This window comes from Pseudomonas sp. LBUM1644 (genome assembly GCF_059716195.1).
The window spans coordinates 400,577-515,919 of the sequence record NZ_CP166812.1 but is presented as its reverse complement, the minus strand read 5'-3'; the positions used below and the strand labels follow the sequence as shown (position 1 = coordinate 515,919).

The window sequence follows — 115,343 nt, the reverse complement described above, 5'->3', positions numbered from 1 at the left end:
GGCCGTAACTGAAAGCCCGACCCAGCACGAGTTGCAGCAGCCCTGCCAGAATCAACGACGGCAGGGTTGCACCGATGTCCGGGTACAGATTCGCCAGCAAGTGATACGTGCTGACCCCGCCCAACCAGGCGAGCAATGCCGGCCAGCGCAATGCGGCTGACGCGACGCGTGCCGAACGCTTGCGCAGGATGAAGTGATCCACCAGCACCACGCCGAACAGCGGCGCAAACACCGAGCCGATCAACAGCAGGAAGTTCTGGTACTGGGCCAACGGCGCCAGGCACGCGATCAGTGTGCAGATCACGCCGATGGCCAGGGCCAGGTGCTCAACTTTCAGGCGCAGCAGAATCCCGCTGGAAACGGCCGCCGAGTGAATATCGGCAAAGGCGTTTTCCGACTCATCCAGCAAGATCAGCAGCAGCGGAATCCCCAGGCCAGCACCGGCCAGCGCCAACAGCAAGGCATTCACTTCACCGCTCGGCGCAAACGCCAGGGTGTAGGCCACGCCGAGGCTCATCAGCCAGAAGTTACCGATGAAGAAGCCCAGCGCCGTACCGCCGAACACGTTTTTCGCACGCTTGCCGAAACGCGAATAGTCGGCAATCAGCGGCAGCCACGACAGCGGCATGGCGATGGCGATGTCGAAACCCACGGCGAACGGCATCGAACCATCACCGGCCTGTGCCCACAACGCGGCCAGATCGGCTTTGGCGAACAGGTTCCAGGTGAGCCAGATGCACGCCGCCAGCAGCAGCCAGATGCCCCACTTGCGCAGGATCTGCCGCACGAATGTCAGCGGACCGCTGACGGCCAGCAACGTTGCCAAGGCGCCGAAAAACAGGGTCCAGAGCAGCGGACTCGACAGCAGGCTGCCTTCGCTGAACGCCCGCGCGCCCAGCAGGCTGGCGGCGTCGCGCATAACGATGATTTCGAACGAGCCCCAACCGATCAGTTGCAGCAGATTGAGCACGGCGGGCAGACTCGCGCCATGTTTGCCGAGGCTGAGTTTGAGCGCGGCCATCGACGACAGGCCGGTGTCGCTGCCGATCACGCCGACGGCGGCCAGCAGCAGAACGCCGACCAGGGTGCCGAGGAAGATCGCCAGCAGCGAGCCGGGCAAGCCCAGGCCTGGCGCGAGCAGTGCGCCGGTCTGCAGCACCATCAGGCCGATGCCGAGGGAGAACCACAGGGAAAACAGATCGCGACCGCCGAAGACACGTTTGTCGATTGGTACGGCGATGTCGGGTGAGTAAGTGCTGGGTTGAATGCTCAAGGGTGTTATCTCAGAGGGACATTTGTTGTTGTGTTGACCACCGATCCCTTGTGGTGAGGGGATTCATCCCCGTTGGGCCGCGTGCGGCCCCAAAACCTGCAACCACGGTGTATCAGTTACACCGCATTTGCAGGATTGCGACTGCTTCGCAGTCGAACGGGGATAAATCCCCTCGCCACAGGGCTACCGAGTCAAACCTTCTTGTACAGCTGACTGCCTTCTTTCTTGAACCGCTCAGCCTGTTCCGCCAATCCCTGGGCGACTTCGGCATCCACCGATTCAATCTTCTGGTTGGCCGCGTATTCGCGGACTTCCTGGGTGATTTTCATCGAGCAGAATTTCGGCCCGCACATGGAGCAGAAGTGCGCGACCTTGGCCGAATCCTTCGGCAGGGTTTCATCGTGATACGAGCGAGCGGTGTCCGGATCCAGGCCCAGGTTGAACTGGTCTTCCCAGCGGAATTCGAAACGCGCCTTGCTCAAGGCATTGTCGCGGATCTGCGCCCCCGGATGACCTTTGGCCAGATCGGCGGCATGCGCGGCGATCTTGTAGGTGATGATCCCGGTCTTCACGTCATCCTTGTTCGGCAGGCCCAAGTGTTCCTTCGGCGTCACGTAGCAGAGCATCGCGCAACCGAACCAGCCGATCATCGCCGCACCAATACCGGAGGTGATGTGGTCGTAGCCCGGTGCGATGTCGGTGGTCAGCGGGCCGAGGGTGTAGAACGGCGCCTCGTCGCAGCACTCGAGCTGCTTGTCCATGTTCTCTTTGATCAACTGCATCGGCACGTGGCCCGGGCCCTCGATCATGGTTTGCACGTCATGCTTCCAGGCGATCTTGGTCAGCTCGCCAAGGGTTTCCAACTCACCGAATTGCGCGGCGTCGTTGGCGTCGGCAATCGAACCCGGACGCAAGCCGTCGCCCAGCGAGAAGCTGACGTCGTAGGCCTTCATGATTTCGCAGATCTCTTCGAAATGCGTGTAGGCGAAGTTTTCCTTGTGGTGCGCCAGGCACCACTTGGCCATGATCGAACCGCCGCGGGACACGATGCCGGTCACGCGCTTGGCGGTCAGCGGCACGTAGCGCAACAGCACGCCAGCATGGATGGTGAAGTAGTCGACGCCTTGCTCGGCCTGCTCGATCAGCGTGTCACGGAACAGCTCCCACGTCAGGTCTTCGGCGGCGCCGCCGACTTTTTCCAGCGCCTGATAAATCGGCACCGTACCGATCGGCACCGGCGAGTTACGGATGATCCACTCGCGGGTTTCATGAATGTGCTTGCCGGTCGACAAGTCCATGATGTTGTCCGCGCCCCAACGAATGCCCCAGGTCAGTTTCGCCACTTCTTCTTCGATGGACGAACCCAAGGCGCTGTTGCCAATGTTGCCGTTGATCTTCACCAGGAAGTTACGGCCGATGATCATCGGTTCCAGTTCGGTGTGGTTGATGTTGGCTGGAATGATCGCGCGACCGCGGGCGATCTCTTCACGGACAAATTCGGGGGTGATGATTTTCGGTACGCTGGCGCCGAAGCTGTAACCGGCGTGTTGCTGATCCAGCAGGCCTGCCGCACGCGCCACTTCGAGCTTCATGTTTTCGCGGATGGCAACGAATTCCATCTCAGGCGTGATGATGCCTTTGCGGGCGTAGTGCATTTGGCTGACATTGCCACCGGCCTTGGAGCGGCGCGGGTTGTTCACGTGGGCGAAACGCAGCTTGGTCAGCTCTGGATCGGCGAGGCGTTCCTTGCCGAAGTTGGAGCTCAGGCCAGGCAGGCGTTCGGTGTCGCCACGGGCTTCGATCCACGGCGAACGCACATCGGCCAAGCCTTTGCGCACATCAATGATGACGTTGGGGTCGGTGTACGGGCCCGAGGTGTCGTACACAACCACCGGCGCGTTGATCTCGCCGCCGAAGTCGGTCGGCGTCACATCGAGGCTGATTTCGCGCATTGGCACGAGGATGTCCGGACGAGAGCCCTGAACATAGATTTTTTGCGAGCGGGTAAATGGCTGAACCGATTGTTGATCGACTTGGGCCGAATCACTCAGGTTCGTAGTGTCTTTTAGTTTTATCGTCATCACGGGCTCTCCAGACAGCATCCAGGCAGTGGAATTTTGTCGGAGCGAACCTGTAACGAATGGACGCGACCAATCAGCCATGACGAAGCCGTTGGTGCTGTGCTCAGTGCTCGAGGGGTGTTCGATTGTCGAACAACATCCCGGACGAAGCACAAGAGGACTCGCCGGGTGACGAGAAATCTTGTTCCCTACGCAGGCGCTAACCTGATCAGGTTCAACGGGATCCGAAATTATTCGATCTCAGCCTCATAGCAAGGCACCCCGACAAGAACCCGGCCAGTCTAGACACAACTGACAAAGAACGCCAACACCGCGGTAAACACCATGATGAATGGCGCAATTAGACGATTGTTGCCGAACGTGTGCGCAACTACACTCGCAACGCCATGCTGTGCATTGACGCTGCATGGTCGGCGCCTTACCTTTGGCGCTCAAATTATCAGCGTAATTTTTAGGGATGACCTCATGCTGCGCAAACTCTCACTGGCCGTTGCCGTGTCTTGTGCGTCCAATGGAATGGTTTGGGCAGCAGAAGCGCCCTTATCGACCAAAAACGACCTGGTCAGCGTGTACCAGGAAGCGAAAGACAACAACGCCGACCTCGCAGCCGCCGTCGCCCAATATGGCGCGCAGAAAGAAGTCGTGCCCCAGGCCCGTGCCGGCCTGTTGCCCAATCTCTCGGGCGGCGCCGAACTGGCCAACGTGCGCACCGCGCTCGACCAGCCTTCGGCCACTGCCAACCGTAATGCCCACTCGTATCAAGCGACCCTGGCTCAACCACTGTTCCGTGCCGATCGCTGGTTCCAGTTCCAGGCCGCCAAGGACGTCAACGAACAGGCCGCACTGCAACTCTCGGCGACCGAGCAAAACCTGATCCTGCAATCCGCCGACAGCTACTTCAACGTCTTGCGGACCCAGGACAACCTGGCCTCGACCAAGGCCGAGGAAGCCGCGTTCAAACGCCAGCTCGATCAGTCCAACGAACGCTTCGACGTCGGTCTTTCGGACAAGACCGACGTGCTGCAATCGCAGGCCAGCTACGACACCGCACGCGCCAACAGAATCGTCGCACAGCGCCAGGTGGATGATGCGTTCGAAGCCCTGATCACCCTGACCAACCGTCAGTACAACTCGATCTGGGGCATTTCCCATAACTTGCCGATCCTGCCGCCAGCGCCGAACGACGCCAAGGCCTGGGTCGACACGGCAGCCAGACAGAACCTCAATCTGCTAGCGAGCAACTACGCCGTAAGCGCCGCCGAAGAAACACTCAAGCAGCGCAAGGCCGGCCATGCGCCGACCGTCGATGCCGTGGCGAAATATGAGAAAGGCGACAACGATGCGTTGGGCTTCAGCAACCCGAACGCTTTTGGCCAACCTTACGGTGGCAATGTCGAGCAAACGACCGTGGGCTTGCAACTGAACATCCCGATCTACAGCGGCGGCCTGATCAACTCCCAGGTGCGCCAGTCCTATGCACAACTGGACCAGTCCGAGCAGCAACGCGAATCCCTGCGTCGACAAATCGTCGAAAGCACGCGCAACCTGCACCGCGCGGTGAACACCGACGTCGAGCAGGTTCAGGCGCGCAAGCAGTCGATCATCTCCAACCAGAGCGCGGTGGAAGCGACCGAAATCGGTTATCAGGTGGGCACGCGCAACATCGTCGATGTGCTGGATGCGCAGCGCCAGCTCTACACGTCGGTGCGCGACTACAACAACACGCGCTACGACTACATCCTCGACAACCTGCGCTTGAAGCAAGCGGCGGGCACGTTGAACCCGGGGGACTTGCAGGATCTGGCGCGTTATCTGAAGGCCGATTACAACCCGGACAAGGACTTCCTGCCGCCGGACCTGGCCAAGGCTGCGGCTGAACAGCTTAAAGCCCGGCCTTAAAAGCATTCGCGAGCAAGCCCGCTCCCACAGTTGACCGTATTCCATCTGGAAAACCCCGGTCGAATGTGGGAGCGGGCTTGCTCGCGAAGGAAGGCACCTCGGTCTAACGGTCGATCAACCGCCCCAACCCATCCAACAATCGCTGCAACGCGCCCTGATTCATGCGCATCACCCTCAACCCCGCTTCCGCCATCCGCTGTGCATCTCGCGGCAATTCGAACAACCGCTGCACGGCCAGCGCCAGACCCTCGGCATCCTCCACTTCCTGCAACGCCCCGGCACTTCGCAATTGCGCGGCGATTTCGAGGAAGTTGAACAGGTGCGGCCCGCTCAATACCGGTTTGGCCAAGGCGGCCGGTTCCAGCAGGTTATGCCCGCCGTTCGGCACCAGGCTGCCGCCGACAAACGCACTGTCGGCCAGCGCATACAGAAACAGCAGCTCACCCATGGAGTCGCCCACCAGCACCGACGTCGTGGCAGTGACCGGCTCCCCCGTGGAACGGCGTACCGTGGCGAACCTCTGCTGCCGGCACAACTCGAACACCGCATTGAATCGCTCGGGGTGACGCGGCACCAGAATCAGCAACGCATCGGGATGATTGGCCAGCAACTGACGATGCGCCGCCAGCACGACTTCGTCTTCACCTTCGTGGGTACTCGCGGCGATCCACACCGGACGCTCCACTGCCTGCCACTGCGCACGCAATTGGGCGGCACGCTGTAGCAGTTGCGGGTCGATGGTCAGGTCGAACTTGATCGAGCCGGTCACTTCCACGGTTTGCTCACGCGCACCCAGTTCGCGGAAGCGCTGGGCCTCGGCTTCGGTCTGCACGGCGAACAGGCTCATTTCAGCCAGCATCGGCTGGGTCAGTTTATTGAAGCGGCCATAGCCCTTGGCCGAGCGCTCAGAAAGCCGCGCATTGGCCAGCGCCACCGGAATCCCGCGTTTGGCGCATTGGTGAATGTGGTTGGGCCAGAGCTCGGTTTCCATGATTACCGCCAGTGTCGGCCGGACCCGGTCGAGGAAGCGTGCCGCTGCGCAAGGCAAGTCGTACGGCAAATAGCAGTGCTGGATGCGCGGCTCATTGGCAAACAGGGCCTGGATGCGCTCCGAACCGGTCGGGGTCATGCAGGTTACGGTGATCGGCAGCTGTGGATAACGTTGCAGCAACGCACGAATCATCGGTGCCGCAGCAATGCTTTCGCCAACCGACACCGCGTGCACCCAGATCCCGCCCGGCTTCATCGGCGGCAGCCCAAGGGAAAAACGCTCGCCAATGCGCTTGGCATACGCCGGCGCCTTGCGCGAGCGCAGCCACAGCCGAATCGCTACCAATGGCAGCCCCAGGTAAAACAGCGCGGTGTAGAGAGTTCTATTCATGGCGGCGGAGTTTATCGGTTTTTTCGCCGATCGCCTGCAAGTGCACGGCAAAACGTTCCGCCAACCAACGGGCCGCCGGACCGAGCGGCTCATCGCGGCGCCAGACCAGTTCCACCACCAGTGCCGGCGGGGTCCATTCGCTGACCAGTTCGACCATCTGACTGTGATAGCCCGAATACTGCACGACGTTGCGCGGCAGCCAGGCCCATCCGAGGCCGCGCATCAGCAATTCGGCGATGACGTAAAAGCTGTCGGCGCGCCACACCTGCGGGCTGGCCGGCTCACTGCCAGGATAGACGCTGGATTGCGCGGCCATCAGCAGCTGCCGATGCCGGGCCAGTTGCTGGCCGTCGACCGCCGTCAACGCCGCCAGCGGATGACCGACCCCGCAGACCGTGACCATTTCGATACTGCCCAGCACCCGCCGCTCCAGGGCCTCGGGAATTTGCTCGTGGTAGAACAGCAACCCGAGGTCGGCCCGGCGATCCAACAGCTTTCGGGCCACATCGCCCTGGGTGCCGTTGGACAATTGCACTTCCAGGCTTGGGAACTGCTTGGCCAGGGCGTCGAGGCTGTCGATCACCGGTTGAAAAGGCATGGCTTCGTCTTGTGCCAACCGGATGCGCGCCTCCTGCCCGCGCATCATCGCCAGCGCCCGCCCGTTCAGGCGCTCACACTGGCGCAAGACCTCCCGCGCTTCCTCCAGCAACGCATTGCCCGCCTCGGTGAGTTTTGGCTGACGGCCGCTGCTGCGATCGAACAGGCTCACCCCCAAATCCTCTTCCAGCAGCGCAATCGAACTGCTGACTGCCGACTGCGCCTTGCGTTGATCGCGCGCGACGGCGGAAAACGAACGCTGCTCCGCTACGCTGACAAACAGCCGCAGCTGTTCCAGATTCCATTGCATGTTCATGAGCAACCCATCTTTAGAACAGATAGGTAATGACTTTACCGCATCTGGATTAACTCTAGAATGCCGACTCAGAAAGCAACGCTTCACACGAGGACGCCCCCATGACCGCTTACTACTACCTGGCCATTGCCATCTGCGCCGAAGTGATCGCCACTGTCTCGATGAAAGCGGTCAAGGGTTTCAGCACGCCACTGCCGCTGATCCTGGTGATTGTCGGCTACGGCATCGCCTTCTGGATGCTGACGCTGGTGGTGCGCAGCGTGCCGGTCGGTGTGGCTTATGCGGTGTGGGCCGGCATGGGGATCGTGATGGTCAGCGTTGCGGCGCTGTTTATCTACGGGCAGAAGCTGGACGTGCCAGCGATGCTGGGGATGGGGTTGATTGTGCTGGGTGTTGTGGTAATTCAGCTGTTCTCCAAAACTGCGGGGCATTAAAAGAAAAGATCGCAGCCTGCGGCAGCTCCTACATTGGAATGCGTTCCCCTGTAGGAGCTGCCGCAGGCTGCGATCTTTTTTCCCGTCTTAGCTCTGTATACTGCGTCCTCGTCTTGAACACTGAGGTCGCCGCATGCCATCCGTTATTTCCACCGACGTTCTGATTGTCGGCGCTGGTGTTGCCGGCCTCTGGCTGAATGCGCGCCTGCGCCGCCAAGGTTTTTCGACCGTGCTGGTGGAAAGCGCCAGCCTCGGCGGCGGGCAAAGCGTGAAGTCCCAGGGCATCATCCACGGCGGCGCCAAATACGCGTTGCACGGGGCCCTGACCGGCGCTTCGGAAGCCATCGCCGACATGCCGCGCCGCTGGCGTGAGGCCTTGGCCGGCGACGGCGAACTGGACCTGTCCGGCGTGCGCCTGTTGTCCGAAGCGCATTACCTCTGGTCCCCCGGCACAATCGCCGGCAACCTCACCAGTTTCTTCGCCAGCAAAGCGGTGCGCGGCCGCGTCGACCAGGTCAAGGGCGACCAATTGCCACCCGCCCTGCAAGACAAACGTTTCAAGGGCAAGGTCTACCGCCTGGCGGAACTGGTGATCGACGTCCCGAGCCTGATTCAGCGCCTGGCCGATCTGGCGGGTGATGGCTTGCTTGCCGGGCAGAAGATCGAACCGTTGCTGGAGGGTGGGTTGCTGGTCGGCCTGAAAGTCGACGAGCGCGAGATTCATGCCCAGCGCATCGTCTTGAGTGCCGGTGCCGGCACTGCCACGCTGCTGGAAGCGCTGGGGCTGACTCATCCCGCCATGCAACGCCGGCCGTTGCACATGATCATCGCCAAAGGCCCGAGCCTCAAACCGTTGTACGCCCATTGCCTGGGTGGCGGCACCAAACCGCGCATCACCGTGACCACCCATCCGGCCGCCGATGGCCAATGGGTCTGGTACCTGGGCGGTGATATTGCCGAAGCCGAAGGCGTTGCCCGAAACCCCGTCGAGCAAATCGCCACCGCGCAGAAAGAACTCGGCCAGTTGCTGCCATGGATCGACCTGAGCACCGCGCAATGGGCGACCCTTCGAGTGGATCGTGCCGAGCCACTGCAAACGGGCCTGACCCGCCCTGACAATGCGTTCCTTGCCGAAGAAGGCCGGCTGCTGGTCGGCTGGCCAACCAAACTGGCGCTGGTACCCGACTTCGCCGACCGCGTCATCGCCAGCCTTGCCCGCGATGGAATTCAACCAGGCCCGGTCGCCGCGCTGCCTGAACTGCCGAAACCGCCCATGGGCGTTCCAGCCTGGGAGCAATTGCTGCCATGAGCCAACCGACCTTGCATGACGTTCATCGCTCGCTGGGCAGTACCGGACTGCTGGTTTCGCCTCTGGGGCTGGGCACGGTGAAACTTGGCCGCGATCAGGGCGTGAAGTACCCCAGCGGTTTCCAGATTCCCGACGATGACGAAGCGCGCATGCTGCTCAAGCTCGCGCGTGACCTGGGGATCAACCTGATCGACACCGCACCGGCCTATGGTCGCAGTGAAGAGCGTCTCGGCCCCTTGTTGCGTGGCCAGCGCCAGGATTGGGTGATTGTCAGCAAGGTCGGCGAAGAGTTTGCCGACGGACAATCGCGCCACGATTTCAGCGCTGCGCATACCCGGCTTTCGGTTGAACGCAGCCTGCAACGCCTGGAAACGGATTTCATCGACCTGGTGCTGGTGCACTCCGACGGCAATGACCTGGCAATCCTCAACAACAGCGAAGTCTATGCGACCCTCGCCGAGCTGAAGCGCGAAGGCAAGATTCGCGGCTATGGCTTTTCCGGCAAGACCGTCGAGGGTGGTTTAAAGGCTCTGGATCAAGGTGACTGCGCGATGGTCACCTACAATCTGAACGAGCAGAACGAGAAGCCGGTCATTGACTATGCTGCTGCTCACGGCAAAGCCATTCTGGTCAAAAAAGCCCTCGCCAGCGGACACGTCTGCCTGAGCCCGGGCGTGGACCCGGTGCGCGCCAGTTTCGAATTGTTGTTTGAACATCCGGGTGTGGCCAGTGCTATTGTCGGGACCATCAATCCGCTGCACCTCGCCCATAACGTCGCGACCGTTGCACAGGTCCTACGTAGAAACTGATGCCGCCCCACGCGGCCTTTAGCAGGAGCCGACATGCCGCGTACGCTCATTAGAAAGAACCCGAGCAACTTCAAGACCCTGCCGTTGTACGTCGAAGCGACACCCGAAGGCTTGAGTTACCAGAGCGTCGGGATGCCGCTCAATTTCTCCCAGACCCTGCAACGTCGCCGCCCGGTAACGGTGGCTTCCACCGAACGGTTCTCCTTGGAGCTGGCCAACCTCGGGGTCTCGGTGCGCCTCACGCTGCATTGGCAGAATCGTGATTACTGGGTGCTGGTGCGACAGCGGCGGCAAGACCGTGGCGATGTCGTGCTGAAGCTGATTTCCGGATACGTGCCGGCCCATGAGCTGAACCTGCCGCTGCATACGGCGATCCAGGAGATTGCCGAAGAGTGCCTGCTGGAAACGCCGGAAGGCTGGCTCGGCGGCCGTTTCAACGACACCTGGCTGCCGACGCCGTACTCGTCCGCCCTGCATTATCGGGAAGCCTTGCCGTTTCGCCTGACGCCTTTGTCAGGCTCCGCGCGGCCAGTGCGTTGCGCAAAAATGCAGCTGATCGAACGACCACGGGCTTATGTGCACTTGCCGACCGCTTCGCTGCAATTGATCTACGACTTGCGGCTGGACGTGCCCAAGGAAGCCAAGTCCTTGAGCCTGTTTCATGTCGACGAGCGACTAGAAGGTGATCAGTTGGTGGCCCGGCTCGATCGCAAGCGCCCGGACCTGTACCTGATGCCCCTTGAAGATGGCGCACCTCTGCCCGAGCTTTATACGCTCAAGCGCGACAAGCTTTTGCCGGCCAGCACCCGTGGGCTGTATCTGGCTGAAAGCTTTGCGACCCAGGAAGGCTGGGTGGTTCGTGATGAGCGTATTCGCTGGAAAGACTGGGTCACGCAACAAGGGCTGGGGGCACCGAAAGTCCAGCGCCAGGGACTGATCAAACTGAAAGCCAAGGCGCTGCGACTGGTGCGGTTGGTTCGCAGAACGGCAGACAAATAGCGGGGCCGTCGTGGCCAGAGCCAGCTGACCACCCTTTGGCCTTACCCTATCGCCGCTTGTCCATCAGCGTGCGTACCCGCGCGAACAGATGGAAATAGCGATTTTCACGCTTGCCCATTCCGCGTTTGGGATCGAACGACTCATCTGCAAATGCACCGGTAATACGAACACGCGAAGCGGTGGTGTTCATAGTGCAGACCTTCACACCTGACTGCTGCAGTACGTATTTGAGCAACCGCTCGGAATGCAGCTTTCTTCCCGTCGCCTTACAAAAATCGAAGATGTGCTCAATCCGTTTTCCATAGGCTTTGTAGGCGTCACGCCCGCAAATGGCAAAACGGTCGTTCAGCCCGCCCCACCACTGCCAATCAGGAATGTAGGCATTGAGACGCCGGGCGTCCGGATGCTTGAACACATAGGCGGGAAGCGGTGAGTGAAAGAAATTGTCAGGACGCACGAACACGACGAAATCCGGATCAAAGGACTCCATTATGCCGGTCACAGTGTGCAGGGAGTTGAGCTGATAGATCAGGTTCCTGAGCGACGCGTGTTCGTCAGCCCACGTATCGCCGAGTGCTTTCACGCGCTCGAAGTCCCAACGCTCCAGAACGCCGTCCGTTGAGTCGAGCCTGCCGGTCATGGACTGGAAGGGCTCGTAATTGTCGGCGCTGAGTTCACCCCGTTCGCCCGAGCGCTCATTCTGGATTTCGTCGATTTTATACAGGTGGTAAAAGCACTTTACCTGGCTGTTCGCAGGGAGCTGTGCAAGAACGTTTTCTTGAATGGAAGGAAAGCAGATTTCCGAATTTCTGGGAATTCCAAAAAAAGCTACGGCGACTTTCAACACTCGACTACACCCCAGAAAATAATGTGCCCCTCCACCGCGCCATGTTGGCAACAAGCGGTTAACAATCACTCATTTGCGACGCAGCCATACTTGCCACCAGCGCCGACGCTGCAGACCCACGACGATCACATCCGACTTGGCCAACCACGCTCGCTCATAGTCCCAGGCATGTCCGCCCCAGAACTTCCCGGCTTCGTTGGAAAAACCCAATGTCATGAGCTGGTAGGTATAACCGGCATGGCTTCGCAGCCAATCGAACAACACCAGCGCATTAAAACCCGTTGTCGGGCCGACATAACGCTTACCTCCCGGCCGATCAACCGGGTAATTCCACAATGGCGGTAGCGGAATGCGCTCCCAATACAGCGCCACTCGCGGTAAAGCACACATCGCCCCCGTGCATCCGACCAACATCGTAAAACAACGCGCGCCAGGCATTTCGAACATCCGCTGCACTGGCGACGAATAAGGCAGGCCAAAGAAGTAAGCGTCCGGCGCATTGAACCCATGCACGAACACATTGACGCTTTGCGAGGTCAGCAGTGCAGATTTCACACAGTGATTGAAGCTGACCACCACGTCATCGGCGCCGATATTCAGCGCCTCGAAGTCGGCCGCCGTAATGGCAGGGTTGTTCGCCACGAGCACCACACGTGGCGCTCGGCGCAAGCACTCTTTCAACTCCAGCGGAATCCCGTCAAAAACAGACTGGTGGCCACCGGGCAACGCATCCAGCGCCATCTCCTCGCAGAATTGAGGCTGTTGTGAACGCGTCATCTACCCGACTACCTTCATCCTGTGGCGTATCTTGACCCACAGACGAGTGAACGCCGATGGTGGCTGCCAAGGGCGCATTTCACGCTGTATTTCGGCAGCGAGCGTACGCCCCACGCGGGCGAAGGAGTACTGGCTCTCGGCGAATGCCTGGCCGTTACTGGCGATACGAGACGCCAGCTCCGGGTCAGCCTGCAGCAACTTGAGTTTTTCCACTGCTTCATCTTCAGAGCGGTAGAACACAGTGTTGTGCATATCCTGAAAACCCAGCAGGCCGTCTTCTTCACCTTGACTCCAGGCCAGCAGGACACAGCCACACGCCATCGCTTCGAAGTTCTTGATCATGAATTCCCCCATGCCGATATCGGCACTGACGAAAATCTTGATGCGATTGAGAGTTTCCATGTATTCGGCGCCCGACTGGGTGCGGGTCACCAGCAACCCGGTACGCTGAGCCAAGGATTCAAGGACCGCTTTGCGCTGCGCATATTCGGTACTTTTCAGACTGCCCAGAAAGCCGATCGGAATGTCGCGAACCCCACCCGTATTACGCAGCATTTGTTCGTCATACCCTTTGGAGACGAACACTGCATCAATATTTTCGGCTTGCATGCGACGTGCAATAACAGCGCCGGAAACCAGGACCCGGGCACTTGGAAGAAGGCTGTAAAGACGCGAGTACTCACCCTGATACTTACTGGCGGGCATGTAATTCTGATAAGCGTCATGCTCGAGAAAAACCAGGCCGCGAATACACTTCAGCACACCGAGTTGCGGGGCCAGGCGCTTGAGTCGCGAAAAAATCACCACTCGGTCAAAACTTTGATAGTTGACCGAAGTGAGAAACGGAGCGAGGTTCATCTGTTGCTGTTTGCTTAGGCGATAGACAACACATTCATCGCAGTTCTGCTGCACGATTTCATACAGGCGATCCAGTATGACTCGCTGTTCGTCCATCACCAGAAGCATGACTTTCATAAGTTAATTTACCAACGCACTGGTTTTGTACCGGCCAGTAACAGCGGGAGACGGGAATTTCCTCTCAACAGAGCCCGCCCCCACACAGTACATAAGTGAGCATTTCACCTTATCAATGGCTGCGAATCTTCTCGACAATCGCCGTTGTCGAGCTATTTGCCACCAACCCGAGCACTTTCACCGTTCCGCCGTAGGCGGTCACGATGTCGGCGCCGACCACCTGGTCGATCCCGTAGTCACCCCCCTTGACCAAAACATCCGGCTTCACCTCGCGCAACAGGTTTTCCGGCGTTCCTTCAGGGAAACTGATCACCCAATCCACTGCGCCCAAACCTGCCAGCACAGCCATGCGGCGATCGACGCTGTTGATTGGACGCCCCGGCCCTTTCAGTCGGCTGACCGACGCATCGTCGTTGACCGCAACGATCAGTCGATCGCCTTGGGCACGCGCTTGCTCGAGGTAGGTCACGTGGCCGGCGTGCAAAATATCGAAGCAGCCGTTGGTGAAGACGATCTTCTCGTTATGCGCACGCGCATCGTCGACCGCCAGGAGCAACTGCTCAAGGCCCAGCACGCCGCGCTCGGACCCTTCGGCGCGCTGGATGGCGCGACGCAGTTCCGGGGCACTGATGGCGGCTGTACCGAGTTTGCCGACCACAATGCCGGCGGCAAGGTTGGCCAGGGCCACCGCGTGTGGCAGTTCCTCGCCTGCGGCAATCGCGGCCGCCAGGGTGGAAATCACGGTGTCGCCAGCGCCGGTCACGTCGAACACTTCACGGGCTCGCGCCGGCAAGTGCAGCGCCGGATGATCCGGGCGCAGCAAGGTCATGCCGTGTTCGCCGCGGGTCACCAGCAAGGCGCCAAGGTCCAGGTCGTGCATCAACTGCGCGCCCTTGCTCACAAGCTCGTGCTCATCGACACAACCGCCGACGATGGTTTCGAATTCGCTGAGGTTCGGGGTAATCAGGCTTGCACCCCGGTAGATCGAGAAGTCCTTGCCCTTGGGATCGGCAAGTACCGGAATGCCACGGGCACGGGCAGCCTGGATCAGCACCTGATGGTTTTTCAACGCACCCTTGCCGTAGTCGGACAGCACCAGCACCTTGATGCCTTCGAGCAATTCTTCAACCTGCTCGCCCAACGCCAGGGCATCGGTCGCAAAGGGTTCTTCGAAGTCGATACGCAGCAGCTGCTGGTGGCGGCTCATGACCCGCAACTTGACGATGGTGGGCTGGTGCGCAATGCGCTGAAACAGCGCGCGCACGCCGGCGCCTTTCAGGCTATTGACCAAGCTGTCGGCGGCTTCGTCGTCGCCGGTCACGCCAACCAGGGAGGCCGGCGCACCGAGGGCGGCAATGTTCAGCGCAACGTTGGCGGCACCGCCCGGGCGGTCCTCGATTTGCTCGACCTTGACTACCGGAACTGGCGCCTCAGGAGAAATCCTTGAGGTACCACCATGCCAATAACGGTCGAGCATGACATCGCCGACCACCAAGACAGGGGCTTGATCGAATCGCGGCATGGACAACTTCATGGAGCAACCCGCATACAAAATTAACAGGGGCGCGATACTAACACAGGGAAAAGCGCCGTCCGCCTCAATCTGAAAGGTCGCGGACCCAGAACAATTCGTGGCGCCGTACGGCCTTGCGGAAAAACTCGTTACTGCCTGTGGCTGGCCAGCGCCGACCGGCCAAAACCTGCTGAATCAAACGCCGCAATTGCCGCTTGAAAACCGGAGCCCCTTGCAGATCGTGCTCCATGGCCAGCGCCATGGCCTTGTCCAGTTGCACCTCTGCGCACAACAGCGGGCTCCACAGTTTGTCGGCAGGCAATGGCTCGATGGCCGGCGGCAGGGCGACGCCGGCACCGGCCGGGCCCATGGGCCAGCGATCGTTGTCATGCAGATGATTGGCGTACATCAGCAGGGTCTTCGGTTTCCAGGCACTGGCGGCGATGGCTTCAAGAACGGCGCGGGTTGACGCGATGTGATCGCTGTGAGGATCCAGCTCGGGATGGGGCGTCACCACCACCTCGGGGCGAAAATGCTCCAGCAACGCCACCAGATCGGCAACCAGGTTATGCCAGGTCGGCGCACCATCGGCATCGGCCGGCAAACTCATCGGGTTTTGTCGGCGCACAGGGCGGACATCGCTGTCAGTGGACTCGCGCGAGCCAAACGACTTGCCCGGCTCCTGGGCCATCAGCGGCAATTGCAGGCAGTAATAACCGAGTTGCACGCAGCGATTGACGGGTACACCGCCCCACAGGGGAATGACCAGGCTGTCCCAACTGCGCAGGCGCCCTTTCAGACGCGCCGCCTGGGCCTCGTTCAAGCCCAGGCGCTGATAATCCTCAGCCTCGATCTCACCTTGGGTCAACGTGACGATGCTGACCTCGTCGCTGCGACTATAAAGGCCAAACGCGGCCAGTTCGGCGTCGTCGGCGTGAGGCGCCATCACCATCACACGCTGCCGCGCATAATCGGGATTGGCCATGACCCACAACGTACCCGTGGCAGCCAGTGTGCAATAGCGCCCTCGCACCGCCAGCGAGCCCCGGGCCAATTCCGTGCCTTGTCCGGAGAGGTTGAGGAAGCGCCGCCCTTTGACCCCGCGCTCGAAGTCCTGACGATCGTCGCCCACTTCAACGAACGGATCCAGCCAGCGCCCTAACCAAGTCGTCTTCAACTCAAGTTCGAGAACGAGTGTCTCGCCTTCAGCCAGCGACTCGCCCAGACGTACCACGCCCTGTTCAAGACTCACGGCCTGACACGGAGTGCCTGCGGGGAACGTGTACTGATAGTCGTCAGAGGCCCGATAAAACAAATGATCGGCAAACCACGCTTCGTGAGCCACCCACACCAGGACCAGCAAGAGCGGCACCGTCCACCATCCCAGCCAGAAACCGAACACCAGCAGGGCCAGCAGAAAAGCGCCAAGGAATACTCGCTTGTTACGCCGATGCGCCTTGAGAAGCCGTTGTTTGCGAGCACTCATGGATTCAGACCTGATAGACCGGCACCGTCTGGCACCAGCGATCCTTATATTCCCGGTCAGCACGACCGAATGAATAACGCAGCGGCTTGCCCAGCGCTCGCGCCTCCGCCCAGGCGTGCTGGGTATTGACGAAACTGAGCACACTGCCCGGGCTGAATTCGCGGTTTTGCGGGTCGACGCCGCCGTTGATGTACTCCAGGGACACCCACTCGGGCGCCTCGACGCGGTACAGAATCTGGGTGGCAATAGGCGCCGAGTCCAGCATCACAATCGAGCCGGTCATGAACTCTCGCAGCAAGGTGAATACCTCCACCAATCCCGCCTTGCCGGGGACTTCAAACCCCCAACGGCGCTGAAACAGTTCGCCGTAAGCAGCGGCTTGCTCCTGCGGTGACAGCTGGGACATCGGAATCAGCGTACCGCCCGCCTCTTCCAGCAGACGCTGCTCCCGACGTTGGTTGTAGCGGAATTTCTTCGAATAATCTTCAGGTGCTCGCGCCATGGCTAGCCCTTGGGGCTGAACCCGCAGGGTGCTGATACGTCCGGCATTGAGATCCGAGACGTACGCCATGCGCTGGCGCACCGGCACCTCGACATTCGCGGCGACCGGCAGAATGATTTCCGCATTGCCCATGTCCAGCAGCCCGCGCTTGCCCTCGCGCTTAAGCACTTCCTTGGACAAGGCGACATGGCGCCCCCAGCAAGGAACGGCCGCAACGACGTCGCCGTCTACGATCCAGCCCAGGTAACGCAACTCGATGCGCACGAACGTCGACAAGCGCTCTACCACTTGAGGGTGAGTGGCAAAGCTTCCCCCAAAACGCTGCCAGGCCTGTTCGTAGGCCTGTCGATCAATCTCTACCCAGCCACGCTCACGCCAGGCTCGAAACAGTTTCAACATGCGCCAATCACGTGTGTCGGTTGCGGCTCGTCACCCTCTTCGAACTCTTTGGCGTGCAGGCGCGAATAATAGCCATTGAGCGCCAGAAGTTGTGCATGAGTGCCGCGTTCGACGATCTTGCCTTCGTCCATGACCAGAATCAGGTCGGCCTTCTCGATGGTGGTCAAGCGGTGGGCGATTACCAGGGTCGTGCGATTCTTCACTACGTGATCCAGGGCTGCCTGAATATGGCGCTCGGACTCGGTGTCGAGGGCAGAAGTCGCCTCGTCGAGAATCAGCAGCGGCGCATCCTTGAGCAAGGCCCGCGCAATGGCGATGCGCTGGCGCTGACCGCCAGAGAGCAACACGCCGTTTTCGCCGACCATGGTTTCATAACCCTGAGGCATCTTGACGATGAACTCGTTGGCATAGGCTTCCAGCGCCGCCCTGCGCACTTCTTCAATCGGCGCGCCAGCCAGGTCGCCGTAAGCGATGTTGTTGGTCACGGTGTCGTTGAACAGGGTGACCTGCTGGGTCACCAAAGCAATCTGCCGACGAAGGCTGCGCAAGGTGAAATCCTGAATCCTGACGCCATCGAGCAGAATCTGCCCATGCTCGTGCTGATAAAAGCGCGGGATCAAGCTCGCCAGCGTTGACTTGCCACTGCCTGAGCGCCCAACCAACGCGACCATCTGGCCAGGCTCGACGACAAAGCTGATGTCGTCGAGCACCTTTTTGTCACTCTCGGGGTATTGGAAGCTGAGGTTGCGCACTTCCAGACGCCCTTCGAGGCGATCATGCTCCACAGTGCCCTGGTCGATTTCCGCCGGCTCATCCAACTGTTCGAAAATACTCTCGGCACCTGCCACACCCTTCTGGATGGTGGAGCTGACCTCGGAGAGCTGCCGAATCGGCTTGGGCAGCAAGCCCGCCATGGTGATGTAGGCCACCAGGTCGCCGGGCGATGCATCGCCACGCAGGTACAACACCAGGAACATGACCACGGCCATGGCGGTGTACGTCACCAACTGCAGCATCGGCGTGTACACGGCGCCGGTCTTGGTCATCGCCAGTTGCTTGTCCGTGTTGCTCTGGCTGGCGTCCCTGAAACGCACCTTTTCATAGGTTTCGCCGCCGAAGCTGCGGACCACGCGATAGCCATGAATGGTCTCGGAAGCGACGTGGGTGACATTGCCCATCGAGACCTGAATCTTTTTGCTTTGCTTGCGGAATTTACGGCTGGTGCTGTTCACCATCATGCCGATCAGGGGCAGGATGGCCAGCATCACCAAGGTGAGTTTCCAGTTCATCCACAGCAGGGTGCAGAACAGGAAAATCACTGTCATGCCTTCACGGATCACGACCTTGATCGCGTCAGTGGCGGCACCGGTCACCATGGTCACGTTAAAAGTGATACGGGAAATAAGGTGGCCGGAGTTGTTCTTGTCGAAGAAGCGGTTGGGCAACTCCAGCAGTTTGTTGAACAGAACAACCCGCAAATCATGAACCAGCCCGAGGGAAACCCGTGCCAGGAAGAAGTTACCCAGATAAGACCCCACCCCTTGCCAGACCGCAATCAGGACGATCAGCAGCGGCACCGATTCCAGTAGCTGTAACTTGCCCAGGTAAGGGTTCCCGGGAAACAGGCTGGCTTCCGGATTGGCCAGGCCGTCTACGAAATATTTGAGGATATAAGCGAGCATCGGCTGGGTCGATGCGAAGATCAGAAAACCTACGATGCTCAGAATGAACAGGCCCACGTAAGGCCGCACGTAAGCCAAAAGGCGGAAATAGATCGCCAGCGTAGACTGGGGTTTCGGTTCAGGACTGCTCATGGGAATCCGCGCAAATCAGTGAGGAGCGGATGATATCACATGCCCCTTTTCCCCCAATAAACATGACGGAGGGCCCGCCTGCGGCCAAGTCGGTTAAGATAGCCGGCTTATGATGGGGGAGCCAGGCATGCAAGCGATTGATCACAGCACCTATGAGGCACTGCGCGCAGGTGCGCACGTTCTGGAGGCCGACGGCTCCGGCGACAAGGTGCTCAGGTTGGCCGACGGACGCATGCTCAAGCTGTTTCGCCGCAAACGCCTGCTCAGCTCCGCGCTGTTCTACCCCTACGCCCAGCGCTTCGCGAACAATGCCCGGGCACTGGAACTGCGCGACATCCTTTGCCCGAAAGTTATCGCGGTGTATCGCATCCCCAGCATTCAACGCGATGGCGTGTACTACAGCCCCCTTGAAGGAACGACCGTACGCCAACTGCAAAACAGTTCCGAACAAGCCGAGGTCCTGAGATCGCAACTGGGACGCTTCATCGCCCGACTGCACGAAAAAGGGGTGTACTTCCGATCGCTGCATTTTGGCAACGTGGTGCTGACGCCCGAAAACGCATTGGGGCTGATCGACATCGCTGACCTGCGCTGCCAAAAGGGTGCCCTGGGCGACAGCAAACGCCTGCGCAACTTCGCCCATCTGCTGCGCTACAAAGAGGATCGGCAGTGGCTGCTGGGCCAGGATGCCGGGGACACCTTTCTTGAAGGTTATCGCCAAGGCCTGTCGGGCAATCGGCAGGCGCCGTTGATCGAGCGCCTGCGTCAGCTGCTGGGCTAAGCGTTACTTGCCAATAACCAGCACCGTGGCGCCTTTGCGATTGGCAAAACGGGTAATGATGCGCTGGTTGTGTTCGGCCAGCCATCCACTCAGCCATGGCTCGTCGGCACGCGCATCGATCAGGAAATAGCGATAATTGCCCGCGCGTTCCGGCGACATCGCCTGCTCCCGGGTCAAGTTGTCGAGCACATAGCCGCGACCGGCGTAATAGCTGATGCGACCGTCCTCGTAGTAAACCGCTGCACCGGGTTCAATATTGGCAGCCGCCCAGTGACCCGCCTCGATGTAGTGAGTCTTTCCAGGACCGGTGGAAATCACGTTGGACAACATTACCAACAACCCCACCACGACCAGCGCCTTGCCCCAACGCGGAAACTGACGGACAAACGCCGCCAACGCTACCGCCAGCACGGGGACGAACAGCAGGTTGAGGAAGCTCAGGTAGCGAGTGTTCATGAACTGTTCCTTGATGAAGAACAGGACCAACACAATCAGGTACAGCAAAGCCGCCCAGGCAAAAGGCCGATAGTCGCGCCAGTAAGTCCGCAGGGCGCTCCAGCTGCTTCGTACAACAAAAGGAACAGCGAAAGGCCCCATCAGTTTTACGAAAGTAATCATCATGGACGCCAGGGTCCCGAAGAAAATGATCCGCCCGGCCTCGTCCCGCGAGTATTTATTGATCAGCGAATTGGCGAATTGCTCGGACAGCAAATTGAACGAAGCAAGAACACCACGCGGACTAATCATGCTCAGGTAAGCCGCAAAACGTGCCGCGGAAAAAGCACCCGACAGCGACGCCAGCACCAACCCTAACACCGGCAACCAAATGAACTGGAAGAACTGCCTGCGCTGCGTTGGCGACCAAAGATTAGGCAGCTGCCATAGCCCCAGCGCGGGCCACAACAGCACCGCTTCCAGGCGAAAAAACGCCGCTGCCACAATGGCCAGGTGAATGAGGACCGCACGAAACCAACCGCCACGCGCTTGCCATCTCAAGGCGAGCCAAAGCGTCAGCGTGCAGAAAAACCAGAACCCGAATTCGCGAATGATGTCATTGCGAAAACCATTGACCGCAGGCATTGCCAGTACGACCAGGCATGCCCAACGGGCGGAATCGGGGGAGCGCTGACGAACACAATCAACCATCAATGCGCAGGTGCCGGCGAGAAAAACGGCACACCACAGATAGGCGCTGAGCTCCAACGGCAAATGCAGGACAAGACGGGTTCCGGCCAGGAGCAGGATGAACCAGGGCCAATCAAAGGCTTGCGAGGCCACTTTAGGCCCGTATTCCGTGACCCGCTGAGCGATATCGATGTAGAACGCAGCATCACGTCCGACAGTCGCTGTTCCCAGCACCGCAACCAGGGAAAGCAGCAAACTCCCCCAGAACGCCAACCGAACCGGATATTCACCGATAATCCGGGAGATCCGGGCCCCCACTTTGCTGCCAGTACCGATCACCCTGCCCCCTTCAATAGCACGCGCAACGTTTGCGCAAAACAGTCCAACGAATGACTGGCAACGGTCTCAAGCAAAGCTTGTCCGATCAAGCCCAGCGCCCGGGTCTTATCATGAGCCAATATCACTGAACGACGGGCTCGAAGTCATCACCACGAGCGAAAATCGACGTCGCCACCCACTCACCTGAACAGCAGTCGTGCCGCTTTGCGTGTGTAGGACCAACGTGTGACGGTGCGCCAGTCTGCACGCAATGCCTGAAGATAGAATTTTTTGGCCAGCACATACTCGCCGCCGACGTAACAATCGCGAAATAACGAGAGGCAACGCTGCCCCAGAAACGCCTGACGCAAATCCTGCAAGTCATCGGGCATGCGTTCGCGAGCAAAAACGTCATGGACCATTTCCGAACCTGCCGCGAGGCTTTGGGCCAGATCATGCCGCATGCTGTCGGCATGCTTGTGGATGAGTGCCAGGGGTTGATCGAGCACTGTGCAGGGAAAACGCGCCAATACCTGAGCGAACACTGGAATATCTTCAACATTACGCAAGTGTTCAGGGTAGTTACCGGGCACGAAAACATCGCGATGCATCGCACAGGCGCCGTTGCTAATCGACACGGTCTTGTCCAGCAAGTAGCCGCGCACGCGCCCACGCGCCGTGTCAGGCAGCGGCTTTACACTCTGCAAGCTGCGCTTGCCATCCGCAAACACCGACCAGTGGCCACCAATGACCAAGCGGGTTTCAGGGTTGCTGGCAATGTGGTTAGTTAACGCAGCCAGCGCACCCGGCGCCATCTCGTCATCCGCGTCGAGGAACACCAGGTAGCGCCCGACGGTTTCTTCAATCCCGAGATTGCGAACCGTAGAAAGCCCGCCGTTGGATTTACGCAAGGCACGAAAACGCCCGGCATGCTGCGCAAGAAGCGTTTCCACTACCTCGGGAGTTGCGTCGGTTGATCCGTCGTCAATGACCAGGAGCTCCGTTCCAGCTTCATCCAGCTGTGCCAATACCGATTCCACTGCCCGAGGCAGTGTATGGGCATAGTTGTAAGCTGGAATAACGACACTGATCAGTGTTTCAGTCAAAACCGTACCCTTCCGCGCCCTCTTTGACCACCAGGATGTCTTCCATGATTAGATACTGTAGATCGGAACCGAAGAACATGTTCAGGGCATCCGTCGGCGAGCAAATCATGGGTTCGCCGCGACGGTTGAGCGAGGTATTCAGCGACACGCCGTTACCGGTCAGCACTTCCAGCGCCTTCATCATGTCGTAGTAGCGCGGGTTGTATTCGCGCTTGAGGACCTGGGCCCGGGACGTGCCATCTTCGTGCACGACTTCCGGCACGCGGGTCTTCCACTCTTCAGCCACTTCGAAGGTAAACGTCATGAATGGCGCCGGGTGATCGACCTTGATCATTTGTGGTGCGACGGTGTCGAGCATCGACGGGCAGAAAGGCCTCCAACGCTCGCGGAACTTGATCTGGTGGTTGATACGGTCAGCCACGCCAGTGGCGCTTGGGCAACCAATGATCGAACGACCACCCAGTGCCCGCGGACCGAACTCCATACGTCCCTGAAACCAGGCTACCGGATTGCCATCGACCATGATCTTGGCGATGTTTTCAGGCATGTTTTCGAGCTTGCGCCAGACCGGTTTGCTCGGGTGACGGGCACACGCGGCGATCACATCTTCGTTGCTGTAGGACGGGCCGAGGTAGACATGCTCCATCTTCTCGACCGGCACGCCACGGGCGTGGGATACATAAGCAGCTGCACCCACCGAGGTGCCGGCATCGCCGGACGCAGGCTGGACGAACAACTCCTTGACGTCATCGCGAGCGATGATTTTCTGGTTCAGCTTGACGTTCAACGCACAGCCGCCGGCGAACGCCAGCTTGCCGGTTTCCTTCAGCACATCGCCCAGGTAGTAGTCGATCATCTGCAGCGAGATCTTTTCGAACAGCGCTTGCATGCTCGCGGCGTAGTGGATGTAAGGCTCGTCGGCGATATCGCCTTCGCGCTTCGGACCCAGCCACTCGATCAGCTTCGGAGAGAAGTAAAAGCCTTTGCCCTTCTCTTTATAACGGCGCAGGCCGATGACGTTGGCGTAGTCGGTATTGATTACCAGCTCGCCGTTTTCGAACGAGGCCAGCCGGGAGAAATCGTATTTGCTGGCGTCGCCGTACGGCGCCATGCCCATGACCTTGAACTCACCGTCGAGCATCTCGAAACCGAGGAATTCGGTAATCGCGCCGTACAGGCCGCCGAGGGAGTCAGGATCGAAGAATTCCTTGATCTTGTGGATCTTGCCGTTTTCGCCGTAGCCGAAGAAGGTCGTGGCGTACTCACCCTTGCCGTCGATCCCGAGGATCGCGGTTTTCTCTTTGAAACCGGAGCAGTGGTAGGCGCTGGAGGCGTGGGCCAGGTGATGCTCGACCGGCTCGATCTTGATTTTTTTCGGATCGAAACCCAGTTGCTCGAGGCACCAGACAATCTTGTTGCGATAGCGTTTGTAGCGACGGTTACCCATCAGGATCGCGTCGAGGGCACGGTCCGGGGCGTACCAGTATCGCTTGGCGTAGTGCCAGCGGGCTTTGCCGAACAGGCTGATCGGCGCGAAAGGGATCGCGACCACATCTACGTCGGACGGCTTGATGCCTGCCTGCTCGAGACAGAACTTCGCCGATTCGTAAGGCATGCGGTTCTTTGCGTGTTTATCGCGCACAAAGCGCTCTTCCTCAGCCGCCGCGACCAGCTTGCCGTCGATGTACAGGGCTGCGGAAGGATCATGGCTAAGGGCGCCGGACAGGCCAAGAATCGTCAATGCCACAGGGGTCTAGCCTCTTTAGTCTGCATGCAGGCGCAATGCGCCTCAAAAATTAATGTGCCTCTCAAGGGGCGAGAGACAGCTAAAGGGCGGGATTATAGCGTAATCAGGGCGGAAATGACCCTACGGTTATCAATGCCCCTGCGAGCGAAAGTGCCGACCCTGATTCATCCCCCGGCCTATCGCCAGTAAACCCTCAAACTGCCATCGACGCCCTGCCGATAAACCGTGTACGGCAGAACGACCGTGTCCAGAACGCCGGACAAGGTCATGTCCAGCAAAACGAACGGCACCATAAACCCTGTAGGGTCCGGGGGCGCATGCAACAGGCAGAAGTCATGGGCCAGCCCGCTATAAACCCGAGGAATGGACTGACAGTAGGTTTTTTGCCGTCGCAGGGTTTGAGTCGCTGCCACGTCATCCTGCAACACCGTTGTCGCGGTCCCGCACCCTGCCAAAACCAGTAAACAAACGCCAGATGAAACTACTGTTTTTATAGTCAAAACCTGCCCTCCGAGAAAAGTCAGGCAAGCTAGCATCGTGGCTATTCAGCGCACAGTTCACGGGCTCTCTAGATCATGTAGGACATTTCATAAGAACTTGTCCCCGAATCTCGGATGGCTGTTCTGGCCCCTTCGCGAGCAAGCCCGCTCCCACATTTAGTCTTCTGTGTGACACAGATCCGTGTGGGAGCGGGCTTGCTCGCGAAGGGGCGAAGCCCCAATTCAGGCAGCGCTGGAGATGTCCTTGGGAAGACGCCTATCGATCATCTGATACAGCGCACTACTCTCCGGCCAGTTACGCATGAACCGCGCCCGATCCCGCGCATACGCCGGGGCGAAGCTGCCCGCAGAGCCGTGTTGACACATCGAATCCAGATCGATCAACGCCCAGCGATCTTGCTGCCAGAACAGGTTGTGGCCCTTGAAATCGCCGTGGCTGATCCGCTCGCGAATCAACTCGGCAAACAAATGATCCAGCGCCAGCAGCTCGGCTTCCGGCGCCCCGCCGCTCTCAACGTACGGCGCAAACCGCTCGATGATGTCCGGCCCTGGCAAGTACTCGGTCACCAGGTACGCCCGACTGCGCAGCCACAGAAAACGCTTCTCCAGCAACGCCAATGGCTTGGGCGTGGCAATACCGAGGAACGCCAGGCGATTGCCCTCGCGCCAGGAATGCCAGGCACGGCTCGGACGCCAGAAGCGCTTGAGCCAGTGGGCAAACCCTTTGATGTTGTAACGCTTGATCACCAGCGTCCGACCGGCCACCGCGACTTTTCCGACACTGGCCGCGCCGCCAGTTTTGTAAAGATGACCCTGATCGAGCAAGGCATCGGCCTGTTGCAGCACCGGCAGCATCGCCGCTTCTTCTTCACGACTAATCGCCTGCAAGCCGAACGCCCCGCGCTGGACGCTGAACAGTGTGCATTCGCGACCGACCTTGTTCAGGAAGTCCTTGAGCCGCCAGCTTCGGACTTTATCGATCTGCTTCTGCAATGCCTCCATGGGCAAGGCGTGTTCGCCATTGCTCAGGAGGTAATACACCAACAATTCTTCGGTGAACGGCTCCAGGGATTTGGGCAACTGGGCAAAAAACACCCCGAGGTTTTCCAACACTTTCTGTCGCGACAGCGGCTGGCCAGGAGTTTCAGCACAGATCCCCGCGCCATCGATCAGATACAACCGACCGCGCTGACGCAAAAGGTTGTCCAGATGGAGGTCTTCCTGCCATAGCCCCTTGCGATGCATTTGGCCGATGGCGCCCAATGCTTCGGCCAGCACGGCGCCTTGCATATCGGCCAGTACCGGCAAATGTTCGACTTGCTTCCAGGTATCTCCCAGGCTCTCGGCATCTTCGAGGAAATCGAACAGTAACCAGCCGCCCTCGCCATCCTTCAAACCATCAGCCAACAGCTGAGGCGTGGTCAGGCCCTGATCAGCCAGTAAACGCACGCCATCGCGCTCACGCTGAAAATGCCGCGCTGCTTTGCTGCCGACCAACAATTTGGCCAGCACCGGCCGGCCGCGCCAGACACCAGCACCGACATAGCGCTGCCCTGGCAACACCCGCAACAGACTCAACAACTGCAACTCGGCAGGCCCGGCGGCATCGGCCAGGGAAATGCTCAGCGGCAGCTCTGGGCTTCGGCCGGCGCTTTTCAGCTCGGACAAGCGCATCAGCGCGTCTCCTTGTGACTACGCCGAGCGGTCAGGCGCCCCAGCCAACTGTCGATCAGCGAGCTGTCCGGCGACTGATCCAGGTACGTTGCCAGCAATTCGCGCAGCTGCGCCTCGCTCCACTCCGGCGCCCGACGCAGTAACGGCTCCAGGTCCCTGACCCGGTCACGCTGGCCGAACAACAAGGGGCGGGTCTTTTCCAGGTCGATCAGTTGGGCCCGATAACCGTCACCGCTGGCCTGTAGAAAAATGTGCTTGGGGTAGAAGCAGCCGTGAACCTGTCGCACGCCGTGTAGGCGCCGAGCCAGTTGTCCACACGCCTGCAGAATCGCCGAATGTTGCGCCGCACTCAGATCCGACCAGCGCTGCAACAGCGAATCGAGGTCATCCCAACCGTCCAGCGCACGCGTCAGCAGAATCGCCCGAACTTCGCCGTCGACTTTTCGCTCACCGAAGTACACCGCCGTCAGTGCTGGAATGCCGAGCTTTTCATACCGACTGATGTTGCGAAACTCGCGGGCAAAACTGGGCTCGCCAAAGGGCGCATGCAACGTACGCGTCTGGTAATTGCTCTGACGCTTGAGGTAATAGCCATGACCTTCCAGATCCAGGCGAAACACGCTGCTCCAGCCTCCGCGAGCGGTGTTGGGTTCATCCACCGCTTCAAGCTGCTTGGCCCAGAGTGCGTCAAAGGTGCCGAGACCGTGACGCTCCAGTAGCGCACGGTCCTCAGCGGCCAGAAAATCAGTCATTCGCGTCCCTCGAAAAATCTCACCACGTGCCGGATCCGTTTTTTATCGGCCGCATCGAGCCGTGTCCGTTGGCGGTATTGCAGGTAAAAGCGCAGGCGCTGGGTGGCCGTCAATTGATACTTGGCGACCTTGTCCAGACACGCCAGATCCTTGGTGATCCGGTACTTGAGCCAGAAGCCGCGCCAGAAATCACCATTTGGGCAGTCGATCAGGAACAGTCGGGCCTGATCGTCGATCAGCAGGTTACGCCACTTCAAATCGTTATGGGTGAAGCGGTGGTCGTGCATGGTCCGCGTGTAATCGGCCAACTGCCGACTGACAGTGTCGACCCAGGCGCGGTCCGACAGCTTTGGATCATGCCGTTCGGCCAGGGCCGACAAGTCTTCGGTGTACGGCAGTTCACGCGTGATCATCGCCCCGCGATCGTACGCGGCGCCGCGACGCTCCAGACCCCAGGCCACCACTTCCGCCGTGGGAATGCCCCACTTGGCAAAGCGCTTGAGGTTTTGCCATTCCATTTTCACACGCGGCTTGCCCAAGTAGCGGCGCAAGCCTTTGCCAGCGCCGACATAGCGCTTGACGTAATAGTTGACGCCATTGCGCTGGACGCGGATGACCTCGGACAGCGGGTCGCGGGTCAGCCGCTCGCCCTGAAGCGCAAACACCGCCTCAAGGCTGCCGAAATCTTCTGCCAGCTCGTTATAAGCAGGTTCCAGTTTCCAACCCGGCATCAGAGCGCATCCCCGTATCGCTGTTTGCGGTCGTAGAGCTTGTTGGCCTTGCCTTCGAGCCAGGCGAGCAGCGCCGCTTCTTCCGCCAGAATCTGGCGCAGCGGCTGCTGGAAGTAGCCTTTGAGGAAGCGCAATTTATCGCGCTGGGTCAGGCCGATGTCCAGGGCCGAAAAGTACAACGCCGCCAGATCCTTGTTGCGCCAGCGTTGAGTAATCGCCGGGCGGGTCTGGGCGCGGTGCAGATCGATCACCGACAGCTTGAAATCGTCGGCGGTCACCGGTTTGTCGGTGTGCAGCAGGAAGTGGCAGATGTAGCAGTCGCGGTGATTGACCCCGGCGCGGTGCATCATTCCAGTCATGCGCGCGACTTCGGCGATCAGCGCTCGCTTGAGATTCGGCTCGGGCGGATTCTTGACCCAGTCGATGCTGAAGTCTTCGAGACTGATGGTCGGCGCCAGCTCTTCGGTGACAATGAAGGAATGCTGATCCGCCGGGTTGCTGCCCTTTTCACCGTACGCGACGGCGGTCATGGTGGGCACGCCGACTTCTTGCAGGCGCTGAATGGCCTTCCACTCCTGACCCGCGCCAAGCACCGGCAGTTTAGCGGTGAGCAGGTTCTTGAAGATCTCGCCCCAGCCAATGCCACGGTGGATCTTCACAAAAAAACCACTGCCGTTCACTACGGTACGCAGCGTCCGGCGGGCTTCCAGCTCACGGTATACCTCACCCTGGAGGCCTTCGACTTCAGTGAACGCATCGCGTCCGGCCCAAAGGCTCTTGAACGGTTCAGCCAGCATCAACTTCATTAAGCGTGCTCCGCCAGAATCACATCGGCCGCGTGTTGCGGCATGCTGTAGAGGTCGGCCGTCTCGGCAAAAGCCAGACCGTTGCGGCTCCAGGCCGCCCGCGCCTGAGCGTCGTTCAACATACCGGTCAGGTATTGCGTGAGTTGCGCCTGATCGAAGGGTTCGTCCAGCACCAGCCCGGCGTCGGCCTCGGCGATGTAATGGGCGTAACCACAGACCGCACTGACCAGCACCGGCAACCCCGCCACCAAGGCTTCGAGCAATACGGTCCCGGTGTTCTCGTTATACGCCGGGTGGATCAGCAGATCGGCGCCGAGCAGGAAACGCGGGATATCGCTACGGCCCTTGAGGAACGTCACGTTGTCGCCGAGCCCCAATGTGGCGCTCTGCACCTGGAACAATTTGGGGTCATCCTGGCCGATTACAAATAGCCGGGTGCGCTTCTTCAGATCAGCGGGCAACGCGGCCAGCGCCTTGAGGCTGCGATCCACGCCCTTGGTCTTGAACCCGGAGCCGATTTGCACCAGCAGCAACTCATCGTCTTTCAGATTGAATTCACGACGGAATTCGGCGCGAATCTCAGCCGCATTCGGTGGCGCGCGCCGGTCCTGGGAGATGCCCGGCGGCAGCAAATGAAAACGCTCCAGTGGCGTGTCGTAATGCTTGATGAACAGTGGCTGCTGGACTTCGGAAATCATCAGCACTTCGGTCTTGGCGTCCTTGGCGAACACCGCGCGCTCGTATTCGGCAAAGTGCCGGTAGCGGCCCCAGCGCCGGTACAGCGAGTTGCGCAGGTTTTGCGCCTTGTCTTCGAAACAGCCGTCGGCGGCGTAGTAAACGTCAAGGCCCGGCATTTTGTTGAAACCGATCAAGCGGTCCACCGGGCGCTTGACCAGATCGGCCTCCATCCACTCGCTGAGTTTTTCGTTACGGCGATGGTTGAAGAACGCTTTGACCGGTGCCACCAGCACTTCAAAACCCGGCGGCACATCACCTTCCCAGATCAGCGTGTAAACGCGAATCTGATGGCCGCGCTGCTGACATTCCAGGGCGATGCGCATGAAATCGCGCTGCAAGCCACCGAACGGAAAATATTTGTACAAGACGAATGCCAATTGCATCAGCGCAGCTCCTCAGCCAGTAACAACGTGCTCAGTCGGGTCGCGACACGCTCGGGATTCAGGCGCGTGAAGCACAGCGGCCACTCGCGCTTAAGGTCAAACCGACGGGCATCTTCGGCCGTCGGTTGATAGGTGCATTTCTTTTGCAGGCACGGCGCGCAAGGGAAGTCGCTGGCGATGTGAATCTGCGCTTTGCCGTAGGCGCCCGTGAGGCCCGGGTTAGTCGGGCCGAACAGCGACAGCGTCGGCACGTCGAGCGCCGCCGCCAGATGACCGAGGCCCGTGTCCACCGCCACGCAGGCTTGCGCTCCGGCCAGGACCTTGCCGACGCCGGCCAGATTGAGCTTTGGCAGCACTTCGACGTGCCGCATGTCTTTGGCGATGCGCTCGGCCCGGGCTTTCTCGGCGGGGTTGCCCCACGCCAGCTTCACCCCTACACCCAGGTAACCGACGCGCTCGGCCAACTCACGCCAGTAGGCTTCGGGCCAGTGCTTGGTGTCCCAGGTGGTGCCGTGCAGGAACAGCACGTAGGGATTCTTGCGGGGCAATTCCACCAGGCGTTCGACGCTCAGGCCGTAGTCGCCCAAGCCTTTCGGCAAGTCGTAGCCCAGGGCAATGGCGAACAGCTGACGCACTCGCTCCACTGCATGCTGGCCACGGGCAACGGCCAGACGCCGATCATAGAAACGCGCAGCGATCGGCTCCCGTGCCGAACCTTTATCGAGGCCTGCCACTGGCGCTTTGACGTAGCGGGTCAGCAGCGCGCTTTTCAGCAGGCCCTGGGCGTCGATCACCAGATCATATTTCGTGGCGCGAACGCTTTGCTTGAAGCGCTTCCACTCGCCACTCTTGATGGTCTGCCAGATGTTCTTGCGCCAGCGACGGATCGCCACCGGGATCACCTTGCCCACCGCCGGATGCCAGGTCGGGATTTCGGCGAAGCCTTCTTCCACGACCCAGTCGAACTTGATGCCGGGGATCGCCCGTGCCGCGTCGGTCAACGCCGGCAACGCGTGAATCACGTCGCCCAGCGAAGAAGTCTTGATCAGCAGAACCCGCAAACTATTTGACCTCGACCACAGTGCCCTGCAATCGCTGCAAGGCTTCGTTCACCGCTTGCGGCATGAGCTGGCGCAGGCAGTTGTAATGACCGAAGCGGCACGTGCGGTCGAAGCACGGGCTGCATTCGATGCCCAGGCGCACGATCTCGACGTGCTCGGCCAATGGCGGGGTGAAACCTGGCGAAGTCGAGCCGTACACCGCCACCAGCGGGCGGTTCAATGCCGCAGCGACGTGCATCAGGCCCGAGTCGTTGGACACCACCGAGTCCGCGCAGGACATCAGGTCGATGGCCTCGGCCAGGGACGTGCCGCCGCTCAGGTTCACCGATTCTTCACGCAGGCCGGGAATCAACCGCGCGCGGATGTCTTCGCCAACGGCGTGGTCGTTTTTCGAACCGAACAGCCAGACTTGCCAGCCTTCACGGATTCTCGCTTCGGCGACCTTGGCGTAGTGCTCGGACGGCCAGCGTTTTGATTCGCCGAACTCGGCACCGGGGCACAGCGCCAGCACCGGACGGTCGAGGGCCAGACCGAACTTGGCCAGTGCCGCCTCGCGGGTCACCGGGTCGATCTGCAAGGTCGGGCGCGGATACGGTGTCGGCAATTCAACGCCAGGCTCGTAAGCCAGGGCCATGAAGCGCTCGATCATCAGCGGATAACGTTCTTTATCCAGCGTGCGCACGTCATTGAGCAAGCCGTAGCGGAACTCGCCGCGCCAGCCGGTGCGTTTCCGGATGCCGGCAAAGAAAGGCACCAGCGCCGACTTCAGGGAGTTGGGCAACAGGATGGCCTGGTCGTACTGGCCGGCCAGGGATTTGCCGATGCGCCGACGTGTCGCCAACTCCAGAGCGCCGTGGCCGAGCGGGAAGCTCAAGGCCTGGCGCACTTCGGGCATGCGCTCCAGGATTGGCCGGCTCCACTCGGGGGCCAGCACGTCGATTTCGCATTGCGGGTGGCGTTGCTTGAGGCACTGGAAAAGTGTCTGCGCCATCACCATGTCACCGACCCAACTGGGCCCAACGATCAGAATTTTCATGTGGTTTCCAAAAACGAACCGGGGAGGCATACGCCTCCCCGCCTCGAGAATTCTACAAAACACTGCAAGGCAACTGTAGGAGCGAGCTTGCTCGCGATGAACCTGAGAACACCGCGGGGTATCAGACTAGCCGAGTTATCATTGACGACCTTCGTCGGAACGCCGCCCGGAGCAAGCTCGCTCCTACAGCCCCAGTTCGCGCCAGATCCGCAATACCTGCCGCCGTTCGTCTGCGAACTGATCACCCGGTATCACCCCGGCGTCCTTCTGCAAGGCTTGCCGGTGAGCAGCGGAGCGGTAGGCTTTATAGGCCTCGCGCAACAGGCTGGCGTCTTCGGCAGGCATCAGCCCTTCGTGTTCCAGCTCTTCCAGAATGCGGATGTTGTCAGTCCAGCGCAGCAATGGCGGGTGTGTTTCGGACCACGCCAAGGCCGCGTATTGCACCATAAATTCAATATCGACGATACCTCCGGCGTCCTGCTTGAGATCGAACGGCACCGTGGCCTCGAAGGCATTGACTCCGGTGCCGGCCGCGGTGCTCTTGCTGCCCAGATTATCGCGCATCTTGGCGCGCATCTCGCTGACTTCCTGGCGCAGGGTCGGCAGGTCCCGGTGTTTGCCCAGAATCGCCGCGCGCACCTTCTCGAATGCCTGACCAACGCCCTGACTGCCTACCAGCACCCGCGCCCGCACCAGCGCCTGATGCTCCCAGGTCCAGGCTTCGTTTTCCTGATAACGGGCGAACGCCCCGAGCGAACTCACCAACAAGCCCGACGCACCGGACGGTCGCAGGCGCATGTCCACTTCATACAACTGGCCGGAGTTGGTCTGCGCGGTCAGCAAGTGGATGATGCGCTGCCCGAGACGGGTGAAGAATTGCGCGCCATCGATCGGTTTCGGCCCGTCGGTTTCCGCCTGCGGGTCGCCATCGTGAATGAACACCAGATCCAGGTCTGAACCATGCCCGAGTTCCAGGCCACCGACTTTGCCGTAACCGACAATGATGAAGCCGGGATCGCACAAGGTTCCGTCGGTACGCAGCGGCGTGCCGTATTTGGCCACCGTCTGGCGCCAGGCCAGGGCCAGCACTTGCTCGAGGATCGCTTCGGCCAGCCAGGTCAGGTAATCGCTGACCTTCATCAACGGCAGGCTGCCGGCGATTTCCGAAGCGGCAACCCGCAAGCGGTGCGCCAGTTTGAAATGGCGCAGGGCTTCCATTTGCTGCTCCAGATCATCCTCGGGAATCCGCGTCAGACGCTCGCGCAACTCGGCAGCCAACTCCGGCGCCAAGGGCGGCTTGAATAGCCGGCCTTCGTTGAGCAATTCGTCAAGCAGCAGCGGAAAGCGAGTGATTTGCTCAGCGATCCACGGGCTCGCCGCGCACAAGGTCAGCAAACGTCGTAGCGCACCGGGGTTCTCGGTCAACAACACCAGATACGCGGAACGCCGCGCCACCGCCTCAACTAATGGCAGCACTCGCTCCAGCACCAGATCGGGATTGGCGTGCTCCACGGCCTGGGCCAGCAACCGCGGAATAAACGCATCGAGACGCTCGCGCCCCAGACGTTGCATGGCGCGCAACTGCGGACTGCTGCGCAGGCTCGCCAAGGCTTTCAGCGCTTTGCCGGCATCGGTGAAACCGCCCTCCTCCAACTGGCGGCAAGCGGCGTCTTCATCCTGGGCCTCTTCCCACAACGGCAGCCATTCGCCACCGACCACCACTTCGCTTTCGGCACCTTCTTCTTCATCGGGATCGGCAATCACCTGACCGAAGTGCCAGGCCACGCGACCACGCCAATACATGAGCTGCTCATGGAACGCCTGCCAATCGTCGAAGCCCAGCATAAAGGCAATGCGCGCCTGATCCTGGGCGCCGTCCGGCAGCATCTGGGTCTGACGGTCGGCAATCGCCTGGATCGCATGTTCGGTGTAGCGCAGGAATTCGTAGCCTTCGCGCAACTCGCTGATTACCGCCGGCGGCAGGTAACCCTGACCCTCCAGGGTACTCAGTACTTTTAATAGAGGGCGTTGCTGCAAACTCAGGTCGCGACCACCGTGGATCAGCTGGAACGCCTGGGCGATAAACTCCACTTCACGGATGCCACCAGACCCGAGCTTGATGTTGTCGGCCATGCCTTTGCGCCGGACTTCCTGCTGGATCAGCTGCTTCATGGTGCGCAGCGCTTCGATGGCCGAGAAGTCCAGATAACGCCGGTAAACGAACGGGCGCAGCATTTCCTGCAATTGCGCGCCGGCCACTTGATCGCCGGCCACCACCCGCGACTTGATCATCGCGTAGCGTTCCCAGTCGCGGCCCTGGTCCTGGTAATACTGTTCAAGCGCATTGAAGCTCAGCACCAGCGCGCCGGCCGACCCGTAGGGCCGCAAGCGCATGTCGACGCGGAACACGAAGCCGTCGACCGTCATCGGGTCCAGTGCCTTGATCAGGCGCTGGCCGAGGCGAATGAAAAATTCCTGGTTATCCAGCGAGCGTTTCACGCCGACGGTTTCGCCGCCCTCGGGGTAGGCGAAGATCAGGTCGATGTCGGACGACAGGTTCAACTCCACCGCGCCGAGCTTGCCCATGCCGAGGATGACCATCTGCTGCGGCTCGCCACTGCGCCGGCCGGTGGGTACGCCAAATTGCTGGCAATGGCGCGAGTACAACCACTGATAGGCCTGATCGATGCTGGCATCGGCCATGTCCGAGAGGCCGCGGCAGGTCTGGACCAGATCGGCCTGACGGGTCAGGTCGCGCCAGATGATCCGCACTTGATGGCGAGTCCGCTGGCGGCGCAAGGCACGACCGAGTTCATCTTCGGTTTCAGCCGCATTCACCGCCGCCGCGATCTGCCCGCACAACTCGCCAGGGGTAAAACCACGGTCCAGCTCGCCGGACTGTTCCAGCGCCAGCAACATCAACGGGTCACGCACACTCTGTTCAATCACGAAGTCGCTGGCGGCGGTGACGCGGGCGAATTGTGCCCAGCGCTCCGGTGTCCAGGCCGACAATCCATGATCGACGTCCAGCCCGGCGACGGCCGCACGGAACGACTGCTCGGCGCGGGTGACAAACGGCAGGAGAATGCCGGGCAGTTCGGCAAGCGAAGGGAGGCTCATGGTCTATCCTTGATCGGCGTGGATGGGGCTGCATGTAGTGAATTCTGAGAATGCACTACGTGACCGACTGTCGAACAAAGGTTAGAAATAGCTGAAATTTCTTTTATTTTGGCAGCCAGCATCAAGCTTTCACCTTTTCTGGTTGGCAAAAGACCAACCTTAACGATTATTCTCACAACGCAGCCGGAGGCCACAAGCCGCTCATCTGTAGTTTTACTACTCGTCTATACATTCGAAAGGCTGAAATGCCCGATGATTTGTAGTAAAACTACACGCCGCCGGAACAACCTCTCGGCAATCCAAGAATTTATATCGTCTGCCCACAAGGCCAGTCGCAAACTCAGGCAACCGATTCTGGAAGCCTTTCCGCCCTGGAGCAAGCCATGCAAGACCTCGATCCCGTCGAAACCCAGGAATGGCTGGACGCCCTGGAATCGGTTCTCGACAAAGAAGGCGAAGACCGCGCTCACTATCTCATGACCCGTATGGGCGAACTCGCAACCCGCAGCGGTTCGCAATTGCCTTACGCAATCACCACGCCTTACCGCAACACCATCCCCGTTACCCACGAAGCACGCATGCCTGGCGACCTGTTCATGGAACGCCGCATTCGCTCGTTGGTACGCTGGAACGCGATGGCCATGGTGATGCGTACGAACCTGAAAGATTCTGACCTGGGCGGTCACATCTCCAGCTTCGCCTCCAGCGCCACCCTGTATGACATCGGCTTCAACTACTTCTTCCAGGCCCCGACCGACGAACACGGCGGCGACCTGATCTACTTCCAGGGCCACACCTCGCCAGGCGTCTACGCCCGTGCGTTCATGGAAGGCCGCATCACCGAAGACCAGATGAACAACTTCCGCCAGGAAGTCGACGGCCAGGGTTTGTCGTCCTATCCGCACCCTTGGCTGATGCCTGACTTCTGGCAGTTCCCGACGGTATCCATGGGTCTGGGCCCGATCCAGGCGATCTACCAGGCGCGCTTCATGAAGTACCTGGAAGCCCGTGGCTTCATTCCTGAAGGCAAACAAAAAGTCTGGTGCTTCCTGGGCGACGGCGAGTGCGACGAGCCGGAATCCCTGGGCGCGATCTCGCTGGCTGGCCGCGAGAAGCTCGACAACCTGATCTTTGTCATCAACTGCAACCTGCAGCGCCTCGACGGCCCGGTTCGCGGCAACGGCAAGATCATCCAGGAACTCGAAGGCGTGTTCCGCGGTGCTCAGTGGAACGTGACCAAAGTCATCTGGGGCCGTTTCTGGGACCCACTGCTGGCCAAGGACGTCGACGGTATCCTGCAACGTCGCATGGACGCTGTCATCGACGGCGAGTACCAGAACTACAAAGCCAAAGACGGCGCGTTTGTGCGTGAACATTTCTTCAACACGCCAGAACTCAAGGCGATGGTTGCCGATCTGTCCGACGACGAGATCTGGAAACTCAACCGTGGCGGCCACGACCCGTACAAGGTCTACGCGGCGTACCACGAAGCGGTCAACCACAAAGAACAACCAACCGTCATCCTGGCCAAGACCATCAAGGGTTATGGCACCGGTGCCGGCGAAGCGAAGAACACTGCGCACAACACCAAGAAAGTTGATGTTGAAAGCCTGAAGCTGTTCCGCGATCGCTTCGACATTCCGGTCAAGGACGAAGAGCTGGAGAACCTGCCGTTCTTCAAGCCAGAGCCGAACAGCGCCGAAGCCCGCTACCTGAGCGAACGTCGCACTGCACTGGGCGGTTTCGTGCCACAGCGCCGCGCGCAAAGTTTCAGCGTGCCGACCCCGTCACTGGACACCCTCAAGGCCATTCTTGATGGCTCGGGCGACCGTGAAATTTCCACCACCATGGCTTTCGTGCGCATCCTGGCGCAACTGGTCAAGGACAAGGAAATCGGCCCGCGCATCGTCCCGATCATCCCGGACGAAGCCCGTACCTTTGGTATGGAAGGGATGTTCCGTCAGTTGGGCATCTACTCGTCCGTCGGCCAGCTCTACGATCCGGTCGATAAAGACCAGGTGATGTTCTACAAGGAAGACAAAAAGGGCCAGATCCTCGAAGAAGGCATCAACGAAGCGGGCGCCATGAGCTCCTTCATCGCTGCCGGTACTTCGTACTCCAGCCACAACCAGCCCATGCTGCCGTTCTACATCTTCTACTCGATGTTCGGCTTCCAGCGTATCGGCGACCTGGCCTGGGCTGCCGGCGACAGCCGTACCCGTGGCTTCCTGATCGGCGGCACCGCCGGCCGTACCACCTTGAACGGTGAAGGCCTGCAACACGAAGACGGTCACAGCCACCTGCTGGCATCGACCATCCCGAACTGCCGCACCTTTGATCCAACCTACGGCTACGAGCTGGCGGTGATCATCCAGGACGGCATGAAGAAGATGACCGAAGAGCAGCAGGACGTTTTCTACTACATCACCGTGATGAACGAGTCTTACCAGCAGCCAGCCATGCCGGCCGGTGTCGAGGAAGGCATCATCAAGGGCATGTACTTGCTCGAAGAAGACACCCGCGAAGCGGCGCACCACGTTCAGCTGATGGGCTCCGGCACCATCCTGCGTGAAGTCCGTGAAGCGGCGAAGATCCTGCGTGAAGAGTTCAACGTCGGCGCTGACGTTTGGAGCGTGACCAGCTTCAACGAACTGCGTCGTGATGGCCTGGCCGTCGAGCGCAGCAACCGTCTGCACCCGGGTCAGAAGCCTAAACTGAGCTTCGTCGAAGAGTGCCTGAACGGCCGTAAAGGTCCGGTCATCGCCTCTACCGACTACATGAAGCTGTTCGCTGAGCAAATTCGTCAGTGGGTCCCGTCCAAGGAATTCAAAGTCCTGGGCACCGACGGTTTCGGCCGCAGTGACAGCCGCAAGAAGCTGCGTCACTTCTTCGAAGTCGACCGTCATTTCGTGGTGTTGGCAGCCCTGGAAGCACTGGCTGACCGTGGTGACATCGAACCCAAGGTGGTTTCTGAAGCCATCGCCAAGTTCGGTATCAACCCGGAAAAACGCAACCCACTGGACTGCTGAGGAGAGATTCTGTGAGCGAACTCATTCGCGTACCTGACATCGGCAGCGGTGAAGGTGAAGTAATTGAACTGTTTGTGAAGGTCGGCGACCGTATCGAAGCCGAACAGAGCATCCTGACGCTGGAGTCGGACAAGGCGAGCATGGAAGTTCCTGCGCCAAAGGCCGGCATCGTCAAAGCGATCAAAGTGAAGCTCGGCGATCGCCTGAAAGAAGGCGACGAATTGCTCGAGCTGGAAGTCGAAGGTGCCGCTGCTGCGGCCCCTGCGGCTACGGCTGCCGCTGCGCCGGCTGCCAAGGCTGAAGCCAAACCGGCGGCTGCTCCTGCCGCCGCGGCTCCGGCCCCAGCTGCCGCGCCTGCTGCCGCTTCGGTTCAGCAAGTACACGTGCCGGACATCGGCTCGTCGGGCAAGGCCCAGATCATTGAGATCCAGGTCAAGGTCGGCGACACCGTCGAGGCTGATCAGTCCCTGATCACCCTGGAATCCGACAAGGCGAGCATGGAAATCCCGTCGCCCGCCGCTGGCGTGGTCAAGGCCATCAGCGTCAAGCTCAACGACGAAGTCGGCACCGGCGACCTGATTCTGGACCTGGAAGTGGCAGGTGCTGCGGCACCGGCTGCGGCCGCGCCAGCTCAAGCCGCTGCACCTGCTGCCGCTGCTGCAGCACCTGCCGCTGCGGCCCCGGTTGCTCCTGCTGCCGACAGTGTTCAGGACATTCACGTCCCGGACATCGGTTCGTCGGGCAAGGCCAAGATCATCGAAGTCCTGGTCAAGGCCGGCGATACCGTTGAAGCCGACCAGTCGCTGATCACCCTGGAATCCGACAAGGCGAGCATGGAAATCCCATCGCCTGCCGCTGGCGTGGTGGAAAGCATTTGCGTCAAGCTCGATGACGAAGTCGGTACTGGCGACCTGATCCTGAAACTGAAAGTCAAAGGCGCTGCGCCTGCTGCTGCCCCGGCTCCGGCCGCTGCCGCCTCGAGCGCTCCTGCTCCTGCCGCAGCACCGGCTCAAGCGGCTGCACCGACTGCCGCTCCTGCTGCTGCCCCGGCCAAGCCTGGCGCCAAGGTTCACGCCGGCCCGGCTGTTCGCCAACTGGCTCGTGAATTCGGCGTCGAGCTGAGCGCCGTCGGCGCCAGTGGCCCGCACGGTCGCATCCTGAAAGAAGACGTGCAGGTTTACGTCAAAGCCATGATGCAGAAGGCCAAGGAAGCACCGGCCGCTGCTGCTGGCGCAACCGGTGGCGCGGGTATCCCGCCGATTCCGGTCGTGGACTTCAGCCGCTTCGGTGAAACCGAAGAAGTGCCGATGACTCGCCTGATGCAAATCGGCGCGTCGAGCCTGCATCGCAGCTGGCTGAACATTCCGCACGTGACTCAGTTCGATTCGGCTGATATCACCGAGCTGGAAGCGTTCCGTATCGCCCAGAAGGCCGTTGCAGAGAAGGCCGGCGTCAAGCTGACCATCCTGCCGCTGCTGCTCAAATCCTGCGCGCACCTGCTCAAGGAACTGCCGGACTTCAACAGTTCGCTGGCACCAAGCGGCAAGGCGATCATCCGCAAGAAGTACGTGAACATCGGCTTCGCCGTCGACACGCCTGAAGGCCTGCTGGTGCCGGTCATCAAGAACGTCGACCAGAAAAGCCTGCTGCAGCTCGCGGCTGAGGCGGCTGCGCTGGCCGCCAAAGCCCGCGACAAAAAGCTCACCGCTGACGACATGCAAGGCGCCTGCTTCACCATTTCCAGCCTTGGCCACATTGGCGGCACCGGCTTCACGCCGATCGTCAACGCGCCGGAAGTGGCGATCCTCGGTGTTTCCAAGGCAACCATCCAGCCAGTCTGGGACGGCAAAGCCTTCCAGCCGAAGCTGATGCTGCCGCTGTCGCTGTCCTACGATCACCGTGTGATCAACGGCGCCGCTGCTGCACGCTTCACCAAGCGTCTGAGCGATCTGCTGGCGGACATCCGCACCATCCTGCTGTAACACCGGCCGGCCCTCCTTCACGGGAGGGCCGTTCGCGTTCCACGCTTTCCGAGCGCCACGCTCGTACCTCAACCCCGCCCATTTGGCGGGGCTTTTTTTTGCCTTGGAAAAAGTCCATTCGCTTCGGCCCCTTTCGTTCGGTGCCTCAAGATCAAAAGATCGCAGCCTGCGGCAGCTCCTACAGGTGTATGCACTGCCCTGTAGGAGCTGCCGCAGGCTGCGATCTTTTGATCTTGCAGTTGCAAAGTGAACAGCATTACTTCCTACAGTCGTGGCTTACATCGGCCACAACTCGAGTCTGCTTCTGCCCGGTATTTTTTACGGATCAATAACTAAGCTTGATTCGGCAACATTGATTGTTAACTTAGCTTTAATTCGAATGGATTCGAACATGTTAAAACCTACTGTCGGCCCAATTATCGGCCACACCACAACTAACCACGCGCGTATTTTTTTGCGCGGGGAATTACAGAACAATGCGTTAGTCTTTGCCGGCATTCGTTATAGACGGACAGGCGACGAGCGCTGGTCAAAAGGCATCTTTGCAACATTGACGCGCGTGCGTGACATGTCCGAGGTCATTGCCCTCAACGACCTGGACGCCGATACCGAGTACGAATATCAGGCGGGCTGGTTCAGCCCCATGAATCCCGTGCACACCGTGGAAACGGTACAGGAACTGCCGCTGCAATGGCCACGAGACATCTACCACCTACGCACGCCTTCCAGCAAAACCACGACTCCACGTGCGTACATCGTCGGGTCATGCCGTTACCTGCGGATGACGCGCGGCAAGCCTTCGGACCCGCATTGGGGCGACAGGATTTTCGCCTCGATCACCGATCTGGCGCAGACCGCTCACCCTCCCGTCAGCGCGCTGTTGATGACGGGCGATCAAGTTTATGTCGATGACTTGCACATCATTGCTCCTGACCGCGAACTCAAGGAAATACTCAGTAAGTATCGGGCGGCTTTTTCCCAGCCCAATATTAGAAAGTTGATGTCAGGCGTACCGACTTACATGATCCTCGACGACCATGAAATCGAAGACAACTGGCCCGCCAACAAAAGCAAACAAGATGACTACTTATATGAAAACGCGATGACGGCCTATGAGATTTATCAAGCGAGCCACTGCCCAGCTCACGCGTTACTTGCCGAGGCGCAAACAAGCAAAAAAGCCGAACAGTATTGGTATCAATTCGCAGAGGGTGATATCGAATGGTTTATCACCGACAGCCGGACCCGACGCAATCTCTCCGCGGATGATCGACGCATTCTCGACGAGGAGCAGGAACAAGCGCTGTGCCAATGGCTGATCCACAGTCCGGCCCGGGTAAAATTCGTGGTCACCAGCGTGATGTTCTACCCCGACCGCAAACGCCAGGGCGGTGACGCCTGGAAAGCCTTCCCGGAACAACGCCTACGGTTGCTGGAAACGATTCGTACGCACCGCATCAAGAACGTCGTCTTCATTTCCGGTGATGTCCACGGTTCCCTGAGCAGTCGGCTGACCCACAGCGCGGACCCGGACTTCGAGGTTCACACCATCGTCTCGTCACCGCTGTGCAACAGCAAACTGCTCCCTTATGCCAAGGCCTCCACCTTCATCCTCGATCAACCCCTGGCCCGGACTGGCGCCGGAGATTATCGGCATGAACTGACCAGCGAGGTGATTAGCCAGGACAACTTCGCGCATTTGATTGTGGATAGTGAACACATTCAGGTCAGCTATCACGACCGGGATGGCAAGCCGTTGCAGGCAATCCGCATCCCGTTGCGTTGAACATCAAAAGATCGCAGCCTGCGGCAGCTCCTACAAGGAATGGCGTACACCCTGTAGGAGCTGCCGCAGGCTGCGATCTTTTTGCTCGAAAACGCTACTTTCAGCCGCTAACTCAATAAATCGCTTCGCCTGCCGACATATTCTTATAGCACTTGGCCTTCATGTCTCTTGTCAGTCGGTGCCGCAATGATGCAACCTTGCCGCAGACAACAGAAAAGAGGGCGAGAGCCCGGCGCGATCAGCATATTCGAAGCGAGTTTCCCTTAATGAAAAGCCAACCCGATGCCGCCAGCCGTATGGTGGCCGAGGTAGTGACGCAGTTGCCTGTGCCCTCGCGGCTCGGCATGCTGCGTTTCGAACGGCTGAATGAGGCGAGCTGGGCGCTGCTGTATCTCGATCCCAACTGCGAGCGCGAGTTTGGTCTGCCCGCCGTGGAGCTGTGTGCCCTGGTCGACTCGCCCTACGCCAGCCTGATGGAGCCCGAAGCGCGCTATCAACTGCACGATGCGATTCAGCAACAACTCAGCAACAGCCCGCATTACCTGATCCGCTACACCCTGCATACCGCCAAAGGCTCCCTGAACCTGCTCGAACTGGGCGAATCCTACCGACAACACAATCGGCACCTGTTGCGCGGCTATCTGATGGTCGTGGACGGATTGTTCGACGGTGGACAACTGCTGCCGACCCAGGACCTGGAAACCCAGAATTCGCGCCTGCAAATCGCCCTGGAACTCAATCAGCGCGCCCAGCAGGAACAGCTTCTGCACCTCGAGCGCGTGCGCGCCCAGCAGGATCTGATCCTGTTGCTGACCCGCCAGCGCTACAGCAGCAACAATTCCCTGCTGGAAGCGGCCGAGCTGATCACCCGCAGCGCCTGCGATATCTACCAAATCGACTGCGCCAGCCTGTGGAACCTCGAAGGCTCGTTGCTGGTGCCGATCTCGGCCTATCACCGCACCCGCCAGGAATACCTGCTGCCGGAGCCGATCGACGTCAGCGGCTTCCCCGATTACCTCGACGCCTTGCACACCGGCCGCGCCATTGATGCCCACAACGCCATGCGCGACCCGCGCACCCGGGAAATGGCCGAGAGCCTGCGCCCGCGTGACGTGAACGCCATGCTCGACGCCAGCATCCGCGTCGACGGCCAAGTAGTCGGTGTGCTCTGCCTGGAACAGACCGGCGTGACCCGCGCCTGGCAGTCGGACGAAATCGCCTTTGCCGGCGAGTTGGCCGATCAGTTCGCCCAAGTGATCAACAACCACAACCGGCGCACCGCCACCAGCGCCCTGCACCTGTTCCAGCGTGCGGTCGAGCAAAGCGCCAACGCCTTTTTGCTGGTCAATTGCGACGGTGTGGTGGAGTACGTCAACCCCAGCTTCACCGCGATTACCCAGTACACCACCGAAGAAGTCCACGGCCAGCGCCTGTCGGAACTGCCGGCGCTGGAGAACCTCAGCGAACTGCTGTTCGACGCGCCCTCGGCACTGGCCAAGAGCAACAGCTGGCAGGGCGAATTCAAGAGCCGGCGCAAAAACCTCGAACCGTACTGGGGCCAGTTGTCGATTTCCAAGGTCTATGGCGATAACCGTGAGCTGACGCATTACATCGGCATTTACGAAGACATCACCCAGACCAAGCTCGCCCAGCAACGCATCGAGCGCCTGGCCTACACCGACAACCTGACCAACCTCGGCAATCGCCCGGCGTTCATCCGCAACCTCGACGAACGCTTCGCCCGAGACAGCGACACGCCGATCAGCCTGCTGCTGGTGGACATCGACAACTTCAAGCGGATCAACGACAGCCTCGGCCACCAGACCGGCGATAAACTGCTGATCAGCCTCGCCCGACGCCTGCGCAACAGCCTGATCCCGAGTGGCAGCCTCGCGCGCTTCGCCAGTAACGAGTTCGCGGTGCTGCTGGACAACACCGACCTGCACACCGGCCAACAAGTCGCCAACCAGTTGCTGATGACGCTCGACAAGCCGATGTTCGTCGACAACCAACTGATCAGCGTCACCGGCTCCGTGGGCCTGGCCTGCGCGCCGCTGCATGGCCGCGATCCGCAAACCCTGATGCGCAACGCCGGCCTGGCGCTGCACAAGGCCAAGGCCAACGGCAAACACCAGGTGCAGGTGTTCACCGAAGCGCTGAACGCCGAGGCCAGCTACAAGCTGTTCGTCGAGAACAACCTGCGCCGCGCCCTGACCCAGAACGAGCTGGACGTGTTCTACCAACCCAAGCTCTGCTTGCGTAGCGGTCGCTTGTTGGGAATGGAAGCCCTGCTGCGCTGGAACCATCCGGAAAAAGGCATGATCCGCCCAGACCAGTTCATCAGCGTCGCCGAAGAAACCGGCCTGATCATTCCGATTGGCAAATGGATCGCCCGCCAGGCTTGCCGCATGAGCAAAGACCTGACCGCCGCCGGCCTGGGCAATCTGCAGGTGGCAATCAACCTGTCGCCCAAACAGTTCTCCGACCCGGACCTGGTGTCGTCGATTGCCAACATCCTCAAGGAAGAAGCGCTGCCGGCGAACCTGCTGGAGCTGGAGCTGACCGAAGGCTTGCTGCTGGAAGCGACCGAAGACACTCACTTGCAACTCGACCAGCTCAAGCGCCTCGGCCTGACTCTGGCCATGGACGACTTCGGCACCGGTTACTCGTCGCTCAGCTACTTGAAAAAATTCCCGATCGACATCATCAAGATCGATCGCAGCTTCATCCACGAAATCCCGGACAACCAGGACGACATGGAAATTACCTCGGCGGTGATCGCCATGGCCCACAACCTGAAAATCAAGGTCGTGGCTGAAGGCATCGAAACCGCCGAACAGCTGGCCTTCCTGCGCCGCCACCGTTGCGATGTCGGCCAGGGCTACCTGTTTGACCGACCGATTCCAGGCTCTGAGCTGATCGAAAAGCTCAAACGCTACCCGCGCGGCCCGATCGCCTGACGGCACACTGCAAATCCCTGTGGGAGCAGGCTCGCCCCCACAGGGATAATTGGGCAAACTGGCGGTCTGACGACTTACATTCCAACCTGACTGAGAGGACTGATGATGGTTCTGCGCTCGGAAATTCTGGTGAACAAAAACGTGCTCCCGACTAAAGAACAAGCTCTGCCTGGCCGTGAAACCCCAATGAACCTGCCGGAAAAACACTTCGTCCACGACGCCCCGCTGCTGGGCCCGTTCGCGATGGACGTAGATTTTGCGATCTTCGGCCTGGGTTGTTTCTGGGGCGCGGAACGCAAATTCTGGCAGCGCGAAGGCGTGGTCAGCACGGTGGTGGGTTACGCCGGCGGCTTCACGCCGAACCCGACGTATGAAGAAGTCTGCTCTGGCCTGACTGGCCACAGCGAAGTGGTACTGGTGGTCTACGAGCCGGCAAAAGTCAGCTACGAGGAACTGCTGAAGATGTTCTGGGAACTGCACAACCCGACCCAGGGCATGCGTCAGGGCAACGACATCGGCACCCAGTACCGCTCGGTAATCTACGCCACCAACCCGACTCAACTGGCGGCCGCCAAGCACAGCGAGCAAGTGTTCCAGGCTGAACTGACCAAGGCTGGCAAAGGCACCATCACTACCGAAATAGACGAAGCGCCGACGGTCTACTTCGCCGAGGCCTATCACCAGCAATACCTGGCGAAAAACCCTGAAGGGTACTGCGGGATTGGCGGTACTGGCGTGACTTGCCCGATCTGACCTCGTAAAGCAAAAGATCGCAGCCTACGGCAGCTCCTACATTGGGATGACGTACACCCTGTAGGAGCTGCCGAAGGCTGCGATCTTTTGATCTTGCTTAACGATTGACTTACTCGGCAATCAACCAATCCATCTGCCACCCACCCTGGGTCTGCCCAAGCTTCTGAGACAACCACGGCAGCAACTCACGCAATTCCTCTTCCAGCCCCCACGGCGGATTGGCAATCGCCAACCCGGACCCATTCAAGCTGTTCGGCGTATCCAACGGATGCACCAACAACTCCACGCGCAATAACTTCGGCGCACCCGAACCCGCTAAGTCCTGATAAAAACGCCGCAACAGGCGCTGGTCCTTCACCGGGTACCAGATCGCCGCCACGGTTTGGCGCATCCGGCCAATCGCCTCTTTCAACGACGCCGCACAGCGCTGCATCTCATCCAGTTGTTCAAACGGCGGATCAATCAACATCACCGCCCGCTTCTCCTGCACCGGCAACATCGCACGCGGCACATGCCAGCCTTCACCCAGATGCACCTTCACCCGGCGGTCGCCCGCCATGTTGTCCTTAAGCAACACACCGTCTTCGGGGTGCTTCTCGTTTAGCATCAACCGATCCTGCGGCCGCGTCAGACGCCGCGCCAGTTCCGGCGACCCCGGGTAATAGCGCAACTGGCCATCCGGGTTCATGTCGTGCAGCACTTTCATGTAGTCGTCGGTCAGCGCGGGCAGATCCGGCTGATCCCACAACCGCGCAATACCTTCCAGGTACTCACCGGTACGGCTCGCCTGATCACCCTGCAGGTCATACAGACCAATGCCGGCGTGAGTGTCGAGATAGGCAAACGGCTGCTCCTTGCGCGACATCAAGGCGATGAGGCGGGTCAAAGTCAGGTGTTTGAACACATCGGCGTGATTGCCGGCATGGAAGGCGTGACGATAATTCATGATTGCTCCTGCGAAGGCCGGGAAGTTTACCTTGTACGGCGGCGAACGTCAGGACCTCACAGCCGAGCGGCCACTCACTCGGTAATCGCACCCCCTGTAGGAGCTGCCGAAGGCTGCGATCTTTTGATCTTGCTCTTGAGCAGCAGTAACACCACCAAAATACAGGGCTCACAAAATTTGTAGCAGCTGGCGAAGCCTGCGTTCGGCTGCGCAGCAGTCGTAAATTCAGAGCGTGCGGTGTTTCAGGTGCACCGTGCAGGCAGGGTTTACGACTGCTGCGCAGCCGAACGCAGGCTTCGCCAGCTGCTACAAAACGTGCGAATCAGCCAACATTGCTTAACTAAACGGCATTAGGGAAAGCCGCCGGCGCTACTCCGAAGGCCGCGCTTTCAACCGCCGCCCAAGTACATCCAGCACATCACACCCATCCCGCAATGGAATGGCACAGAGCAATGCAAAGTCACTGAGGATGAAAGACTGACATTCGATTGAGCCACGCATCGACAGGTTTTCCATTACCTGGGTGACGGCGCGGATTCGATAGCTAGCTGCATCGTATAAAACGTCGAGGGGTGCGAGGGTATCGACGAACAAGGTGGGCATGTCGTCGCAGTTGCTGGTGAGTGCCATGAAACGGCTTTTGGGTGGAGGGGCTGGTTTTTCGTAGGGTGGATCGGGGTGAAGAGTTGTCATCAGTTTGATTCCTAACGTATGAATTGGACCGCCAGCAATCACTTCCACGCAATGGGTGGCGGCTGTACGCAGGTGTGGAAGACCGAGACGTTAGGCACTCGGCGCACTCGAAAGCGCCCCGCGCACAGCCACCATAAAACACAGACGATAAAAAACGCCGAACTGGTGGCGCTTGACGCGCCTAACGATAGAAGGGCTTCCACACCCTGTCACTGAATTTGCAGTGACCACCCAAGACTATCGATGTGGCTCGATGCGCACCAGTTCATGGAAACCGCTACAACTTGAAGGAAATTTCCGACGACTTTGCCCGGAAATTCGTTGCCTTCGTCAATGGATTAAACACCTGTCGGGAATAAGGAAATCTTCTTAATTTCCAGATCTAGAAACACTGGGACATCTCCAGTAAACCCAACAACTTCAAGAAGTATCACCGATCCGGCCAGATCGATAGCTGCAGTACCATCCGCATCTATAGAAATTAATATTCCAGTCAGTTTTATCGAGCCATTTTCTACTTTAATCGAACACACATTTTTCAACGCGCATCGCGCATTCACACCCCAGACAATCCGCTCCAGTACGTCTAATTCGACATCGTGAATCGCTCCCTCCGTCGGTGAAATGGCATTCCAAACAGCTATTGCAGAACCAAAATCTGTCGAGAATTCCACAAAACTCCCATTTCCGACGAGAGTTACTTTATCTACAGTCACTTCCATTTCTGTTTCTTCGGCAACGGATCAAAAGGGAGACGGACTTATTTTTCACTCGTAATACCAACAACAACTTTTAAGCTGCCAGCAAAATAAACCGACCATTTTATTGTTTGAAAATAGATCTTCCCTCTTTGTTGCCCTTTAATTGTATCGAGCGTAATCGGCACGCCAGTCACAGCAAAAATTTATTCTATCCCTTTCGTTATTACATCATTTTATTTCTGTAGCCATCCGCCCGATCTCATCTTGCGCAACGGCCAATTTTTTTAGGAGCAAGGGGACTGATTTAGCTTTTGATAAATAAAGCGGCTTTTCCCAATCGTAATTTTTTATGACTCTTAGTTGAAAGCAACCATCAAGATAAAATGATGGATACCAACCAATATCCAGTAGCAGAGAGCCTGAATACTCGACTTGCAACATATCCTCTTTGAGGATATCTATTTGGCCAGCCAATCCCTCTTTTCTCAGCGATGAGAGGTCATCATGAGAAATTTTTCCTGTAACAAACGATAAGTCGATCATTTTTTTAACTTCCTAAACTCACTCTCTGAAATAACGGGACAGATTTTTTACATTTTCTATATTTATCGTTGCTAGGTGCATCTATTTTGTTGATCAAAAAAAACTTTGTAGGTGAGAATAACCCCTTTCCAATTTTCAAATAGTTGCCCTTCAGATCCTTCTAGTCCTTCAGGAGGAGGCATATACCTAATTATAGAGGAGATCTCTACTGGATAATCGAAGTATGCGTACAGCTCCCCCACGATTCCTAGTGGATCTTCATACTCATCTTGATGCTCAAATAGAAACGAGAGCAATAAAAAAATCCAAGGCTTTGCAGGTTCTTCCGTTTTGGGTGACGGCTCTTTGTTTACCAGTGATTCAAGTAGGTTGCTTACCAAATATTTTTCTTCAAGTAGCAGTGAGGCCAGCTCAATAGCTTCTTGTGAGGATTCAGTAGTTAAGGCTTCGCATGCGTATTCCGAAACTCCTTTTTCATCTATAAATCCGTGCTCGAACCCATAGAGAAGTTCAGCCCAGTTTAGCCACGGGGTTTTGCTGTGTATGTATTGGCCATCGAGTAATAGTTTTTTCATTAGCATCTACTTAGGCAGCCTGGATGGAGTCTGATTTGGTGTTCCAGTTACTTTTCCATCCGGAATAAATCTCTGATGAGTTAACTCTAGCTTTAAATTTACAATCCATTCATAAATACCACTTTTATTATTCACCACCCCTACCAACTGTGTGAGCGTATTATTTGATCCATCACCGCCCTTTAATGAAAAGACCCTCCCCTGAGCAGGTATCTGATCAACAACGTAGCTAGGGGCTCTGTGCATTGGATCTTCTTTCAGAGCGCTTCCTATTGGTTGAGCAGCATTTATTTCTTGTGCTGCATAGCCCGCGCGTTGTCTCTCAAAAAGAGCCACATTATGAGCTGAGTTATCCCTGGGCTCTGGAAGTGTTGGCGTTCCCTCATCAACCCTAGCGCCAGTCGTATCATCTGGCGCCCCACACCCAGGTTTATTCGGCGGAGGGCAATTCCCGCTCAACCCCAACGGATCAACCCACCCCGTCGGATTCCGCGTGTACTGATACGAATTCAGCCCACCCGCCAACTTGACCGGGTCCGGTGTCAGGTACCGCCCAACATCAGGATCATAGTACCGATGCCGGTTGTAGTGCAGGCCGCTCTCGGCGTCGAAGTACTGGCCCTGAAATCGCAGCGGTTGGTCGAGTTGCTCGCCACCGCCCAACGCCAAATGCGTGACTTTGCCGTAAGCGTTGTACTTCGCCGACCAGATGATTTCGCCGCCGTAATCGGTCAGTTCCTGCGGCGTCCCCAGGTGGTCGAGTTGGTAGTAGAACGGACACGCCTTGCGCGGACCTTTGCCGTCGAGCATGGCCAGTGGGCGGAAGCTGCCCGGCTCGTAGACGTAGCTGCAGTAGTGCGCCTTGCTGCTTTCCGCGACGAGGTGGTCACCCTGCCAGAAGAATGTGGTGGTTTGACCGTCGACGGTTTTGGCGATGCGGCGGCCGAAGGCGTCGTAGCGATAACTCGCGGCGCTTCCGTCCGGCAGCGTGATGCCGACCAATCGGTGCTGGCAGTCGTAGGCGTATTCGGTGACGAGTTTTTGTGCGGTGCCGCGGCGTTCGCGGATAAGGTTGCCGAAGGTGTCGTAGTCGTAGTGGCGATCGCCTTGCATCAACAATCGATTACCCAAAACCTTCGCGGCGCCGGGGCGGTCCTGCATCAGCAGGTTGCCGGCGGGGTCGTGGGCGAAGCTTTCCGGAGGGTCGTCGCGGGTGTGACGGACGCGGATCAGGCGGTTAAGTGGGTCGTATTGGTAGTGGCGTTGACCGTGGCGGGTGTCGGCAATGTGGTCGAGGTTGCCGTTGGCGCTGTAGGCATAATCGCGGCGATACAGGTTTTTTTGCTGCTGGCTGACAACGTGGGCGTGCAAACGCCCCTGATCGTCGTAGGCATATTCGCTGAGCAGCTGACCCTGTTGGCGTTTCTGCTCGCGACCGAAGGCGAATTGGTGGGTGGTGAGACGCGCACCATTGAGGTCGATGGCCGTCAGCGCACCGCCCTTGGCGTGGTGGTAGTCGAGTTTACTGCCGTCGGGCAGGCGCATCCGGTTGAGCTGGCCGCAGGCGTCGTAGGCATAACGCAGCGTGCCCCAGCCCTGGTGTTCGGTGATCAGTCGGTCCTGAGCGTCGTATTCGAATTCCAGCGGATGATCATGGCCGTCGTCGACGCTGACGAGTCGGCCGAGGTTGTCGTACCGGTATTGAACCTGGATGCCGTCGGGCAGGGCCTTGACCAGCAAGCGCCCGGCCGAGTCTCGTTCATAAGCGGTAACGAGTTGCGAGCCGTCAGCGCCGAACTCGGTTTTTTCCAGCAGATTTCCGTTGAGGTCGTAGGCATACGCCGTGCGCTGGCCGTCGAAGCCGCTTTCCTGTCGGATCAATCCGCCGGGCGTGTAGTCCAGCTGATATTTTCCGCCGGATTCGTTTTCAATTTCCGTGAGTAACAGCTGGGCGTTGTCGTAGCGATACTTCAGCTGGGTCCCGTCGGCATTGATGCGGCGGCTGACCAGGTGCAACTCGTCGAGGTATTCGTAGCGCGTGACACGGCCGAGTTCGTCGCGTTCGGCGGTGATTTTTCCATAGGCGTTGTAGCTGAAAGCGCGCGTGGCGCCCGTGGGAAGCGTGGTCTGGATCAGTCGGCCAACGGCGTCCCAGTCATAACGGCTGACGGCGCCGTATTCGTCCTGAGCGGTAATCCGCCGCCCCAACGCGTCGTAGGAAAACCGCCGCTGTCCACCATCAGGCAAGGTCTCTTCGACCAGTTGCCCCAACGCATTCCAGACGAAGACATGCCGGCTGAGATCCGGGTAACGGATCGACAGCAGCCGCCCTTTTTCGTCGTAGTCATAGTGGGTGACCTGGCCGTCAGGATCGGTCGCTTCGGTGACGTCGCCCTGAGCATTGCGCTGGTACTTCCAGACGGCTTTGCCGCGAAACCGCGCGTGCAGGAAACCGTCGCGATACTCGTAGGCCGTTGGTTCGTCTTCCGGCGGAATCAGCGCGACCAGCCGTCCGACTTCGTCGTAGTGATATTCCGTAACAGCGCCGAGCGGATTCTGCTCGGCAATCAACCGACCTTGGTCGTCGTAAGCCTTGAGCTGCTCACCGCCGTCCAGCCCGACCTTGCGCACCAGCCGCGCGCGGTCGTCGTGGACATAAACCTCTTCGCTGCCATCGCTGTTCTGGACAGTGACACTGCCCTGGTCGTCCCAGACATACCGCGCGTCCATCTGCGCGAACGACGCCCAGTGATGGATGCATCTGGCAGCCTTGCCGGACCTTTCCCACTTCCAAAAGAAACTCGCCCCACCGGCCAGTTGCCGCTGGAGGATGACGTGCTGGTCGTCGTAGTCGTAGCGTTCGCTTTCGCCAATGGCGTTGCTGGCTTCGATCAGTCGATTGCGTTCGTCGTAGCGATAGCTGACCAACGTCTGTTCAGTGATCCAAGCCTCGGCCAACGTGTCGGCCGGGACAAAACGCTGGTAGTCGACGGCGACCAAATGCGCGCGGTCATAACGCAACAACAAAGCGCGGCCGGCGCCGTTGTCGAGGCGATGGATACGGTCGCGGCGGTCGTGAGTGACGCGCAGGCGGTTGTCATAACCGTCGCTGATCGCGCTCAGTCGACCATTGATGAAGTGATAAAACCGCGTGTCGTCACCGGCCTGAGCGAGGATCAGTTCTTCGGGTTCATCACCAAAAAAAATCGCCGCACGGGACAGGCTGTTGTGGATCGCTGGGCGCCCCACACTCGGCAGCGGAAAGGTGGTGCGCCGGTTTTCGTGGTCGATCCAGATGACCGTGTCGCCGTCGATGTCCAGTCGATGGGATAACGAATGACTCCAGCCGAAACCGAGGCCGCTATCAATTTCGGCAGCGCTGGTGCGATAGAGCCGGGTGAAGTCGAACGGCAAAATCCCGTCCAGCGCAGCGTCGGTGAGGGTCAGCAGTTCTTCGCCGGTGACCATCGACACCGGGCATTTGTTGGTGGCGGTTTTATCGGCGGCCTCGGCGCTGTCGCCGTTGGGGTTCTTCGCCTGAACCGGGACGTTGTCGTGGTGTTCGGTTTGTTTGAGCGTGGTGTTGCGCTTGGCGTCCCAACGCAAGTGCACCCCTCCTTTTTTCAGACCGGCAGCGACACCGCGTGCGGCAACTCCTTTGTAGTGATCGACGTACTTCGTAAGGGTGGTGAGAATATTGAAAGTCGCCTCGACAAAACGCATCGCGAGGTCGGCCAGCACCGTTCCGTACTTGAGTCCACGAGCCGCCAAATAGGCTTTGGCGACAGGTATACCAACTCGCGAATAAGCCAGCGCCGACGCAATCAGAATATCGATTAGCACCGAGACGATGACTTGACTGGTCACCGTTGCCGAGTTACCTGCAATCGCGCTCGGCGGTAATGCCGAAAGCCAGAGACTGGCGGCACGAAACAGCAAGCACAACGCCGCTTCATCGCTGGCCAGCAGCATGGCTTTTTCCATCGCTGCAGGAGATTGCTCCGCCAGCTCAATAAGTCGCTGTGCACTGCTGCCAAGTTCGTCAAGGTGAGCACCTGGGTTTTTCAGGATGTCAAAGACGAGGCTTAGGCCGTCCCAAGCACCGATGATCGCCGCCCAACTTCCTGCGAGCAGGCCATTACCCGCGGCCGCAAACGCCGACTGCGACCACTGCGGTTTGAATCCCTCCCACTCACTGCGCAACCAGGCTTCGAGCTGTTCGCTCAGCCCGTCGTAAGATTTGAAAAGCTCATTAATTTGATCCGCAGTCACCGCGCTGTGGACGTGTACCCGGTAGAACTTGCCGGAGGTACCTTCGAACCGCCCCTTTCCCTGTTCATCGAGCGTGACCGGCGTGCTTTCACCGCCCTCAACCGCGATCACATCAACCTGAATGTTCCCCAACGGAATGTCATAAACCGATTCGAACTTGCTCTCGATCTCCAAAATCCCATTGCCGGGACACTGCGCAACAGTAGAGATAAAGTCGTCATCGCCACTGCTCACCAATTTGGTGCTATCACCCAGTTTGATCTTCCGTTCCATGCCTAACAGCGAGGGCATGTCCATGGCCCGACTGACCCTGTCCGCATTCCGGCTTAAAAAGCCTCGAAGTTGCTCGCGATACAAATCCAGCGTGTCTTTAAACCCATCGAGCTCCTGCTCAATCCTTGCGATCTGATCCATCAGTCCAGCTCCGCCATCAGGTAATCCACCAAGGCCGATTTCGGTGCTGGAGGCAGATCCGGCGACTCAAGAAAAATCGCAATTTTGTGCCGCAAAACGCTTTCGGAAAACGCCTCATAAAGATCAGGGCGACCTTCACTTAGCCACTTCAGCAAGTTACTCACTCGAGTGGTATCAGACTGTTCAGCGAGCGCTTGCAGCAATGCTCCGGAGACTTTCCACCATGGGGAAACCTCGGAGACTTTCAGCGCAGTTCCACCGATCACGAGCGGCTGGCCGTTGATCAAACAGCGGCTGATCACAGGCATTAGCTGAGCAGGGTTAACGTCGGCAGACTGAAGAATCGGCAGCAAATAACGACCGTCCCAAAAGCGGAAAAACACCTCGCTGCCATTGGGTAAAACAACCTGCGTGAGGCTACGGAAATGCTCGACCAGCGCCTCAAGGCTGGCCGAAGACACGACCAACCATCCCCAGTCGCTAGAGCCGGTAGCGGCGACCCACTCCAAAAACTGACTGCCCGGCTCGACAATTCCGACATAGGGCATCACCGGTTCCCACTCGGCATAAGCGGTGTCGGCCCAGATCGGGCTCGGTGCATGTTCCGGGCTGGATGCCTGCCAGGCTTGAAAGGGTGCGGCGGCGCTGGCATTGCCGAATACCACGAACAACTGCTCGGAAGGCGCGAGCGGTTGGCGCTCCACCCAGGCGCGGGGGGACAAATGCTCAGGCTGCACAGACACCCCCTTTGCAGCGCTCACACTCTTCGCAGAACGGCGCGTCGCTTTTCAGGCTCAGGATCTGTGCAACGCTGAGGGCGGAAAGTGTTCGTTGAGCGTTGGGGGCGCTCATTGTTGGAATCGGCGCACCACCGAGCTCGATCGGCACGCTGCTGAAGATCCCGGCGGGGCCGATATTGATCCAGTGCCCGCCTGCCTGGATCGTGGCGCTGGCACCGCCGTCGATGACGGCTTGCTGGCCGGCGCGCACATGAAATTGTCCGCTCGCGTTCATGGTCTGGCTGTTGACGCGGATGTATCGATCACCGAAGACATGGAGATTGTCGGTTGAGCCAAGCTGCTCGACGCTTCCAATGACCGCACTGCGCTGGCGGCCCACCTGAGCATGCAAGTCCTGCCGCACGTGCTGGGTAAAATCGCGCTGGGCACGCAGGTAGATTTCCTCGGCCCCCCTACGGTCCTCGATACGCAGTTCGTTGTAGCCTTTTTCCCCATTTGGATAAGCCGGACTGCTTTGGCTGCGTAATACAGTGCTGGTCTTGTTTGCAGGCAGATTCACGGCCGCCGAGTTGGAGCCATTCGGCACACACCCCATCACCAGCGGCTTATCAGCATCGGCGTCAACGAAACCCACCAGCACTTCCATGCCCACACGTGGTATCAGCACACTGCCATAGCCATCGCGAGCCCAGCCGGTCGCTACTCGCAGCCAGCAACTGGAATGCTCGTCAAACTTGCCGACCCTGTCCCACAACAACTGAACCTTGACCCGACCGTACTCGTCGCAGTGGATTTCGCTGCCGCTCGGCCCAGTCACAACGGCTGCTTGATAACCAGCGATGCGAGGTTTGTCGATGAATGGCGGGCGAAAAAAAACATCCCACGGCGTCGCCAGAAACGTATTGCGATAACCCTGGAAATCATCCGGGCCGTCGTCAGTGATTGACTCCTCCAGCACTTGCGGCTGTCGGCCATGGTGTTTGATTTCGGTGATCAGCCACAGGTCGTTCCACGCCTGACGCGAGTGCTCGGCAAGGCGTAGGAAATGCCCACTGACCAACGCCGATTCGTCACTTTCTCCCTTGGCCTGACGGTAGTCGGCGTTGTGGCGCTCGAGCACTCGTTGAGCCAGATCCCTACCGTGTTCGCGGTCGCTGAACTGGCCGGGAAAGTGGTAATCCTCCAGCACCGGCAACTGCTCGTTATCGCTACGGCTTTCAAGTTGCAGGCGCGGTTTGTGGAAATCGTAGTCACGACGGGTTACGGCAGTCGTGCGGGTTTCCACGCGTACATTGAAACGTTTGATGGCCGGCGTATCTGCGACCTTTCCGGTTTGTGGCCGGTACACCGTTGGCTCCGGCAAGCGAGGGAAAGCCGTCTGATCATCGCCAAACACCAACAGATGACCGTCGGGGCTGTGTTGGAAATGGTAGTGAATGCCGATCTCGGCACACAGCCGCTGGATGAACGCCAGATCACTTTCCGCGTATTGCACGCAGTACTCGCGTTCGGGGTACTCGCCGCCGAGCTGAAAATCGAAGGCGTCTCTCTGGATGCCATGATTTTTGAGAATTTGCTCGATGATGACCGGCACACTGTTGTGCTGGAAGATCCGTTGATTGATGCGCTGTGCGAGGTACGCCAAACGCGGGACAAGGCTGATCTGATAGCGCGTCAGACGTTTATCGCAATCCCCTTGCCCCACGCGGTAAATCTGACCGTGAATGCCGGAACCTTGTGCATCGAAACTCAGAAACGCCTGACGATGCAGCAGGCTTTCGAGGTCGATATCCGGTCGTTCGCTGACCAGTTCCAGATCAAAGCGGTAAGGCTGGCTGATGGCTTCCTTGCCCGTGAACTCAAGCACCTTGAGCTCATGCTGGTTGCCGTCGACGGTCAACGTGAAGCGCGGTTGATTAGCAGGAGCGAACATCCGATGTGTCTCTGCAGAGTGGAGGCGGGCGATTCTGCATGAGCAATAACGGGTGTTGCGGGAGGGACAGAAAAAACAGATTTTCCCTACTTTTTTAGAGATTCATCCTTCAAAAATCGATGCGTTCGGCTACAGACATATCCTTCAAAACCACCATCAACCAATTGTAGGAGCGAGCTTGCTCGCGAAGGTGTGTCAGTCGGCACCTATTTAGCTGACACATCATCGCGAGCAAGCTCGCTCCTACAGGGAATACTCAGCACTCATCCAAAAAAAACGGCCCGCCTCCAAAGGAAGCGGGCCGTTTTCACGTTCGGCAAAAGGTCAGAGCCTCAGCCCATTCCCTTCACTTGTTCAGGTGGAAATCAGCCTCGGCCGCAGCAAAACGCTGAAGCATGCCGTGAGTCGGCGCACCCAGTTTGCTGACGATGTAGATGGCCAGGCTGGCGAAGATGAAGCCCGGGATGATTTCGTACAGGCCCAGCAGTTCGAAGTGCTTCCACACGATCACGGTGATCGCGCCGACCAGGATGCCGGCCAGTGCGCCGTTGCGGGTCATGTCTTTCCAGATCACGGAGATCAGGACGACCGGACCGAACGCGGCGCCAAAACCTGCCCAGGCGTAGCTGACCAGACCCAGCACGCGGTTTTCCGGGTTAGCCGCCAACGCGATAGCGATCAGCGCAACCAGCAGCACCATGGCGCGGCCGACCCAGACCAGTTCAACCTGGGAAGCGCTTTTACGCAGGAAGGTTTTGTAGAAGTCTTCGGTCAGGGCACTCGAGCACACCAGCAACTGGCAACTCAGGGTGCTCATGACTGCCGCCAGAATGGCCGACAGCAGTACACCGGCAATCCATGGATTGAACAGGATTTTCGCCAGTTCAATGAATACACGTTCGTGGTTTTCACTGACCGGCATCGCCACGGCGGGGTTGGCCGAAAAGTACGCAATACCGAAAAAGCCTACAGCGACGGTGCCACCCAGGCACAGGATCATCCAGGTCATGGAGATGCGACGGGCGTTGGCGATTGACTTGACCGAATCTGCTGCCATGAAGCGCGCGAGGATGTGCGGCTGGCCGAAATAGCCCAGGCCCCAGCCCATCAGCGAGATGATGCCGATGAAGGTGGTGTTTTTCAGCATGTCGAAGTTGCTTGGGTCTTGTGCTTCGATGGCCAGGAACGTGGTGTCGATACCGCCGGTGGCCAGCAGCACGATGATCGGCGTCAGCAGCAGGGCGAAGATCATCAGTGTGGCTTGTACGGTGTCAGTCCAGCTGACTGCCAGGAAACCGCCCACGAAGGTGTAGGCAATCGTCGCCGCAGCGCCGGCCCACAGCGCCGTCTCGTAAGACATGCCAAACGTGCTTTCGAATAGACGGGCGCCGGCGACGATGCCGGAGGCGCAGTAGATGGTGAAGAACACCAGGATCACGATCGCGGAGATGATCCGCAGCAAGCCGCTTTTATCTTCGAAACGGCTGGAGAAATAGTCCGGCAGAGTCAGGGCATCACCGTTGTGCTCGGTCTGAACGCGCAGACGGCCGGCGACGAACAGCCAGTTCAGGTACGCACCAACGATCAGGCCAATGGCGATCCAACTTTCGGACAGTCCGGACATGTAGATAGCGCCCGGCAAGCCCATCAACAACCAGCCGCTCATGTCGGAAGCACCGGCAGATAGTGCGGTGACGACGCTGCCCAGGCTACGGCCGCCCAGAATGTAATCCGAAAGGTTGTTGGTGGAGCGATAGGCCATGAAGCCGATCAGCACCATTGCTGCGATGTAGATCACGAACGTGATCAGGGTTGGATTGCTTACGCTCATTAAGTGATGCCCTGGCTTTGTTTTTATGTAGCGACAGGCGATTGGGCCCGCGCATTTATGACTGATGTTTTCCCAGGAAAGCCATCAGCCGGTGCACCGTCGATTGTCGGGTTGCACCTTGGGGCGCGAATCCTATTCAACAATACAAATAAGGTGCAACCCATTTCTTGAGAATAAGTTGCACCTAGCAGCTTTTCCCAAACAAGGCCAGTTTTTGCTCCCTTTTAGCGCAGTAAAAAGGTGTAACTAGAAGTAAAAGCACCAAGCACGAGCGGTACGTCGTGCCGGAATTTATTTCCTGACGAGCTGCTTATTATTCCGACAAAAAAAGGGTTGCACCCGGTTGCACCTCAAGGATTGCACAGCTAATCTTGCCGCCAGCTGATGCCACGCGGTCGTGGCAAACATGAGGATAAAAAAATGGCTACCACCACCCTTGGGGTCAAACTTGACGACCCGACCCGCGAGCGCCTCAAAGCCGCCGCGACCTCGATTGATCGCACACCGCACTGGCTGATCAAGCAGGCAATTTTCAATTACCTGGAAAAACTCGAGGGTGGTGCAACCCTGACCGAGCTGAGCGGTTTGATCAGCAAAGACGCTGACGACGCCGGCGAAGTCCATGCTGACCATGCGCACCAGTGCTTCCTGGAGTTCGCCGAAAGCATCCTGCCGCAATCGGTGCTGCGCGCCTCCATCACCGCCGCTTACCGCCGCCCGGAACCTGAAGTGGTGCCGATGCTGATCGAACAGGCTCGCCTGCCAGCAGCGATGGCTGAAGCGACCAACAAGCTCGCTTCTTCGATTGCCGAAAAACTGCGCAATCAGAAAAGCGCCGGCGGCCGCGCCGGAATTGTTCAGGGCCTGTTGCAGGAATTTTCCCTGTCGTCCCAGGAAGGCGTGGCGCTGATGTGCCTGGCCGAAGCGCTGCTGCGGATACCGGACAAAGGCACCCGCGATGCACTGATCCGCGACAAGATCAGCACCGGCAATTGGCATCCGCACTTGGGCAACAGCCCATCGCTGTTCGTCAACGCTGCCACATGGGGCTTGTTGCTGACCGGCAAACTGGTCGCCACCCACAACGAAGCCGGCCTGACTTCGTCGCTGAGCCGCATCATTGGCAAGAGCGGCGAGCCGATGATCCGCAAGGGCGTCGACATGGCCATGCGCCTGATGGGCGAACAGTTCGTGACCGGCGAAACCATCGCCGAAGCCCTGGCCAATGCGAGCAAGTTCGAAGCCAAGGGTTTCCGCTATTCCTACGACATGCTGGGTGAAGCGGCGCTGACCGAGCACGACGCCCAGAAGTACCTGGCCTCGTACGAACAAGCCATTCACTCGATCGGCAAAGCGTCCCACGGCCGTGGGATTTATGAAGGCCCGGGCATTTCGATCAAGCTGTCGGCACTGCACCCGCGTTACAGCCGCGCGCAGTACGAGCGTGTGATGGACGAGTTGTACCCGCGCCTGCTGTCGTTGACGTTGCTGGCCAAGCAATACGACATCGGCCTGAACATCGACGCCGAAGAAGCCGACCGCCTCGAGCTGTCGCTGGATCTGCTCGAGCGCCTGTGCTTCGAGCCACAACTGACCGGCTGGAACGGCATCGGTTTCGTGATCCAGGCGTACCAGAAACGTTGCCCCTACGTGATCGACTACGTGATCGACCTGGCTCGCCGCAGCCGTCATCGCTTGATGATTCGTTTGGTAAAAGGCGCGTACTGGGACAGCGAAATCAAACGCGCCCAGGTCGAAGGCCTGGAAGGCTATCCGGTCTACACCCGCAAGGTGTACACCGACGTTTCCTACATCGCCTGCGCCCGCAAGCTGCTGTCGGTGCCGGAAGTCATTTACCCGCAGTTCGCCACGCACAACGCCCACACCTTGTCGGCCATTTATCACATTGCCGGTCAGAACTATTACCCCGGCCAGTACGAGTTCCAATGCCTGCACGGCATGGGCGAACCGCTGTACGAGCAGGTTGTAGGCAAAGTTTCCGAGGGCAAGCTGAACCGTCCGTGCCGCGTGTACGCACCGGTCGGGACTCACGAAACACTGCTGGCGTACCTGGTGCGTCGTCTGCTGGAAAACGGCGCAAACACGTCGTTCGTCAACCGCATCGCCGACCAGTCCATTTCGATTCAGGAGCTGGTGGCCGATCCAGTGGCCAGCATCGAGCAGATGGCAACGCTGGAAGGCGGCTTCGGCCTGCCGCACCCGCGTATCCCGCTGCCGCGTGATCTTTATGGCGCCGAGCGCGCCAACTCCAGCGGCATCGACATGGCCAACGAACATCGTCTGGCCTCCCTGTCCTGCGCCCTGCTGGCTACCGCTCACAACCACTGGAAAGCCGCGCCGATGCTCGGTTGCGCCTCCAGCACAGAAACCCCTGCACCGGTACTGAACCCGTCCGATCTGCGTGACGTGGTTGGCCATGTACAGGAAGCAACGGTCGAAGACGTCGACAACGCGATCCAGTGCGCCCTGAACGCTGCACCGATCTGGCAGGCCACCCCGCCGGCCGAACGCGCCGCGATCCTGGAACGTGCCGCCGACTTGATGGAAGGCGAAATCCAGCCACTGATGGGCCTGCTGGCTCGTGAAGCCGGCAAGACGTTCGCCAACGCCATCGCCGAAGTGCGTGAAGCCGTGGACTTCCTGCGTTACTACGCGGTGCAGGCGCGCAACGATTTCACCAACGACGCCCACCGCCCACTGGGCCCGGTGGTGTGCATCAGCCCGTGGAACTTCCCGCTGGCCATTTTCAGTGGCCAGGTGGCTGCCGCACTGGCCGCCGGTAACCCGGTACTGGCCAAGCCGGCGGAACAAACGCCGCTGGTGGCTGCTCAAGCCGTGCGTTTGCTGCTCGAAGCCGGGATTCCGGAAGGCGTGCTGCAACTTCTGCCGGGCCGTGGCGAAACTGTCGGCGCCCGCCTGGTCGGTGACGATCGGGTCAAAGGCGTGATGTTTACCGGCTCCACCGAAGTCGCTCGTCTGCTGCAACGCAACGTCGCCGGTCGCCTGGATGCACAAGGCCGTCCGATTCCGCTGATCGCCGAAACCGGCGGCCAGAACGCGATGATCGTCGACTCTTCTGCGCTGACCGAACAGGTGGTGATCGATGTGGTGTCGTCGGCCTTCGACAGCGCCGGCCAACGTTGCTCGGCACTGCGCGTGCTGTGCTTGCAGGAAGATTCCGCTGACCGTGTCATCGAAATGCTCAAGGGCGCCATGGCTGAATGCCGTCTCGGCAATCCTGAGCGTCTGTCCGTGGACATCGGCCCGGTGATCGACGCCGAAGCCAAGGCCGGCATCGAGAAGCACATCCAGGCCATGCGCGACAAAGGTCGCAGCGTGTACCAGGTAGCGATTGCCAATACCGAAGAGGTCAAACGCGGCACCTTCGTGATGCCGACCCTGATCGAACTGGAAAGCTTCGACGAACTGCAACGTGAGATTTTCGGCCCGGTGCTGCACGTGGTTCGCTACAAGCGTAAAGACATCGATCAACTGATCGGACAGATCAACGCCTCCGGCTACGGCCTGACGCTGGGCGTGCATACCCGCATCGACGAAACCATCGCCAAGGTGATCGACAACGTCAACGCCGGTAACGTCTACGTGAACCGCAACATCGTCGGTGCCGTGGTTGGCGTGCAGCCGTTCGGCGGCGAAGGTTTGTCGGGTACGGGTCCGAAAGCGGGTGGTCCGTTGTACCTCTACCGCTTGCTGTCGACGCGTCCTACCGATGCGATTGAACAATCCTTCGCTCGCAGTGATGCGCTCGCGGCACCGGATGTTCGTCTGCGTGATGCCATGAGCAAACCGCTGACTGCCCTGAAAGCCTGGGCCGACAGCAACAAGTTCAGCGACCTGAGCGCCCTGTGCGTGCAGTTCGCGGCGCAATCGCAAAGCGGGATCACCCGTGTACTCGCTGGCCCGACGGGTGAGCGCAATAGCTACGCGATCCTGCCGCGTGAACATGTGCTGTGCCTGGCGGACGTTGAAGGCGATCTGCTGACGCAACTGGCGGCAGTTTTGGCCGTGGGTGGTTCGGCGGTGTGGCCGGAAGCTGACCTGAGCAAGGCATTGTTCGCACGTTTGCCGAAGGAAATTCAGGCGAAGATCAAGCTGGTTTCTGACTGGAGCAAGGACGAAGTGGTCTTTGATGCGGTTCTGCACCATGGCCATTCGGATCAGCTGCGTGCGGTGTGCCAGCAAGTGGCCAAGCGTGCCGGGGCGATCGTTGGGGTTCATGGGTTGTCGCAGGGTGAAACCAACATTGCGTTGGAGCGCTTGGTGATTGAGCGGGCGTTGAGCGTCAACACCGCAGCGGCAGGTGGTAATGCGAGCTTGATGACCATTGGTTAAACCGCAATAAAGCCAGGCGCCCGCCATGGACGCCTGGAATGCAAAACCCTTGTGGGAGCGGGCTTGCTCGCGAAGGCGGAGTGTCAGTCGACATCAACATCGACTGTTACACCGCCTTCGCGAGCAAGCCCGCTCCCACATTTGTTTTGTGGTGCCCTCTAAGCCGCTCCTCTGCTCCACCATCACGCTCATCAATCATCCTTTCAGCCCTCCCTCTGCACGCCTAGACTCGGTCCACTCCAAAAAAAGGTAGGCCGCCATGTCCGAGACGTTGCTCAGTTCCCGCAATCTGGCTTTCGAGCTGTATGAAGTCCTCGATGCCGAGGGCCTGACCCAGCGTGAGCGTTTTGCCGAGCACAATCGCGAAACGTTCGACGCGGCTATCGGCACCGCCCGCAGCATCGCCGAGAAGTTCTTCGCCCCGCACAACCGCAAGGGCGACGAGAACGAACCGCGCTATGAGGACGGTCAGGCAATTCTGATTCCGGAAGTGAAACCAGCGGTGGATGCCTTTCTCGAAGCCGGTTTCCTCAACGCCGCGCGCAGTTTCGACGCCGGCGGCATGCAACTTCCTACGCTGTTGTCCCAAGCCTGTTTCGCACACTTCCAGTCGGCCAACGCCGCATCCACCTCCTATCCGTTCCTGACCATGGGCGCGGCGAACCTGATCGAAAGCTTCGGTACCGAGGAGCAGAAGCAACGCTTCCTGCAACCGATGATCGACGGCCGCTTCTTCGGCACCATGGCCTTGACCGAACCGCATGCCGGCTCGTCGCTGTCGGATATTCGTACCCGCGCCGAGCCTGCGTCTGACGGCACCTATCGACTCAAGGGCAACAAGATCTTCATCTCCGGCGGCGATCACCCGTTGTCGGAAAACATCGTGCACATGGTCCTGGCCAAGCTGCCGGATGCGCCCGCCGGGGTGAAAGGCATTTCGCTGTTCATCGTGCCCAAGTTTCTGGTCAACGATGACGGTAGCCTCGGTCAGCGCAACGACGTGCTGCTGGCCGGGTTGTTCCACAAGATGGGCTGGCGCGGCACCACTTCCACCGCGTTGAACTTCGGCGATAACGGCGAGTGTGTCGGCTATCTGGTGGGCAAGCCGCACCACGGTTTGAGCTACATGTTCCAGATGATGAACGAGGCGCGGATCGGCGTTGGCATGGGCGCGGTAATGCTCGGTTACGCCGGTTACCTGTATTCCCTGGAGTACGCCCGCGAGCGTCCGCAGGGTCGCGTACCAGACAGCAAGGACCCGAACACCGCGCCGGTGGCGATCATTCAGCACGCCGATGTCAAACGCATGCTGCTGACGCAGAAAGCCTACGTCGAAGGCTCATTCGACCTCGGGCTGTACGCCGCGCGGCTGTTCGACGACACCACGACGCTTGCGACCGAAGCCGAACGCAAACAGGCCCATGAACTGCTGGATTTGCTGACGCCAATCGTCAAATCCTGGCCGTCGGAGTTTTGCCTGAAGGCCAACGAACTGGCGATCCAGATCCTCGGCGGCCACGGTTACACCCGTGAGTATCCGGTGGAGCAGTATTACCGCGACAACCGTTTGAACCCGATCCACGAAGGCACGCACGGCATTCAGTCGCTGGATCTGTTGGGGCGCAAACTGGCACAGAACGGTGGTGCGGGGCTCAAGCAATTAATTCGCCTCATCGCCGACACCGCCGAACGTGCCCATGCTTATGAATCGTTGACCGCACTGCGGGAACCGCTGGAAAAACTGGTAGCGCGCCTGCAAACCGTGACCATCGGCCTGCTGACCGATCTCGGCCAGGGCAAGGTCAACAGCAGCCTGGCGAACTCGGCGCTGTACCTGAAAGTGTTCGGCCACACGGTGATTGGCTGGCGCTGGCTGGAGCAGGCGATTCGGGCCGAGGAAGGGTTGGCGAAGGGTAATGCGGCGGATGTGAGCTTCTATAAAGGCAAACTCCAGGCGGCGCGGTATTTCCTGACGTGGGAAGTGCCGGGTTGCCACCATGAGCTGGCAATTCTTGAGGCGCGGGATGATGTGTGCCTTGGGATGCAGGATGATTGGTTTTGATCGGACATAGATCGGTGTAATGGCCACAAAAAAGATCGCAGCCTGCGGCAGCTCCTACATGGGATGAGTTTCCCTGTAGGAGCTGCCGAAGGCTGCGATCTTTTGATCTTTTGATCTTTTAGCTCAACCGAAACCCACCCATCTGCCGCGCCAGATCATCCGCCAAGCGCTGCAACGTCTGACAGTCTTCCCGACAAGCCCTGACCTCCCCGGCGGTAGCCCGAGCCAAATCAGAAATCCCCTGCACGTTCCGATTGATCTCTTCCGTCACCGCCGACTGTTCTTCCGTCGCCGTCGCGACCTGATGGTTCATGTCGCTGATGCGTTCGACCTGCCCGGTAATCGCCGTCAACGACGCCCCGGTGCGCTGGCTCGATTCAACCCCGGTGCCAGTCGCCGCCTGCCCGGAATGCATCGATGAAACCGCGTTCTCCGCGCCTTGCTTGAGGCTGCCGATCATCTGCTGAATCTCATCGGTGGACGACTGGGTCCGCCGCGCCAACGTCCGCACTTCGTCCGCCACCACCGCAAACCCGCGCCCCATGTCCCCGGCCCGCGCCGCTTCGATGGCGGCATTGAGCGCCAGCAAGTTGGTCTGCTCGGAAATCCCGCGAATCACTGCCAACACCTGATCGATCGACGCCACCTGATTGGCCAACTCGCCCACCGCCTCGGCGGCCAAGCCAATTTCATCGGACATGCTTTCTATATGCCGGATTGAGCCACCGACCACTTCACGCGCCTGCATCGCTTCATCCCGGGCATTTTGCGAAGCGACCGCCGCGTTGCCGGCGTTCTGGGCGATTTCCTGCACGGTCAGGCCCATTTCGTGGACCGCGGTGGCGACCATGTCGGTCATTTCCTGCTGCCGGCCGGAGCGTTCGGCGGTGTTGTCCACCACCCGCGCCACTTGGCCGACTGCCGTGCGCAAGCGCTCACTGGTGGTCAGCACTTCGCCGATCATGTCGCGCTGGCTGTCGAGGAACCGATTGAAACCACGGGCCAGGTCACCCAGTTCATCGGCGCGGCTGGAATCTAACCGGTGGGTCAAATCTCCACCGCCGCTACCGATGGCTACCAGCGCCGCTGTTACCTGACGGATCGGACGCACCAGCCCACGCGCCAGCAACACCACCAGCAACAGGCACACCAGCGCCACGGCCAGACCGATGCCACTGCTCATCCACATGGCGCGACGCGCTTCGGCGTAGATCTGCGACTGCGGCACTTCGGCCACCAGGGTCCAGCCGAGATCGCGCAAGGGCAGGCTCAGCGCGAGAAAGTCCTCGCCGTCGCGCTGGAAGCCGCTGCTGGTGGCAGTTTTTTGACCCATCACCGCTTGCGCCGCCGAAGCGCCAATCTGTTCGGCCAACGTACGCTTGCCGCTGAATTGCGCCTCGGGGTGAACCTGGATCAAACCGTCGGAACGCACGAGATAGACCTTCCCGCGCTCACCGAAGTTGAAGTTGTGGATCAGTTCCGACAGCTCTTTCATGCTCAGCCCCAGCCCGGCAACGCCCACGACTTTGCCGTCCTGCTCGACCTTGAGGTCAATGAACAGCGCCAATTCTCCGGTCGCGGTGTCATTGTCGATATTGAGGGTGCGCGGCTGATTACTGTCCAGAAACGCGTAGAACCAGGCGTCTTTCGGGTTGGAACGGCTGAGGGTCCGGTCCAGGCCTTTTTCAGTGAAATAGTGATTGGAAGCCGTGCCGACGATCAACGCGGTGAAAGCCTTGTGCTCAGCGCGAATGCCTTCCAGGTAGGTCACGAAAGTGTCGGTCCGGGCACTGTCTTCACCCCCGGCCAACCAGTCGCGCACCATGCTATTGCTGGCGATGTCCTTGGCGGCGGTGAGGGGCTGAACGAGGATTCGCTCGATGTCGTTGCGCATCGCTTCGATGCTCGACGGCAGTGCTTGTTCGACCAGATAGCGCTGGGCGAGGCGGTTGACCACGAGGGTATAGATGCCAACCACGATCAGAATACTGACCAGCAGGGCGGTTCCCATACTGAGGATCAGCTGCCATTGAATACTGCGTCGCCAGAACTGCATGGAGCACCCCCAAAGAATAAGAGGCTGAAACACTGCAACAGCCGTGCCGATTGTATACAACGCTTATCGACAATTTATTCTTTGGTTGTGCGCAAAGCCGATCAGGCCTGATTGATCGTCTTGGAGATCACTTCAACCGTGGCGCTGACTTGCTCTTGGTAACGGTCGAGTTCGAGCTTGTGTTGCTTCTGCATTTCGATCTGCTGGGAGCACAGATTCATCGCGGCCAGTACCAGCAAGCGGTCACCGATCAGTGTCGGGTACTTCCTTTTGGTGTCAGCCAGAGCGGCCTTCAACATTAATGCGGCGTCCAGCAGGGTTTGCTCTTCCCCGACCGGCGCCTTGATCGAATAGTCCTCCCCCAGGATCGAGACGACTTTTACCCCTGCGGCGCCGTGATTCATGCGCTGACCGGGCCGGCGCTGACGCGCTCAACCAGGGCCTGGATGCGTGCGGCGGTGGCACCTTGTTTCTCTTCCTGTTCCATCAGGCTCAGTTGCAGGCTTTCGTTTTCATCCTTGGCCTGGGCCAGTTCTGTGCTCAGGGTTTGGTTAGTGCCGAGCAGGGTCTGGTTCTGTTGCACCAGGTCGCTGACCAGCTGTTCCAATTGGCTTAGGGATGCTTCCAACATTTTGATATTCCAGGCATTTTCAAAGGGCGCGTACGATAAAGAAAAGTCACCGTGGATGCCAGGGTTATACGGGCGCAAGGCCTTGATTTTCCTGACAGGTGACCTCCCTCGCGAACTTTAAAGACTGTGATTGACGGATCTGGTTCCTGCACTTCGTCGCCATTGTTTCTGTAGGAGCTGCCGCAGGCTGCGATCTTTTGATCTTGATCTTAAAAACAAGATCAAAAGATCGCAGCCTGCGGCAGCTCCTACAGGTGAGGGGCCTGTCTGCGACAAAACCGCACGCGGGCTCAAGACTTTAGTCGCATGACCGATAAATCCCCCATACGTCAGTCTCTGCACCGCACAGGTGCGCTCTTTTCGGTAAACACCATGTCCCTTCGTAATATGAATATCGCACCGCGGGCGTTCCTCGGTTTTGCGCTGATTGGCGGCTTGATGCTGGTATTGGGGGTGTTTGCCTTGAATCAGATGAGCAAGATTCGCGGCGCCGCCGAGGACATCACCTCCAACAGCGTGCCGAGCATCAAGGCCCTGGACGAATTCACCCAACTGACGCTACGCCTGCGGGTGCTGTCCTATCGTTTGTTGGTGAACCGCGAGCCAGATATCCAGCAAAAAACCGTGGATCTGCTTGAGAGTCGCAACCAGCAGATTCACGCGGCCCAGGCCACCTACGAAAAACTGATCGCCAGCCCACAGGAGCGCTCGGCCTACGAGCAGTATGTGCAACTGTTGTCGCAATACCGTCAGATCGAAGACCGGATGAAAAGCCTGTCACGCAATAACCAGATCGATGAGCTGCGCAACTTGCTCAATACCGAGTTGCTGAGCAATTCCGATGCGATGAACACCGCCCTCGGCCGACTGCTTGAGATCAATACCCAACAGACTCATGACACCAACCAGCAAGCCGCGGATCAATACGCTTCTGCCTTTAACCTGGTGATTGCGCTGCTGGTGTTGGCCACCGGCCTGACGATGCTGTTCGCCTGGTTGCTGACCAACAGCATCACCAAGCCCATCGCCAACGCCCTGAGCGCCGCCGAAGCCATCGCCGAAGGCAACCTGACGCGCCCGATTACGGTTGATGGCGAAGACGAAGCCGGCCGCTTACTGCTGGCGATGTCGAAAATGCAGGACAAGCTGCGCGACACGCTGCAACGGATCTCCGGTTCCGCGACGCAACTGGCGTCGGCGGCGGAAGAACTCAACAGCGTCACCGATGAAAGCGCCCGCGGCCTGACTCAGCAGAACAACGAAATCGAACAGGCCGCCACCGCGGTCAACGAAATGACCAGTGCCGTGGAAGAAGTCGCGCGCAATGCGGTCAGCACCTCTGAAGCGTCGAAGAACGCCACCACTTCGGCGGGTGATGGCCGTGATCTGGTACAGGAAACCGTCACCGCCATCGAGCGCATGAGCGCCGATGTGCAGAGTACCGCGACCCTGATCGGTGACCTGGCCAACGAATCCCGGGACATCGGCAAGGTGCTGGACGTGATTCGTGGCCTGGCTGACCAGACCAATCTGCTGGCCCTGAACGCAGCCATCGAAGCCGCACGCGCCGGTGAGGCTGGTCGAGGTTTCGCCGTGGTGGCGGATGAAGTGCGCGCATTGGCGCATCGCACCCAGCAATCGACCAGCGAGATCGAGCGCATGATCGGCAGCATCCAGAGCGGCACCGAGCACGCGGTGGATTCGATGCGTAACAGCACCGAACGCGCCGAATCGACGCTGAACATTGCTCGCGGCGCGGGCATGTCGCTGGACACGATCAACAGCGCTATCGTCGAGATCAACGAACGCAACCTGGTAATCGCCAGCGCGGCAGAAGAGCAGGCGCAGGTGGCGCGGGAAGTGGATCGCAACCTGGTGAACATTCGCGATTTGTCGGTGCAATCGGCAACCGGGGCCAATCAGACGAGTGCGGCGAGTAATGAGCTGTCGCGTTTGGCGGTGGACCTGAACACGATGGTTGGACGATTCAGCCTGTAACAGCAAAATCAACAGATCGCAGCCTTCGGCAGCTCCTACGCGCCTGTGGGCGCCGCCGCAGGCTGCGATCTTTTGATCTGCAAAAGCTTTTTGACAGCATCACATTTCAACAGGTTAGAATCGCTGGCACGCAGACTGCATGGTCAGTTTGTGCCCGCCTTTAGCTTTCTGGAGTACTGCCTTTGAATGCGACGACCATCAACAGCCTGTTCTTGATCGGCGCGTTGCTGGTAGGTGCGAGCATTCTGGTGAGCTCACTTTCGTCCCGCCTCGGCATCCCGATTCTGGTCATCATCCTGGCCGTGGGCATGGCGGCCGGCGTCGATGGCGGCGGCATTATCTTCGATAACTACCCAACGGCTTATCTGGTCGGCAACCTCGCACTCGCGGTGATCCTGCTCGACGGCGGCTTGCGGACTCGAGTGGCAAGTTTTCGCGTGGCGTTGTGGCCGGCGTTGTCGCTGGCCACGGTCGGCGTGCTGATCACCACCGCACTGACCGGCCTGGTCGCCGCGTGGCTGTTCAACCTGAACATCATTCAGGGCCTGCTGATCGGCGCCATCGTCGGCTCCACGGATGCCGCGGCGGTGTTCTCGCTGCTGGGCGGCAAAGGCCTGAACGAACGGGTGACAGCCAGTCTCGAGATCGAATCCGGTAGCAACGACCCGATGGCGGTGTTCCTCACTGTCACCCTGATCGACATGCTCGCCAGCGGCCAGACCGGCTTGCACTGGAGCCTGCTCGGGCACTTCGTGCGCGAGTTCGGCATCGGTGCCGTCATTGGGCTCGGCGGCGGCTGGCTCATGCTACAACTGGTCAACCGCATCAACCTGGCGAACGGCCTCTACCCGATCCTGGTGATCGCCGGCGGCCTGGTGGTGTTTGCCCTGACCAACGCCTTACACGGCAGCGGTTTCCTCGCCGTCTACTTGTGCGGCCTGGTGATTGGCAACCGCCCGGTGCGCAGCCGCCATGGCATTTTGCACATGCTCGACGGCATGGCCTGGCTGGCGCAGATTGGCATGTTCCTGGTGCTGGGCTTGCTGGTCACGCCACACGACTTGTTGCCGATCGCCCTGCCCGCGCTGGGCCTGGCGCTGTGGATGATCATGTTCGCCCGCCCCATATCCGTGCTGGTCGGCTTGCTGCCGTTCAAGGCGTTCCACGGCCGGGAAAAGGCGTTTATTTCCTGGGTCGGGCTGCGCGGCGCGGTGCCGATCATTCTCGCCGTGTTCCCACTGATGGCCGGCCTGCCCCACGCTCAGCTGTACTTCAACCTCGCCTTCTTTATCGTGCTGGTGTCGCTGCTGGTGCAGGGCACAAGCCTGCCGTGGGTGGCCAAACTGCTGAAGGTGACGGTGCCGCCGGAGCCGGCCCCCATCTCCCGCTCTGCGCTGGAAGTCCACGTCACCAGCGAGTGGGAGCTGTTTGTGTATCGCCTTGGCGCCGAAAAATGGTGCATCGGTTCGCCCCTTCGCGACCTGAAAATGCCCGAAGGCACTCGGATCGCGGCCCTGTTTCGTGGCAAGCAACTGCTCCATCCGTCGGGTAGTACGGTGCTCGAAGTCGACGATTTGCTCTGCGTGATCGGCCATGAACACAACCTTGCGGCCCTTGGAAAACTCTTCAGCCAGGCACCACAACGGGGCCTCGATTTGCGCTTCTTCGGCGACTTCGTACTCGAAGGAGATGCCCAGTTGGCCGCGGTTGCTGCCTTGTACGGACTGAAAGTCGAAGGCATCGATCCGGACATGTCGCTTGGCCGCTTCATCGCTCAGAAAGTGGGCGGCGCGCCAGTCGTCGGCGACCAGGTGGAGTGGAACAACACCATCTGGACCGTTGCGGTCATGGAAGGGAACAAGATTGGCAAAGTGGGCGTCAGATTCCCCGAAGGAACTCGCCCCGGCCCGGGCTTGTTCCTCTAAACTCCCTAATTCGTTTCGCTTCAGATCGGTCCCTATGTCAACCCTGCGTACCTTTTTCATGATGGCCCTGCTGGGCTTGAGCCTCACTGTCAGTACCTTGCAAGCGGCCGAGCCGCCGTCCAGCGAAGCCGTGCAGGCAAGCCTGGACAAGATCGCCGACCGCAAACTGCCGGAGGCCGATCAGAAAGCCCTGCAAACCCTCCTGCAAAACACGCTCACGCAACTGAACAACGAGCGTGATTACCAGCAGAAGCTGAGCGATCTCAAGCAGCAACTGGCCACAGCGCCCAAACAGAACATCGAAAACCAGCGTGAGCTGGCGCGCCTAAAGGCCACCAAAATGGTGCCCTTGGCGCAACGTTTCGCCAACCTGTCGATCCAGCAACTGGAGCAAATGCTCACCGATCGCTCGACCCAGCAAAGCGATCTGCAAAAGGCGCTGGGCGACGCCAATAGCCTGGTGATCACCGCCCAGACCCGTCCCGAGCGCGCCCAGGCCGAAATTTCCAGCAGCCAGACCCGCATCCAGCAGATCAACAACATCCTCAAGGCCGGTAAAGACAACGGCAAGACCTTGAGCGGCGAGCAACGCGACCTGCTCAATGCCGAGCTCGCAGCGCTCAACGCGCTGATCCCGCTACGTCGCCAGGAGCTGGCCGGCAACAGCCAGCTGCAGGACTTGGGCAACAGCCAGCATGACTTGCTCTCGGAAAAATCCGACCGCCTGGATCAGGAAATCCAGGAGCTGCAAAACCTGATCAACCAGAAGCGCCTGGCTCAGTCCCAGGAAACAGTGACGCAGCAGTCCATCGAGGCGCAAAAGTCCGGCGGCAGCGCCTTGTTGGCCACCGAAAGCGCGGCGAACCTGAAGCTTTCCGACTACTTGCTCAAAAGCACTGACCGCTTGAATGTCGTCACCCAGCAGAACCTGCAAACCAAGCAGCAGCTAGATAACGTCACCCAGAGCGATTCGGCCCTCGACGAGCAAATCAACGTGCTCAAGGGCAGCCTGCTGCTCTCCAAGATTCTCTACAAACAGAAGCAGGGCCTGCCGCGCCTCAAGCTCGACCGCGACCTGGCCGACCAGATCGCCGACATTCGCCTGTATCAGTTCGAAGTCAGCCAGCAACGGGAGTTGCTCAGCAACCCGACCACCTACGTCGACAACCTGCTGGCGACCCAACCGCCGGAGCAAGTCACGCCGCAGCTGCGCAAGAGCCTGCTGGAACTGGCCACCACCCGCGCCGACCTGCTGGAGCGACTGAACCGCGAACTGAGCGCGGTGCTCAACGAATCCATCACGTTGCAACTCAATCAGAAGCAATTGCTCAGCACCGCGCAAAGCCTGCGGGCGACCCTTGATGAGCAAATGTTCTGGATTCCCAGCAACAAGCCGCTGGACCTGGAATGGATGCGCGCCGTGCCGGAACGCCTGCAACGGCAGGTCACGACCTTACCGTGGGCATCCAGCCTCAGCGAATTGACCGATGGCTTGATTCAGCGTCCGCTGCTGTTCCTGCCGTTGGTGCTGCTGATCGGTGCCCTGCTGTGGCGGCGTAAAAGCCTGTATGCCCGGCTGAACAAGGTTCACCAGGACATCGGCCACTTCAAGCGTGACAGCCAGTGGCACACGCCGCAGGCAATCCTGATCAATATTCTGCTGGCGATGCCGGTCTCGCTGGGCCTGGCGTTGTGTGGCCTGGCCTTGCAGATTGACGCTCGCGGACAGAACGCCAATATGGGCGCCGCGTTGCTGCAAATGGCGCAGGCCTGGCTGGTGTTCTACACCGCTTATCGAATCCTCGCGCCCGGTGGCGTGGCCGAACTGCACTTCCGCTGGGAAAAACCTCAGGTCGAATTCCTTCAAGGCTGGGTCCGTCGACTCGGCCTGGTGGTCATGGCGCTGGTCGCCGTGGTGGCGGTTGCCGAGTTGCAACCGGCGGCGCTGGCCGATGATGTGCTCGGCATGCCGGTCGTGCTGATCTGCTACGCCTTGATGGCCTGGCTGCTCAGTCGGCTGCTGATCAGCAGCCCGGCGCACGAGAACGCTTCACTGTTCCGCAAGGTCGTCGGGATTCTGTTTACCGCCCTGCCGATCGCGTTGTTCGTGGCCGTGTGCTTCGGCTACTACTACACCGCGCTGAAACTCAGTGACCGGTTGATCAACACCCTGTACCTGCTGATGTTCTGGCTGGTGATCGAAGCCACTTTCGTGCGTGGCCTCAGCGTCGCGGCACGCCGCCTGGCTTACCAGCGCGCACTGGCCAAACGCCAGGCCGCCAAGGAGGCTGGCGACGGCGAAGCAGTGATCGAAGAGCCGACGCTGGACATCGAGAAGGTCAACGAGCAGTCGCTGCGCCTGATTCGCCTGGCGCTGCTCGGCGGCTTCATGGCCGCGCTGTACTGGGCCTGGTCCGACCTGATCTCGGTCTTCTCGTACCTGGATAACGTGACCCTCTACGAATACACCAGCGGCACCGGCGCCACCATGAGCATGGTGCCGATCAGCATCGGCGACATGCTCGGTGCGCTGATCATCATTGGCATCACCTTCGCCCTCGCGCGCAACTTGCCGGGTTTGCTGGAAGTGTTGGTGTTGTCGAAACTGAACCTGGCGCAAGGCAGTGCCTACGCCACCACCACGTTGCTGTCCTACGTCATCGCCGGTGTCGGTTTCGTCTCGACCCTGTCGACCCTCGGCGTGAGTTGGGACAAGTTGCAATGGCTGGTGGCGGCGCTCTCGGTCGGCCTCGGATTCGGGATGCAGGAGATCTTCGCCAACTTCATTTCCGGCATCATGATTCTGTTCGAGCGCCCGGTGCGGATCGGCGACACGATCACCATCGGCAACCTGTCGGGCACCGTGAGCAAGATCCGCATCCGCGCCACGACCATCACCGACTTCGACCGCAAGGACATCATTGTCCCGAACAAGACGTTCATCACCGGGCAACTGATCAACTGGTCGCTGACCGACACCATCACTCGGGTCACCCTCAAACTTGGGGTCGATTACGGTTCGGACCTGGATCTGGTGAAAGAACTGCTATTGAAAGCTGCGCGCGATAACCCGCGCGTCTTGAAAGATCCGGAACCGCACGTGTACTTCCTGAACTTCGGCGAAAGCACCCTCGACCACGAGCTGCGCATGCACGTGCGCGACCTCGGTGACCGTAACCCGGTGCTCGATGAGGTCAACCGCTTCATCAACCGCGAGTTCAAGAAGCAGCACATCAACATCTCGTTCCGGCAGATGGAGGTTTACCTTAAAAACCTGCATGGCCAGGAGTACAAAATGGTTCCCATCGAGCCGGAAACCAAAACCATTGTGCCGCTGGTCGATGGCAAACCCGCGCAAGAGCCGCCGGCCGCGAAGCTCGACTAACCGCCCTATCCCTAGCAGAATGCTCGGACATTCTGCTGGAGATGGCCGGTGAAAGCCCTCGACGAACTGACCTTCGATAATCGCTTCGATCGCCTGGGCGATACATTTTCCGCCCACGTGCTGCCCGAACCCATCGACAACCCGCGCCTGGTGGTGGCCAGCCCTGCTGCCATGGCGCTGCTCGACCTCGACCCGGCCGTGGCCGACACCCCGGAGTTCGCCGAACTGTTCAGCGGCCACAAGCTCTGGGCCGACGCCGTGCCTCGGGCGATGGTCTATTCCGGTCATCAATTCGGCTCTTACAACCCTCAGCTGGGCGATGGTCGCGGCCTGTTACTCGGCGAGGTTTATAACGAAGCCGGCGAGCATTGGGACTTGCACCTCAAGGGCGCCGGTCAGACACCTTTTTCGCGCATGGGCGATGGCCGTGCGGTACTGCGTTCGTCGATCCGCGAGTTTCTCGCCTCCGAAGCGCTGAACGCCCTGAACATCCCGACTACCCGTGCGCTGTGCGTGATCGGCTCCGACACGCCGGTCTGGCGTGAGAAACAGGAACGCGCGGCCATGGTCCTGCGTCTGGCGCCGAGCCATGTGCGCTTCGGGCATTTCGAATATTTCTACTACACCAAGCGTCCCGAGAAGCAGAAAGAACTCGGCGAACACGTGTTGGCCATGCACTTCCCCGAATGCCTCGAACAACCGGAACCGTACCTGGCGATGTTCCGCGAGATCGTAGAGCGCAATGCCGAGCTGATCGCCAAGTGGCAGGCCTATGGCTTTTGCCACGGCGTCATGAACACCGACAACATGTCGATCCTGGGCATCACCTTCGACTTCGGCCCGTTCGCCTTCCTCGACGACTTCGACGCCAACTTCGTCTGCAACCACTCTGATGACCAGGGCCGTTATTCTTTCAGCAATCAGGTGCCGATTGGCCAATGGAACCTCAGCGCGCTGGCCCAGGCCCTGACGCCGTTCATCAGCGTCGAAGCCCTGCGCGAGACTCTCGGCCTGTACCTGCCGCTGTACCAGGCTCATTACCTGGACCTGATGCGCCGCCGCCTCGGTTTCACCACCGCAGAAGATGATGATCAGAAACTGCTGGAACAGCTGCTGCAATTGATGCAAAACAGCGGCGTCGATTACAGCCTGTTCTTCCGTCGGCTCGGGGAAGAATCACCCGAACAGGCCGTCACCCGTTTGCGCGATGACTTTGTCGACATCAAAGGCTTCGATGCCTGGGCCGAGCTCTACGTCTCCCGCGCTACTCGTGATGGCGAGGATGATCAGGAACAGCGCCGAAAACGGATGCACGCCGTCAATCCGCTCTACATCCTGCGCAACTACCTGGCGCAAAAAGCCATCGATGCAGCGGAGAGTGGCGACTATTCAGAGGTTCGCCGCTTGCATGCGGTGCTGAGCAATCCATTCGAGGAACAGCCTGGGATGGAAAGCTATGCCGAGCGACCTCCGGAGTGGGGCAAGCATTTGGAGATCAGTTGTTCGTCTTGAACCCGGTCAGATAAAGGTCTCCACCGACGTACCGAAGCGCTCGGCCAACCAGCGGATCTGCCGCAGGTTGAGCTGACGCTTGCCGCTCAGGATCTCGGATACCACCGACTGGGCTCCAACGCCGGGCAAATCGCTCTGGCTCAGGCCGTGTTCTCGCATCAAATAGCCGAGGACGTCGACGCCGCTGGCCTTCGGCATTGGGTGATGCTTGTGATCCCATTCCTCAATCCAGTCACCGATGATATCCACCAGACTCATCAGTGGGTGCGACTCATCGACGCCAGTCATCTCGAGCAACTCGTCCAGCGCCTGCACCAACAAGTCATAGTCGTCTTCATTTTTTGGTTTGCGCAGCAACGGCGAGACGAACTCCCAATGCTCGGCAGCTCTTTTGATCAGAACACTCATGCTCTTCCCTCCTTCCATTTTCCGCGGTCATATTCATGGTGATCCAGCACATGTTTGATGTATAGCTTCTGAGATCGATGCCTGACGTGGGCAATCAGCCGTAGCTTGTTGCCACCGATATCGAAAACATGAAACTCACCCACCTTGTCGACAGCGGGAAACAAAGCCTTCATAGCGGCAATTGCATGCAACATTCTTATCGCATTCTGCTATGGAGAGTTAATCACAGCGCTGGAATATCGCAAGTTGCGATAGTCGCCAGCTGACCAGCGGTTTCGCTCAGTACCGCTCAGCCTAGTTTCATCGCAAGACGGCGCATGATTGAAATATGAGCAAACGTCTCCACATAGGAGTGATCGGCTTCTTCACAGGACCAACCTCATGACAGACCCACTGCTCATCCCCTGCCCCCACTGCAACGGCCTCAACCGCATCCCCGCCGAGCGTCTCAGCGACCATCCAAAATGCGGTCGATGCAAAGCCGAGGTGTTGCTGAACAAACCCTTCGAATTGAAACAAGGCGATTACGCCAGCCAGATCAAGGGCGACCTACCGCTGCTGGTGGACGTGTGGGCGGACTGGTGCGGGCCGTGCAAGTCCTTTGCGCCGGTGTTCGAGCAAGCGGCGGGGCAATTGGCGGGTAAGTGCCGGCTGGCCAAACTTGACAGCGAGGCGAATCAGCAGTTGTCGGCGCAGTTGGGGATTCGCTCGATTCCGAGTTTGATTCTGTTCAAGAATGGGCGGGAAGTGGCGCGCCAGAGCGGGGCTTTCCCATTACCGCAATTGATGAACTGGTTGCGTAGCCAGGGGATTTGATAACGACCTGAAAAGATCGCAGCCTTCGGCAGCTCCTACAGGGGCGGTTAAACGCTGATGTTGTGTAGGAGCTGCCGCAGGCTGCGATCTTTTGATCTTCAGCTGTTTTCCAGCAAGTTATGCAAATCAACAAACTGCTGGGTCAGCTTGTGCCGCGGGTCAAGATGGATCAGCGGTGTATTAGCCTGGTGAGATTCGCGCATGCGCACTGAACTGCCCAAATACACCGGCAGTACAGGAAGCCCTTCGGCGATCAGTTCGTCGAGAATTTGCTGTGGCAGGCTGGCGCGGGCCTGAAATTGATTGACCACGATGCCTTCGACTTCCAGCCCTTCGTTGTGGTCTTCTTTCAATTCTTCGATTTCTGCCAACAGGCCGTAGAGCGCCTGGCGGGAGAAACTGTCGCAATCGAAGGGAATCAGCACACGATCAGCGGCAATCAACGCCGATACCGCATAGAAGTTCAACGCCGGCGGGGTATCCAGATAGATTCGGTCGTAATCTTCGGTCAATTCATCGAGCAGTTTGCGCAGCTTGTTGATCTTGTGTTTCGCCTCGAGCTTGGGCTGCAGGTCGGCCAGCTCGGCGGTGGCGGTGATGACGTGGAGGTTTTCGAACGGCGTTTCGTAGATATCAACCTGGTTTTTCTTGGAAAACGGTCCGGAAGACAACGTCTGCTTGAAGAAATCGGCGATACCCATCGGGATATCGTCACCGGTGAGCCCCGTCAGGTACTGGGTGGAATTGGCTTGGGCATCGAGGTCGACCAACAGGGTACGATAACCCTCGCTGGCGCTGACCGCCGCCAAATTGCAGGCAATACTGGATTTACCTACACCACCTTTCTGATTGAACACCACGCGCCGCATGTCAAAACCTCCGTGTATCAAAGAATGACCGAGTGTAGTGGTCTACGGCGCCGCTTAGCTACCTCCACCCTCGCAATTTAGATGCTGGCCAAACGACAGCTTTTCGCGAACCAGTCGGTATACTTATTATTGAGCAAAATGTAACCAGCATTTGCTACACGTCCACCGCAACGGGATAATGCGCGCCACTCGGCGTTAAGCGCCACGTAAGGCCTGTCGCCGTTTTACGACTCTCCGCGTCAAGGAAGCCCGCAGGGGCGGGATGAATGCCTGTGATCAACTTCAACATCGCCCAATGGCGCGCATGGGCCCCTGGGCTCGAAAGCGTGGACGATTGGCAGGCCTGGAGCCGACAACCGGTCGTGCTTGCCAACAGCGATGCCGCCCCCGACGTTTCGTTTCTGCCGGCCATGCAGCGTCGGCGGCTGAGTCGTCTGGCGCGAATGGCATTCAGTGTCGGCTGGCCATTGGCCGATGGTCGCCAGGACCTACCGCTGGTCTTTATTTCCCGTCATGGAGAAACCCCGCGCACCTTCGACATTCTCAGCGACCTGGCTGCCGATCAGCCGTTGTCGCCGACCCAGTTCAGCCTGTCGGTGCACAACGCGATTATTGGCTTGTGGTCGATCATGCGCGGTGAAACCAGCGAAATGACGGCCCTCGCCGCCGCTGGTGATGGCCTTGAACACGGCATGCTAGAGGCCGCGGCGTTGCTTGCCGAAGGTGCGCCCGCCGTACTGTTGGTGGTCACTGAAGAACAACCTCCCGAGGCCTATTCGACCTGGATTGACGATGTGCCATTCCCGTATGCGGTCGGCCTGCTGCTGACCCCCGGCAACGACTGGCAGCTATCCCTGAACAGCACCTCCGATGAGTTGTCCAAAAGCCACTGGCCCCATGCCCTGAACCTATTGCGTACCCTGCTCGGCCAGCAGACTACCTGCCAACATGCCTGGAAAAATCGTGTATGGACCTGGCAACGCAACCCGTAACCGCTAAACACCGCGACGCCTATTACTGGCGCCTGCTGGCGACTGCCGCAAGCTTTACCCTGTTCGGGCTGGGAGGGCTGTGCCTGCGGCTGCTGGTTTTCCCGCTGCTAAACTGCCTGCCCGGCGATGCCCAGACTCATCGGCAGCGAGCGCGGCACACCGTCGCTCGCCTGTTCTGGTTTTTTGTCCGGTTCATGGCCCGTACCGGGGTGCTGACCTACGACATTCAGGGTGCGGAGAAACTCGGCCGTCCGGGGCAGATGATCATTGCCAATCACCCGTCGCTGATTGATGTGGTGTTCCTGATCGGCCTGGTGCGCCATGCCAATTGCGTGGTCAAGCAAAGCCTCTGGCAGAACCCCTTTACCCGTGGCCCGCTGCGCTGCACCGAATACATCAGCAACGATGGCAGCATGGACATGCTTGACGCCGCGGCCGATGCACTGAAAAGCGGCCAGACATTGATCATCTTTCCCGAAGGCACCCGCACCCAACCCGGTCAACCGCCAGCCTTTCATCGGGGTGCCGCGGCAATTGCCCTGCGCGGTGCGAGAATTCTGACCCCGGTGATTATCAAGGTCAGCCCGACCACGCTGACCAAGGCTGAACCCTGGTATCGGATCCCGAAGCGTCGCGTGCACTTCAGTTTCCGCGTGGGGGCCGATATAGACCCACAGACCTTTGCCGCACAAGGCCCGCCTCCACAAGCCTCGCGCAAGCTAAACGATTACCTGCACCACTACTTTATTAAGGAGCTCGCCGAAGATGAGCGATCTGCACCGTGAAATAAAACTGCTGATCATCGACGCCCTGGGCCTTGAAGACATCAACGCCGACGACATCGGCGACAACCAGACGCTGTTCGGCGAAGGCCTGGGCCTGGACTCGGTCGATGCCCTGGAACTCGGCCTGGCGATCCAGAAAAAGTACGGCATCAAAATCGACGCCGATGCCAAGGACACCCGTAATCACTTCAGCAACGTGACGAGCCTTGCGGCGTTCGTCACTGCAAAACAGGCAGCTTGAGACCGGACCATGCAAACTCGTGACGACATTTTCAACACCCTGCGCGATGCTCTGGTCGAACTCTTCGAGCTGGACCCCGAGCGCGTGAGCCTCGAATCCAACCTGTATCAGGACCTGGAAATCGACAGCATCGACGCGGTCGACCTGATCGATCACATCAAACGCCAGACCGGCAAAAAAATTGCCGCCGAAGAATTCAAGACGGTGCGTACTGTCAGCGACGTGGTTGAGGCGGTCTACCGTCTGGTTCAACCGGCCGCATGAGCCGACTGATCGGCCTTGGCCTGCTGCTGGCGGGCCTGTTGTACCCCTTCGCGGTGTATTTCGGCATGGAACATTTCGCTCCGTGGCAGTTCGGCCTGCTGCTGGGCAGCCTGTGGCTGGCGCGCGCGCTGACGGGCGTGCGGCGACCGGGGAGCCGGTGGATGGCCATCGTCGCCATCGTGTTTTGCCTGTTGCTGGCGCTGTTCGATAGCCCGGCCCTGCTGCGCTGGTACCCGGTGCTGATCAGCGGTTTCATGCTGATGCTGTTCGGTTTGAGCCTGAAATACGGCCCACCGATGGCCGAACGCCTGGCCCGTCTGCGTGAACCCCACTTGCCGGCCAAGGCGATTCGCTACACCCGCCAGGTCACGATTGCCTGGAGTGTGTTTTTTCTCTGCAACGGTTTGTGCGCCGCCGCCCTGACCCTTTGGGCGCCGCTGAGCTGGTGGATGTTGTACACCGGCCTGATCTCCTATGGATTGATCGGCCTGATGTTTGCCATTGAATGGCTGATACGACAACGGGTACGAGGCCACCCATGAATTGGATAAAACTTGAGCAATTGTTGCTCAAGGCTCAACCGGAGCGTGCCGTGACGGCCGAGCCGGCGCTGAATCACGCACACCTCTGCGAACAGGCCTTGAGCCTGGCGGCCGGCTTGCAAGCCCAAGGCGTGCGGCGCATTGCGGTGCACCTGGAAGACGCCGCCGACCTTGCGATTGCCCTGCTCGGCGCCTGGCGTGCCGGGGTCAGCGTGCTGTTGCCTGCCGACCTGCAAGCCCAAACTCGCCAACGCTGGGCGAGAGACGTCGACCTGTGGCTGACCGATCTGGCCGACGACACGCACTTGAACGATTACCGGCACCCGCCACTCATCGCCGCTGCACTGGATCTGGACGGCTGCTCGCTGAGCCTGTGCACGTCCGGTTCCAGTGGCGAACCCAAGCGCATCGACAAGACCCTGCGGCAACTGGCCAATGAAGTCGAAGCGCTGGAACAACTCTGGGGCATGGACCTGGGTGAGGCCTGCCTCATCGGCAGCGTCGCCACCCAACACATCTATGGCCTGCTGTTTCGGGTGCTATGGCCGCTGTGTGCCGGGCGCTCGTTCGTGCGCAAGCAACTGGCCTTCCCCGAAGACTTGCAGCGCGCCAGCCGCGAACACCCGGCGTTTGCCTGGGTCGCCAGCCCGGCGCTGCTCAAGCGCATGGGCGACAACCTCGACTGGCCGGCCCTGAGCGCGGTACGTCGAGTATTTTCCTCCGGTGGCGCTCTGCCGGTCGAGGCCGCGCAAAGCCTGCACGAGCGCCTGCAACAATGGCCGACGGAAATTTTCGGCAGCTCGGAAACCGGCGGCATTGCCTGGCGCCAGGGTCACGAACTCTGGCAGCCCTTCGCCGACTTGACGCTGAGCCAGGACCGCGACGGCGCACTGCTCATCGCCTCGCCGTACTTACCGCCGGGCCATATCGAACACACCGCCGATGCTGCGCGAATCGCTGCCGATGGACGCTTCGAACTGCTCGGACGGCTGGACCGGATCGTCAAACTGGAAGAAAAACGTATTTCACTGCCGATGCTGGAAAAGGCCTTGATGGATCACGACTGGGTCGCTGAAGCGCGCCTTGGGGTGGTCCAGGAAAATCGCGCGTCGCTGGGTGCCCTGCTGGTGTTGAGTGACTCGGGCTTGCATGCCTTGCGCAATCAGGGGCGACGCACCCTCACGCAAGCATTGCGTCAGCACCTGAGCCAACATTGCGAAGCCCTGGCCCTGCCGCGACGCTGGCGCCTGCTGCGGCAGTTGCCGCTGAATGCCCAAGGCAAACTGCCCCAAGCCGAAGTCGAAGCGTTGTTGCTGGCACCTCGTCCAAAGGCGCCGCAGGTGCTGGAACAGAGTGAAGTCGACGGTGAGTGGAGCCTGCAACTGGCAGTCCCGCCGGACCTCGCGTACTTCAGTGGCCATTTTCCCAAGGCCCCGGTATTGCCCGGCGTGGTGCAGGTGGACTGGGCGCTGAACCTCGGTCAGCAATTGATGGACCTGCCGCGAAAATTCGCCGGCATGGAAGTATTGAAGTTCCAGCAACTGGTGCGCCCGGGCGATGAAATCCAGCTACACCTGCGCTTCGACCCGGTGCGCAGCAAGCTGTATTTCGCCTACCGCAATGAAACCGCCACCTGCTCCAGCGGGCGGATTTTGCTGGAGGCTGTCTGTGGATAAGTTGAGACCTGTAGCAGCTGCCGCAGGCTGCGTCCGAGCGCGAAGCGCTCGCATCCGGTGTACGCCGGTTATTCTGAAAGAACCTCCGATACCGGTTTACGACTGCTTCGCAGCCGGACGCAGGCTTCGCCAGCTGCTACAAGGGCGGGATGTGAGCCAACATGCATAACCCCTGTGCCATCGTGCCCGTCTACAACCACGAAACCGCGATCACCACCGTGGTCGACGCGCTGCTCGCCTGCGGCCTGCCGTGCATTCTGGTGGACGATGCCAGTGATCAAGCCTGCGCTAAGGTGCTCGATCGACTGGACCGGCGCGAAATGGTCTACCTGATCCGGCTGACCGCCAATCAAGGCAAGGGCGGCGCGGTCATGACCGGTTTGCGCGAAGCCTCGCGCCTGGGCTTCAGCCATGCCCTGCAAGTGGACGCCGACGGCCAGCACGATCTGCAAGACGTCGCGATGTTCATCAAACAATCACGCGCCCACCCGCGTGCGGTGATTTGCGGCTATCCGCAATACGACGCCAGCGTACCGAAGGGTCGTTTGTATGCGCGCTACCTGACGCACGTCATGGTCTGGATCAACACGCTTTCGTTGCAGATTCGCGATTCCATGTGCGGTTTCCGCGTCTATCCATTGCCACCGACCCTGGCCCTGATCGACTCGGCCAACGTCGGTAAGCGCATGGACTTCGACTCGGACATTCTGGTGCGGCTGGCTTGGCGAAATCTGCCGATGCAGTGGTTGCCCACCAAGGTCCATTACCCGCTGGATGGCGTCTCGCATTTCCGGATGTTCCACGACAATGTGCTGATTTCGAGCATGCACACCCGGCTGTTTTTCGGCATGTTGTTGCGGGCTCCGGTGATTCTCTGGCGACGGTGGCGAGCATGAGCATTAACGCAGGCAAAGAACACTGGGCAGACCGTCAGGAGCGCGGCAGCTTCTGGCTGATGAAGCTCACCGCATTCGGTGCCAAAGTCCTCGGTCGTCGGCTGCTGAGCCCGGTGTTGTACGGCATCGTGTTGTACTTTTTCCTGTTCGGTCGCAGCGCCCGCCACAGCGCCTGGCAATACCAACAACGGCTCGCTGACTGGAGCGGCCGCAGCGCATTGCGCCCGAGCCATTGGCGGGTGTTCGGTCAGTTCATGGCGTTCGCCGACTCCATGCTCGACAAGCTCGATGTGTGGAACGGCAAGCTGAGCATCGAGCAGATCGAAATCATCGACCCGGCGTTGTTGCGCAATCAACTGCGCGGCACGCGTGGGCAGCTGCTGGTGGGGGCGCACCTGGGCAATCTCGAAGTCTGCCGTGCACTGGCGGAAATCGGTGAAAAAGTCACGATGAACGTGCTGGTGCACACCAAGCACGCCGAGCAGTTCAACCGCTTGCTCGGCGAAGCCGGCGCGACCAATCTGCGGCTGATTCAGGTCAGCGAACTGGACCCGGTGATCATGCTGCAACTGCACGAACGCCTGGAGCGCGGCGAGTGGCTGGCGATTGCCGGCGATCGTGTGCCGCTGCATGGCGGGCGCAGCGTGACGGTGGATTTCCTTGGCCATCCGGCAAAATTCCCACAAGGGCCATGGCTTCTGGCAGGGCTATTGAAATGCCCGGTCAACCTGCTGCTGTGTCTTAAAAAACCCGATGGCGATTATCGACTGACCCTCGAACCTTTCGCTGATGCGATCACCTGGAAACGCAGCGACCGCGAGCAGGTCATTCATCAGTGGGCCTCCCGCTACGCCGAACGCTTGGGTCACTATTGCCTCGAAGCGCCTCAACAATGGTTCAACTTTTACCCTTTCTGGAAGACCGATGACGACGCCAACGCTTGAGCCGGTAACCTTCGGCGAACTCCCTTTGCGCATCGAAGACGTGCTGGCCCTGGCCAACCGCCAGGTGCCGACGCAGCTGCAAGGCGACCCTGCGTACCGCGAGCGCATCGCCAAGGGCGCGCGATTCCTCGACTCGCTGCTGGACAAGGAAGGCGTGATCTATGGCGTGACCACCGGTTATGGCGACTCCTGCGTGGTCGCGGTGCCGCTGCATCACGTCGAGGCGCTGCCTCGTCACCTGTATACCTTCCACGGCTGTGGCCTGGGCAAACTGCTCGACGCCCAAGCCACTCGCGCGGTGCTCGCGGCCCGTTTGCAGTCGCTGTGCCATGGCGTGTCCGGGGTGCGCGTGGAACTGCTGGAACGCCTGCAAGCGTTCCTCGAACACGACATCCTGCCGCTGATCCCGGAAGAAGGCTCAGTGGGCGCCAGCGGTGATCTGACGCCGCTGTCCTACGTCGCCGCGACCTTGTCCGGCGAGCGCGAAGTGATGTTCCGTGGCGAACACCGACAAGCCGCCGACGTGCACCGCGAACTCGGTTGGCAGCCGCTGGTTTTGCGCCCCAAAGAAGCCCTGGCGCTGATGAACGGCACCGCCGTCATGACCGGCCTCGCCTGCCTGGCCTTTGCCCGCGCCGATTACCTGCTGCAACTGGCCACCCGCATCACCGCGTTGAACGTGGTCGCTTTGCAGGGCAACCCGGAACACTTCGACGAGCGCCTGTTCGCCGCCAAACCCCATCCAGGCCAGATGCAAGTGGCCGCGTGGCTGCGCAAGGACCTGGCCATCGACGCGCCAACGGCACCGTTGCATCGCCTGCAGGATCGCTATTCCCTGCGCTGCGCGCCGCACGTGCTTGGCGTGTTGGCCGATAGCCTGAACTGGCTGCGCTCGTTCATCGAGATCGAACTCAACAGCGCCAACGACAACCCGATCATCGATGCCGAAGCCGAGCGCGTGCTGCACGGCGGGCACTTCTATGGCGGCCATATCGCGTTCGCCATGGACAGCCTGAAAAACCTGGTGGCCAACGTGGCCGACCTGCTGGACCGGCAACTCGCGCTGCTGGTGGACGAGCGTTACAACCATGGCTTGCCGAGCAATTTGTCCGGCGCCACCGCGGACCGTGCGATGCTCAACCACGGCTTCAAGGCTGTGCAAATAGGTACCAGTGCCTGGACCGCCGAAGCGCTGAAAAACACCATGCCGGCCAGCGTCTTCTCGCGCTCCACCGAATGCCACAACCAGGACAAGGTGAGCATGGGCACCATCGCCGCCCGCGATGCGATCCGCGTGCTGGAGCTGACCGAACAGGTTGCCGCCGCCACCCTGCTGGCCGCCAACCAAGGCGTCTGGCTGCGCAGCAAGGCCGAAGATGCGCGACCATTGCCGCCCGCCCTCGCCGCGATGCACGAAGAACTGGCCAAGGACTTCCCGCCCGTCATCGAAGACCGCGCGCTTGAAGGCGAATTGCGCCTGTGCCTGAAGCGTATTGCCGAGCAACACTGGAGGCTGCATGCGTAGCAAGGGAGTGCTTCACACCGATACGGAAATCCTCGTGCCGTTCTTTGACGTCGACACCATGAACGTTGTCTGGCACGGCCATTACGTCAAATACCTGGAAGTCGCCCGTTGTGCATTGCTGGACAAGATCGGCCACAACTACACGGCGATGGTCGAATCAGGTTACGCCTGGCCGGTGATCGACTTGCAGCTGCGCTACGTGCGCGGCGCTGTGTTCGGACAGAAGCTGAACGTGCGCGCCAATCTGGTGGAGTGGGAGAATCGCCTGAAGATCAATTACCTGATCAGCGACCTGGACACCGGCGAACGCTTGACCCGCGCCGTTTCCGTGCAGGTTGCCGTCGACATGAGCAACCGCGAAATGCAGTTGGCCTCGCCGAAAGTCTTCACCGACGCCGTCGAAAGGATACTCGCATGAACCCGCTGAACACCCTCAGTAGCAGCTGCCGAGCCCGCGAGGCGGCGTTCGGCGGCGAAGCCGTCGCAAAACCTGTACATGTGGTACATGAGAAAGAACGCTGGGCGAGTGCTGCGCACTCGAACGCAGGTTTCGCCAGCTGCTACAGGTTTGTGGTGGGGTTGATATTGGCGGTTGGATTTACTTCGTTGGCGCAGGCGTTTGATCTGCAACAGCTCAGCGATCAACTGGCCAAACCTGATGTGATCCATGGCAACTTCGTCCAGGAAAAACACCTGCGCGCCCTGCCCCAGCCGCTGACCAGCAAGGGTACCTTCGTACTCGCCAAAAACCACGGCCTGCTGTGGTTGCTGAAAACCCCGCTGAAACAGGATTACCGCATTACGGCCAAAGGCATCGCGCGACGTGACGCCAAGGGCTGGCAAATGTTGCCCGGCAAGAGCGCCGGCGCCGAGCAGAACCGCTTGTTTCTGGCCGTGCTGCAAGGCGACAGCAGCGGACTGCAACGGGACTTCGAACTTTCGCTGAGCGGCGATGCTCAGAACTGGAAGTTGACCCTGGTCCCACGTTCGCTGCTGCTGAAGCAAGTGTTCAATCAAATCAATATTGCGGGTGGCGAGTTGGTGCAAACCATCGAGCTGTTGGAAACCCAGGGCGACAGCACCCTTTTGCGCATGCAGGACAGCACCCGCGCACAACCGTTGAGCGACCCGGAGCAACATGACTTTGCCGAGTGAACGGAGTCTTCCGCGGCTGTTCCTGATCCTGCTGCTGGCGGTGCTCGCGCTCGCCGGCTGGCAATGGCGTGACGGCGCGCCGCTGTCGGCCAACCTGATGGAGCTGGTGCCCGGCACGGCACCGGACCCACTGGAACTGCGCGCCGAACAGCGCATGCAAGAACCGTTGAACCGCGAAATGCTGGTACTGGTCGGCCACACCGATCGTCAGCAAGCCGTCGCCATGGCGCAGACACTGGGCGAGCAGTGGCAGGCCAGCGGTTTGTTCGAAAAGGTCCAGTGGACCTTGCAAGCCGACCTCCCTGCGCTGCGCACGCAATTGCTGCAAGGTCGCCTGGCAATGCTGTCTGCGGCGGATCGTCAGCAGTTGATCGAGCACCCCGATGCGTTTATCCAGCAACGGGTGCAAGCCCTGTTCGACCCCTTCACCGGCTTCAGCCTGGTGCCAAGCCAGGATGACTGGCTCGGCCTGACCGGCCGTATCCAGAACAGCCAGCCACAACACGGCTCGGTGCAGCTGGACATTGGCAGCGGTGCGTTGGTCGCCGATACCGACGGTAAAAGTTGGGTATTGCTGCGGGCTCGAACGACCGGCAATGCCTTCGACATGAACCTGCCGCTGCAGGTCGCGGATCTGCTCAAGCACAGCCGCGAAGAGGCCGCCCGGTCAGACGTGCAACTGCTCGCCGCCAGCGGTCTGCTCTACGCGGCCAACGGTCAGCAACAAGCCACACGCGAAATCACCTGGGTCGGCGGCGGTGCCACCCTCGGGATTCTGTTGTTGCTGTTGCTGGCCTTCCGCCGTTTGCGAGTGTTGCTGGCGTTTGTCCCGGTGCTGGTGGGCATGCTGTTTGGCGCGGTGGCCTGCGTGGCGATGTTCGGCCATATGCATGTGATGACCCTGGTGCTCGGCTCCAGCCTGATTGGCGTCGCGGTCGATTACCCGCTGCATTACCTGTCCAAGAGCTGGAGCCTGAAACCCTGGCACAGTTGGCCAGCGCTGCGCCTGACGTTGCCGGGCCTGACGCTGAGCCTGATCACCAGCTGCATCGGCTACCTGGCGCTGGCATGGACACCGTTTCCGGCGCTGACCCAGATCGCCGTGTTCTCCGCCGCCGGCCTGCTCGGCGCCTACTTGTCCGCCGTGTGCCTGCTACCTGCACTGCTCAAGGGCACGGATATACGTCCCGCGCAGTGGCTGCTGCGCATCTCCGAGTTTCTGGTGAACCTGCGGGAAACGCTGCTCAAATACGTGAGTACCCCGATTCTTTTGGCCCTGCTTATCGCCTTCTGTGTCGGCGGCCTGCTGCAGCTCGACAGCAAAAATGACATCCGCCAGTGGATCGGTGCGCCGCAGCAGTTGACCGAGGAAGCCCGGACCATTGCACGAATCACGGGCTATCAACCCACCAGCCAGTTTTTTCTGGTTCGCGGGAGCAACCAACAGCAATTGCTGGAACGCCAAACCGCGCTGAGCGAACGCCTGGATCAACTGGTCAACCTGGACAAACTCCAGGGCTATCTATCGCTGAATCAACTGGTCAGCCAACCGAGCGAACAACGCCAGGTACGTGAAGCGCTGAACAAGCTGCCGGCCTTCTGGCAGCCGCTGCTCGATGTCGGCGTGCCGGTCGAGGCGCTGCACACCGAATTGGCGAAGCTGCAGGCGCTGCCTGTCGAAGACATTGATGCGGCGTTGGCCGGCCCCTTGGCGGAACCCTATCGCCCGCTGTGGTTGGGCCCGACCGAGGACGGCGTGGCGGCAATGGTCAGCCTGCAAGGTCTGAACAATCCCGCACTGCTGCAAGTTCAGGCGTTGGATTTGCCGGGTGTGAAATTGGTCGATCGCCTTGGCGAGTTGAACACTGTTTTCGCCGCGACTCAGATCAGCGCCGCTGAATTGAAACTCGCCTCCTGCGTGCTGATCGTGCTGGTGTTGATCCTGCCGTTCGGCCTCGGTGGCGCATTGCGCATCGTCGCGCTGCCATTGCTGGCGGCGCTGTGCAGCCTGGCCAGTCTCGGCTGGCTCGGCCAGCCGCTGACACTGTTCAGCCTGTTCGGCCTGCTGCTGGTGACGGCGATCAGCGTCGACTACGCGATCCTTATGCGCGAACAGGTTGGCGGCGCCGCCGTGAGCCTGCTGGGCACCTTGCTGGCGGCGCTGACCACCTGGCTGTCGTTCGGTTTGCTGGCGGTGTCGAGCACACCGGCCGTGAGCAATTTTGGGTTGTCGGTCAGCCTGGGCCTGGCCTTCAGCTTCATGCTGGCGCCGTGGGCTGGACGACACGTCCACGCCCTGCCTGTGGCGGAGCCGGCAGCATGATGATCCTCCTGTTTTGGGCAATGGCCCTGGTGCTGTTCGCCATCGCGACCCGAGTCGGTCGGTACTTCGGCCTGATTCCAATTGTCAGTCAGTTACTGTTGGCGACCGTCGGCCTGCCACTGCTGATGTACTTCTGGATAGAACCTCATTGGCAATTGAGCGGCGTGGCGCTGGTGTCGCCGATCTGGCTGAAAAACCTCTACAGCTTGAGTTTCGCGCTGCTGCTCGGCTATATCCTCAGCGATGTGATTGACCTGCGACTCGATCGCCAGAGCCTGAAAATCGCCCTGCCGAGTTTCTGCATTCCGTTCACCTGCGGCCTGGCCACGGCGATCTGGCTACTGCCGCCGCAGCCATGGCTCAGTTCGCTGGCTGTCGGTTTGCTGTTCGCTATTACGGCGATTCCGGTGTTGTACCTGTACTTGCGGCATATCAACTACCCAGACGCCGCCACTCGGCGACTGGTACAAACCGCGATCCTCATCGACCTGACCTGCTGGACGCTGTTCGCCATCGCCCAAGGGACCTTGCACCTGAGCAGCCTGCTGCTGCCATTGGCTGGCGCCTGCCTGCCCGTGCTGTTGCGGTTGCTCGGCCTGCGGCAGACATGGCTCTACAGCGTGTGTTTTTTCGCCCTGCTGGTCGTCGCCGAACACTACAAACTCAACGCGCTGATTTTCGGCATCGGTTATCTGTTGATCATGGCCGCGCTGAAAGCGCCGCTGGTGCTGCCGTTGCCGGTGATCTGGATGAGCCGTTTGCAGACGTACGTGGCGATCCCGCTGATCCTCACGTTCGGTATCGTGCAGATCAACGTCCACAGCGCCATGGACAGCCTCAGTGGTGCGCAACTTGTTGCACTGTTGCTGTTGCCGATTGCCAGCAAATTGCTGGGCAACTGGCTGGGCCTCGGCTGGGCCGGCGCTTCGTTTGAAGGCGCCAGTCGCTGGCGCGAAAGTATCTTGCTGAACATTCGCGGCTTGAGCGAGATCGTGTTTCTCAACCTGCTGCTGCAACAACAACTCATCAGCCCGGCGCTGTACTTTGCGCTGATGCTGATGGGCCTGATCGCGACACTGCTGCCGGCATTGGCCGGCATGCACCGGATCCCCTTGAAAGCTGCCGTCCCGGCAAGGAGCCCCCATGCCAACCGTTGAAACGGAACGTCGCCAGGTCGTCATCATTGGCGCGGGCCCCTCGGGCGCCATCGCCGCCGCGCTGCTCAAGCGCAAAGGTCACGATGTGCTGATGATCGAGCGCCAGCATTTCCCCCGATTCTCCATCGGTGAAAGCCTGTTGTCGCACTGCCTGGATTTTGTCGAAGAAGCCGGCATGCTGGACGCAGTGAACGCGGCCGGTTTCCAGCTGAAAACCGGTGCGGCATTTGCCTGGGGCGAGCACTACAGCGCGTTTGATTTCGGCGACACTTTCAGCAACGGCAAGCCGACCACCTTTCAGGTCCAGCGCGCCGATTTCGACAAACTGCTGGCAGATCAGGCCGCCCTGCAAGGTGTGGAAGTCCGTTACGGCGAAACCATCGTCAGCGTCGATGTCGACCTCGCAAAGCCGCAACTCGGCGTGCTTCGCGAGGACGGCAGCGAGTACCGCATCGAAGCCGATTTCATGCTCGATGCCAGCGGTTATGGCCGTGTCCTGCCCCGCTTGCTGGACCTTGAAGCACCGTCGAATTTCCCGGTGCGCCAGGCCGTGTTCACGCACGTCGAAGACCACATCGACAACCCGAATTTCGACCGCACGAAGATCCTCGTCACCACCCATCCGACCCAGCGCGATATCTGGTTCTGGACCATTCCGTTCAGCAACGGCCGCTGCTCGGTGGGGGTGGTCGCGGCCGCCGAACACTTCGAAGGTCGTAGCGAAAATCTCGACGATTGCCTGCGCGGTTTCATCGCTGATACCCCAAGCCTTTCCGGCGTGTTGAACAACGCGGTGTGGGATACGCCGGCGCGAACCATCGGCGGCTACTCGGCCAACGTCAAAACCCTGCACGGTCCGGGTTTTGCGTTGCTGGGCAACGCGGCGGAATTTCTCGACCCGGTGTTTTCCTCCGGCGTGACCATCGCCATGCGCTCCGCGAGCATGGCCGCCGCCGTGCTGCACCGCCAGTTGCAAGGTGAAAGCGTCGACTGGCAAACCGAGTTCGCCGAGCCGCTCAAGCGCGGCGTCGACACCTTCCGTTGTTACGTCGAAGGCTGGTACGCCGGGACGTTCCAGGATGTGATCTACCACCCGGACAGCTCACCGGACATCCGTCGCATGATCAGTTCGATCCTCGCCGGTTATGCCTGGGACGAACGCAATCCATTTGTCGCCGAACCCAAGCGCCGGCTGCGGATGCTGTCGGAACTCTGTGCAAGAGATGCCACATGAGTTACCTGAGCGACAACTACGTGGAAGAAACCCGCTTCGGTTTCTGGTTCCTGCGCAGCCACACCTGGCAGCATCGTGTGCTTCGCGTGGCAATCGACGATCTGCGCAGCCTGTTCAGCGAGCCGTTGCCAGCCCATCCGGTGTTGCTGGATGCGGGATGCGGCCAGGGTAAATCGTTCCAACACCTGCGCCAGGTCTTTGCGCCGCAGCGCTTGATCGGTGTCGACGCCGACCCGCACAGCCTGAACCTGAGCGCTGAAGAAGCGGCACGTCAGGGCATGGACGTGGAGTTGATCGGCAGCGACTGCGCCACGCTCGCCGTGCCGGACGCCAGCGTTGATCTGCTGTTTTGTCACCAGACCTTTCATCATCTGGTGGAGCAGGAAAAGGCACTGGCCGAGTTCTACCGCGTGCTCAAGCCGGGCGGTTATCTGCTGTTCGCCGAATCGACCGAGGCCTACATTGATACGTGGGTGATTCGCTGGTTGTTCCGTCACCCGATGCATGTGCAGAAAAGCGCCGCTGGGTATCTGGAGATGGTTCGTCGGCAGGGTTTCGAATTCGGTCCGCAGAACGTGTCTTATCCGTACTTGTGGTGGAGCCGCGCCAAGGATTTCGGCCTGCTCGAACGCTTGGGCCTGCGCCAGCCAAAGCCCTTTGGCCAACGGGAAGAAACCTTGGTCAATGTGGTTGCGTGTAAACCGCTTGAAGGTACTGCGTGATGTCCACTGTAGGAGCAAGCTTGCTCGCGAAAAACCCCTGGACGACGCGTTTATTCAGACAGCACGCGTTATCGTTAACGTCCATCGCGAGCAAGCTCGCTCCTACAGGGTGTGCGGTGGTGCTGCGATTTCTGCTGTTTGGCGCTGTCCTGCTGCTAAGCGCTTGCGCCAGCCAGGCGCCGTTGCCCGAGCAATCTCCCACCCTGGCGTTGCCGGTGCAGTTGCACATCCAACGCCTGAAAGCTGATCAGCGTCTGGATTGGGTGTTGGTGATCCAGCGTGAAGGCCCGAGCATTCGCTGGTCGATGATGGACTTGCTGGGTATTCCCCAGGCGCGTCAGAAATTGATTGATGGCAAGTGGCAGGCCGACGGCCTGCTGCCACCCAATCCGGAAGCCCGCGAGCTGTTCGCGGCGCTGCTGTTTGCGTTGACGCCCAAGGATGAACTGCACGGCAATTATCCCGATGCGTGGCAACATGGCGCGCAACGATCCCTGCCAACGCGCTGGGATGTCCGTTATTCACAACCCATGAGCTTTGAATTGAACCTGCCCAAAGGTCCGAAGTACGAAGTCACGCCCCTGAGCGGAGACACGCCATGACCGCCTACCTGAACGCCCTCGGGGTGATCTGCGCCCTGGGCCGTGGCAAGCAGGAAATCGCACGCAATCTATTTGCCGGCGATTGCTCCGGCATGCGCAGTGAAGCCGGCTGGGTGGCTGAACGGTCATTGCCGGTGGCTGCCGTGCAAGGTGAACTGGCGCCGATTCCGGCTGAGTTGTCCGAGCAAGGCAGTCGCAATAATCAGTTGCTGCTGGAAGCCGGGCTGCAGATTCGCAAAGAGATCGATTCTGCCATCCAGACTTATGGCCGTGGCCGTATCGGCGTGGTGCTGGGCACCAGCACTTCGGGCATCGATGAGGCCAGCCGTGGGTTGGCCCATTACATCCGCGAGCATGAGTTCCCCGCTGATTACGACTATCAGCAACAGGAACTCGGCGCCCCGGCGAATTTCCTCGCCGACTGGCTGCAATTGAGCGGCCCGGCCTACGTGATTTCCACGGCCTGCACCTCCAGCGCCCGGGCGCTGATGAGTGCCCAGCGACTGTTGGACCTTGGCCTGTGCGACGCCGTGTTGTGCGGCGGCGTCGACACGCTGTGCAAGCTGACCCTCAATGGTTTCTCGGCGCTGGAAGCGGTCTCGGAAAGCCGATGCAATCCGTTTTCGGTCAACCGCAACGGCATTAACATCGGCGAAGCGGCGGTGCTGTTCCTGATGAGTAAAAGCGCCGGTGACAGCCAGCCGATTGCCCTGCTGGGCAGCGGCGCCAGTTCCGATGCGCACCATATTTCCGCGCCGGAACCGACGGGCCGTGGCGCCTTGCAAGCAATGCGCAAGGCGTTGAGCCGCGCGCAGCTGCAACCCGAACAGATCAGCTACCTGAATTTGCACGGCACGGCCACGCAACACAACGACGCCATGGAAAGCGTGGCCGTAACGACGCTGTTTCCGAACGGCGTGCCTTGTTCATCGACCAAGCCAATGACCGGCCACACCCTCGGTGCCGCCGGCGCGCTGGAAGCCGCGTTCTGCTGGTTGAGCCTGAGTGCGGATAACCGCCAGCAGGCTTTGCCGCCGCACGTCTGGGATGGCCAGCCGGATCCAACGCTGCCTGCACTCAACTGGGTGACCCCAGCCGATCATCTGGCGTCCATTGCACCTCGCTACCTGATGAGCAATTCCTTTGCCTTCGGTGGCAACAACGTCAGCCTGATTATCGGAGACGCACCATGATTGACTGGCCGCTCGCCGAGTTGCTGCCCCACGCTGGCGACATGATCCTTATCGAAGAAATCCTGGCGTTCGATGACGAGCAGATTCACACCCGCCTCATCGTCAGGCCCGATGGGCTATTCAACCATCCCGACGGCAGTTTGCCGGCCTGGGTCGGCATCGAACTGATGGCGCAAAGTGTCGCCGCCTATGCCGGTTGCCATGCGCGCCAGCGGGGCGATGCAGTGGAGCTGGGCTTCCTGCTTGGCACCCGCAAATTCGAATGCAACGTCGAACGCTTCCCCGCCGGTACCGAGCTGACCATCCACGGCATGCGCTCGCTGGAAGACGACAACGGCATGGGCGTGTTCGAATGCCACATCAACGCCTCCGGCATCCATGCGACCGCCCGTCTGAACGTGTTTCGCCCGCCTCAAGCCGCTCAATATCTTCATGAATCCGAAGGAGTCCAGTCATGACTGAATCCGTACTGGTCACCGGTTCCAGCCGCGGCATTGGCCGCGCCATCGCTTTGCGCCTGGCCCAGGCCGGGCATGACCTCGTGTTGCATTGCCGCAGCGGTCTGGCGGACGCTGGCGCGGTGAAGGACGAGGTCGAAGCCTTGGGGCGCAACGCGCGCGTCTTGCAATTCGACGTGTCCGACCGCGCCAGCTGCAAAGCCATTCTCGAAGCCGACGTGGAAACCCACGGCGCCTATTACGGCGTGGTGCTCAACGCCGGCCTGACACGCGACGGTGCTTTTCCGGCCTTGAGCGAGGATGATTGGGACGTGGTGATGCGCACCAACCTCGACGGTTTTTATAACGTGCTGCACCCGGTGATGATGCCGATGATTCGTCGGCGCGCGGCCGGGCGAATTGTGTGCATCACCTCAGTTTCCGGCTTGATCGGTAACCGTGGCCAGGTCAATTACAGCGCGTCCAAGGCCGGCTTGATCGGCGCCGCGAAGGCGCTAGCCATCGAGTTGGGCAAGCGCAAAATCACCGTCAACTGTGTCGCACCCGGCTTGATCGACACAGCCATGCTCGACGAAAACGTGCCGGTGGAAGAACTGATGAAAATGATTCCTGCACAACGCATGGGCACCCCCGAAGAGGTGGCCGGCGCGGTGAATTTCCTGATGTCGGCGGAAGCGTCGTACATCACCCGGCAGGTTCTGGCTGTCAACGGAGGCCTGTGCTGATGAAGCGCGTCGTCGTCACCGGCATGGCCGGCATCACCTCACTGGGCAGCGACTGGGAAACCATCGCCGGCCACTTCGCGGCCAACCGCAGCGGCATTCGCCGGATGGACGAGTGGGATCGTTTCACCGAACTCAACACACGCCTGGCCGGGCCGATTGATGATTTCAAAGTGCCGAGCCACTGGACCCGCAAGCAACTGCGCAGCATGGGCCGCGTATCGCGCCTGGCGGTCGGCGCGGCTGAACGGGCGCTGGCTGATGCCGGCCTGCTGGGCGACGAGTCGATCAAGGACGGGCGCATGGGCGTCGCGTGCGGCTCCTCCACCGGCAGCACCGACGAGATCAAGGCATTCGGCAACATGCTGCTCAACTCAGTGGCCGAGGGCCTCAACGCCAACTCGTACGTGCGCATGATGCCGCACACCACGGCGGCGAACATCAGTATCTTCTTCGGCCTCACCGGCCGGTTGATCCCGACTTCCAGTGCCTGCACCAGCGGTAGCCAAGGCATCGGCTACGCCTACGAATCGATCAAGTTCGGCCGCTTGCCGCTGATGCTCGCCGGCGGCGCCGAAGAGCTGTGCCCGACCGAAGCCATGGTCTTCGACGCGCTCTATGCCACCAGCCTGAAAAACGACGCACCCCAGACCAGCCCTCGCCCGTATGACAAGGGTCGCGATGGCCTGGTGATCGGCGAAGGCGGCGGCATGCTGGTGCTTGAAGAACTCGAACACGCCTTGGCGCGCGGCGCGCACATCCACGCCGAACTCGTCGGTTTCGGCAGCAACGCCGACGGCCAGCACACCACCCGCCCGGAGCAGGTCACCATGCGCCGAGCCATGGAACTGGCGCTGGAAGACGCCGGGCTACAGCCGTCGGACATCGGCTACGTCAACGGTCACGGCACCGCGACCGAACAAGGCGACATTGCCGAAACACTGGCGACCAGCAGCCTGTTCGGCGAGCACATGCCGATCAGTTCGCAGAAAAGTTTCCTCGGCCACACCCTCGGCGCCTGCGGTGCGCTGGAGTCCTGGTTCAGCATCGAGATGATGAACAGCGATTTGTATGCGCACACCTTCAACCTGGACGAGGTTGATCCGCATTGCGGCAAGCTTGATTACCTGCGGGGTGAGTTTCGACAGATGAGCAATCAGTATGTGATGAACAACAACTTTGCGTTTGGCGGGGTTAATACGTCGCTGATTTTTCGGCGTTGGTCGTAAGCAAGATCAAAAGATCGCAGCCTGCGGCAGCTCCTACACCGATCCCTGTAGGAGCTGCCGAAGGCTGCGATCTTTTGATTTTCGATGATGAACCGGACACTTGAGGATATTTCCTACCCGTTTCACCGCAATTTCCTAACGCTTGGCGCGCCTCGTCCGCCAGTGCCTTCTGATTTTTGCTCTGCCTGAGCTGAGCGGGATCTACGACTGTTAGGGTTCAGGGATTCCTTGATAAGCAGTCCTCCAGCCATGACCCAGTGTTTCAAAGACCACCCCAGCGATGAACAGCACCTGAACCACAACACCACGCCCATTGCTGACTGTGAATGCATCGAGGTGCGGCTATACGGCATCAAGACCTTTGTGACCGAGGTCCCCATCCTCACGTGCGCAGGCCTTTGGCGTACCTACCAACGCGAAGCCGAAGAAATCGTTGCCCCTGGCGGTGTGCTGATCGCCGACCCGGTGGAGCGCAACCGAGTGATCAACGCGGCCTACGCCCGACTGTGGCTGCATGATCCGCGGTTTCAGTGGGCCGGGCTCGCGGCGTTTGCTTCCAAGCAGGTTGGCTGCGGACTGCTGCATGCGGCGGACAGTATCGGACGTATTGGCGCTGAACATGAGGCCAGGCAGCACTTGCGGGATATCCGCGGTAATTCCGGGTTATTTACTCCGGCCGGATGTCCGAACAGGTCGAGACGTTGCAGGATTACAAAGAAGCGGCTGCGCGTAATCCCGTCCCTTCGGTTGATCTGCGTACACCCGGGGAGAGCTTGTCGTTAGTGCAGCAACAATTCCGGCATGTGCACGACATGATGGCGCTTGGGAACACCACGCTGTTTCTGGATATTTTTCCGCTGCATGAGTTTTATGCGAAGCGTGGATTGAAGGAATTAAAGAAGTGCCTGGGAGCGCGAGAGGGGATTTATGGGCATCCGAAGTTTCCGGTACTTTGGCCGGTGGGGCAGAAAAATCTCCGTTTTGGACAATTCCACCAGGAGATTTTCCTCGCTTTCGAGGCAATTGAGGCAGGTGACGCAACATCAAGCGTGAAGCATCTCGCCGAGCATGAGCAGCAAAACATCCTGCAGCCGACCATTTATGAAGACCGTCAACTCATCGCCTTACTACGTAGTAACCACGCCTCCTACGTCACCGGTTTCCCTTCGGGTGTAGCCCAAGCCATCGAGTTGACACTCGCCAACCAATGCCAACGTCTCGACGATGGCCGCACCATAAGTTTTGACGAAAGCCCGTTGGCCAACCTCGCAGACGTTAAACAGCGTATGGCTTTCGTACTCCGAGCCGCGAGCCGTTTTGACGAAATGTTGCTCGATGATAACCGCTCCATTCTGGAGCAGTCGATTCGAGAGATCGCGGCTGCCGGTGAAGCTCCATGAGTATCCGACAGTGCACCCGGACCTGCGGTGCTTTTCTGATTTTTCTTTTGGCTGCGTTCCAGGTGCATTGCGCTTTCGGCGTGGTATCGAGCGAACCCGAGATTTCCATGATGATTAATGAACCATGGGAAGACATGCGCCAGCGCTCAAGCGCCGAGCTCAACCCCGTTGCGCCGGGGAAGATATCGCACACCATGCCCAAGTCGGATGCTCGCCTGCGCTTTAATGACCCCGAGTTCGGATTTGTGACGCCTTTGGCTCGCTATATCACTGTCTCGTACGCGAACGAACGGGTGGAGAGCATTCGCATGGCCCCGCAGATCGAGCCGTTGCGGCTCGATGATGCTCTTAAAGTAGTGATCGACTTGCAGGACCAATGGCGTGAAAAAGGCTGGGTGACGGTAAACGTTCGTGATGCCCCCCCGATCGCCGACACTCCCGAATGGCGAAGGTGGTTCCGGGATGGAGAACAACCCGCACTATCCTTTTGGCTCGCTGCAGACAAATACAAGACGGTGCTGATTCTGGAGCCGTTCGATGATCTTCCTCCCCACATCGCTGCTCGATACTTGATAACCCTCACTCTTGGCGAACAGTGGATTCCCACCGACGAAGGCGAGTTCGATCTGGAAAACAAACCGGTCACTCCGTTACTCCCTTCCAAGACCCATTCACGGTCAGGTATTCAAACAGGTTAGTAGACCGGGGACCCGAGAGACCGGCGCGCCCGAGAGCGCCCTACGCACAGCCACCATAGAGTGCAGGGACGGGAATACCTGACTGTTTGATGCGCTATGCGCCTCGGGTGGCATTCGCCCTCATGAAAAACCAGAGCGAATACCAGTCGAATTTAAGGCTGCAGGGTTCCCCTGCAACATAGAATCTCCCACAGTGGATGGGTGGTGGAACAGAAACCGTGTGCACACCGCAAATCCTTGTGGGAGCGAGCCTGCTCGCGATTGACTGCGCAGCAGTCACGCCTTCAGCGGCTCAACCTTGCGCGTCAACAACTCCACAAACGCCTTGGCCATTGGCGACTTCTGGTCCTTGCGCTGCACCAGCCACACCGCCGAAACCGCCTCAGGATCGAGCAGCGGCCGATAGACCACGCCATCAATGCGCATCCGCTGATAGGACGCCGGCAGTACCGACACGCCCAACCCCGCCGCGACCAGGCCAATGATGGTCATTGCCTCACCTGCTTCCTGCGCAAAGTGCGGACTGAAACCGGCATCCCGCGCCAGGCTGAGCAGCTGTGCGTACAAACCACTGCCGTAACTGCGTGGGAAAAACACAAATGGTTCGAGTGCCAATGCCGACAGAAACAATCCCTCTTCGCTGTCCTTCACCAACGGATGCTTGGAACTGAGCACCGCCACCAGCGGCTCTCTCATCAGTTCCACCACGCTTAGGGAATCGGGCAACCCCAACGGCCGCATGATCCCGACTTCGATCGACTCGTCCACCAGCGCATCGGCAACCTGGGTACTGCTCATTTCCCGCAAATTCAAATGCACCGCCGGGAAGCGCTGGCGGAACGAGAAAATCGCCTGGGGAATGGTCGAGTTGAACGGTGCCGACGAGGTGAAACCGATTTTCAGTTCGCCTAGTTCGCCGAGTTGCGCACGACGGGCGACATCGGCGGCCTTGTCGACCTGCGCCAGCACCAATCGCGCCTCTTGCAGAAACAGCCGACCGGCTTCGCTGAGCTCGACCCGACGATTGGTCCGCTCGAACAGCCGCGCGCCGACTTCTTGTTCCAGCGCCTGAATCTGCTGGCTCAGCGGCGGCTGCGAGATGCCCAGCACTTGTGCGGCGCGGCCAAAGTGCAGTTCTTCGGCAACGGCGATGAAGTAGCGCAGGTGACGCAATTCCATGAAATCTCCATTAGGTCGTTAAACCTATCAAACAGGTCGAACAATATATTGGATTGAATCATTAGCCAGCTATATGCTTTTTTCATTGCCTGACCGGCTGCGCCCTCCGAGGTCCGAAGTGAAAACTGCTGTCGCCCCACTCGCCCATGAAGTTCCGCCCACCGCGCTGGACGATGTCGTCGCCGAGCTGAAAGAGATCTACATCGAAAAAGGCACGCCGATGTTCCTGCGCACCGTGTTGGCGCTGTTCTCCGGCGGCTTCGCAACCTTCGCACTGCTTTACTGCGTGCAGCCGATGATGCCGCTGCTGTCCCACGAATATTCGATCAACGCGGCCCAGAGCAGCCTGATTCTGTCGGTGGCCACTGGCATGCTCGCCATTGGCCTGCTGATCACCGGCCCGATCTCTGATCGTGTCGGACGCAAACCGGTGATGGTCACCGCGTTGTTCGCCGCGGCCTTGTGCACCATGGCCAGCGCGATGATGCCGAGCTGGGAAGGCGTATTGATCATGCGCGCGTTGATCGGGTTATCGTTGAGCGGCCTGGCGGCGGTGGCCATGACTTACCTGAGCGAAGAGATTCATCCACAGCACATCGGCCTGGCCATGGGTTTGTATATCGGCGGTAACGCGATTGGCGGGATGAGCGGGCGCTTGATCACCGGCGTATTGATCGACTTCGTCAGCTGGCACACGGCGATGCTGGTGATCGGCGGCCTGGCCCTGATTGCAGCCACTGTGTTCTGGAAAATCCTCCCCGAGTCGCGCAATTTCCGCGCCCGCTCGCTGCACCCGCGCAGTTTGATTGACGGCTTCACCATGCACTTTCGCGACGCCGGCCTGCCGCTGTTGTTTCTCGAAGCCTTTGTGCTGATGGGCGCGTTCGTCACGCTGTTCAACTACATCGGCTATCGCCTGCTGGCCGAGCCGTATCACATGGAACAGGCGTTTGTAGGGTTGCTCTCGGTGGTCTACCTGTCGGGCATCTACAGCTCGGCGAAGATCGGTTCGCTGGCCGACAAACTGGGTCGCCGCAAAGTGCTCTGGGCGACAATCGTGCTGATGCTCGCCGGCTTGGCCCTGACGATGTTCACGCCACTGCCTATTGTGATTATCGGCATGCTGATATTCACCTTCGGCTTCTTCGGCGCGCATTCGGTGGCAAGCAGCTGGATCGGCCGTCGGGCGATCAAGGCCAAGGGTCAGGCGTCGTCGTTGTATCTGTTCAGCTATTACGCCGGTTCGAGCATTGCCGGTACGGCAGGCGGGGTGTTCTGGCACTTGGGTGGATGGAACGGGATTGGGTTGTTTATCGGCACGTTGTTGTTGATTGCGCTGTTGGTGGCGTTGAAGCTGGCGAAGTTGCCGCCGCTAAGTGGTGTGAAAGCATAAAAGCAAAAGATCGCAGCCTGCGGCAGCTCCTACAGGAAACCGAGTACAACACGTGAATTTACGGTTGTACTCAATACCTGTAGGAGCTGCCGAAGGCTGCGATCTTTTGATCTTTGCGATACAAAAACGCCCGGCTTAAGCCGGGCGTTTTGATTATCGGGCGACGATCACTCGTGATACTGCGCCGACAACTCATGCACCGCGCGCATGAACGCACCCGCATGCTCCGGGTCGACTTCCGGGGTGATGCCATGGCCGAGGTTGAACACGTGGCCGCTGCCTTTACCGTAGCTCGCGAGGATTCGGCCGACTTCGGCGCGAATGGCTTCTGGCTTGGCGTAGAGCACGGTCGGGTCCATGTTGCCTTGCAGGGCGACTTTGCTGCCCACACGCTGGCGAGCTTCGCCAATGTCGCAAGTCCAGTCCAGGCCCAGCGCGTCCGCGCCAGCGTCGGCAATGCTTTCAAGCCATAGCCCGCCATTCTTGGTGAACAGGATGACCGGCACTTTGCGGCCTTCGTGTTCGCGGATCAGGCCGCTGACGATTTTGCGCATGTAAGCCAGGGAGAACTCCTGATACGCCGCCGCCGAGAGGTTGCCGCCCCAGGTATCGAAGATCTGCACCGCTTGCGCACCGGCCATGATCTGGCCGTTGAGGTAGCTGGTGACGGACTGCGCGAGCTTGTCCAGCAGCAGGTGCATGGCTTGCGGGTTGTCGTAGAGCATGGCCTTGGTCTTGCGGAAGTCTTTCGACGAGCCGCCTTCGACCATGTAGGTAGCCAGGGTCCATGGGCTGCCGGAGAAGCCGATCAGCGGCACGCGGCCGTTGAGTTCACGGCGGATGGTGCTGACCGCGTCCATGACGTAGCCGAGGTCTTTGTGTGGATCAGGAATCGGCAGGGCTTCGATGTCAGCCAGCGTGCTGACGACTTTCTTGAAGCGCGGGCCTTCACCGGTTTCGAAGTACAGGCCTTGGCCCATGGCATCCGGGATGGTCAGGATATCGGAGAAGAGGATCGCCGCGTCCAGTTGCGGGTAGCGGTCGAGCGGTTGCATCGTGACTTCGCACGCGAACTCCGGGTTCATGCACAGGCTCATGAAGTCGCCGGCCTTGGCACGGCTGGCGCGGTATTCAGGCAGGTAGCGACCGGCCTGACGCATCATCCACACGGGGGTGACGTCTACGGGTTGCTTGAGCAGGGCGCGAAGGAAACGGTCGTTCTTCAGGGCAGTCATGTCGGCATCCGGAAAAAAAGTGCGGGCATTTTCTCAGAGCGCGACGCAAAAGGCACGGCAAGCGCCGCGCCTTTTGTCTATCGGGTCAATTTGTCGCGGTGGAACCCGGTATTCGCAACACCACAAAACCAATGTGGGAGCGGGCTTGCTCGCGAAAGCGGTGTGTCAGTCGACATTAATATTGACTGTTACACCGCCTTCGCGAGCAAGCCCGCTCCCACATTTGATTGCATTCCAATTCTGGATTGCGGTTTAGACGCCCAGGTAATCCAGGATCCCTTCGGCAGCATTGCGGCCTTCGAAGATCGCCGTTACCACCAGGTCAGAGCCGCGAACCATGTCGCCACCGGCGAAGATTTTCGGGTTGCTGGTCTGGTGCTTGTACTGACCTTGTTCCGGCGCCACGACGCGTCCCTGGCTGTCGGTCTGGATGCTGAATTGCTCGAACCACGACGCCGGACTTGGACGGAAACCGAAAGCGATAACCACGGCGTCCGCCGGGATGATCTCTTCGGAGCCCGGGATCGGCTCAGGGCTGCGACGGCCACGGGCGTCCGGCTCGCCGAGACGGGTCTCGACCACTTTCACGCCTTCGACGCGATCTTCACCGACGATGGCGATCGGTTGGCGATTGTAGAGGAACTTCACGCCTTCTTCCTTGGCGTTCTTCACCTCTTTGCGCGAGCCCGGCATGTTTGCTTCGTCGCGACGATAGGCACAGGTCACCGACTTGGCACCCTGGCGAATCGACGTACGGTTGCAGTCCATCGCCGTGTCGCCGCCGCCCAGCACCACCACCTTCTTGCCTTTCATGTCGACGAAATCTTCCGGCGACTTTTCAAAGCCCAGGTTGCGGTTGACGTTGGCGATCAGGAAGTCCAGCGCGTCATGCACACCTGGCAGGTCCTCACCGGCAAAGCCGCCCTTCATGTACGTGTAGGTGCCCATCCCCATGAACACGGCATCGTATTCTTCGAGCAACTGCTCGATGGTCACGTCCTTGCCCACTTCGGTGTTCAGGCGGAACTCGATGCCCATGCCGGTGAAGACTTCGCGACGATTGCTCAGCACGGTCTTTTCCAGCTTGAACTCCGGGATACCGAAGGTCAGCAGACCGCCGATTTCCGGGTTCTTGTCGAACACCACCGGAGTCACTCCACCACGTACCAGCACGTCGGCACAGCCCAGGCCCGCAGGGCCTGCGCCGATGACCGCGACACGTTTGCCGGTCGGCTTGACCTTGGACATGTCCGGGCGCCAGCCCATGGCGAACGCGGTGTCGGTGATGTACTTCTCGACCGAACCGATGGTCACCGCGCCAAAACCGTCGTTGAGGGTGCAGGCACCTTCGCACAGACGATCCTGCGGGCACACCCGGCCGCACACTTCCGGCAGGGTGTTGGTCTGGTGCGACAGCTCGGCGGCCTGAAGGATGTTGCCCTCGGCCACCAGCTTCAGCCAGTTCGGAATGAAGTTGTGCACCGGGCACTTCCATTCGCAATACGGGTTACCGCAACCCAGGCAGCGGTGGGCCTGATCGGCCGAATGCTGGGGTTTGAAGGGTTCGTAGATCTCCACGAACTCTTTCTTGCGTTGACGCAACAGTTTCTTCTTCGGATCTTTGCGCCCGACATCGATGAACTGGAAGTCGTTATTCAGACGTTCAGCCATTGTTAAAACCTCTCAACAGCAGCTCGAAGCTACAAGCTTCAAGCTGCAAGACAATCACGGTGGCAGGCACATCGCGCACTGCTGTTAACTTGCGGCTTAAAGCTTGCCGCTTGCAGCTGCCCTTATTGCGGACTCGCACGCGTACTGGAGAGCAACGATTTCAAGCTCGCCGCTTTCGGTTTCACCAGCCAGAAACGACGCAAGTAATCGTCGAGGTTCTCGGCCAGATTACGACCCCATTCGCTGTCGGTTTCCGCGACGTATTCGTCCAGCACGCGCTGCAGGTGGCTGCGATAAGCTTCCATCGCTTCGCCGCTGATCCGCTGGATTTCCACCAGTTCGTGGTTGACCCGGTCAACGAAGCTGTTGTCCTGGTCGAGCACGTAGGCGAAACCGCCGGTCATGCCTGAGCCGAAGTTGTAACCGGTCTTGCCCAGGACGCAGACGAAACCACCGGTCATGTACTCGCAGCAGTGATCGCCAGTGCCTTCCACCACGGTGTGAGCACCGGAGTTACGCACCGCGAAACGCTCGCCCGCGGTGCCGGCGGCGAACAGCTTGCCGCCAGTGGCACCGTACAGGCAGGTATTACCGATGATTGCACTGTCCTGAGTCTTATAGGCGCTGCCCTTCGGCGGAACGATGACCAGTTTGCCGCCGGTCATGCCTTTGCCGACGTAGTCGTTGGCGTCGCCTTCCAGGTACATGTTCAGGCCACCGGCGTTCCACACACCGAAGCTCTGACCGGCCGTCCCTTTGAAGCGGAAGGTGATCGGCGCATTCGCCATGCCTTGGTTGCCGTGCTTGCGCGCGATTTCACCGGAGATGCGCGCGCCGATCGAGCGGTCGCAGTTGCAGATATCCAGAGCGAAATCGGCGCCGCTCTTGTCGTTGATGGCCGAAGTGGCCATGTCGACCATTTTCTCGGCCAGCAGGCCTTTGTCGAACGGCGGGTTGCGCTCTACCTGGCAGAATTGTGGCTTGTCTGCCGGGATGTGATCGCTGCCGAGCAACGGGGTCAGGTCCAGGTGCTGCTGCTTGGCGGTCTGGCCTTCGAGGATGTCCAGCAGATCGGTGCGACCGATCAGCTCTTCGAGGGAACGCACGCCCAGCTTGGCCAGCCACTCACGGGTTTCTTCGGCGACGTAGGTGAAGAAATTCACCACCATGTCGACGGTCCCGATGTAGTGATCCTTGCGCAGCTTCTCGTTCTGAGTCGCGACGCCGGTGGCGCAGTTGTTCAGGTGGCAGATACGCAGGTATTTGCAGCCCAGGGCGATCATTGGCGCGGTGCCGAAGCCGAAGCTTTCAGCGCCAAGGATAGCGGCCTTGATCACGTCGAGGCCGGTCTTCAGGCCGCCATCGGTCTGTACCCGGACTTTGCCGCGCAGGTCGTTGCCACGCAGGGTCTGGTGGGTTTCGGCCAGGCCGAGCTCCCACGGTGCGCCCGCGTACTTGATCGAGGTCAGCGGCGATGCGCCGGTGCCGCCGTCGTAGCCGGAGATGGTGATCAAGTCCGCGTAGGCCTTGGCCACGCCGGCGGCGATGGTGCCGACGCCCGCTTCAGCCACCAGTTTCACCGAGACCAGCGCCTTGGGATTGACTTGTTTCAAGTCGAAAATCAGCTGCGACAAGTCTTCGATCGAGTAGATGTCGTGGTGCGGCGGCGGCGAAATCAGGGTCACGCCCGGCACTGCGTAACGCAGCTTGGCGATCAGACCGTTGACCTTGCCACCCGGCAGCTGACCACCTTCACCGGGCTTGGCGCCCTGGGCAACTTTGATCTGCAGCACTTCAGCGTTGACCAGGTATTCCGGGGTTACCCCGAAACGACCCGTCGCAACTTGCTTGATTTTCGAGCTCTTGATGGTGCCGTAGCGCGCCGGGTCTTCGCCGCCTTCGCCGGAGTTGGAACGCGCACCGAGACGGTTCATGGCTTCGGCCAGGGCTTCGTGGGCTTCCGGCGACAGGGCGCCGAGTGAGATGCCCGCGGAGTCGAAGCGCTTGAGCACCGATTCCAGCGGCTCGATCTCGCTGATGTCCAGCGGCGTGTCCAGGGTTTTGACTTTGAACAGGTCGCGGATCATCGACACCGGGCGGTTGTCCACCAGCGACGTGTATTCCTTGAACTTACTGTAGTCACCCTGCTGCACAGCGGCTTGCAACGTGTTGACCACGTCCGGGTTGTACGCGTGATATTCGCCACCGTGGACGAACTTCAGCAGGCCGCCCTGCTGGATCGGCTTGCGCGGGCTCCAGGCTTCGGCGGCGAGGGCTTTCTGCTCGGCTTCGATGTCGACGAAACGCGCGCCCTTGATGCGGCTTGGCACGCCACGGAAGCTCAGGTTGCACACTTCCTCGGACAGGCCGATGGCTTCGAACAACTGCGCACCGCGGTACGAAGTAATGGTCGAGATACCCATCTTCGACAGGATCTTCAGCAGACCTTTGGTGATGCCTTTGCGGTAGTTCTTGAACACCTCATAGAGGTCGCCCAGCACTTCACCGGTGCGGATCAGGTCGCCCAGCACTTCGTAGGCCAGGAACGGGTAGACCGCCGAGGCGCCGAACCCGATCAACACCGCAAAGTGATGCGGGTCGCGAGCGGTGGCGGTTTCCACGAGGATGTTGGAATCGCAACGCAGGCCTTTTTCGGTCAGGCGGTGATGCACCGCGCCGGTGGCGAGCGAAGCGTGGATCGGCAACTTGCCCGGACCGATGTGGCGGTCACTCAGCACAACCTGGGTACGACCGGCGCGCACGGCTTCTTCAGCCTGATCGGCGACATTGCGGATGGCCGCTTCGAGGCCGACGCTTTCGTCGTAGTTGAGGTCGATGATCGCGCGTTCGAAGCCCGGGCGATCGAGGTTCATCAGCGAGCGCCACTTGGCCGGGGAAATCACCGGCGAGCTGAGGATCACGCGCGAGGCGTGTTCCGGCGACTCCTGGAAGATGTTGCGCTCGGCACCGAGGCAGATCTCCAGCGACATGACGATGGCTTCACGCAGCGGGTCGATCGGCGGGTTGGTGACCTGCGCGAACTGCTGGCGGAAATAATCGTACGGCGTGCGCACGCGCTGGGACAGCACGGCCATCGGCGTATCGTCGCCCATCGAGCCGACGGCTTCGTAGCCTTGCTCGCCGAGCGGACGCAGCACCTGATCACGTTCTTCGAACGTGACCTGGTACATCTTCATGTATTGCTTGAGTTGGTCAACGTCGTAGAACGCCGAGCCGTGGTCGTTATCTTCCATGGTCGCCTGGATGCGCAGGGCATTCTTGCGCAGCCATTGCTTGTACGGATGACGCGACTTCAAACGGTTGTCGATGGCATCGGTGTCGAGGATCTGACCGGTTTCGGTGTCCACGGCAAAGATCTGGCCCGGGCCGACACGGCCCTTGGCGATCACGTCTTCAGGCTGGTAGTTCCAGACACCGATTTCCGAGGCCAGGGTGATAAAACCGTTCTTGGTGGTGACCCAGCGCGCCGGACGCAGACCGTTACGGTCGAGCAGGCACACCGCGTAGCGACCGTCGGTCATTACCACGCCGGCCGGGCCGTCCCACGGTTCCATGTGCATCGAGTTGTATTCGTAGAACGCCCGCAGGTCCGGGTCCATGGTCTCGACGTTCTGCCACGCAGGCGGAATGATCATCCGCACGCCGCGGAACAGGTCGATGCCACCGGTGACCATCAGCTCAAGCATGTTGTCCATGCTGGAGGAGTCGGAACCGACGCGGTTGACCAGCGGGCCGAGCTCTTCGAGATCGGGCATCAGGTCGTTGGCGAACTTGGTGCGACGGGCCACGGCCCAGTTGCGGTTGCCGGTGATGGTGTTGATCTCGCCGTTGTGGGCGAGGAAGCGGAATGGCTGGGCCAGCGGCCATTTCGGCAGGGTGTTGGTGGAGAAGCGCTGGTGGAACACGCAGATCGCGGTTTGCAGGCGCTGGTCGCTCAGGTCTGGATAGAAGGCGGTCAAATCCGCCGGCATCATCAGGCCTTTATAAATGATGGTCTTGTGGGAAAAGCTGCAGATGTAGTGATCGACGTCGGCGGCGTTGGCCACGGACGAACGACGACGAGAGCTGAACAGCTTGATCGCCATGTCCTGGTCGCTCAGGCCTTCACCACCGATGAACACTTGTTCAATCTGCGGCAGGCGCTCAAGCGCCAGGCGGCCCAGTACGCTGGTGTCGATGGGCACTTTGCGCCAGCCGATCAGCTGCAGGCCGGCGGCCAGGATCTCGCGGTTCATGTTCGCGCGAGCGGCTTGGGCCTTCACCGGATCCTGGTTGAAGAACACCATGCCCACCGCATATTGCTTGGGCATTTCAACGCCGAAGGTTTCCTGGGCGATGGCTCGCAGGAACACATCCGGCTTTTGAATCAGCAGACCGCAACCGTCACCGGTCTTGCCGTCGGCGTTGATCCCACCGCGGTGGGTCATGCAGGTCAGGGCCTCGATGGCCGTTTGCAAAAGGGTATGACTGGGCTCGCCCTGCATATGGGCTATCAGGCCGAAACCGCAGTTATCCTTGAATTCATCTGGTTGGTACAGACCTGCTTTCATAGACACTTTCTCACCAGGCTGCCTCTTAACGAGGCAAATTTCTTTTCAATTCAACCACTTACCATCCGCGCCGGACGTGCGCCAGCTTTGCGGGGGCAAAAGGGAGGTCATTGTACACACCGACACAGAGGCTCACAAATTTGACGACGAACTGTCGCAAATCTATGTCGCATTTGTGAAAGGTTTAAAGCGATATGCTGTGCTAGTCAAAACTTTTTTAATGTTGACCGCAACGACTCAAAGACTACTGTGACGCAGACACCACAAGGCACGCGGCCTGGAGAGGCGGCATGCGCTTGTAGAAATTTTGAGGTGCCGGGAGAGGCGGCCTGGGTAAGGCCGCCGAATCTTCAGCGAGTTGTTGCCAGTTCCTGTTGGACGCTGGCGACAGTGCGAGGCCAAGGTTTACCAGCCTGAACCTTCGCTGGCAAGGCCTTGATGGCGGTAACGGCTGCATCGCGGTTGGCGAAGTTACCGTAGGTGATGACGTATAGCGGCTTGCCGTTGAGGACTTTCTTGAAATAACGGTACTCGCCGCCCTGCTCTTTCACGAAGCTTTGCGCGGTCGCTTCAGAGCTGGTGCCGAGGATCTGCACCACGTAGTTGCTCGTCGGTTGCCCGGCATACCAAGTGCCGCCAGCGCCTTTCGCAGCGACGACCGGTTTCTCGGCAGGCTTGGCGACAGCCACGGCGGCTGGCTTCGCGGGTGCTGCAGCGGGCTTCACGACTGGCGCAGCCGGGGCTGGCTTGGCCGTCGCGACCTGAGTCGGCGCTGGCGCCGGTTTGGCGGCCGGTGTCGGCGCAGGGCCTGGCTGAATGCCCGCTGGCGGCGCAGTGCTAGTCACGGTCGGGGGTGTAGCGCTTGAACCTTCGACCGGCACGCCGTCATCGCCTTCGGTGATGCCACCGGCCGCTTCGGCCAGCGGGCCGCGCATGACCGGCTGCGAGTTGCCGACCAGCGGCAATGGCATCGGCTGCGTATTACCGGCGAATTCGACGGATGGAGCGCCGCCGCTGTTCGGTTTGGGCGTGCCCAGCGGCAGTTGTGCCTGTTCGTTGGCAGGAGCGCCAGTGGTCGGTGCTTTGCTGCGACCCGGCATCAACCAGGCGGCGGCTACCGCGACCACGACGACGGCGGAAATCGCCAATACGTGTTTCTTCGGCATGTTGAACCCCATACTTGGACGCTTGACCGCTGAGCGGCTGGCTATCATGGCTTCGATCATCGCATCGCGGGCGACCTGGTTGATGGTGCCAGGCCAACCCTCGGAGCTTTCGTGAATATCAGAGATCTGATCTGCGGTAAAAAGTTCGATACCCCGACCGGCGCCTTCGAGCCGCTGATCCAGATATTCGCGGGTTTCTTCTTCGGTATAGGGCTGCAATTCGATGACGTGGAAACGCTCTTCCTCAAGACTCAACTGCTCCAGCTGAGCGATCAGCGACGACTCGCCGAACAGGAACACATGCGGGCGACCTTCCGGGGCGCCGGCAGCCAATGTCATCAAGACTTCGAGGGCGGATTCGTCGAGCTGCTCGGCGTCATCCACCAGCAAATAAACTTCCTGGCCGGTCAGCGCGAGCTGCACCACCTGGGCCAGGATCGCCCCGGTCTCGGCCTGTGCGACGTTCAGCGTCTGCGCTATCTGTCGCAGAAGGCCCGCCGCATCGCCGGCACCGCGCGCAGAAACCACCACGCTTTGAACGGATTGCTTGTTAGTGCTGGCCACCAGAGCCTGACGCAACAGGGTCTTGCCACTGCCCTCAGGGCCAGTGACCACCAGCAGCAACTGGCTGTAGCGGGCCAGGTGATGCAATTGTCCCAGCACCGGCTTGCGCTGGGCCGGGAAAAATTTGAAGCCAGGGACCCGTGGAGCGAAAGGGTCGTGACTCAACTGGTAGTGGCCGAGGAAAGCCTCGTCGGCATGCAAACTAGTCATCGGGATCTTATTAACCTTTAAGCTGAGCCAGGGCGCGGTAATTCGCTCCCAGCGTGGCCTGTAGAACCTCTTTCGGATAATCGTCGGTCACCACCGCTTCGCCCATGTGGCGCAGCAGCACCAGGCGCAAACGACCGTCGATCACTTTCTTGTCAATTGCCATGTGTTCGAGGAAATCGGCTTCGGTCATCTCTTCAGGCGGGATGACCGGCAGGCCGGCACGCTGAAACAGGCGGATACCGCGATCGCGCTCTTGCTCGCTGATCCAGCCCAGGCGCGCGGACATTTCCAACGCCATTACCGTGCCAGCAGCCACGGCTTCACCATGAAGCCAGACACCATAGCCCATGTGGGTTTCGATGGCGTGGCCAAAGGTGTGCCCCAGATTGAGCGTGGCGCGCACGCCGTTTTCCTTTTCGTCCGCACCGACCACCGCAGCCTTGGCCGCGCAGGAACGCTCGATGGCGTACGTCAGGGCGACCTGGTCGAGGGCGCGCAGGCGATCGACATTTTCTTCAAGCCAGGTCAGGAACGGCTCGTCGCAGATCAGCCCGTACTTGATCACCTCGGCAAGGCCGGCGGAGAGTTCGCGAGGCGGCAGGGTATTGAGGGAGGCGGTATCGATCAGCACCACGTTCGGCTGATAGAAGGCGCCGACCATGTTCTTGCCCATTGGATGATTGATCCCGGTCTTGCCGCCCACCGAAGAGTCGACTTGCGACAGCAGCGTGGTCGGGACCTGAATGAAATCGACCCCGCGCTGGTAACAGGCAGCAGCAAAACCGGCCATGTCACCAATGACGCCGCCACCGAGGGCGATCACGGTGGTGCGGCGGTCGTGCCGTGCGGTCAGCAGGCCGTCGAAAATCAGCTGCAGGGTTTCCCAGGTCTTGAAGGCTTCGCCGTCAGGCAGCACCACGGAAATCACCGAGAACTGCGCGAGGCTGCGGGTCAGACGTTCGAGATAGAGCGGCGCAACGGTTTCGTTGGAGATGATCGCCACTTGCCGTCCGCGTATATGCGGGGCCAGCAGCTCAGGCTGATCCAACAAACCTTCGCCAATATGAATCGGGTAGCTGCGCTCGCCCAGATCGACCTTGAGTGTCTGCATGTGTCCCCACAGTGAAGATGGAATCAGGCGTCCTGCCTTGAATTAACGAATGTCCACGGCGTCCGTTGGTGTGACGCTGTTCGGTAGCCGTCCGCCACAACCTTGAGCGGCCATGACAGGACGCCGAGGATAGCGCATTTCGCGCTGCGCTTTAACGAGGCGGTAGTTGCTGCAAGCGCTCTAGAATATCGAGTACCACCATTCGCGGCGGCCGCTCATCGGTTTCTACCACCAGGTCGGCTATTTCCCGATAAAGCGGGTCGCGGATCGCCAGCAGATCCCGAAGGGTCTTGGCCGGATCGGCAGTACGCAACAAGGGGCGATTGCGATCGCGGGCAGTGCGACCAACCTGCTGTTCGACCGAGGCATGCAGATAGACCACCCGACCACCGGCGCGCAGCGCCCGACGATTGGCTTCGCGCATGACGGCTCCGCCGCCGGTCGCCAATACCACGCCATCGCACTCGCAGAGCTCGGCAATCATTGCCTGCTCGCGGTCACGAAAACCCGGTTCACCTTCTTTATCGAAAATCCACGGGATATTGGCACCCGTGCGCAATTCAATTTCCTTATCGGAATCTTTGAACGGCAGGCGCAGCTCTTTGGCCAGCAACCGGCCGATGGTGCTTTTTCCAGCCCCCATCGGTCCTACAAGAATCAAATTTCGCACAGAATCAACGACTCACAGCAATCGCCTGGTTATTCATGATACGCGGAGTGAGAAACACCAACAGCTCGGATTTTTTCTCCGAAACCACGTCACGCCGGAAAAGGCGGCCAAGATACGGCACATCGCCAAGAAATGGCACCTTATCTACAACCTTGCTCTGAGTATTTGAGAAAACACCCCCAATTACGATGGTCTCGCCGTCGTTGACCAGCACCTTGGCGTTGACCTCGTTTTTCTTGATCGGCGGTACATCCTGCACCTTGTTCAAGTAATCGGGTTCGTCCTTGGTGACTTTGACCTCCATGATGATCCGGTTGTCCGGGGTGATCTGTGGCGTCACTTCCAGCGACAGCGAGGCCTCTTTGAACGACACCGACGTCGCGCCGCTGGAGCTGGCTTCCTGGTAGGGGATTTCAGTGCCCTTGAGGATTTTCGCGGTTTCCTTGTCCGACGTGACCACTTTGGGTTGCGAGACAATTTCGCCGTTGCCGGTCTTCTCCATCGCCGTCAGCTCCAGGTCGAGCAGCACGTTGTCAGTGATGAAGGCGATGCCGAGCCCCGACGTATTGCCGACGGTGCCCATGTCGACGAACGGTGAGTTAGTGCTGGTGCTGCCGGGGGTGCCGATGGTCGACGAGGCATTTGCACCGTTGCTGACGCCTGAAGTGTTCCAGTTGCCTTTGTTCTGGATCGATCCACCCCAGCGCACGCCGAGGCTTTTGTCGTAGTCGACGTTGGCTTCGACGATGCGCGCTTCGATCATCACCTGACGCACCGGGATATCCAGTTGCGCAACAATACGGCGAAGTTCGTCGAGGCGGTCCTGGGTCTGGTAGGCGATGATGTTGTTGGTCCGCTCATCAACGGTAATCGAACCCCGCTCGTCGATCTTTGCTTCGGCACTGGTCACCGAGGTGAACAGCTTGGCGATATCGGCAGCCTTGGCATAGTTGACCTGCAACAGCTCGCGCCGCAGCGGTGCCAGCTCGGCGATCTGTTTCTGCGACTCCAGCTCCTGGCGCTCGCGAGCGGCGATTTCATCGGCCGGCGCGACGAGCAAGACGTTGCCGATCTTGCGTTTATCCAACCCCTTGGTTTTCAGCACCAGGTCCAACGCCTGATCCCACGGTACGTTTTGCAAGCGCAGGGTGATTCCGCCCTGCACCGTGTCACTGGCGACCAGATTGAGGTTGGTGAAGTCGGCGATCAGTTGCAGCACCGATCTCACATCGATGTCCTGGAAGTTCAGCGAGAGCTTTTCACCGGTGTAGGCGAAACGTTCGGTATTGCGCTTCTGCAGGTCGTCGGCGGTCATCGGCCGGATGCTGACCGTCAGCTTGTTGTCGGTCTGATAGGTCGAGTAATCGAAAGCGCCGCTGGGCTCGATGCTGATCGTGGCCCGGTCACCCGTGGCGCTGGCGTTGACGAACTGCACCGGCGTCGCGAAATCCTTCACGTCCAGGCGCACACGCAACGGTTCGGGCAATTGGGTCCTGGCGAAACCGAGGATTATTTTACCGTCGTGCTCCTGAATGTCCGGGGCGATGGACGGATCCGACAGATCGATGACCACATTGCCTTCACCCTGGGTGCCACGCTGGAAATCCACCCCCCGAATCGCCTTGCCCACCGGCGCATAGGTTTTCGCCGGGGCGGCTGAGGCTGTGGCTGGACGGGGGGCACTGGCAGCTGGCCTGGACGCTGCTTTGCCCGCGCCCTGCCCGATGACCACAAACAGATTGCTGCCTTCGACCCGCGTGGTGTACGGGGTCAATTGGGTCAGGTTGATAATCAACCGCGTACGATCCTTGGCTTCCACCACCGTGGCGCTGCGGGCATTGCCGCCGCCAAGCTCACGATTCTTGCTCGCCAGCTTACTGACCACGCCGGGCAGATCCAGGGCAATTCGTGCCGGCTGCTCAGTCGTGTACCCACGGGGCGCGGGGGGTGGCGTATCGAACGATAACTTCAACTCGACGCGGTCACCGGGTAGCGCGGCAACATCCAGCGCTTTGAGGGTAGCCGCTTGTACCATCGGCGAAACCAACGCTATCCATAGCGAAATGCCGACAGTTGAGAAAATCCTGTTCATTATTCGAGTCCCACTATGAGTGCTCTTTCAAAGGGATGGTCCGCGGCCGTTCCAGCCAGGCGCCTTCGCCATCGGGAACGATTTCGACCACATCGACTTGCGAGCCACTGATGGCGACAATCCGCCCATCGTTGCGCCCCAGGTAATCGCCGACTTTCAGCCGATGCACACCGCCCGCTCCGCGCAGCAGCGCAAAGGAGCCAGATGCATTGGAAATCGTGCCGACCATTTCAAACTGCT

General features: G+C 59.8%; 88 protein-coding genes, 3 pseudogenes and 1 riboswitch (3 of these 92 only partly in view). Of the genes and pseudogenes, 43 read left to right on the top strand and 48 right to left on the bottom strand.

Annotation, left to right across the window (positions count from 1 at the left end; translation table 11 throughout):
* On the top strand, positions 1–12 hold the end of the coding sequence (locus tag ACA052_RS02340; protein ID WP_497648226.1) for an RsiV family protein. The gene continues 735 nt to the left of window position 1, outside the view; the window shows 12 of its 747 coding nt (coding positions 736–747); its start codon lies off the left edge, out of view; it ends in the stop codon at positions 10–12.
* On the opposite strand, the gene cytX is transcribed toward ACA052_RS02340, so the two are convergent.
* Positions 1–1,273 carry the 5' portion of a putative hydroxymethylpyrimidine transporter CytX gene (gene cytX, locus ACA052_RS02335; protein ID WP_497648225.1) on the bottom strand. It extends 20 nt beyond the left edge of the window, so the window shows 1,273 of its 1,293 coding nt (coding positions 1–1,273); it begins with the start codon at positions 1,271–1,273; the stop codon falls past the left edge of the window. The two genes, ACA052_RS02340 and cytX, sit on opposite strands and share 32 nt — an antisense overlap.
* A gap of 191 nt (positions 1,274–1,464) precedes the next feature.
* Positions 1,465–3,354, bottom strand: a complete 1,890-nt coding sequence (thiC, locus tag ACA052_RS02330) for a phosphomethylpyrimidine synthase ThiC (RefSeq protein ID WP_497648224.1) — start codon at positions 3,352–3,354, stop codon at positions 1,465–1,467.
* A 168-nt stretch (positions 3,355–3,522) separates the two neighbouring features.
* Positions 3,523–3,628: riboswitch (TPP riboswitch) on the bottom strand.
* Between the two features lie 191 nt (positions 3,629–3,819).
* On the opposite strand from thiC, the gene ACA052_RS02325 reads away from it, so the two are divergent.
* On the top strand, positions 3,820–5,253 hold the full coding sequence (locus tag ACA052_RS02325; RefSeq protein ID WP_497648223.1) for a TolC family outer membrane protein: 1,434 nt from the start codon (positions 3,820–3,822) through the stop codon (positions 5,251–5,253).
* A gap of 103 nt (positions 5,254–5,356) precedes the next feature.
* Here ACA052_RS02325 and waaA read toward each other — a convergent pair whose 3' ends face one another.
* Complete coding sequence (gene waaA, locus ACA052_RS02320) at positions 5,357–6,634, bottom strand: lipid IV(A) 3-deoxy-D-manno-octulosonic acid transferase (protein WP_497648222.1); 1,278 nt, start codon at positions 6,632–6,634, stop codon at positions 5,357–5,359.
* Positions 6,627–7,547: a LysR family transcriptional regulator gene (locus ACA052_RS02315; RefSeq protein WP_497648221.1), complete on the bottom strand. Its 921-nt coding sequence runs from the start codon at positions 7,545–7,547 to the stop codon at positions 6,627–6,629. The genes waaA and ACA052_RS02315 overlap by 8 nt, the downstream gene beginning before the upstream one ends.
* Before the next feature lie 101 nt (positions 7,548–7,648).
* Between ACA052_RS02315 and ACA052_RS02310 the strand changes: the two genes are divergently transcribed.
* The 4 genes from ACA052_RS02310 (at position 7,649) to ACA052_RS02295 (ending at position 11,098) form a co-directional block, all read left to right on the top strand.
* Positions 7,649–7,981 carry a DMT family transporter gene (locus ACA052_RS02310; protein WP_123402464.1) on the top strand — a complete coding sequence of 111 codons (333 nt, stop codon included), beginning with the start codon at positions 7,649–7,651 and terminating at the stop codon, positions 7,979–7,981.
* 133 nt (positions 7,982–8,114) lie between these two features.
* On the top strand, positions 8,115–9,290 hold the full coding sequence (locus ACA052_RS02305) for an NAD(P)/FAD-dependent oxidoreductase (protein WP_497648220.1): 1,176 nt from the start codon (positions 8,115–8,117) through the stop codon (positions 9,288–9,290).
* Positions 9,287–10,099: an aldo/keto reductase gene (locus ACA052_RS02300; RefSeq protein WP_497648219.1), complete on the top strand. Its 813-nt coding sequence runs from the start codon at positions 9,287–9,289 to the stop codon at positions 10,097–10,099. The genes ACA052_RS02305 and ACA052_RS02300 overlap by 4 nt, the downstream gene beginning before the upstream one ends.
* Positions 10,100–10,132: 33 nt before the next feature.
* Entirely contained in the window at positions 10,133–11,098 is a 966-nt protein-coding gene (locus tag ACA052_RS02295) for a metal ABC transporter ATPase (RefSeq protein ID WP_497648218.1), read from the top strand.
* 46 nt (positions 11,099–11,144) lie between these two features.
* On the opposite strand, the gene ACA052_RS02290 is transcribed toward ACA052_RS02295, so the two are convergent.
* The 7 genes from ACA052_RS02290 to msbA all read right to left on the bottom strand — a co-directional run bounded on the left by ACA052_RS02290 (position 11,145) and on the right by msbA (position 19,411).
* Positions 11,145–11,945: a hypothetical protein gene (locus ACA052_RS02290; protein WP_497648217.1), complete on the bottom strand. Its 801-nt coding sequence runs from the start codon at positions 11,943–11,945 to the stop codon at positions 11,145–11,147.
* 69 nt (positions 11,946–12,014) lie between these two features.
* Complete coding sequence (locus ACA052_RS02285) at positions 12,015–12,722, bottom strand: hypothetical protein (protein ID WP_497648216.1); 708 nt, start codon at positions 12,720–12,722, stop codon at positions 12,015–12,017.
* Positions 12,723–13,697, bottom strand: a complete 975-nt coding sequence (locus tag ACA052_RS02280) for a glycosyltransferase family protein (protein ID WP_497648215.1) — start codon at positions 13,695–13,697, stop codon at positions 12,723–12,725. It lies immediately after the preceding gene.
* A 112-nt stretch (positions 13,698–13,809) separates the two neighbouring features.
* Positions 13,810–15,231: a bifunctional D-glycero-beta-D-manno-heptose-7-phosphate kinase/D-glycero-beta-D-manno-heptose 1-phosphate adenylyltransferase HldE gene (gene hldE / locus ACA052_RS02275; protein WP_497648214.1), complete on the bottom strand. Its 1,422-nt coding sequence runs from the start codon at positions 15,229–15,231 to the stop codon at positions 13,810–13,812.
* 64 nt (positions 15,232–15,295) lie between these two features.
* A complete protein-coding gene (locus ACA052_RS02270; protein WP_497648213.1) occupies positions 15,296–16,696 on the bottom strand; it encodes a PIG-L deacetylase family protein in 1,401 nt (466 codons plus the stop codon).
* A 4-nt stretch (positions 16,697–16,700) separates the two neighbouring features.
* Positions 16,701–17,597 (bottom strand): GNAT family N-acetyltransferase, encoded by an 897-nt coding sequence (locus ACA052_RS02265; RefSeq protein ID WP_497648212.1) that lies wholly within the window; start codon positions 17,595–17,597, stop codon positions 16,701–16,703.
* Entirely contained in the window at positions 17,591–19,411 is a 1,821-nt protein-coding gene (gene msbA / locus ACA052_RS02260; protein WP_497648211.1) for a lipid A export permease/ATP-binding protein MsbA, read from the bottom strand. Before msbA ends, ACA052_RS02265 begins: the two co-directional genes overlap by 7 nt.
* 127 nt (positions 19,412–19,538) lie before the next feature.
* Here msbA and ACA052_RS02255 point away from each other — a divergent pair, with 127 nt between their 5' ends.
* Entirely contained in the window at positions 19,539–20,192 is a 654-nt protein-coding gene (locus ACA052_RS02255) for a lipopolysaccharide kinase InaA family protein (protein WP_497648210.1), read from the top strand.
* Between the two features lie 3 nt (positions 20,193–20,195).
* Here the strand turns inward: ACA052_RS02255 and ACA052_RS02250 are convergent, their stop codons facing one another.
* From ACA052_RS02250 to glnE, 12 genes are all read right to left on the bottom strand, one after another.
* Complete coding sequence (locus ACA052_RS02250; RefSeq protein ID WP_497648209.1) at positions 20,196–21,656, bottom strand: glycosyltransferase family protein; 1,461 nt, start codon at positions 21,654–21,656, stop codon at positions 20,196–20,198.
* Positions 21,657–21,835: 179 nt separating this feature from the next.
* Positions 21,836–22,741, bottom strand: a complete 906-nt coding sequence (locus ACA052_RS02245; protein WP_497648208.1) for a glycosyltransferase family 2 protein — start codon at positions 22,739–22,741, stop codon at positions 21,836–21,838.
* Positions 22,734–24,488 carry a carbamoyltransferase family protein gene (locus tag ACA052_RS02240; RefSeq protein WP_497648207.1) on the bottom strand — a complete coding sequence of 585 codons (1,755 nt, stop codon included), beginning with the start codon at positions 24,486–24,488 and terminating at the stop codon, positions 22,734–22,736. The genes ACA052_RS02245 and ACA052_RS02240 overlap by 8 nt, the downstream gene beginning before the upstream one ends.
* 176 nt (positions 24,489–24,664) lie before the next feature.
* Positions 24,665–24,988, bottom strand: coding sequence for a YceK/YidQ family lipoprotein (locus ACA052_RS02235; protein WP_497648206.1), 324 nt, complete (start codon positions 24,986–24,988; stop codon positions 24,665–24,667).
* A 222-nt stretch (positions 24,989–25,210) separates the two neighbouring features.
* Positions 25,211–26,662, bottom strand: coding sequence for a lipopolysaccharide kinase InaA family protein (locus ACA052_RS02230; RefSeq protein ID WP_497648205.1), 1,452 nt, complete (start codon positions 26,660–26,662; stop codon positions 25,211–25,213).
* Positions 26,662–27,414, bottom strand: a complete 753-nt coding sequence (locus ACA052_RS02225) for a lipopolysaccharide kinase InaA family protein (RefSeq protein ID WP_497648204.1) — start codon at positions 27,412–27,414, stop codon at positions 26,662–26,664. The genes ACA052_RS02230 and ACA052_RS02225 overlap by 1 nt, the downstream gene beginning before the upstream one ends.
* Positions 27,411–28,145 carry a lipopolysaccharide kinase InaA family protein gene (locus ACA052_RS02220; RefSeq protein ID WP_497648203.1) on the bottom strand — a complete coding sequence of 245 codons (735 nt, stop codon included), beginning with the start codon at positions 28,143–28,145 and terminating at the stop codon, positions 27,411–27,413. The genes ACA052_RS02225 and ACA052_RS02220 overlap by 4 nt, the downstream gene beginning before the upstream one ends.
* The gene (rfaP, locus tag ACA052_RS02215) at positions 28,145–28,951 is read right to left on the bottom strand and encodes a lipopolysaccharide core heptose(I) kinase RfaP (RefSeq protein ID WP_497648202.1); all 807 of its coding nucleotides are present in this window, start codon (positions 28,949–28,951) and stop codon (positions 28,145–28,147) included. The genes ACA052_RS02220 and rfaP overlap by 1 nt, the downstream gene beginning before the upstream one ends.
* Positions 28,951–30,072 (bottom strand): glycosyltransferase family 4 protein, encoded by a 1,122-nt coding sequence (locus tag ACA052_RS02210; protein ID WP_497648201.1) that lies wholly within the window; start codon positions 30,070–30,072, stop codon positions 28,951–28,953. The genes rfaP and ACA052_RS02210 overlap by 1 nt, the downstream gene beginning before the upstream one ends.
* The gene (gene waaC, locus ACA052_RS02205; protein WP_497648200.1) at positions 30,072–31,133 is read right to left on the bottom strand and encodes a lipopolysaccharide heptosyltransferase I; all 1,062 of its coding nucleotides are present in this window, start codon (positions 31,131–31,133) and stop codon (positions 30,072–30,074) included. The genes ACA052_RS02210 and waaC overlap by 1 nt, the downstream gene beginning before the upstream one ends.
* A gap of 1 nt (position 31,134) precedes the next feature.
* Positions 31,135–32,169 carry a lipopolysaccharide heptosyltransferase II gene (waaF, locus tag ACA052_RS02200; protein ID WP_497648199.1) on the bottom strand — a complete coding sequence of 345 codons (1,035 nt, stop codon included), beginning with the start codon at positions 32,167–32,169 and terminating at the stop codon, positions 31,135–31,137.
* A gap of 183 nt (positions 32,170–32,352) precedes the next feature.
* Positions 32,353–35,289 carry a bifunctional [glutamate--ammonia ligase]-adenylyl-L-tyrosine phosphorylase/[glutamate--ammonia-ligase] adenylyltransferase gene (gene glnE / locus ACA052_RS02195; protein ID WP_497648198.1) on the bottom strand — a complete coding sequence of 979 codons (2,937 nt, stop codon included), beginning with the start codon at positions 35,287–35,289 and terminating at the stop codon, positions 32,353–32,355.
* 383 nt (positions 35,290–35,672) lie between these two features.
* On the opposite strand from glnE, the gene aceE reads away from it, so the two are divergent.
* The 5 genes from aceE (at position 35,673) to msrA (ending at position 45,799) form a co-directional block, all read left to right on the top strand.
* On the top strand, positions 35,673–38,318 hold the full coding sequence (gene aceE, locus ACA052_RS02190; protein WP_497648197.1) for a pyruvate dehydrogenase (acetyl-transferring), homodimeric type: 2,646 nt from the start codon (positions 35,673–35,675) through the stop codon (positions 38,316–38,318).
* 11 nt (positions 38,319–38,329) lie between these two features.
* On the top strand, positions 38,330–40,300 hold the full coding sequence (aceF, locus tag ACA052_RS02185) for a dihydrolipoyllysine-residue acetyltransferase (protein WP_497648196.1): 1,971 nt from the start codon (positions 38,330–38,332) through the stop codon (positions 40,298–40,300).
* 391 nt (positions 40,301–40,691) lie between these two features.
* Positions 40,692–42,086: an alkaline phosphatase D family protein gene (locus ACA052_RS02180; RefSeq protein WP_497648195.1), complete on the top strand. Its 1,395-nt coding sequence runs from the start codon at positions 40,692–40,694 to the stop codon at positions 42,084–42,086.
* Positions 42,087–42,352: 266 nt separating this feature from the next.
* Positions 42,353–45,046 (top strand): sensor domain-containing phosphodiesterase, encoded by a 2,694-nt coding sequence (locus ACA052_RS02175; RefSeq protein WP_497648194.1) that lies wholly within the window; start codon positions 42,353–42,355, stop codon positions 45,044–45,046.
* A 105-nt stretch (positions 45,047–45,151) separates the two neighbouring features.
* A complete protein-coding gene (msrA, locus tag ACA052_RS02170; RefSeq protein WP_134419969.1) occupies positions 45,152–45,799 on the top strand; it encodes a peptide-methionine (S)-S-oxide reductase MsrA in 648 nt (215 codons plus the stop codon).
* Between the two features lie 109 nt (positions 45,800–45,908).
* Here msrA and ACA052_RS02165 read toward each other — a convergent pair whose 3' ends face one another.
* The 9 genes from ACA052_RS02165 to putP all read right to left on the bottom strand — a co-directional run bounded on the left by ACA052_RS02165 (position 45,909) and on the right by putP (position 58,447).
* Positions 45,909–46,745: a 23S rRNA (adenine(2030)-N(6))-methyltransferase RlmJ gene (locus tag ACA052_RS02165; RefSeq protein WP_497648193.1), complete on the bottom strand. Its 837-nt coding sequence runs from the start codon at positions 46,743–46,745 to the stop codon at positions 45,909–45,911.
* A gap of 369 nt (positions 46,746–47,114) precedes the next feature.
* A complete protein-coding gene (locus ACA052_RS02160) occupies positions 47,115–47,438 on the bottom strand; it encodes a hypothetical protein (protein ID WP_497648192.1) in 324 nt (107 codons plus the stop codon).
* A gap of 338 nt (positions 47,439–47,776) precedes the next feature.
* Positions 47,777–48,160 carry a hypothetical protein gene (locus ACA052_RS02155; RefSeq protein WP_497648191.1) on the bottom strand — a complete coding sequence of 128 codons (384 nt, stop codon included), beginning with the start codon at positions 48,158–48,160 and terminating at the stop codon, positions 47,777–47,779.
* 207 nt (positions 48,161–48,367) lie between these two features.
* Positions 48,368–48,682, bottom strand: a complete 315-nt coding sequence (locus ACA052_RS02150) for a hypothetical protein (RefSeq protein ID WP_497648190.1) — start codon at positions 48,680–48,682, stop codon at positions 48,368–48,370.
* A 71-nt stretch (positions 48,683–48,753) separates the two neighbouring features.
* A complete protein-coding gene (locus ACA052_RS02145; RefSeq protein ID WP_497648189.1) occupies positions 48,754–49,257 on the bottom strand; it encodes a DUF2247 family protein in 504 nt (167 codons plus the stop codon).
* A gap of 6 nt (positions 49,258–49,263) precedes the next feature.
* Positions 49,264–53,943 carry an RHS repeat-associated core domain-containing protein gene (locus tag ACA052_RS02140; protein WP_497648188.1) on the bottom strand — a complete coding sequence of 1,560 codons (4,680 nt, stop codon included), beginning with the start codon at positions 53,941–53,943 and terminating at the stop codon, positions 49,264–49,266.
* A complete protein-coding gene (locus tag ACA052_RS02135; protein ID WP_497648187.1) occupies positions 53,943–54,680 on the bottom strand; it encodes a DUF4123 domain-containing protein in 738 nt (245 codons plus the stop codon). The genes ACA052_RS02140 and ACA052_RS02135 overlap by 1 nt, the downstream gene beginning before the upstream one ends.
* Positions 54,670–56,616: a type VI secretion system Vgr family protein gene (locus ACA052_RS02130; RefSeq protein WP_497648186.1), complete on the bottom strand. Its 1,947-nt coding sequence runs from the start codon at positions 56,614–56,616 to the stop codon at positions 54,670–54,672. The genes ACA052_RS02135 and ACA052_RS02130 overlap by 11 nt, the downstream gene beginning before the upstream one ends.
* 346 nt (positions 56,617–56,962) lie before the next feature.
* The gene (gene putP / locus ACA052_RS02125; RefSeq protein ID WP_497648185.1) at positions 56,963–58,447 is read right to left on the bottom strand and encodes a sodium/proline symporter PutP; all 1,485 of its coding nucleotides are present in this window, start codon (positions 58,445–58,447) and stop codon (positions 56,963–56,965) included.
* Between the two features lie 420 nt (positions 58,448–58,867).
* Between putP and putA the strand changes: the two genes are divergently transcribed.
* Together putA and ACA052_RS02115 are read left to right on the top strand one after the other, a co-directional pair.
* Complete coding sequence (gene putA / locus ACA052_RS02120) at positions 58,868–62,821, top strand: trifunctional transcriptional regulator/proline dehydrogenase/L-glutamate gamma-semialdehyde dehydrogenase (RefSeq protein WP_497648184.1); 3,954 nt, start codon at positions 58,868–58,870, stop codon at positions 62,819–62,821.
* Positions 62,822–63,080: 259 nt separating this feature from the next.
* Positions 63,081–64,883 (top strand): acyl-CoA dehydrogenase, encoded by a 1,803-nt coding sequence (locus tag ACA052_RS02115; protein WP_497648183.1) that lies wholly within the window; start codon positions 63,081–63,083, stop codon positions 64,881–64,883.
* A gap of 118 nt (positions 64,884–65,001) precedes the next feature.
* Here the strand turns inward: ACA052_RS02115 and ACA052_RS02110 are convergent, their stop codons facing one another.
* The 4 genes and pseudogenes from ACA052_RS02110 to ACA052_RS02095 form a co-directional block, all read right to left on the bottom strand.
* On the bottom strand, positions 65,002–65,733 hold the full coding sequence (locus ACA052_RS02110; RefSeq protein ID WP_497650258.1) for a methyl-accepting chemotaxis protein: 732 nt from the start codon (positions 65,731–65,733) through the stop codon (positions 65,002–65,004).
* Between the two features lie 132 nt (positions 65,734–65,865).
* A pseudogene (locus ACA052_RS02105) lies at positions 65,866–66,894 on the bottom strand (HAMP domain-containing protein); the annotation flags it as partial.
* 146 nt (positions 66,895–67,040) lie between these two features.
* Positions 67,041–67,343 carry a cell division protein ZapA gene (locus tag ACA052_RS02100; RefSeq protein WP_497648182.1) on the bottom strand — a complete coding sequence of 101 codons (303 nt, stop codon included), beginning with the start codon at positions 67,341–67,343 and terminating at the stop codon, positions 67,041–67,043.
* A complete protein-coding gene (locus ACA052_RS02095) occupies positions 67,340–67,570 on the bottom strand; it encodes a hypothetical protein (RefSeq protein ID WP_497648181.1) in 231 nt (76 codons plus the stop codon). Before ACA052_RS02095 ends, ACA052_RS02100 begins: the two co-directional genes overlap by 4 nt.
* A 306-nt stretch (positions 67,571–67,876) precedes the next feature.
* Between ACA052_RS02095 and ACA052_RS02090 the strand changes: the two are divergent.
* The 5 genes and pseudogenes from ACA052_RS02090 to selO form a co-directional block, all read left to right on the top strand.
* Positions 67,877–68,713, top strand: a pseudogene (locus ACA052_RS02090) (MCP four helix bundle domain-containing protein); the annotation flags it as partial.
* Positions 68,696–69,568 carry a methyl-accepting chemotaxis protein gene (locus ACA052_RS02085; RefSeq protein ID WP_497650257.1) on the top strand — a complete coding sequence of 291 codons (873 nt, stop codon included), beginning with the start codon at positions 68,696–68,698 and terminating at the stop codon, positions 69,566–69,568. The pseudogene ACA052_RS02090 and the gene ACA052_RS02085, both read left to right, overlap by 18 nt.
* Positions 69,569–69,750: 182 nt before the next feature.
* Positions 69,751–71,493 (top strand): potassium/proton antiporter, encoded by a 1,743-nt coding sequence (locus ACA052_RS02080; RefSeq protein ID WP_497648180.1) that lies wholly within the window; start codon positions 69,751–69,753, stop codon positions 71,491–71,493.
* Positions 71,494–71,527: 34 nt separating this feature from the next.
* The gene (gene mscK / locus ACA052_RS02075; RefSeq protein ID WP_497648179.1) at positions 71,528–74,878 is read left to right on the top strand and encodes a mechanosensitive channel MscK; all 3,351 of its coding nucleotides are present in this window, start codon (positions 71,528–71,530) and stop codon (positions 74,876–74,878) included.
* Positions 74,879–74,926: 48 nt separating this feature from the next.
* A complete protein-coding gene (gene selO / locus ACA052_RS02070) occupies positions 74,927–76,390 on the top strand; it encodes a protein adenylyltransferase SelO (RefSeq protein WP_497648178.1) in 1,464 nt (487 codons plus the stop codon).
* Between the two features lie 6 nt (positions 76,391–76,396).
* Here selO and ACA052_RS02065 read toward each other — a convergent pair whose 3' ends face one another.
* Together ACA052_RS02065 and ACA052_RS02060 are read right to left on the bottom strand one after the other, a co-directional pair.
* Entirely contained in the window at positions 76,397–76,798 is a 402-nt protein-coding gene (locus ACA052_RS02065; RefSeq protein ID WP_497648177.1) for a helix-turn-helix domain-containing protein, read from the bottom strand.
* Positions 76,795–76,992 carry a type II toxin-antitoxin system HigB family toxin gene (locus tag ACA052_RS02060; RefSeq protein WP_497648176.1) on the bottom strand — a complete coding sequence of 66 codons (198 nt, stop codon included), beginning with the start codon at positions 76,990–76,992 and terminating at the stop codon, positions 76,795–76,797. Before ACA052_RS02060 ends, ACA052_RS02065 begins: the two co-directional genes overlap by 4 nt.
* Positions 76,993–77,179: 187 nt before the next feature.
* Here ACA052_RS02060 and trxC point away from each other — a divergent pair, with 187 nt between their 5' ends.
* Positions 77,180–77,614: a thioredoxin TrxC gene (trxC, locus tag ACA052_RS02055; RefSeq protein ID WP_497648175.1), complete on the top strand. Its 435-nt coding sequence runs from the start codon at positions 77,180–77,182 to the stop codon at positions 77,612–77,614.
* Between the two features lie 98 nt (positions 77,615–77,712).
* Here trxC and ACA052_RS02050 read toward each other — a convergent pair whose 3' ends face one another.
* Positions 77,713–78,483 carry a ParA family protein gene (locus ACA052_RS02050; protein ID WP_497648174.1) on the bottom strand — a complete coding sequence of 257 codons (771 nt, stop codon included), beginning with the start codon at positions 78,481–78,483 and terminating at the stop codon, positions 77,713–77,715.
* Between the two features lie 266 nt (positions 78,484–78,749).
* On the opposite strand from ACA052_RS02050, the gene ACA052_RS02045 reads away from it, so the two are divergent.
* From ACA052_RS02045 to ACA052_RS01940, 22 genes and pseudogenes are all read left to right on the top strand, one after another.
* Entirely contained in the window at positions 78,750–79,475 is a 726-nt protein-coding gene (locus ACA052_RS02045) for a beta-ketoacyl synthase chain length factor (RefSeq protein WP_497648173.1), read from the top strand.
* Positions 79,451–80,260 carry a lysophospholipid acyltransferase family protein gene (locus tag ACA052_RS02040; RefSeq protein WP_497648172.1) on the top strand — a complete coding sequence of 270 codons (810 nt, stop codon included), beginning with the start codon at positions 79,451–79,453 and terminating at the stop codon, positions 80,258–80,260. The genes ACA052_RS02045 and ACA052_RS02040 overlap by 25 nt, the downstream gene beginning before the upstream one ends.
* The gene (locus ACA052_RS02035; RefSeq protein ID WP_497648171.1) at positions 80,241–80,501 is read left to right on the top strand and encodes a phosphopantetheine-binding protein; all 261 of its coding nucleotides are present in this window, start codon (positions 80,241–80,243) and stop codon (positions 80,499–80,501) included. The genes ACA052_RS02040 and ACA052_RS02035 overlap by 20 nt, the downstream gene beginning before the upstream one ends.
* Before the next feature lie 9 nt (positions 80,502–80,510).
* Positions 80,511–80,765 carry an acyl carrier protein gene (locus ACA052_RS02030; RefSeq protein WP_017336166.1) on the top strand — a complete coding sequence of 85 codons (255 nt, stop codon included), beginning with the start codon at positions 80,511–80,513 and terminating at the stop codon, positions 80,763–80,765.
* Positions 80,762–81,307 (top strand): COG4648 family protein, encoded by a 546-nt coding sequence (locus tag ACA052_RS02025; RefSeq protein ID WP_497648170.1) that lies wholly within the window; start codon positions 80,762–80,764, stop codon positions 81,305–81,307. The genes ACA052_RS02030 and ACA052_RS02025 overlap by 4 nt, the downstream gene beginning before the upstream one ends.
* A complete protein-coding gene (locus tag ACA052_RS02020) occupies positions 81,304–82,983 on the top strand; it encodes an ApeI family dehydratase (protein WP_497648169.1) in 1,680 nt (559 codons plus the stop codon). The genes ACA052_RS02025 and ACA052_RS02020 overlap by 4 nt, the downstream gene beginning before the upstream one ends.
* A gap of 161 nt (positions 82,984–83,144) precedes the next feature.
* A complete protein-coding gene (locus ACA052_RS02015; RefSeq protein WP_497648168.1) occupies positions 83,145–83,879 on the top strand; it encodes a glycosyltransferase family 2 protein in 735 nt (244 codons plus the stop codon).
* Complete coding sequence (locus ACA052_RS02010; RefSeq protein WP_497648167.1) at positions 83,876–84,823, top strand: lysophospholipid acyltransferase family protein; 948 nt, start codon at positions 83,876–83,878, stop codon at positions 84,821–84,823. Before ACA052_RS02015 ends, ACA052_RS02010 begins: the two co-directional genes overlap by 4 nt.
* Positions 84,804–86,348 (top strand): HAL/PAL/TAL family ammonia-lyase, encoded by a 1,545-nt coding sequence (locus ACA052_RS02005; RefSeq protein ID WP_497648166.1) that lies wholly within the window; start codon positions 84,804–84,806, stop codon positions 86,346–86,348. Before ACA052_RS02010 ends, ACA052_RS02005 begins: the two co-directional genes overlap by 20 nt.
* A complete protein-coding gene (locus ACA052_RS02000; protein WP_497648165.1) occupies positions 86,341–86,766 on the top strand; it encodes an acyl-CoA thioesterase in 426 nt (141 codons plus the stop codon). Before ACA052_RS02005 ends, ACA052_RS02000 begins: the two co-directional genes overlap by 8 nt.
* Positions 86,763–87,503, top strand: coding sequence for an outer membrane lipoprotein carrier protein LolA (locus ACA052_RS01995; RefSeq protein WP_497648164.1), 741 nt, complete (start codon positions 86,763–86,765; stop codon positions 87,501–87,503). Before ACA052_RS02000 ends, ACA052_RS01995 begins: the two co-directional genes overlap by 4 nt.
* A complete protein-coding gene (locus tag ACA052_RS01990; protein ID WP_497648163.1) occupies positions 87,487–89,826 on the top strand; it encodes an MMPL family transporter in 2,340 nt (779 codons plus the stop codon). The genes ACA052_RS01995 and ACA052_RS01990 overlap by 17 nt, the downstream gene beginning before the upstream one ends.
* On the top strand, positions 89,823–90,983 hold the full coding sequence (locus tag ACA052_RS01985; protein ID WP_497648162.1) for a cation:proton antiporter: 1,161 nt from the start codon (positions 89,823–89,825) through the stop codon (positions 90,981–90,983). Before ACA052_RS01990 ends, ACA052_RS01985 begins: the two co-directional genes overlap by 4 nt.
* Entirely contained in the window at positions 90,970–92,217 is a 1,248-nt protein-coding gene (locus tag ACA052_RS01980; protein WP_497648161.1) for an NAD(P)/FAD-dependent oxidoreductase, read from the top strand. The genes ACA052_RS01985 and ACA052_RS01980 overlap by 14 nt, the downstream gene beginning before the upstream one ends.
* The gene (locus ACA052_RS01975; RefSeq protein WP_497648160.1) at positions 92,214–92,939 is read left to right on the top strand and encodes a class I SAM-dependent methyltransferase; all 726 of its coding nucleotides are present in this window, start codon (positions 92,214–92,216) and stop codon (positions 92,937–92,939) included. Before ACA052_RS01980 ends, ACA052_RS01975 begins: the two co-directional genes overlap by 4 nt.
* Positions 92,940–93,022: 83 nt before the next feature.
* On the top strand, positions 93,023–93,541 hold the full coding sequence (locus tag ACA052_RS01970; protein WP_497650256.1) for a hypothetical protein: 519 nt from the start codon (positions 93,023–93,025) through the stop codon (positions 93,539–93,541).
* On the top strand, positions 93,538–94,734 hold the full coding sequence (locus tag ACA052_RS01965; RefSeq protein ID WP_497648159.1) for a beta-ketoacyl-[acyl-carrier-protein] synthase family protein: 1,197 nt from the start codon (positions 93,538–93,540) through the stop codon (positions 94,732–94,734). The genes ACA052_RS01970 and ACA052_RS01965 overlap by 4 nt, the downstream gene beginning before the upstream one ends.
* The gene (locus ACA052_RS01960) at positions 94,731–95,192 is read left to right on the top strand and encodes a hotdog family protein (RefSeq protein ID WP_497648158.1); all 462 of its coding nucleotides are present in this window, start codon (positions 94,731–94,733) and stop codon (positions 95,190–95,192) included. The genes ACA052_RS01965 and ACA052_RS01960 overlap by 4 nt, the downstream gene beginning before the upstream one ends.
* The gene (gene fabG / locus ACA052_RS01955; RefSeq protein ID WP_497648157.1) at positions 95,189–95,917 is read left to right on the top strand and encodes a 3-oxoacyl-ACP reductase FabG; all 729 of its coding nucleotides are present in this window, start codon (positions 95,189–95,191) and stop codon (positions 95,915–95,917) included. The genes ACA052_RS01960 and fabG overlap by 4 nt, the downstream gene beginning before the upstream one ends.
* On the top strand, positions 95,917–97,143 hold the full coding sequence (locus ACA052_RS01950) for a beta-ketoacyl-ACP synthase (protein WP_497648156.1): 1,227 nt from the start codon (positions 95,917–95,919) through the stop codon (positions 97,141–97,143). Before fabG ends, ACA052_RS01950 begins: the two co-directional genes overlap by 1 nt.
* A gap of 249 nt (positions 97,144–97,392) precedes the next feature.
* A pseudogene (locus ACA052_RS01945) lies at positions 97,393–98,543 on the top strand (DUF2515 family protein).
* Positions 98,540–99,241, top strand: a complete 702-nt coding sequence (locus ACA052_RS01940) for a hypothetical protein (protein WP_497648155.1) — start codon at positions 98,540–98,542, stop codon at positions 99,239–99,241. Before ACA052_RS01945 ends, ACA052_RS01940 begins: the two are co-directional and overlap by 4 nt.
* A gap of 276 nt (positions 99,242–99,517) precedes the next feature.
* Here the strand turns inward: ACA052_RS01940 and ACA052_RS01935 are convergent, their stop codons facing one another.
* Positions 99,518–100,420 (bottom strand): LysR family transcriptional regulator, encoded by a 903-nt coding sequence (locus ACA052_RS01935; protein ID WP_497648154.1) that lies wholly within the window; start codon positions 100,418–100,420, stop codon positions 99,518–99,520.
* Between the two features lie 166 nt (positions 100,421–100,586).
* Here ACA052_RS01935 and ACA052_RS01930 point away from each other — a divergent pair, with 166 nt between their 5' ends.
* On the top strand, positions 100,587–101,813 hold the full coding sequence (locus tag ACA052_RS01930) for an MFS transporter (protein ID WP_497650255.1): 1,227 nt from the start codon (positions 100,587–100,589) through the stop codon (positions 101,811–101,813).
* 167 nt (positions 101,814–101,980) lie between these two features.
* Here ACA052_RS01930 and hemE read toward each other — a convergent pair whose 3' ends face one another.
* From hemE to ACA052_RS01890, 8 genes are all read right to left on the bottom strand, one after another.
* Positions 101,981–103,048 carry a uroporphyrinogen decarboxylase gene (hemE, locus tag ACA052_RS01925; RefSeq protein ID WP_497648153.1) on the bottom strand — a complete coding sequence of 356 codons (1,068 nt, stop codon included), beginning with the start codon at positions 103,046–103,048 and terminating at the stop codon, positions 101,981–101,983.
* Between the two features lie 252 nt (positions 103,049–103,300).
* The gene (locus ACA052_RS01920; RefSeq protein WP_497648152.1) at positions 103,301–104,719 is read right to left on the bottom strand and encodes an FAD-dependent oxidoreductase; all 1,419 of its coding nucleotides are present in this window, start codon (positions 104,717–104,719) and stop codon (positions 103,301–103,303) included.
* A gap of 122 nt (positions 104,720–104,841) precedes the next feature.
* Entirely contained in the window at positions 104,842–109,290 is a 4,449-nt protein-coding gene (gene gltB, locus ACA052_RS01915) for a glutamate synthase large subunit (protein WP_497648151.1), read from the bottom strand.
* 350 nt (positions 109,291–109,640) lie between these two features.
* Positions 109,641–111,230: an ExeA family protein gene (locus tag ACA052_RS01910; RefSeq protein ID WP_497648150.1), complete on the bottom strand. Its 1,590-nt coding sequence runs from the start codon at positions 111,228–111,230 to the stop codon at positions 109,641–109,643.
* Positions 111,231–111,240: 10 nt separating this feature from the next.
* Positions 111,241–112,341 (bottom strand): 3-dehydroquinate synthase, encoded by a 1,101-nt coding sequence (gene aroB / locus ACA052_RS01905; protein ID WP_497648149.1) that lies wholly within the window; start codon positions 112,339–112,341, stop codon positions 111,241–111,243.
* Between the two features lie 151 nt (positions 112,342–112,492).
* Positions 112,493–113,011, bottom strand: a complete 519-nt coding sequence (gene aroK, locus ACA052_RS01900) for a shikimate kinase AroK (protein WP_201115263.1) — start codon at positions 113,009–113,011, stop codon at positions 112,493–112,495.
* Between the two features lie 4 nt (positions 113,012–113,015).
* Positions 113,016–115,103, bottom strand: coding sequence for a type IV pilus secretin PilQ (locus ACA052_RS01895; protein WP_497648148.1), 2,088 nt, complete (start codon positions 115,101–115,103; stop codon positions 113,016–113,018).
* Between the two features lie 13 nt (positions 115,104–115,116).
* A protein-coding gene (locus ACA052_RS01890; RefSeq protein WP_497648147.1) for a pilus assembly protein PilP crosses the window boundary here: on the bottom strand, positions 115,117–115,343 show its final stretch. 301 nt of this gene lie beyond the right edge of the window; the window shows 227 of its 528 coding nt (coding positions 302–528); the start codon falls outside the window, past its right edge — the gene reads right to left on this strand; it ends in the stop codon at positions 115,117–115,119.

Bases quoted from the DNA above. Each gene is read 5' to 3' on its own strand.
- ACA052_RS02310 (WP_123402464.1), top strand. From the start codon at position 7,649: ATGACCGCTTACTACTACCTGGCCATTGCCATCTGCGCCGAAGTGATC.
- ACA052_RS02145 (WP_497648189.1), bottom strand. From the start codon at position 49,257: ATGAAAAAACTATTACTCGATGGCCAATACATACACAGCAAAACCCCG.
- ACA052_RS02040 (WP_497648172.1), top strand. From the start codon at position 79,451: ATGGACCTGGCAACGCAACCCGTAACCGCTAAACACCGCGACGCCTAT.
- hemE (WP_497648153.1), bottom strand. From the start codon at position 103,048: ATGACTGCCCTGAAGAACGACCGTTTCCTTCGCGCCCTGCTCAAGCAA.
- thiC (WP_497648224.1), bottom strand. From the start codon at position 3,354: ATGACGATAAAACTAAAAGACACTACGAACCTGAGTGATTCGGCCCAA.
- ACA052_RS02060 (WP_497648176.1), bottom strand. From the start codon at position 76,992: ATGTTGCATGCAATTGCCGCTATGAAGGCTTTGTTTCCCGCTGTCGAC.
- ACA052_RS02140 (WP_497648188.1), bottom strand. From the start codon at position 53,943: ATGGATCAGATCGCAAGGATTGAGCAGGAGCTCGATGGGTTTAAAGAC.
- ACA052_RS01910 (WP_497648150.1), bottom strand. From the start codon at position 111,230: ATGACTAGTTTGCATGCCGACGAGGCTTTCCTCGGCCACTACCAGTTG.
- ACA052_RS02160 (WP_497648192.1), bottom strand. From the start codon at position 47,438: ATGACAACTCTTCACCCCGATCCACCCTACGAAAAACCAGCCCCTCCA.
- ACA052_RS02230 (WP_497648205.1), bottom strand. From the start codon at position 26,662: ATGCGCTTGTCCGAGCTGAAAAGCGCCGGCCGAAGCCCAGAGCTGCCG.
- ACA052_RS01985 (WP_497648162.1), top strand. From the start codon at position 89,823: ATGATGATCCTCCTGTTTTGGGCAATGGCCCTGGTGCTGTTCGCCATC.
- ACA052_RS02295 (WP_497648218.1), top strand. From the start codon at position 10,133: ATGCCGCGTACGCTCATTAGAAAGAACCCGAGCAACTTCAAGACCCTG.
- ACA052_RS02035 (WP_497648171.1), top strand. From the start codon at position 80,241: ATGAGCGATCTGCACCGTGAAATAAAACTGCTGATCATCGACGCCCTG.
- ACA052_RS02010 (WP_497648167.1), top strand. From the start codon at position 83,876: ATGAGCATTAACGCAGGCAAAGAACACTGGGCAGACCGTCAGGAGCGC.
- aroB (WP_497648149.1), bottom strand. From the start codon at position 112,341: ATGCAGACACTCAAGGTCGATCTGGGCGAGCGCAGCTACCCGATTCAT.
- ACA052_RS02210 (WP_497648201.1), bottom strand. From the start codon at position 30,072: ATGCAATTGGCATTCGTCTTGTACAAATATTTTCCGTTCGGTGGCTTG.
- ACA052_RS02175 (WP_497648194.1), top strand. From the start codon at position 42,353: ATGAAAAGCCAACCCGATGCCGCCAGCCGTATGGTGGCCGAGGTAGTG.
- ACA052_RS01965 (WP_497648159.1), top strand. From the start codon at position 93,538: ATGACCGCCTACCTGAACGCCCTCGGGGTGATCTGCGCCCTGGGCCGT.
- hldE (WP_497648214.1), bottom strand. From the start codon at position 15,231: ATGAAGTTGTCCATGCCGCGATTCGATCAAGCCCCTGTCTTGGTGGTC.
- ACA052_RS02225 (WP_497648204.1), bottom strand. From the start codon at position 27,414: ATGACTGATTTTCTGGCCGCTGAGGACCGTGCGCTACTGGAGCGTCAC.
- ACA052_RS01940 (WP_497648155.1), top strand. From the start codon at position 98,540: ATGAGTATCCGACAGTGCACCCGGACCTGCGGTGCTTTTCTGATTTTT.
- ACA052_RS01950 (WP_497648156.1), top strand. From the start codon at position 95,917: ATGAAGCGCGTCGTCGTCACCGGCATGGCCGGCATCACCTCACTGGGC.
- ACA052_RS01895 (WP_497648148.1), bottom strand. From the start codon at position 115,103: ATGAACAGGATTTTCTCAACTGTCGGCATTTCGCTATGGATAGCGTTG.
- ACA052_RS02005 (WP_497648166.1), top strand. From the start codon at position 84,804: ATGACGACGCCAACGCTTGAGCCGGTAACCTTCGGCGAACTCCCTTTG.
- waaA (WP_497648222.1), bottom strand. From the start codon at position 6,634: ATGAATAGAACTCTCTACACCGCGCTGTTTTACCTGGGGCTGCCATTG.
- ACA052_RS02030 (WP_017336166.1), top strand. From the start codon at position 80,511: ATGCAAACTCGTGACGACATTTTCAACACCCTGCGCGATGCTCTGGTC.
- ACA052_RS02180 (WP_497648195.1), top strand. From the start codon at position 40,692: ATGTTAAAACCTACTGTCGGCCCAATTATCGGCCACACCACAACTAAC.
- ACA052_RS01990 (WP_497648163.1), top strand. From the start codon at position 87,487: ATGACTTTGCCGAGTGAACGGAGTCTTCCGCGGCTGTTCCTGATCCTG.
- mscK (WP_497648179.1), top strand. From the start codon at position 71,528: ATGTCAACCCTGCGTACCTTTTTCATGATGGCCCTGCTGGGCTTGAGC.
- ACA052_RS02100 (WP_497648182.1), bottom strand. From the start codon at position 67,343: ATGAATCACGGCGCCGCAGGGGTAAAAGTCGTCTCGATCCTGGGGGAG.
- msrA (WP_134419969.1), top strand. From the start codon at position 45,152: ATGGTTCTGCGCTCGGAAATTCTGGTGAACAAAAACGTGCTCCCGACT.
- ACA052_RS02045 (WP_497648173.1), top strand. From the start codon at position 78,750: ATGCCTGTGATCAACTTCAACATCGCCCAATGGCGCGCATGGGCCCCT.
- ACA052_RS02110 (WP_497650258.1), bottom strand. From the start codon at position 65,733: ATGGTCGCCACCGCGGTCCACGAAATGGGCCTGACCGTGCAGGAAATC.
- ACA052_RS02280 (WP_497648215.1), bottom strand. From the start codon at position 13,697: ATGAAAGTCATGCTTCTGGTGATGGACGAACAGCGAGTCATACTGGAT.
- ACA052_RS02255 (WP_497648210.1), top strand. From the start codon at position 19,539: ATGCAAGCGATTGATCACAGCACCTATGAGGCACTGCGCGCAGGTGCG.
- ACA052_RS02065 (WP_497648177.1), bottom strand. From the start codon at position 76,798: ATGAGTGTTCTGATCAAAAGAGCTGCCGAGCATTGGGAGTTCGTCTCG.
- putA (WP_497648184.1), top strand. From the start codon at position 58,868: ATGGCTACCACCACCCTTGGGGTCAAACTTGACGACCCGACCCGCGAG.
- ACA052_RS01920 (WP_497648152.1), bottom strand. From the start codon at position 104,719: ATGGCTGAACGTCTGAATAACGACTTCCAGTTCATCGATGTCGGGCGC.
- ACA052_RS02085 (WP_497650257.1), top strand. From the start codon at position 68,696: ATGTCGAAAATGCAGGACAAGCTGCGCGACACGCTGCAACGGATCTCC.
- ACA052_RS01995 (WP_497648164.1), top strand. From the start codon at position 86,763: ATGAACCCGCTGAACACCCTCAGTAGCAGCTGCCGAGCCCGCGAGGCG.
- ACA052_RS01980 (WP_497648161.1), top strand. From the start codon at position 90,970: ATGCCAACCGTTGAAACGGAACGTCGCCAGGTCGTCATCATTGGCGCG.
- ACA052_RS02155 (WP_497648191.1), bottom strand. From the start codon at position 48,160: ATGGAAGTGACTGTAGATAAAGTAACTCTCGTCGGAAATGGGAGTTTT.
- waaF (WP_497648199.1), bottom strand. From the start codon at position 32,169: ATGAAAATTCTGATCGTTGGGCCCAGTTGGGTCGGTGACATGGTGATG.
- ACA052_RS02020 (WP_497648169.1), top strand. From the start codon at position 81,304: ATGAATTGGATAAAACTTGAGCAATTGTTGCTCAAGGCTCAACCGGAG.
- msbA (WP_497648211.1), bottom strand. From the start codon at position 19,411: ATGAGCAGTCCTGAACCGAAACCCCAGTCTACGCTGGCGATCTATTTC.
- ACA052_RS02165 (WP_497648193.1), bottom strand. From the start codon at position 46,745: ATGAATTATCGTCACGCCTTCCATGCCGGCAATCACGCCGATGTGTTC.
- ACA052_RS01975 (WP_497648160.1), top strand. From the start codon at position 92,214: ATGAGTTACCTGAGCGACAACTACGTGGAAGAAACCCGCTTCGGTTTC.
- ACA052_RS02150 (WP_497648190.1), bottom strand. From the start codon at position 48,682: ATGATCGACTTATCGTTTGTTACAGGAAAAATTTCTCATGATGACCTC.
- ACA052_RS02305 (WP_497648220.1), top strand. From the start codon at position 8,115: ATGCCATCCGTTATTTCCACCGACGTTCTGATTGTCGGCGCTGGTGTT.
- ACA052_RS02095 (WP_497648181.1), bottom strand. From the start codon at position 67,570: ATGTTGGAAGCATCCCTAAGCCAATTGGAACAGCTGGTCAGCGACCTG.
- ACA052_RS02265 (WP_497648212.1), bottom strand. From the start codon at position 17,597: ATGTTGAAACTGTTTCGAGCCTGGCGTGAGCGTGGCTGGGTAGAGATT.
- ACA052_RS02025 (WP_497648170.1), top strand. From the start codon at position 80,762: ATGAGCCGACTGATCGGCCTTGGCCTGCTGCTGGCGGGCCTGTTGTAC.
- glnE (WP_497648198.1), bottom strand. From the start codon at position 35,289: ATGAGCCTCCCTTCGCTTGCCGAACTGCCCGGCATTCTCCTGCCGTTT.
- fabG (WP_497648157.1), top strand. From the start codon at position 95,189: ATGACTGAATCCGTACTGGTCACCGGTTCCAGCCGCGGCATTGGCCGC.
- ACA052_RS02325 (WP_497648223.1), top strand. From the start codon at position 3,820: ATGCTGCGCAAACTCTCACTGGCCGTTGCCGTGTCTTGTGCGTCCAAT.
- rfaP (WP_497648202.1), bottom strand. From the start codon at position 28,951: ATGAAGTTGATGCTGGCTGAACCGTTCAAGAGCCTTTGGGCCGGACGC.
- ACA052_RS02130 (WP_497648186.1), bottom strand. From the start codon at position 56,616: ATGTTCGCTCCTGCTAATCAACCGCGCTTCACGTTGACCGTCGACGGC.
- ACA052_RS02220 (WP_497648203.1), bottom strand. From the start codon at position 28,145: ATGCCGGGTTGGAAACTGGAACCTGCTTATAACGAGCTGGCAGAAGAT.
- ACA052_RS02000 (WP_497648165.1), top strand. From the start codon at position 86,341: ATGCGTAGCAAGGGAGTGCTTCACACCGATACGGAAATCCTCGTGCCG.
- ACA052_RS02115 (WP_497648183.1), top strand. From the start codon at position 63,081: ATGTCCGAGACGTTGCTCAGTTCCCGCAATCTGGCTTTCGAGCTGTAT.
- putP (WP_497648185.1), bottom strand. From the start codon at position 58,447: ATGAGCGTAAGCAATCCAACCCTGATCACGTTCGTGATCTACATCGCA.
- trxC (WP_497648175.1), top strand. From the start codon at position 77,180: ATGACAGACCCACTGCTCATCCCCTGCCCCCACTGCAACGGCCTCAAC.
- ACA052_RS02270 (WP_497648213.1), bottom strand. From the start codon at position 16,696: ATGAGTGCTCGCAAACAACGGCTTCTCAAGGCGCATCGGCGTAACAAG.
- ACA052_RS02315 (WP_497648221.1), bottom strand. From the start codon at position 7,547: ATGAACATGCAATGGAATCTGGAACAGCTGCGGCTGTTTGTCAGCGTA.
- gltB (WP_497648151.1), bottom strand. From the start codon at position 109,290: ATGAAAGCAGGTCTGTACCAACCAGATGAATTCAAGGATAACTGCGGT.
- ACA052_RS02285 (WP_497648216.1), bottom strand. From the start codon at position 12,722: ATGACGCGTTCACAACAGCCTCAATTCTGCGAGGAGATGGCGCTGGAT.
- ACA052_RS02015 (WP_497648168.1), top strand. From the start codon at position 83,145: ATGCATAACCCCTGTGCCATCGTGCCCGTCTACAACCACGAAACCGCG.
- aceE (WP_497648197.1), top strand. From the start codon at position 35,673: ATGCAAGACCTCGATCCCGTCGAAACCCAGGAATGGCTGGACGCCCTG.
- ACA052_RS02050 (WP_497648174.1), bottom strand. From the start codon at position 78,483: ATGCGGCGCGTGGTGTTCAATCAGAAAGGTGGTGTAGGTAAATCCAGT.
- ACA052_RS02300 (WP_497648219.1), top strand. From the start codon at position 9,287: ATGAGCCAACCGACCTTGCATGACGTTCATCGCTCGCTGGGCAGTACC.
- ACA052_RS01960 (WP_497648158.1), top strand. From the start codon at position 94,731: ATGATTGACTGGCCGCTCGCCGAGTTGCTGCCCCACGCTGGCGACATG.
- ACA052_RS01935 (WP_497648154.1), bottom strand. From the start codon at position 100,420: ATGGAATTGCGTCACCTGCGCTACTTCATCGCCGTTGCCGAAGAACTG.